Source organism: Cupriavidus sp. 21MJTG02-4 (assembly GCF_057798975.1).
This window is the reverse complement of sequence record NZ_JBYOJP010000010.1, coordinates 115,344-225,827: the sequence shown is the minus strand read 5'-3', so window position 1 is coordinate 225,827 and position 110,484 is coordinate 115,344. Positions and strand designations below refer to the sequence as shown.

The following is a 110,484-nucleotide window of genomic DNA, read 5'->3' as shown; positions in this document are numbered from 1 at the left end:
ACCTTGGGGCTGTTCTTCAGCACCGCGGCCTGCTCGAACGGAATGCTGAAGGCGAAGTCCGCCTCGCCGGTCTGCATGATGGCGGCGCGCGTGTTGTTGTCGACCACCGGCCTCCAGTTAATGGTGTCGATCTTCGGATAACCGGTCTTCCAGTAGCCGGTAAACTTCTTGCCCTTCAGGTGATCGGGCTGCTTCCATTCGACAAACTCGAACGGGCCGGTGCCGACCGGATGGAAGGCAATTTCCTTGCCGTACTTCTGCAGCGCCGCGGGCGAGATCATCACGGACGACGGGTGTGCCAGCACATTGATGAACGGCGAGAACGGCTCCTTCAGCGTGACCTTCACCGTGCTGCTGTCCACGACATCAGTCTTGGCGACGCGGTTGAACAGCGTATAGCGCTTGAGCTTGTTGGCCGGGTTGGTCACGCGGTCGAGGTTGGCCTTCACTGCGGCAGCGTCAAAGGTCGTGCCGTCGTGGAACTTGACGCCCTTCTTGAGCTTGATGGTATAGGTCAGGCCGTCCTTGCTGACGTCATAGCTTTCGGCCAGCACGTTGACCAGCTTCATGTCCTTGTCCAGGCCGAACAGGCCCTGGTAGAAGCTCTTGGACACGGCCTGCGACAGCGTGTCGTTGGAATCGTACGGATCCAGCGTGGTGAACGTGGATGCGACCGCCATCACCGCATCCTTGGCGGCAAAGGCGGACACCGGGGCCAGCGCGCCCATCGCGCCGGCCATCAGCAGCCCGGCTACCAGCCTGGGCGAAACCATCCGTGCAGACATCTCGATTCTCCTTGGATTGACTTGCGTTTCAGTAGGCACCGCCAACGGCGTGCCGGGCAACAAAGTGGCCGGTTCCTGCGCTGCCGACGACCGGCACCAGCGGCTGCACCACCGGTTCGTCGCCGACCGCACGGATCGGGCTCGGGATTTCATCGGACAGCGGTTCGCGCCGCAGATGCCGGCGCGACGGATCGGCAATCGGCACGGCCGCCATCAGCTTCTTCGTGTACGGGTGCTGCGGGTTCTCGAAGATCGCGCGGCGCGGGCCGATCTCTACGATCTGACCCAGGTACATCACCGCCACGCGATGGCTGACGCGCTCCACCACCGCCATATCGTGCGAGATGAACAGGAAGGCGATGCCGAGTTCGCGTTGCAGATCCAGCATCAGGTTGACGATCTGGGCCTGGATCGACACGTCCAGCGCGGACACCGACTCGTCCGCCACCACCACCTTCGGGTTGAGCGCAAGCGCGCGCGCAATGCAGATGCGCTGGCGCTGGCCGCCCGAGAACTCGTGCGGATAGCGCGCCGCGTGCGAAGCATCGAGCCCAACCTTCTCCAGCAGCCAGGCGACGCGTTGCTCGGCTTCCTTGCCGCTTGCGACCTTGTGCACCAGCAGCGGCTCCATGATCGAATAGCCGACCGGCACGCGCGGATCGAGCGAGGCAAACGGATCCTGGAAGATGAACTGGATATTGCGCCGCAGGTGCTGCAAGGCGGCGCCCTCCATGCGGCTGATATCTTGCCCGCCGAACTCGACGGTGCCGCTCTGGCTTTCCACCAGCCGCAGCAGCGAACGACCGGTGGTCGATTTGCCGCAGCCCGATTGGCCGACCAGCGCCAGCGTCTCGCCCGGGTAGAGGTCGAAGCTGACCTTCTCGACTGCATGGACGCGCCGCGCAACACGGCCGAACAGGCCGCCCGGCACGTCGAAGCGCGTCACCAGGTCGCGCACGCGCAGGATCGGCGTGGCTTCGGGAGACACGGTGTCCTGCGGCGCAGCTGCCTCAGGAACGGCATCGCCAACCTGCAGCAACTGGAACTTGGCCGGCAGGTCGGTGCCTTGCATCGCGCCCAGTCGCGGCACAGCCGACAGCAGCGCGCGCGTGTAGGGATGGGCCGGAGCGCGGAACACTTCGTCCGAACCGCCCTCTTCCACTTTTTCGCCGCGGTACATCACCAGCACGCGGTCGGCCACTTCGGCCACCACGCCCATGTCGTGCGTGATGAACACCACGCCCATGTGCATTTCCGCCTGCAGGCCGCGGATCAGTTGCAGGATCTCGGCCTGGATGGTCACGTCCAGCGCGGTGGTCGGCTCATCGGCAATCAGCAGTGCGGGCTTGCACGACAGTGCCATGGCGATCATCACGCGCTGTCGCATGCCGCCGGACAACTGGTGCGGGAAGCGGTCCAGCACGCGCTTCGCTTCCGGAATGCGCACAAGCTCCAGCATGCGCAGTGCCTCGGCGCGCGCGGCGGAACGGCTCTTGCCCTGGTGCAGGCGGATCGATTCCGCGATCTGCTCGCCCACCGGGAACACCGGGTTCAGCGAAGTCATCGGCTCCTGGAAGATCATCGCCACGTCCGCGCCGCGCACGCTGCGCAGCGTGGCATTGCCAGCGCGCGCCAGGTCGATGATCTCGCCACTGCGCCGGCGCAGCGCCATGCTGCCCGACACGACCTTGCCGCCGCCATGTTCGACCAGCCGCATCAGCGCCAGCGAGGTCACCGACTTGCCGGAACCGGATTCCCCGACCACGGCCAGCGTCTCGCCACGGTCCACGTGGAAGGACAGGTTGCGCACGGCTTCGACCGTACGCTCCGAGGTGGCAAAGCGGACGGTCAGGCCGTCCACCGACACCACGCGCTGCGGCGGCAGCACAATGTTTGCTTGGGAAGAGAGTTCAGCCACTGGCACCCCTTGGATTGCTGCGGGAATTGCTGAAAGGGAACGGCGAGCGTCAGGCGTCAGCCGTAGATCGACACGGTCACCGGGCCGCTCGCGCGGGCAAAACCGCGGTACATGCCTTCGGTGTTGAACGGCAGCGTGACGTTGCCGGCGCGATCCACCGCGATCAGTCCGCCGCGGCCGCCAATGGCGGGCAGCTTCTCCATGACCACGCGGCGCGCGGATTCTTCCAGCGACAGGCCGGCATAGCGCATTTGCGCCGAGACATCGTGCGCGGCCACGGTGCGGATGAACATTTCGCCAGTGCCCGTGGCGGAAATGGCAGCCACGTCATCGGCATAGCAGCCGGCGCCCACCAGCGGCGTATCGCCCACGCGGCCCACCTGCTTGTTGGTGACACCGCCCGTCGATGTCGCCGCGGCCAGGTTGCCAAAGCTGTCGCAGGCCACGGCACCCACCGTGCCGAACTTGCTGTCGGGATCGATCGGATCAGATTTCCCGGCAAGCGAGCGGGCGGCCAGCGTGGCCGCATCGTGATCGAGCAGCGCCATGCCCTGCACCGCGCGGGCGCGCTCCCATTGCTCGTAGCGGGCTTGCGTGTAGTAGTAGTCGCGCGATACCAGTTCGAGCCCGTGCGCCTGCGCGAAGGCTTCGGCGCCCTCTCCCGCGAACAGCACATGCTCGCTGTGGTCCATCACCGCGCGCGCGGCCAGCACCGGGTTGCGCAGCCGCGTCACGCACGCGACCCCGCCGGCATCGAGCGTAGCGCCATCCATGATGGCGGCGTCGAGTTCGTAGGTGCCGGCATGCGTGAGCACCGCGCCCTTGCCGGCGTTGAACAGCGGGCACTCTTCCAGCAGCCGCACGGCTTCGGTCACCGCATCGACGGCCGTGCCGCCGCTGGCCAGCACGCGCCGGCCGGCCAGCAGCACCTGTTCGAGTGCCTCGGTGTATTCGCGTTCGCGGGCGGGGTCCATGGCGTTGCGCGTGATGGTGCCGGCGCCGCCGTGGATGGCAATGACTGCTTGGTTCATGGAGGCTACGCTTTGAGATGCTTGGAAGAGTTGCGGCGCACGGCACCGGGCTTGCCTTCGTCGCCGGCTTGCGACAGGGGCTGCGCTGCCGGCGTGCTGGCCGCACTACCGGTATTGCCGGCATTGCCGGCATGGGCGCCGTACAGCCAGGGCAGGAGGAATTCGGTCATTTCGGCGGCGGCCTTGACCGGGCGCTCGGCCCGGTGCGCCACGGCGCCGCACAGCGCTTCGATCAGCGCCAGCACATTGGCGTCGGAGTTGGCGGACAGCCGGTTGGCGGCCTGCGCGTAAAGCGCGATATCGGCGATCGGCGCCAGCGGCGAGGTCGGGCCGTCGGTCAATGCCAGCACGCGCGCACCGCGTGCCTTGGCGCGCTGGGCCAGCACCACGGTGTCGGACACATAGCGCGGAAAGGCAATGGCGATCACCAGATCGGCCGGGCTGAGCTTGAACAACTGGCGCGCCGCGTGCGATGCGCCGCCGGCAGCGGCCACCGAAGTCACCATGCGGCAGTGCATTTCCAGCCCGTGCTGCAGCAAGCCCGACAGAAAGCCGCTGGCACCGAAGCCGGCGATATAGACGCGCTCCGCGGCAAGAATGGCGGATACCGCCCGCTCGCACGCATCCGCGTCCAGCGCGCGGCGCGTGGCCTCGAGGTTTGCGGCGGCATTGTCCAGCGATGCGGCGAAGGCTTCCGCGGCCGTAGCCGGCCGCTCCAGTTCCGAACGCAGGCGCTCCACGGGCGCCAGCGTCGCCTCGAAGCCGCGCACCAGTTCGCCACGGAACTGCGGATAGCCGTCAAACCCCAGCGCACGCGCAAAGCGGTTGGCCGTGGCCACCGACACCTGTACCGCGGCCGCGAACTCGTCGATGCGCATGGTCGCCGCGCGGAACGGATTGGCGAGCACGTACTCGGCCATGCGCTGGTGTGCGGGCGTCAGCGCAGGCAGGCTGCGTGCAATACGTTCGGAGATCGAGGTGCCGTCCGGCATGGTGTCGGGCATAGGCGGATGTGGAAAATCAGGCATCAGTCACAAGTCCATGATGAAAATTAATTTACACGCAGATGCAAAACAAGAAAATAGAGATTTCATTGTTCGAGGGTAATCCCTAGGCTTCGCCGCTATCCGCACAGGCGGTGCCAGCGGGAAACGCTACAATGCCGGCCAGCGCCTATGCCGGGCTGCCTTGCGCTTTCGCGCCACTTTCCGCCGTTTGTCCCCGACGTTCCTGCCTTCCTCGTGATCCGAATCGACCAGCTTGTCCTCCAGCGCGGCACCAAGGTGCTGTTCGACCACACCAGCGTGACGCTCAATCCGGGCGAGCGTGTGGGCCTTGTCGGCGCCAATGGCAGCGGCAAGTCCACCTTGTTCGCGATGCTGCGCGGCGAGCTGCATCCGGATGGCGGCGACCTGTCCGTCCCGGCGCAGTGGCGCATTGCCCACGTGGCGCAAGAAACGCCGGCGGTGGCCCGCAGCGCGGTGGACTATGTGATCGACGGCGACACGCGCCTGCGCGAGATCGAAGCTGCCATCGCCGAAGCGCAAGCGGTCGGCGATGGCAGCGCGGAGGCCGAGGCCCATGCCGGCTTTGCCGATGCCGACGGCTACACCGCGCCGGCCCGCGCCGAAGCGCTGCTGCTGGGCCTGGGCTTCACGCTGGCGCAGGTGTCGCAGCCGGTGTCATCGTTCTCGGGCGGCTGGCGCATGCGCCTGAACCTGGCGCAGGCGCTGATGTGCCCGTCCGACCTGCTGCTGCTCGACGAACCAACCAACCACCTGGATCTGGACGCCATCGTCTGGCTCGAAGACTGGCTGGCGCGCTACCCGGGCACTCTGGTCATGATTTCGCACGACCGCGAATTCCTGGACGCGATCTGCAACGTCACGGTCCATATCGAGAACCAGCAGCTGCGCCGCTACGGCGGCAACTACACGCTGTTCGAGACCCTGCGCCTGCAGCAGATGGCGCAGCAGCAATCGGCCTATGTGCGCCAGCAGAAGGAAATCGCGCACCTCGAATCGTTCATCACGCGCTTCAAGGCCAAGGCCACCAAGGCGCGCCAGGCGCAAAGCCGCGTGAAGGCGCTTGAAAAGATGGAGCGGCTGGCGCCGGTCCACGTCGCGGCCGGCTTCGCGTTCGAGTTCCGCGAACCCGATGCGGCCCCGAATCCGATGATGGTGCTGGATGGCGTCGACTGCGGCTATGCCGAGGCCGATCCGCCGGTGACCATCCTGCACAAGCTGGCGCTGTCGATCCAGAACGGCCAGCGCATCGGCCTGCTCGGCGCCAACGGCCAGGGCAAGTCGACGCTGGTCAAGACCCTGGCGGGCACGCAGGATCCGCTCACTGGCAATCTGCGCCTTGGCAAAGGGCTGCAGATCGGCTACTTCGCCCAGCATCAACTGGAAACCCTGCGCGATCACGACTCGCCGCTGCAGCACCTGGCCCGGCTGGCGCCGGACACGCGCGAGCAGGAACTGCGCGACTTCCTCGGCAGCTTCAACTTCCGTGGCGACATGGCGACCGCGCCGATCGAGCCGTTCTCGGGCGGCGAGAAGGCCCGGCTGGCGCTCTCGCTGATCGTCTGGCAGAAGCCCAACCTGCTGCTGCTCGACGAGCCGACCAACCACCTGGACCTGGACACGCGTGAAGCGCTGACCATGGCGCTGGCGCAGTTCGAAGGCACGCTGATCCTGGTCTCGCACGACCGGCACCTGCTGCGCGCCACCGCCGACCAGTTCATGCTGGTCGCCGACGGCACCATCAAGCCGTTCGACGGCGATTTGGACGACTACCGCGACTGGCTGCTCCAGCAAGCCGCCGCCAAACGCAATGCCGCCGTGGCCGCTCACCAGGCGGAATCGGGCGGTGCGTCAGCGGGGATCAATCGCAAGGACCAGCGCCGCGCCGAGGCCGACGAACGCCAGCGCCTCGCGCAACTGCGCAAGCCTCTCACCAAGGAACTGGAAAAGGTGGAGAAGCGCATGGCGGTGCTGCAGACCGCCAAGGCGGAGATCGACCAGTTCATGGCCGACGAGACGAGCTATGCCGACGCCAACAAGTCGAAGCTGATGGAAACGCTCAAGCGCCAGGGCGAAGTCAACGGCGAACTGGAGACGCTGGAAGAGAAGTGGCTGGAACTGCAGGAGCAGATCGAGCAGATTGTGTAGGGGTTCGGGTTCGTTGCCTCTCAACACCAGCCCCTTTTTCAGTACGGGATACGCGCCGGGCTTCTCCATACCACCAAGCGCCGCCGCCCGTGGGCCGTCCGGGAGGGAGTCCGGCATGCGAAGCCGTCCGAATTATCGACGTCATGACCTGCACTGCATAATGCAGTCGGCATAACACCTCTCAGTGCTCGAATTTGCAGCGTGCTCAGCAGGCTTCTTGCCGCTGGGCTAACGCGTCATCGTGACTTTGCGTACGCGGCGAATTGCAGCCCCGCATCCCCACACGAGTAGGGTTAAGTTTAGCGGCCTGCCTGCCGACAACTGCAAGTGTACAATCGTGCCCTTGCTGAATCTTTTCAAGGGCCGCGCATGCTGGAGTGCTCCTATCCCACTGGCTCAATCTCCGGAGCCGGCCTCAGGTTCGTCCAAAAACCACGTTGATCCCTGCGCTTCAACAAGGTCATGTAATCGTTCAATGCTCGCCTACACGTCGTTTGCCACCTTTATCTTTTTTGCCATCGCGTTGGTCATACCAAGCGGATTCTCTTTCGGACCCGCATTACTGCTGCTCGGTAGCTTCGTCTTGTTGCGCGTCCAGCGCCAGTTGAAACTGGCCACGCAAGATTACATCGTAATCACCGTCCTGGCCGTGTATTTCTTCTTAACCTGCCTCATGAACGTTTTCCAGGTTTCGCCTGGACGCGAATACGACGCGCCGTTGCGCTTCTTGCTGGCAATCCCCGCAATGCTTGTGCTGCTGGAATACCCGCCATCCCCCGCAGCCATCTGGGGTGGACTGGCGACGGGTGCAATTGGATCGGGCCTGTTCTCAGCATGGCAGAGCTTTATTCTCTTGCAAGAGCGTGCTGAAGGTTTCACCAACCCCATTCAATTCGGAAACATCAGCCTTCTCCTGGGCACTCTCTGTCTGGCGGGGCTCGATTGGGCGCGCACTCAACGCCACGCCATCGCCTGGGTGGCAGGCTTGGCCACAGGAGGGGTTTTCGGCATTCTCGGCTCCATCTTCACCGGCAGCCGCGGTAGCTGGCTGGCCTTGCCTTTCTGCCTTGCAGTCCTGTTTTTCCAGTACCGGCACGCCTGGAAGGCCCGGCACCTTGTTTCCGGAATCATTGCGGTGCTGCTGGTCGGCACGATCCTTTACGCAGTGCCACACAATTCCGTCAAGGAGCGCATCGAGCTGGCACTCACCGAAACCAATGCCTATTCGGATGAACATAATGCCCGCACATCGGTCGGAGCGCGCCTCGAGATGTGGCGCACAGGCATTTTGCTGATCAAGGAGCGGCCTGCGCTCGGTTGGGGCAAGCAAGGCTACATGAACGATGTTCAACGCCTGATCCACGAGGGCAAAGTCGATGCAGTCGTCGGCGATCACAGCCATCTGCACAACGAGTATCTTGATGCCTGGGTCAAACGGGGCATCCTTGGTCTGATCGCAGTCCTTATACTCTTCCTTGCTCCGCTCTGCCTGTTTGCGAACCGCGCCCAACTGGTCAACGACCAGGCCAAGCCTTATGCCGTCGCGGGAATCATGTTAAGCCTTTCCTATCTCATCTTTGGCTTGACGCAAGCATTTCTGACCCATGTTAATGGCGTCATGTTATATGCCTTTACCCTCGCAATTCTGTGGACCGCGGCACGTACTCCCGTGCGAGCACTGACAAAATCTGGTATTTCGGCCTGAAACCGACACCTCACTCAGGCCTTATCACCGCATTGATTGCGGCAAGTACGGCAAAAAAACGCCATTCCGCAAATCGATCAGAATGACATCATAATAATAATGTTAGTTGATTTTTTCAGCGATTTCATCTTTGGAAAGCACAGCGCGGAAATGAATGCCTTTGAGGCATCCTTGAAAGGGGGTAACACGCAAGGATGCTTTCAGATGTTGGAGCACAACCCATCCCTCACCTGCCGTACAGAACGCGACATCTCTGGTAGAGATACGCCCCTGCAGATGGCCGTACGATATGGAAATCATGAGGTCTGCGATCGCCTGTTGTCCCTTGGCGCACCAATGGATGTGATTTACGAATACGATGGAGAACGAGCGTCGCCGATGATGAAAGTCGCGTCAGCCCAGTATGACGCCGCCCGCAACTCGGAAGCCGTTCGAGCAGTCTTCGTGAAGCATTACATTGACCGTCGGCGAACCCCAACCCGACGCGGGACTCGCAGGACAATCGGCGATGCTTGCACCGCTGTGGCGAATCGACTCCTGGCGTTGGTACAAGAGCCAGTAGCTCCGATTCTCACCGTCCAAGCCACGATCGACTATTTCGAAGCGTCAGTAATCGTCCGCCAGAAGCGGAGCCCTCGTGAGCCGGAGGATCGGCAAGTGGAAGCCGTTATCTCGGCACTCAACAAGCTTGCCCTCCAGGCGACGGCCCGCCAGGAATGCAGCAAGACCGCCGAGCCCGCGCAACTCGCTGACTAAGTGCCCCAAGGAACCGAACATCGATTGCCGTCGAGAAGCCGGTGCCCAGGTACGCCAGCCGCCGAATGGCCGGCGTACCCGGCTCAGCGGAAATTCTTCTCGCGCCGGATCAACCCGACCGCCAGCGTCAGCGTCAGGATGAACAGCCAGATCAGTGACCAGGCCGGCACCGACAGGCCCAGCACCGGCGGCAGCGGCGCAGTGCACAGGCCATCGGAATAAAACACCTGCGGCAGCACCTTGGCGGTCGGCAAGGCATTGACCCAGTTTTCGAGCGGGTCGATCCCGCAGCTCGCCTTGGGGTTCAGCAGCAGCGACACGTGGTACACGGCCACCGCAATGCCGCCGACGCCGGACAGCATGCCCAGCCCCTGCCACAGCGAACGCGTGTTCTGCGCAATGGCCGCGAGCAGCGAGAACAGGCCGATGCCGATAAAGGCGAACCGCTGCATGATGCACAGCGGGCACGGCTGGTACCCCTTCTCGAACTGCAGGTAGAGCGCAAAGCCAACCATCCCGAACGAGATGATGGCAATCAGCAGGAAATAGGCGCGGGAATTGGCTTGCATAAACGATGGACGGATCGGGATCTCTGTGGCCAGGTTGCCGGCGCGGGGGCGCTCCGGCTGTTGGTCGGCATTATTACCGATTTTGCGAAATGTCCTCTTCGGCGGACGTGCGAATCGCCGGCTCGTGCCATGTGGCGGATTGCCGCAGGGATGCCCATGGGCTCAGCTGGAACGATGCACCCCGGCTTCCCACTTGTCACGCGACAGGCGGTAAAGGCGATGGAGCCGTAGCGGATGCCCCTCCGGCAGCGCAGGGTGTTCGAACGGGATCGCGTCCTCATGCATGCCCAGACGATCCATGACCGCGCGCGAGCGCTGGTTGGCCAACGCCGTGAATGAAACGATCTCCTTTTGGCCAATCTGTTCAAACCCCACCGCCAGTGCCGCACGGGCGCCCTCGGTGGCAAAGCCCTGCCCCCATGCCTCGCGCGCCAGGCGCCAGCCAATCTCCACGCAGGGGGAAAATGGCAAGGTCGTCGCGGGGACGCTGAGCCCGACAAAGCCGATGAAGGCGCCGTCCGCCTTGCGCTCGCAAGCCCAGAAGCCCCAGCCCAACGTGTCGATCTTCTCGCGGCAGCGCGCCGCCAAACCGTCACTCTCCGCGCGGCTCAGCGTCGCGGGAAAGTAGCGCATCACCTCGGCATCGGCGTTCAACGCGGCAAACGGCGCATAGTCGGCGTCGCGCCATTGGCGCAGGCACAGGCGCGCGGTTTCGATTTCGATCAGATCGGCCATCGGTCAGTCGAGATGGCGCACGCGATCGATCGCCTGCTCGATGCGTTCAACGGCGATCACGTCAAGCCCGTCGATCTTCTGCTTGGGCGCGTTGGCCTTGGGAATCACCGCCAGCGTGAAGCCGAGTTTCGCGGCCTCCTTCAGCCGCTCCTGCCCGCGCGGGCTCGGACGGATTTCGCCGGCCAGGCCCACTTCGCCGAATACCACCAAGCCACGCGGAAGCGGCTTGTTGCGCATCGACGAGTGGATCGACAGCAGTACAGCGAGGTCCGCCGCGGGCTCGGTAATCTTCACGCCGCCCACCGCATTCAGGAACACGTCCTGGTCAAAGCAGGCAATGCCCGCGTGCCGGTGCAGCACGGCCAGCAGCATCGCCAGCCGGTTCTGCTCCAGGCCCACGGCCAGGCGGCGCGGGTTGGGCACGTTGGCGGTATCGACCAGCGCCTGCACCTCCACCAGCAGCGGGCGCGTGCCCTCCTGCGTCACCAGCACGCAGGAGCCCGGCACGGTCTCTTCATGCTGCGACAGGAACAGCGCCGACGGGTTGCTGATGCCGCGCAGGCCGCGCTCCGTCATGGCGAACACGCCAAGTTCGTTGACGGCGCCGAAACGATTCTTGAACGCGCGGATCAACCGGTGCGAGGAATGCGTATCGCCCTCGAAATACAACACCGTATCGACGATGTGCTCGAGCACCCGCGGACCAGCGAGGTTGCCCTCCTTGGTCACGTGGCCGACCAGGATGATGGTGGTGCCGCTGCTCTTGGCAATGCGGGTCAGTTGCGCCGCGCATTCGCGCACCTGCGCGACCGAGCCCGGCGCCGAGGTCAGGGCTTCGGAATAAAGCGTCTGGATCGAGTCGATCACGGCCACATCGGGCTTTTCCGCCTCCAGCGTGGCCTGGATCTTCTCGAGCTGGATCTCGGCGAGCAAGCCCAGCGTCGGACTCTCCACCCCCAGGCGCTGCGCGCGCAGCGCGATCTGGGCGCCGGACTCTTCGCCGCTCACATAGAGCACACGCCGCTGTGCCGCCAGGTTGGCGAGCGCCTGCAGCAGCAGCGTCGACTTGCCAATGCCCGGATCCCCCCCGATCAGCACCACCCCGCCCGCGACGAGTCCGCCACCGAGCACGCGGTCGAACTCGTCGATCCCGCTCGAAAAGCGCGGCACGTCCGCGGCGTCGATCTCGGAAAGCTTGAGTACCGTGGCAGATGCCGCCAGCGGCTGGAAGCGCTTGCCCGCCGTGCTGCCCTCCGACACGGTCTCGACCAGCGTGTTCCATTGATTGCAGTGCGGGCACTGGCCGGCCCAGCGCGGCACGGTGCCGCCGCATTCGGTACAGGTGTAGACGGTCTTGGTCTTGGCCAACGGAAGATCCTTGAGGGTGAGTGCCGGAAACGCTACGGCCGGCCGCCTTTGGGCGGCCGGCCGTCAGGACAGGTCAATCCTTGCCGGGATCAGGCCAGGAGGGGCGAGGCACTGTCCGACGCGGTGATGGTCGCCACGGTGGCCGGCACGCGCGGCGCCAGCGCGCACATCAGCTCGTAGCCGACCGTGCCGCTGGCCTCGGCGACATCGTCGATCGGCAGGCCCTGGCCCCACAGCGTGACCGGGCTCCCGATTTTGGCTTTCGGGCATGGCCCGAGGTCCACGCACAGCATGTCCATGGAAACGCGGCCGATCAGTTCGGTGCGCACGCCATCGACCAGCACCGGCGCGCGGTTCTCGCCCCAGCCAACCGCGTGGCGCGGGTACCCGTCCGCGTAGCCACAGGCCACCACGCCGATGCGCATCGGCCGGTCGGCGGTGAACATGGAGCCGTAGCCGACCGTATCGCCGGGTTGCAGGTCCTGCACGGCAATCAATTCGCTGTGCAGCGACATGGCCGGCTGCAGGCCAACCCCGGCAATGTCGGCCTCGCGGCCGGTTGGCGAGGCCCCATACAGGATGATTCCGGGCCGCACCCACGCACGGTGGGCCTCCGGGTGCCACAGCACCGCGGCCGAGTTCGACAGGCTGGCCTCGCCCGGCAGGTTCGCGGTGGCAGCGTCGAAGGCCGCGACCTGGTGGGCGATGCCGCGCGCGCTGTCGGCATCCGAAAAATGGGTCATATGGACGATGCTGCCCACGCACGGCATGGCGCGGGCGCGTTCCCACGCGGTGCGGTACTGCGCGGGCTGGAAGCCCAGGCGGTTCATTCCGGTGTTGAGCTTGAGCTGGATCGCCAGCGGGCCCTTCGGCCGCGCGCTCTCCAGCATCCGGAGCTGCTCCTCGCAATGGATCGCGGTGGTAAGCCGGTATTGTTCCAGCAACGGCACATCCTGGGGCTGGAAAAAACCCTCCAGCAGCAGGATCGGGCCCTGCCAGCCGAGGTCGCGCAGTTGCACGGCCTCATTCAGGTCCAGCAGGCCGAAACCATCGGCCGCGCGCAGGCCGGCAAAGACGCGGCGCAGTCCATGGCCGTAGGCGTTGGCCTTGACCACGGCCCAGACGCGGGAGCCTGGCGCGTGTCGGCGCGCGATTTCCAGGTTGTTGGCAATGGCGGGTTGGTGGATGACGGCGTGAATCGGTCTTGGCATGAAGTGACATCTCGCAAGGCATGCATCGCTGCCGCTGGAAGCATCCTTCCAGACGCGCAGTGTGAGTCGGGCGTCATGTCCTGCGCGGGCATGCACCAGATCAGGGAAGACCCGGTATTCGGCTAGCGATGCGTATCCGTTATTTGAACACACTCGCGAGCGCCCACCCGCAATACCCGGGGAATCGCAGAGCGTCTGCGCTGTCAAACTGGCGCCTTTGCGGATTCAGGATTGTCGTGTTTTCGTGATATAAAGCCGGACGCTCAGGCCATGTTCTAAACGCGAAGCAATATGTCAATGACGGTCAGGCAAGCGGCGCGGCGCTCACGCGCGGCGTATGCGACACAATTCGACACGGCCGCAGCCCAGGGTCCCCTGCAACCAACCATGGCAACGCCGGTGGGCGTAGCCCTTCCCAGAGCGCACGAAGGACGCGCTGGAGACAAAGTCGAAAGCATGAAGAAGGGTTTTTACACCATCATGGCCGCGCAGTTTTTTTCGTCGCTGGCCGATAACGCGCTGCTGATCGCCGCCATCGCCCTTCTCACCGAGTTGCATTCCCCGCAGTGGATGACTCCGCTGCTCAAGCTGTTCTTCGTTCTCTCCTACGTCATCCTGGCCGCATTCGTCGGCGCCTTCGCCGACTCCATGCCCAAGGGGCGGGTGATGCTCATCACCAATGCCATCAAGATAGCGGGCTGCGCCATCATGATGTTCGGGCTGCACCCCCTGCTCGCCTACGGCATCGTGGGCTTCGGCGCGGCCGCGTACTCGCCGGCCAAGTACGGCATCCTGACCGAGCTGCTGCCCCCGGAAAAGCTGGTGATGGCCAACGGCTGGATCGAAGGACTGACCGTGGGCTCGATCATCCTGGGCACCGTGGTCGGTGGTGCGCTGATTTCGGTGCACATTTCGCAGCTCCTGCTGCGCTTTGACATCCCCTACATCGACACCGGCATCAACACGCCGGCCGAAGCGGCGATGGTCGTGATCATGCTGTTCTACGTGATTGCCGCCATCTTCAACCTGTTCATTCCCGATACCGGCGCACGCTACCCGCAACAGGAAAAGAACCCGATCAAGCTGATCGCGGAGTTCGGCGACTGCTTCGTCGCGCTGTGGCGCGACAAGCTCGGCCAGATCTCGCTGGCCGTGACCACGCTGTTCTGGGGCGTGGGCGCCACCCTGCAGTTCATCGTGCTGAAGTGGGCGGAAAAATCGCTGGGCCTGAACCTGTCGCAGGGCGCCCTGCTGCAGGCCGTGGTCGCCGTGGGCGTGGCCGTCGGCGCCATCATGGCGGCAGCGCGCATTCCGTTGCGCAAGTCGCTGTCGGTGCTGCCCTTTGGCGTGGCCATGGGCGCGACCGTGATGCTGATGGCGTTCTACACCAAGGACGCCATGCCGCAGATCACGTTGGACGTGCTGGGGCTGCATATGCCGCTGTACATGGCCATCGCCTACGTGTTCCTGATGGTAGTCGGCGCCATGTCGGGCTACTTTGTCGTGCCGATGAACGCGCTGCTGCAGCACCGCGGCCACGTGCTGCTCTCGGCGGGCCACTCCATCGCCGTGCAGAACTTCAACGAGAACGTCTCCGTGCTGCTGATGCTCTGCCTGTACGCGCTGCTGATCAAGGTGAACGCGCCAATCGGGCTGGTGATCGTCGCGCTGGGCCTGTTCATCTGCATCACCATGGCGCTGGTCATGCGGGTGCACAAGTACAACGTACGCACCTTCAACTCGCTCGCCATGATCGGCGAGGACAAGCACCACTGATTGCCTCGCCGGCGCCCAAGGCGGCGCCCGCCGGGACTACCCGGCAGTAGCGGCAATGGCCGCACGGGCGCAGGCCCGCTGCGGCCATCCATCCGGCACCACGAAACCGCGCGAGCGCTCGCGCCAGCAGCCCGGCGCCTGCGCACCGGCCGGCTCCATCTCGCACAGCATGATCGGTGACTCGCGCCGCCAGCCGTGGTCGGGGTGCGGATCGGCAAAGCGCTCGGCCAGCGCCTCGCGCAGGGCGTCCGCCGCTTCGGTCTCGCCCTCTTCCAGCAGCGCGCCGGACAACCAGCCCGAGCGCGACAACCGGCACCAGCGCGTGCCGGCTGCCTGGCCGGCGCGCGCATACCAGTCGTCGAGCGTGGACCACCAGCCGTGCAGGTGGTTGCCCGCAATGCCCAGGCGGTCCAGCCCCTCAGGCACCAGGCCATCGCGATAGAACAGCCACCCCAGCAGATAGACCTCGCTGCGGTCGACCGCCCTGCCCAGCAACCCCCGCGCCTCCGCGGTGCTGGCCAGTGGCAGTTGCCGGTGGACGATATGGTCGAGCTTGTCGCCGAGCCTGTCGACGAGGTTCGGCCCGACAAACCCGCGCAGCCCCAACGCTTGCGTGTCACCGGCATCGGCCATCAGGTAGAACTTGGCGGCCATTTCCCAATGCACCACCTCGCCGCTGCCCTGGTCCCGCCAGACGAAGTCGAGTTCGCCCATGGTCTGGATGCCGTGCCCATGGGCGCGCCTGACCGGTACGTTTGCCGCCAGCAATTCCAGCCCCTGCGCATGGCGCAACGCGAACTGCAGCAGGCGTTCGGCATGGCGCCCCAGGCGCAGGCTGCGGGCGCGGCCGGGCTCTTCGGGCAAGGCATCGGTAATGCCGTTGGCGAGTTCGGCAATGGTGGCAGGCAAGCCAGCGGGGTCGGCCTGGCCCAGCCAGTGTTCCCAGGCGGCCTGGGTGCCAGCGGGCCAGCGCGCGAGTCGGGCGCCGCTGTCGCCGGCGGCTGGCAGGCTCTGGAGCAGGGTAGGCGATAAGGTGCACCATGCCAGGTCGCGCGTGCGTTGCGACAGCGCCTGTTGCCACAGGGGCGGCGGCGGCGCCGGCGCATGCACGCCGTTGCCGCCGTGGCTCAGGGAAAGGTCAGGCCTGAGCTCCCGCACGATCGTGTACCTCTCGGGCCAGACACAGGTCCTCCCACGCGCGCGCCTTGTCGGTCAGCGTGCGCAGCAGGTAGGCGGGATGGTAGGTCACCACCACGGGAATCCCCTCGTAGCTGTGGACCGTGCCGCGCAGCTTGCCGATCGGCGTGGTGGTGCGCAGCAGCGACTGCGCCGCAAAGCGGCCCAGTACGACAATGACCTTGGGCCGCACCAGCGCAATCTGCCGCTTCAGGAACGGCTCGCACTGCGCGACCTCGGCCGGTTCCGGGTTGCGGTTGCCCGGCGGACGGCACTTGAGCACGTTGGCGATGAACACATTGCGACCGCGCGCGAGGCCCAGCGATCCCAGCATATTGTCCAGCAGCTTGCCTGCCTGGCCGACGAACGGCTCGCCCTGAAGGTCTTCGTTCTCGCCGGGCGCCTCGCCGATCAGCATCCATTCCGCCTGGCGATCGCCAACGCCGAACACGGTACGGGTGCGCGTCTCGCACAGGCCGCAAGCCGTGCACGCCGCCACGGCGGCATCGAGCGCGGGCCACGCCATGGCTGCGATGTCAAGCTCGCGGTCGGGAACGGCAGCGGTGCGCCCGGGCTCGGCAACGAAAGCGAGAGCGGCCTCCTCAAAGTTCGGCACCGACTCCATGACCACAGCCGAGTGGCCTTCGTCGGGCTCGGGCGCCTGCAGGGGTTCGGCTTGCGCCTCGGGTTCGACTTGCAGGGCGGCTGAGCGGTCAGGCTGCGCAGCGGCCTCCTGCGGCGCGCCCACCGGCTTGCGCGGCACCCACTCCGTGGGAATGCCAAGCACCTCCAGGAACTTTGCGCGGCGGCTCATGCTGCGTCCTCGTTGCCGGGCCAGGTCCGGCGCAGCACCAGCGCGTCTTCGCGCACGTTGCCGGACGCGGGATAGTAGCCTTTGCGCCGGCCGATCTCGACGAAGCCGGCTTCGAGGTAAAGCGCCAGCGCTCCGGTATTGGAAGGCCGCACTTCCAGCAGCATCGTATGCAGGTGATGCGTGTGCGTTGTCGCCAGCGTCACCGCCAGCATCAGGCGACCCAGCCCCTGCCGCTGCCGGTGCGGATCCACGGTGATGTTCAGCAGATGCATCTCGTCGACCACGGGCATCAGCACGGCATACGCCACGAGCGCGCCGGACGGATCGCGCAGGGTCAGGCCCATATGGCCCGCCTTGATGGAGTTCTCGAAATTGCCGCGCGTCCAGGGATGGCTGTAGGCGCGGGATTCGATCTCCGCCACCGTCCGCAGGTCCAGCGCGGACATGCGTGCAAGCGCCCAGCCGTTGGCCAGCACAGGCATGACCGGAATATCGGGCCACGCCGACGACACGGCTGTATCCGCGCGGTAGGTCACGCTCACGACTGGCTCCCCACGGCCGCCAGCGCGGCGGCCTTGGCAGCAGCAGCCGCTTCGCGCTCTTCGATGGTCTGGGCGACCTTGTCGCGCAGGTAGATCGGCATGGCCAGCGCGGCATCGATCGCCTCGCCGCGCGCCAGGGCCCGCAGCGCGATGGCTAGCAGCGGCTGCGCGTGGGGCATGGCCTCGGGCAGCACACGCGTGGCATGCGCCAGGCCGGCCAACCGTTCGCCAAAGACCGTGGCGGCGTTGCCGGCCACCCAGAATTCGCCAGCGGGCAGGGCCACGGTTTCCGGGGGACCGACCTGCATTCGCGTCTCTGTCGCCCATTCGTGCGCGACGTCGTCCCAACGGAAGGCGGCGGAATAGGCTTCGTCCATGCGCGCGTCCAGCGCAACCAGCACGGACACCTCGGGCGGCAGCGCGGGCGTGGCGCCGCGGGCGCTTTCCGCGCAGGCCATCAGCGTATTGACCGGAATGACCGGCAGCCCCGCGCCGAAGGCCAGCCCCTGGGCCACGCCGCAGGCGGTACGCAGGCCAGTGAACGAGCCCGGCCCAGCACCAAAGGCAATGGCCGCGCAGTCGGCCAGCGCAATGCCGGCTTCGGCCAGCAGCTCACCGGCCGCGGGCAGCACGCGTGCAGAAGACCGCGCGCCGGTATGGTCATGGCGAGACCATGACTCGACCGCGCCATCGGCCGTGGCACGGCCCAGTGCAACAGAACACCACTCGGTGGAAGTTTCGACAGCAAGAATCCAGGACATGGCGCGATTGTAGCCGGTGGCGCCCCAAACCGAGTCCTTCCTCGGTTTTTTGGCAGGCCTGCGTGCCGGATTGGGGACTATCATCGGGCCATTCTTTTCCCCGACCTCCCCAGGAGACCCCATGAGTGACCTGCAAGCCCGCTTCGAACAGGCCCAGACCGACGTCAAGCAACTGAGCGAGCGGCCCAGCAACATGACGCTGCTGCGCCTGTACGCGCTGTTCAAGCAAGGCAGCGAAGGCGACGCCCACGGCGACAAGCCGGGCATGACCGATTTCGTCGGCCGCTACAAGTTCGAAGCGTGGGAAGCCCTCAAGGGCACCAGCCGCGACGCCGCGATGGAAAGCTACATCGCCCTGGTGGAAGAACTGCGCAGCGGCGCCGCGAGCTGAGGTTCGCCGGCGTCCCCGCCTCAGTTGAGCGGCACCGGCTTCGGCCGGATGCGCCAGGACGCCAGGATGGCCGTGGCGATCACCACGCCCACGGCCAGGAAGGTTTCATCGAAGGCGCGGATGCGCGCCGCCTGCGCCAGCACATCGCCGCCCTGCCCCAGCACCGCGCCGTGCTGGTTCAGCCGCCATTGCAGGCCGACGCCCGCCAGGCTGACACCAATCGCCCCGCCAAGCTGGCGCACGAAATTGATGCAACTCGATCCCTGTGCGATCAGGGAGAAATCCACGCCACGCATCGACCCGAGCGTCAGCGACGGCAGGATGCAACCGAGGCCAATGCGTCCGAGCACTGCCAGCGCCACCAGCAGCAGGTACGGCGTGGATGGCGAGCCCGTCGCCATCAGAAGGAACGACAGCGACAGCAACGCCAGCCCGAACGACACCTGGTAATGCGGCGAGACCCGTTGCGTCAGGCGCCCCGCCAGCGCAATCGTCAGCGCCAGCGCGACGCCGGCCGGCAGCAGCACCAGGCCCGCGCGCGACGGCGTGTAGTTCAGCGCCATCTGCATGTACACGGGCAGCAGGTAGGTCGAGCCGAACAGGCCCGCGCCATAGATAAAGGCCACCACCGCGCCAGCCGAGAATTGCCGGTAGCTGTACAGCCGCATGTCCATGAGCGGATCGGCCGCGCGCAGCTGCCACATGACGAACGCCACCACCAGCACCACGCCCAGCCCCGCCAGCATCATGCCGGCGGCCACGCTTTCGCGCAGTTCGACCAGCCCGTTCAGCAGGCAGACCGTCGCGACCCCGGCCAGCGCCAGGCCGCGCCAGTCCAGCGGCTTGCGCTCGCCCATCATGATCGAATCGACGGCCATGAAGCGCCGCGCCATGGCTGCGCCGAGCAGGGTCAGTGGCACCACGACAAAGAAGATCGAACGCCAGCCAAAGGCTTCCACCAGGAAACCGCCCAGGCTCGGGCCCAGCGCCGGCGCCAGCACCACGCCGAAGCCGAACAGGCTCATGGCCCTGCCCTGCTCGCGCTCGTCGAATACGCGCAGCACCAGGATGCTGGGCAGCGGCTGCATGATGCCCGCCGCGACGCCCTCTGCCACGCGCATGGCAATCATCACGCCGTAGGTCGGCGACAGCCCGCCCACCGCGCCACCCACGCCCAGCAGCGCGAGCGCGCCCAGGAACGTGCGCCGCAGGCCGTAGCGATTGAGCAGCCATGGCGTGAGCAGCATTGCCAGCGTCATCGCAATCATGAAGCTGGCCGCCACCCATTGGGCGCGTTCCTGGCCGAGCACGAAATGGCGGCTCAAGTCAGGAATGGCAACGTTGATGATGGTGGACGAGACAATGGACGACATCGTCCCCAGCATCAGCGTCACCAGCACCAGCCAGCGCAGCCGATCGCCATAGCGCGTGCGCAGCGCCGCCCGGGTCGGCCCGCCCGACCCGCCGCCGGATGCCTCCGGCGCGTGCGGGATCCGGCTCACCCCAGGCGCCCCGTAGCGGCGATCTCGCGAATCTTGCGGACGGTGTCGAGGTCGGCTTCGTGGTAGGCGGACTTGACGATCTCGGCGTAGCGGTCGTCGCCGCTGGCATCCACCGCCGGCATGGTGGTGTCGTAGATGAAGCGCAGCAGCAATGCGCCCGGCGCTGGCGTTTCGATCACCATCGTCAAGGTGCCGCCGGCATGGTCGGCCGTCGCGGCGGTCTCGTAGCGGACCTGGCGGCGCGGTTCGAATACCACGCGGTCATCGATGGTCGCCGCGCCGAAATGCAGCACCCGGTCGATCCAGCCGTCGCCACGGCCAACGACTTCAGCACGGTCGAGGCCCAGGACGAACAGTTCGGGCGACTCGGCGCGCAGGACCAGCCCTTGCCAGAGCTGGTCAGGCGTAAGCGGATCCAGTTGAGGATTGCCTGGATCATTGATCTCTACCAAGTGCTCGAAACGCAACTTCATTCTCCGTATTTTGATGTAATCGATATTATGAAGTGTCTTGACTGTTCGTCAGCACCATTTCACTGCGCAGCGCAGCATCTGCGCCACGCCCGTCCGGAGCCGCCGCATGTCCCTCGCCACGTGTCCTGAAGTCGATCCCCTGCAAGTCCTGGTGTATGCCGATTCCCTCTCATGGGGCATTGTGCCCGGCACGCGCCGGCGCCTGCCGTTCCCCGTACGCTGGCCTGGGCGACTGGAACTCGCGCTGAACGCCGACGGGGGCGCCCCGGTCCGCATCATCGAAGACTGCCTGAACGGCCGCCGCACGGTCTGGGACGACCCGTTCAAGCCGGGACGCAACGGCCTGCAAGGTCTGGCGCAGCGCATCGAGATCGATTCCCCGCTCGCGCTCGTGATCCTGATGCTCGGCAACAATGATTTCCAGTCGATGCACCCGCACAACGCCTGGCACGCCGCGCAGGGCATCGGCGCGCTGGTCAACGCCATTCGCACGGCGCCGATCGAGCCCGGGATGCCGGTGCCGCCGGTGCTGGTCGTGGTACCGCCACCGATCCGCACGCCACGCGGCCCGCTCGCGCCCAAGTTCGCCGGCGGCGAGCACAAGTGGACTGGCTTGCCGGACGCGGTGCGGGAGGTATGCGACGCGCTCGGATGCCCGCTGTTCGATGCCGGCACGGTGATCGAGAGCAGCGCCGTCGACGGTGTCCATCTCGATGCCGAGGCGCACCTGGCGCTCGGCGACGCACTGCAGCCCGTGGTACGCGAACGCCTCGCCCGGTGACAACCCTCCTGACAGGAGTTGTCAGGAGCGCCGGCGCACAATGCGCGGGCATTTCCCCGAAGCTGTCAGGAGACCGTGATGGAGTTGCTGATCAATATCGATGTCGATGACCTGCCGCGCGGCATCGGCTTCTATCAGGAAGGACTGGGCCTGCGCCTGAGCCGCAAGCTGTTCGACGATACCGTGGCCGAGATGACGGGCGGCGCCACCCCCATCTATTTGCTTGCCAAGCCGCCCGGCTCTCGCCCGACCACGCGCGCCAACACCCGGCGCGACTACCGCCGGCACTGGACGCCAGTGCATCTCGATTTTGTCGTCGACAACCTCGAAAGCGCCATCGAGCGCGCGCTGGAGGCAGGCGCGGAACTCGAGGACTGGCCGCAGGAGTTCGACTGGGGCCGGCAAGCCACGCTGTCGGATCCGTTTGGGCATGGGCTTTGTTTTATCGAGTGGCGGGGCGAGGGTTATGGGTTGATTCGGCACTAGCCATGGAGGAAAAGACCCGCAGAAAGGATGGGGCCTATTCAGAGGATTCTGCTGGTTCCGCCGGGACCGCCCTGGCACAGTGATGCAACCGCGCGACAAGGTTCGCAAGGTAACACGACGCAGGGCGTCTGTTATAACATTGTGCTGCCGCACTGATTCTGACTGGCAAGCAAACGAGGGGGCGCAATGAAGGCAGTGATTCGCAAGATGGGTAACTCGCAAGGCGTGCTGATTCCGAAACCGATCCTCGCCCAACTTGGTCTGGAAGATGAGGTTGACATGGAAATTGAAAACGATGCGCTCGTCATCCGGCGCCCGAAGAACAAGCCGCGCCATGGCTGGGTGGAAGCCAGCAAGGCCATCGCCGCAGCCGGGGACGACGCCCTGGTCCTTGGCGACTTTCCCAACGCTGACGATGAGGACCTGCAATGGTAAGTCGTGGGGACGTCTGGCTGGTTGCACTCGACCCGACTGTTGGCAGCGAAATCCGCAAGACGCGTCCTTGCGTCGTGATTTCGCCGCCTGAACTCCATGACCATCTGCGCACGGTCATTGTGGCGCCCATGACGACGGGCAGCCGCCCGGCGCCCTTCAGGACCCCGGTCACGTTCCAGGGAAAAGCTGGGCTCATGTTGCTTGACCAGGTCCGCACCGTCGATCAAGGCAGGCTTGTCACAAAGGCCGGTACGGTTGTCGACGACGCCCTGCTTGCAGCGCTGAAGACACTACGCGAGATCTTCGCAGACTAGCGCGGCCCGGCGTCGCGCCCAGGCATTAAATGCCAGCTTTGTTGCCCTCGCCAGCTTCATAAGCATATGAAAAAGAAATAGACGCCAAAATTCCCTGCGCGGCCCCGTTTGGACGCAATTGCGTTAATCTTGGACCGCGCCCGCCCGGACATATCCAGCCGGGGTGAAGCGCCTTTCAAGCCACAAGCTTCCAATAACATCCAAACTCTCCTATGCGCAGCATCTCCCTTTACAAGCGTCTGGCGGTTGCGGTGTCCGCCTTTGGCCTCATCGCCGCGGCGGGCAGCGTGTCGGCCCAGGAACAGACCATCCGCGTGGGTACCGTCAGCGGTCCGGACTCCGAAGTCTGGCAAGTCGTGCAGAAAGTGGCCAGGAAGAACGGCCTGAACGTGAAAGTTGTGGAATTCAACGACTACGTCCAGCCGAACGCCGCGCTGGACGCCGGCGACCTGGACGCCAACAGCTTCCAGCATCAACCCTACCTGGACAGCCAGATCAAGCAGCGCGGCTACAAGATGGTGAGCGTGGGCTACACCTATATCTCGCCGTTGGGCATCTATTCGAAGAACCTGAAGTCGCCGAAGGACCTGCCGCAGGGCGCCAAGGTGGCCGTGCCCAACGACCCGTCGAACGAGAACCGCGCGCTGCTGCTGCTGCAGTCCCAGGGCGTGATCAAGCTCAAGGCCGGCGCGGGCACCAACGGCACCAACGCGACCCCGCTGGACGTGGCAGAGAATCCCAAGAAGCTGAAGATCGTCGAACTCGACGCCGCGCAGCTGGCCCGCGCCCTGCCGGACGTCGGCGCCGCGGTCATCAATACCAACTACGCGCTCGCGGCCGGCCTGCAGCCGACCAAGGACGCGATTGGCCTCGAAGACATCCACAGCCCGTACGCCAACATCATCGTGGTCCGCACCCAGGACAAGGACAAGCCGTGGGTAAAGAAGCTGGTGGCGGCTTACCAGTCTGAGGAAGTGAAGCAATTCATGAAGACCCAGTTCAAGGGCGCGATGGTGCCGTCGTTCTGATCGATGGACCGGGATGCGGGACCAGTCCCGCATCGGCCAGCCCTGCAATCGGGGCTGGCACCCATACCGACCCCGCTTTGGCGGGGAAACCGGCGGCCCGCCAATCGATGCATGCTAAAGTGAGCGTCCTTCAACGCTAGAACTCCGCATGCCGCGCCGCGCCAATGATTCCACGCAGACACCTGACAGGCCCCCTGCCCGTCACACACGGTGCATCGTGGAGACCCCGCGTGAGCCGGCACGCCCAAGCGATCGCCCCCCACGCCCCCTGATTTGATCCGGTAGTTGTGAATCCGCCGGCAAGCGCCGTGGAACGAACTGGCCCGCCAGTCCCGCCATTCCCGCCATTCCGTCGCGGCTGTGCCGACTACCAAGGGCCGTCGGAATCGCGCCATCTTTCACCCTTCAATCGTGACCATGCCTCAACGTCTGCCTTTTACAAGTAGCATGCTCTCCGCGGTGGTCCGGCTTGTTGCCGCCCTGCCGTTGCCAGTTGCGCATGCGGCCGGGCGCATGCTGGGGCGGCTCGTCTATGCCCTGCCCGGCGGATACCGCAGGCACCTGCAGCAGAACGCCATCCAGGCGGGCTTCGCCGCGCCGTCTTTCGCACGCAAGGCCGCGGGTGAGACCGGCGCCATGATGACCGAGCTGGCCCATGTCTGGTTTCGCCTCGACGACTGCCTCGACAAGGTGATTTGCGAAGATTGGGACGTGATCGAGAACACCCTGGCGGAAGGCCGCGGACTCGTCATGCTGACGCCGCACCTGGGATGCTTCGAGTTGGCGGCACGCTACGCCGCGGAACGGATCCCCCTGACCATCATGTTCCGGCCCCACCGCAAGGCGCTGTTCCGGGACCTGCTCGATACCGTGCGCGGCGCTTCGAAACTGAAGGCGTTCCCCGCTACCGCGCAAGGCGTGCGCGCTTTCGTGCGCGCCTTGCGGCAAGGCGAGGCCGTAGGCTTATTGCCTGATCAGGCGCCCAAGGGCGATGGCGTCTGGGCACCGTTCTTTGGCCGCAAGGCCTATACGATCACGTTGCCGTGCAAGCTGGCCTCGCAAACCGGCGCACCGCTCATCATTGCGGCTGGCGAGCGCCTGCCCGGTGGGCGTGGCTGGAAGATGCACGTCAAACGCCTGACCGGACCCATGCCGCAGTCCACTGAAGCGCAGGCAGCGTGGATCAATGCCGAGGTGGAGGACATGGTCCGGCGCTTCCCCGAGCAGTATCTGTGGGGATACAACCGCTACAAGGTTCCGTCGGGCGCTGTAGCGCCCGAGGCGGATGGCGCGAGCACCGTCAGTTCGACGTAACGGCCGCCAGCCCGGCAAGCACCGCCCCTACTTCAGGTACTTCATCGTCGCAACGCCCGTTGCGACCAGCAATTCCTCATCCAGCCAGACTTCCGCGCGGGAAAAGAAAATCGAGCGCCCGCGCCGGTCGACCATCCCTTTCGCGGTCAGCAGCTTGCCGGTCCCGTTGCTCAGGAAGTTCGAGGTCAGCGAAAGCGTCACGGCATGCAGCGGTGCCTCGCCCGCGGGCGAGTAAAGGCCGGAATAGCCGGTCGCGGCATCGAGCAACGTGCACAGGGTGCCGCCGTGGATCACACGGCTGCGGTTGAGCATATGGGACGCAACGTCCAGCTCCAGTTCCACGTAATCGCGGCGCCACTGGGTGATCCTGACACCCGCGCTTTCCAGGGCGGGGTTGTCAAGGCAGAAACCGCCGCACTCTTCACGGATGGCAACATCGGCGGCGCTGGCTGTCTGGGGGGCTTGATCGTTCATTTCAAAAAAGGGCGCAATAACAAAGCCGTACCTTCAGGCGTTTTGCCCCGTCGCGTAAAGCTCGATTTCGCGAACGGTCCCTTTTGTCGGCGTGAATGCCGGCGCGGACACCCGGCGACTGCCGCCGCAGTCAACGCGTTGACGAAGGCTGATACCCGTCCGTCAGCGTCTTCAGGAAGGCGATCACGTCGCGCATCTCGGCCTCTGTCATTAAGGGCTTGTCGCCCGGCTTGCCACCAAACGGCGCCTCCACATTGACGTTGTCATGATACTGCGCGGGAAGATCGTCGAACTTCCGCACCTTGCCGTCCTTGCCGCGCGGATACCACTTCTGGGGCTTCACGTCGCGCTCGGCATAGAAGTGCAGCACCTCGTCCAGCGTGTGGAAGATCCCGTTGTGGAAGAACGCCTTGCGCAGGGCGGCATTACGCAATGAGGGCGTACGGAACCGGCCGCAGTAGTCCCCTCGGTCCTTGAGGTCAGACCGGTCCGGGCCGCACAGCCCCATGTCGAAGAAGCGAGGATCGGCGTTGCTCGCCAGCTTGCGATTGCGCGGCACGCCGACAGCAATAAACCCGAAATCCGAGAACGCCGGGAACGCGCCTTCGCGTATGTCGCCCGGATGGCAGGCCGCGCAGTTGCCTTTGTTGGGATCATTGAAGACGCGCAGGCCCCGTGCTTCCTGCGGGCTCAGCTTCGCCTGGCCGCGCAGCACTGCATCGTATTTGCTGGTGTACGGGTAGAACTCGGACGGCGTTTCCTGGAACACCTCCAGCGCCATCAGCACGGCGTCGAAAGCGGTGTCGTCATCATCAAGCACGTCCTGGCCGAGCACCTTGCGGAAGGTCTCGGCATAGGGCCCGTTGCGAATCTTCCTGACCACGACAATCGGCTCGCCGTTGGCCATCTCATGCCCGGACAGCAGCGGGATGCGCGCCTGCTCGTGCGCGGAGTTCGCGCGGCCATCCCAGTTGTGCCCGCCGGTGGGGCCCTGGTCTTCGGCATCGTTACCGTCGTTCTCGTGATAGTGATCGGTGTAGCGCGGCACGTTCTGCACGTAGCGCAGCGACGGTGCCGCGCGTACGCCCGTGCGCGTCAGGCTGGCGCCGCCAGGCTGCACCGACAGGTCGTTCGGCGGCCCGTAGGCATGGTCGGGGCTGTGGCAGCTTGCACAGGACTGCCTGCCCGAGGCCGACAGCGACGGATCGAAGAACAACGCCTTGCCCAGCGCCGCCAGCACCCGGATATCCGGATGGCGCTCGGCCATCATCGCGTAGAACGGCTTTGGCGCCGCGGCTTTCGGCGCGCTGGCCGCGACGGCCCCGGATGTCGCAACCGATGCCGCAACCGGTGGTGTCACCGCAGACGTCGCCGCGTGGCTGTCCTGCTTGCCGCAACCCGTGGTCACGCTCGCCAGCAGCGCAATCAGCAATCCGGCGGCGATGCGAACCCAGGCAAGCCACGACGGAAACGCGGCATGGAAAAGCAACGGCGGCAGGGACATGACTAAACGATGACGGCGCGATGACGAAGGAATGGCGCTGAAGGCTATGCCGCTTTTGTGACATCGGCATGTCGATGCATCGAAGCGCCATGCGCCACAGCCATGTCCCGTGATCGCTTTGCAGGGCAGCACCCACAACATCAACCTGACACATAGGCCGCTCAAACTCGCGCCGCTCCCCAGCAAAGAACCTTCACGGTTCTTGGAAATACATCGGTACTCCCACATAAGAAAGAGGAAACACCATGAGCCGTCTCACACGACTGTGGCCGCTGGCCGCTATCGCCGCCGCATCGCTGGCCGCCTGCGGCGGCAGCGATTCCGGCAGCACCGCCACCACTGCCGCCCCGACCACGTCGGGCGTTGTCACGGGCAGCTACTTTGAGCACGCCAAGGTCTGCATCGACGCCAACAGCAACGCCCAGTGCGACAGCGGCGAGGCATCGGTCTACACCGACGCCAAGGGCGCATTCACGCTGAACGGCCAGGGCCCGGTCGTGGCCGAAATTGGCACCGACGCGTTCCGTAACGACGACGCCGGCAACCACGCTGCAGTGATGCGCAAACTCGTATTCCGCGCGCCGGCCCGCGCCAACGGCGTGATCAGCGCCATTTCCACCGAACTGGCCGCGCTCATGGATGCCAACGGCGGCGACCTCGACGATGCGCGCACCAAGCTGGCCGCACGCCTGGGCGTGTCCGCGGACAAGCTGCTGGAAGACCACAACAAGGAAACCGACAGCAACGTCAAGGCGGCGCTGCAGGCCGAGATCGAACAGGCCATTGACCTGATCGGCACCGCGGTGGCATCGGGCGGTGACATTGGTATGGCGATTCGTGACGGCGTAGCCAAGCGCCTGGCACTGAACAACATCAAGACCGTGGTGGTGATCTACGCCGAAAACCGCGGCTTCGACAATCTCTACGGCTTGTTCCCCGGCGCCAACGGCATTCCGGGCGTGAACTCCAGTGCCCAGGGCACCGTGGAACTGCAGAAAGACTTCGACGGCACCACGTTGGCATCGCTGCCGCCGACCTGGGGCGGCTTCACCGCCTCGGGGCAGAGCGTCACCCTGCCACAAGCCAGCACCGTGGGCTGGGCCAACAAGCCGTTCCGCATCGATGACCCCGCTGGCGTCAACGGCACGGGCACCGTGGTCGGCCAGAACGTGACCACGCGCGACCTGGTGCACCGCTTCTACAACAACCAGATGCAGATCAACGGCGGCAAGAACGACAAGTTCACCGCGTTCTCCGATGCCGGCGGCCTCGTCATGGGCTACTACGACGGCAGCAATATGGCCATGTGGAAGCTCGCCCAGCAGTACACGCTGGCCGACAATTTCTTCATGGGCGCGTTCGGCGGTTCGTTCCTGAACCACCAGTACCTGGTGTGCGCCTGCGCGCCGATCTATCCGAACGCCGAGACCTCGGTCGCTTCGGGCTCGATTTCGAAGATCGATGTGGATGCCAACGGCAACTTCAAGAACCTGACGCTGAAACCGACCAGCCCGGCCAGCATCCTGACCGGCACGGCCCAGTACCTGAACGACAGCACGCTGACCGCCAATGACGGCACGGGCGTCTACTACGCCGTCAACACGATGCAGCCGCCGTACCAGCCGTCAGGCAACGCCGTGGCCAGCGGCAACGCCGCCTATGCGGATCCGACCAGGGCCTCGACCATGCCGACGCAGTCGCAAACCAACATCGGCGACCTGCTGACGGCCAAGGGCGTGGACTGGGCCTGGTACGCCGGCGCCTGGAACGCTGCCACCGCCGATGCCCCGAACGCGACGCGCAGCGTGATCTACGCCGGCACGACCCAGTTCCAGCCGCATCACCAGGCCTTCAACTACTTCAGGCGCTTCGACCCGGCCACCGCCACCGGCGCTGCCGAGCGCGCGGCGCACCTGAAGGACTTCGACGCCTCGTTCCTGCAAGACGCCGCCGCCGGCAAGCTGCCGCCCGTGACGTTCTACAAGCCGCAGGGCAACCTGAACCAGCACCCCGGATATGCCAGCGTGGCCGACGGCGACGCGCATATCGCCAGTGTGATCGCCCAACTGCAAAAGAGCCCGCAGTGGAACAACATGCTGATCGTGGTGACGTACGACGAAAACGGCGGCTTCTACGATCACGCGGCGGTGCCGAAGGCCGACCGCTGGGGCCCGGGTACCCGGATTCCGGCCATCGTGATCTCGCCGTTCGCCAGGCGCGGCTTTGTCGACCACACGCAGTACGACACGGCATCGGTCCTGCGCTTCATCACGCACCGCTTTGCACTGCCAACGCTGCCGGGCCTGAAGTTGCGCGACGATGCGCTGATCGCCAACGGCAAGCCGGCCATGGGCGACCTGACCAATGCGCTGACGTTCCCGGCGCAGTAATCGCAGTCCGGTAGTCCTGTCCCAATGGCAAGGGGGCGGCTGCGCAAGGGGCCGCCCCCTCGTTGCATCAGGGAGATGCAGTGCAGCAGGATCAGGACACGCTGGTCAAGCCGTCGACGCCTCGGCAAGAATGTCGCGGATCGCCTGCTCGAAGGCCTCGACCGGTTGTCCGCCGCTCACCAGATAGCGTCGATTGAAGATGATCGCCGGCACCGAAGTCAGGCCCATGGACTGGTTCTCGCGCTCCGCCTCGCGCACGTCGTCGGCATAGTCGCCGCCCTGCAGCACCTGGCGCGCGCGCGTGGCGTCCAGCCCCACCGATTCCGCGATCTCGACCAGCACGTCATGGTTGCTCGGATCCCTGCCCTGGCCATGATAGGCCTCGAGCAGCGCCAGCTTGAGCGGCAACTGGCGGCCTTCGAGCCCCGCCCAATGCAGCAGGCGATGCGCATCGAAGGTGTTGTAGACCCGTGTGCGCGGCCCGAACGTGAAGCCGACCGACGTACCGCGCTCGCGGATCATGTCCTGCGTTTGCGCAATCTGTTCCGGCGTGCGCCCGTACTTCTTCCCCAGGTATTCGACAATGGCTTCGCCACCGGGCGCCATGTCCGGATTCAGTTCGAACGGATGCACGGCGATCTCGGCGTCCACTGCATCGCCAAGGCGCGACAGCGCCAGGCGCAGGGAGGACAGGCCGATGGCGCACCATGGGCACGAGATATCGGAAACGAAGTCGATGCGAAGCGGTTGGGTCATGGTGTCTGTGTCGCAAATTGCCGATCTATAACGGTAGCCGATCAGGGTAACGCGAATTGCCGGGACTTGCAGAAGCCGGGTCGGCCGAGTCGAAGATGCCGTCAGGCAAGAGAATTGCGTCATGCCCGCCGAAGCCGCACTGCTTTGAGACATTCCACTCGAGGATCCTGCCATGGTCGCCCAGACGGAAATCGCCCGAGACCGCATCACGGAACTTGACAGCGTGATTCAGCAGACGCGCCTGAGACTTCGCGCACACATACAACTGATACGCGCCGCGCGACAGGAAGGCCAGGATACGCACTTCGCGTATCGCCTGCTTCGCCTTTTGCGGGAAAGCCTTCGTGCGCTGCGGCATGCGCGCAATGTAGAAATTGCACTGCAGTGTACTTATTTCTATTGCTGGCAGGTACAAAGGCGAAACGCGATGGACCAGCGCAAGCCCTGCGCCGGAAGGCATAGCGGTTCGTGACCGCTTCATTACCGACAGTCGGCAAGCCGCGCCACTTTAATATGGCTTTCGCGCGGTATTTTCGGTCCGCGCCATAACAATGTCAGCCCACGCCGCCGTCCGCGCGATGGGGTCGGGAACAAAAGATGCGGAACTCCTGCCACGACCGAGCAGGAGGGGCGAAATGAAAGGCATGCGCTATAGCCGGCAGGAGTTGCAGGAGCTTCGGCAGCTTCTGCTCATGGAGCGGGACATATTGCCGCTGGATCAGCGCATTGCAACCTTGCGGAAAGAAATCCGCGTGCGCCTGCATCATTTGCGGGCGCTGAAATCGAAAGGCCACCCCATGCATCATTCGATGAAGGTGTTGGGCTTGCTGTGCCGCACGCTGGCCGTGGAACGCACCTACCGAAAGGCAATGCTGAAAACGATCGTGCCGGCTTCGAAGACGACCGTGTGAAGCGCTGCACGCGTTTCCAGGAACAAAAAACCCGCGGCAAACACCGCGGGTTTTTCATTTCATCAAGCCTTGGCTGGCTCAGACTTCTTCGTACAGCGGCAGCGTCAGGAACTCGGCGAAATCTTCCGACGTCGACATCTGCTCGAAGATCTCGGCAGCGCGGTCATAGGTCGGGGTCTTGCCGCCAACTTCAGCCTTCACCTTGGCCAGCTCTTCCGGGATCAGCTTGCGCACCAGCTCGGCCGTGACCTTGGTGCCGTCTTCCAGCTTACCCTTGGGCGAGCGGATCCACTGCCACACCTGCGAACGCGAGATTTCGGCGGTGGCCGCATCTTCCATCAGGTTGTGGATCGGCACGCAGCCGTTGCCAGCCAGCCAGGCGCCCAGGTAATGGATGCCGACGTTGATGTTCATGCGCAGGCCGGCTTCGGTGATCGGGGTTTCCGGCTGGAAGTCCAGCAGGTCCGAACCCTTCACGTGCACGTCCGGGCGCTGCTTCTCGAACTGGTTGGGCTTGTCGCCCAGCACGGCCACGAATTCCTTCATGGCGGGCTCGACCAGGCCCGGGTGGGCCACCCAGCCGCCGTCGTAGCCGTCGGTGGCATCGCGCCGCTTGTCGCTGATGATGCCCTGCATGGCGATGGCGTTCTTCTCCGGATCATTCTTGATCGGGATCAGGGCGCTCATGCCGCCCATGGCGGGCGCGCCGCGATAGTGGCAGGTCTTCAGCAGCAGCAGCGCGTAGGCACGCATGAACGGCGCGGTCATGGTGACCTTGGCGCGGTCGGCCAGGCAGAAGTTCTTGTCGTTCTTGAACTTCTTGATGCACGAGAAGATGTAGTCCCAGCGGCCGGCGTTCAGGCCGGCGCTGTGCTCGCGCAGTTCGTACAGGATTTCATCCATTTCGAACGCGGCGAGGATGGTCTCGATCAGCACGGTGGCCTTGATGGTGCCTTGCGGCAGGCCGATTTCGTTCTGCGCCATCACAAAGATGTCGTTCCACAGGCGTGCTTCCAGATGGCTTTCCATCTTCGGCAGGTAGAAGAACGGGCCGTCGCCACGGGCGATCTGCTCCTTGGCGTTGTGCGTCAGGAACAGCGCGAAGTCGAAGATGCCGCCCGAGACGCGCTTGCCGTCGATGGTGACGTGCTTTTCGTCGAGGTGCCAGCCGCGCGGACGCACCTGCAGCGTGGCGATCTTGTCGTTCAGCTTGTACTGCTTGCCCTTCGATTCCAGGGTCAGCGTGCGGCGCACGGCGGCCTTCAGGTTCACCTGCCCCTGCATCTGGTTGTGCCAGTTCGGGGTGTTGGAATCCTCAAAGTCAGTCATGTAGCTGTCAGCGCCCGAGTTGAAGGCGTTGATGACCATCTTGGCTTCGACCGGGCCGGTGATTTCCACGCGGCGGCATTCCAGGGCCTTGGGGATCGGTGCGACCTTCCAGTCGCCTTCGCGGATGTGCTTGGTTTCGGGCAGGAAGTCGGGGACTTCGCCGGCGTCCAGGCGCTTGGCGCGCTCGACGCGGGCGGCCAGCAGTTCCTGGCGGCGCGGCTCGAAGGCGCGGTGGAGCTTGTCAACCAGCGCCAGGGCTTCCGGCGTGAGGATATCTTCGTAGGCCGGCAGGATCTCGCCGGTAATCTTCATGCCCGCGGGCAACGTGATAGCCATCAGTCTTCTCCTGTTAGTCGATAGCTGGTTAGAGAGTCGACCCCTCGTTGTCGTTCAGACGTCCACGCCCCTGGCGCGGACAAAATCGAGCAGGTCATTCATGTCGTGCCCGGTGCCGGAGGGCGCTACGTCGAGCCGCTCCGCCGGATGGCCGGCACGATTGATCCAGAACGTGGTGTAGCCGAACCAGGTGGCGCCACAGGCATCCCAGCCGTTCGAAGAGACGAAAAGGATCTCTTCGGCTGGCAGCTCGAATGCCTTCGGCCCGAGCGCATAGGCCTGCGGGGCGGTCTTGTACTGACGCACGGCGTCGACCGACAGTACATGGTCGAACAGGCCATGCATGCCCGCGCTCTTGACCGAGATATCGAGCATCTCGGCATTGCCGTTGGACAGGATGCCCAGCGGCAGTCCGGCGCGGCGCAGCCGTTTCAGCGCGCCCAGGTTCTCGGGAAAGGCCGACAGGCATGCATACTCCTTGAGCAGCTGCGCCTCGGTCGCGTCGTCCAGCGTCACCTTCAACCGTTCCGCGGCATAGCGCAGCGAATCCACGGTCAGGGCCCAGAATGGCTTGTAGTACTTGCCATCGGGGCTCGCCATGGTGCGGACACGGGTGTAGTCGATCTGCCGTTCGCGCCACAGCAGCGCCAGCGCTTCGCCCTTGCCCGGGAACAGTTGCTCCGCGCGCGCCGTGACGGAATACACGTCGAACAGCGTGCCGTAGGCGTCGAAGACGACTGCGCGGATCTTGTTCATGAGGCGCTCTGGTTTCCTGGGTCAGGTCTGGCCGTAGGCGGTTGCGTGGGGCTGTACACCATTGAATGCATGGAATTGTAGGCAGTCGCTGCAGTGCGGCAAAGTCGGCCCGGGTCACTTGATCTTTTACTTTTCGACATCTAATCTTGGCTGACTTGTTCGACAATAAACACCAATTCCCTCTCATTCGCGCAAGATCCCCGTCCCTCGGCACATCCGGGTGATCGCGCAGGCATCGCAAACAAACATTCGTGGACCATTTCAAACAACTGGAGACTTTTGTATCGGTGGCCTCGCGCGGCAGTCTGTCCGCGGCCGCGGCGGCGGAAGGCGTGGCGCCGGCCATCATCGGGCGGCGCATCGACGCGCTGGAAGAACGGCTGGGCGTCAAGCTGCTGATCCGCACGACGCGCAAGATCAGCCTGACCTTCGAGGGGTCCGCCTTCCTGGAAGACTGCCAGCGCATCCTGAACGACCTGCACAACGCCGAGGCCAGCGTTTCCGCGGGTGGCGTGAAGGCCAGCGGCCACCTGCGCGTCACGGCGCCGGCGGGCTATGGGCGCAAGCATGTGGCGCCGCTGGTACCGCTGTTCATCGAATCGCACCCGGATGTGACGATTACGCTGGATCTGTCCGACCGCGTGGTGGACCTGGTCAATGAAGGCTTCGATTGCGCCATCCGCCTGGGGGACCTGCCCGATTCCAGCCTCGTTTCCATCCGCCTGGCGGACACCCGCCGCGTAGTGGTGGCATCACCCGACTATCTGTCGCGCGCGGGCACGCCAGCATTGCCGGAGGACCTGCAGCATCACAACTGCCTGGCTTTCGGCGCCAGCGCCAACGTCCAGCGCGGCTGGGTTTTCCAGCAGGAAGGCCGAGCCGTTACGGTCAAGGTCGGCGGCACGATGGAATGCACCGATGGTGCCGTATTGCACGAATGGTGCCTGCAAGGTCACGGGTTGGCGTGGCGTTCGTGGTGGGAAGTCGGCAACGAAATCGCCAGCGGCCGGCTGGTGACGGTGCTCGACGAATTCCAGGCACCCCCGATCGGCATCCACGCGGTGTTTCCGCAGCGCAAGCACCTGCCACTGCGGGTACGGCTGTTCATTGACCATCTGAAGAACACCTACGGCAACCCTGCCTACTGGCGCCGGACCGAACAGGCTCCGGCGCACCCGGCAATTTCCGCCATGGCCAGCTGAAGCCGGCGCGCGCAGGCGAACGTGCGCTGTCGCACTTTGTTGCAATTGATATAGCGCAATGCCCTACTCGGCACACTGACTACAATGCAGTTCAGACAGGCGCTTTTCCGGTCTAAGCCAAGGTCGTGTAAAGGTGGTAACCGGGCCTGCCCTCCCCTCATCCCCCGCATGAAAGGAGTCCTGCATGTTCCAACACATCCTGCTTCCCACTGACGGTTCCGAACTCTCCAAGAAGGCAATCAACGGCGGATTGGAACTGGCCAAGGCCATTGGCGCGCGCATCACCGCCTATGTCTGCCTCGAGGAGTATCCGTACACCCCGTTCAGCGAAATCGTGGTCGAGGCGCCGCAGGCCTTCAAGGACCGTATCGAAAACCAGGCCAAGCTGTACCTCAAGGAAGTCGAGGGTCTCGCCGCGGCTGCGGGCGTTACCTTCGACTCCGACATGTCGACGTTCGCGGTGCCCTATCTGGGCATCATCGACGCCGCGGAGCGCCACGGCTGCGACGTGATCTTCATGGCTTCGCACGGCCGGCGCGGCTTGTCCGGCCTGCTGCTGGGCTCCGAAACCCAGAAGGTGCTGACCCACACCGACATTCCGGTGATCGTCTATCGCTGATCTCCTAGCGTCGGCCGCGGGCCGCTGATCTGTGACCGGGCCGGGGAAATTTCCCGGCCCTTCTTCATTGGACGCTGCCGGCTTACGCTGGCTTACGCAGCGCGCTCAGGAACCCTTGCTGATGCGCTCCTCGATATGCTGGGCGCGCGCGTCCGAACCCGGGTGCGAAGAGAACATGCTGGACTTGCCGCCATCGAGCTTGGCCAGTTTCTGGAACGCGGTTACCAGGCCGCTGGTGCTGGCCTTGTTCTTCGTCAGCAGGTCGAACGAGTAATCGTCGGCCGCCGATTCCTGTGACTGCGAGAACTGCGCGTTGATCAGCTTCTCGCCAAGCTCGCCCAGTTGCGAGGACGACAGCGCGGCCACCGCACCGTTGCCGGCTGCTGCCGCCGCGCCGCGTGCGGCGGTCGCGGTGTAGGCCACCTGCATTGCCTTCTTGGTGTGGCCCAGCGCCACGTGGCCGAGCTCGTGGCCCAGCACGCCGCGCACCTCCTCGTCGGTCATCATGTCCATCAGGCCGCTATACACGCGCACGCAGCCGTTGGCCATGGCCCAGGCGTTGACGTCCTTGGTCATGTAGACCTTGGCGTTGACGTTCGGCAGGTCGGAGTTCTTCAGCCCGGCCATAACCTTGGCCAGACGCCGGCCATAGGTGCTGTTGGCCGCGGCGATCTTGTTGGTCTTGTCCGATTCGGTGCAAGCCTGGTCCGACAGGCTCCTGACGTCGGCGTCGCTGAGCGTAGCCGCCTTGGCCACGCTCGAACCGGCAGCCATCATGCCGTCAAGGTTGGTGCCGGCACAGCCGGCCAGGGTCGCGGCAGCGGCCGCTGCCAGGGCAATGTAGAGAGGTGCTTTCATGTTGTCGCGGAATCAACGCACGTCAGGCGTGCAAATGGAATGTGTCTTGGATGTGCATTGAATGTGTCATTCAAGGCCACGGGACTTTATTCCACTTTTGCGGCAGAGCGGACGGGTTGATGCGCGATAACCACCAATTATGACAATTGATTACATTTGGCTTGCTCCGTTGTGCTGCAGCCCTTTAAAAAAAAACCGCGCCGCCTCCTGAGAGAAACGGCGCGGCGCCTGAAAAAGAAGCGCGTGATGGTCGCACGCGCTTCTTGTGGTCTGCTGAACCAAGAGACTACTCGGTTCCCCCCGATCTATGTTTCAGCAAACGGTGGCCAGGAGAGTCAGGCCACTTTCTTGTCTTCGAAGAACTGCTCGTCTTCGGTCGATCCCTTCAGGGCGGTCGTCGACGACTGGCCGCCTTCGATGGTCTGCGTCACGGCATCGAAGTAGCCAGTGCCGACTTCGCGTTGATGCTTGACGGCGGTGAAACCCTTCTCGGCCGCCTTGAATTCGGCTTCCTGCAGCTCCACGAACGCGCTCATCTGGTTGCGGGCGTAGCCGTAGGCCAGGTTGAACATCGAGTAGTTCAGCGAGTGGAAGCCGGCCAGCGTGATGAACTGGAACTTGTAGCCCATGGCGCCCAGTTCCCTCTGGAACTTGGCGATCGTCGCGTCGTCGAGGTTCTTCTTCCAGTTGAACGACGGCGAGCAGTTGTAGGCCAGCATCTTGCCCGGGAACCTGGCGTGCACGGCGTCGGCAAACTTTTTGGCGAACTCGAGGTCCGGCTTACCGGTCTCGCACCACACCAGGTCCGCCACTTCCGCGTAGGCCAGAGCGCGCGAAATCGACTGCTCCAGGCCATTGCGAACACGGTAGAAGCCTTCCACGGTGCGCTCGCCGGTGCAGAACGGCTTGTCGTTTTCGTCCACGTCCGAGGTCAGCAGGTCAGCAGCTTCTGCGTCGGTACGGGCGATCACCAGGGTCGGCACGCCGGAAACATCGGCAGCCAGACGGGCCGCGGTCAGCTTGGCAACGGCTTCGCGGGTCGGGACCAGCACCTTGCCGCCCATATGCCCGCACTTCTTCACCGAGGCCAGCTGGTCTTCGAAGTGAACGCCGGCGGCGCCCGCTTCGATCATCGACTTCATCAGTTCGAACGCGTTCAGCACGCCGCCGAAACCGGCCTCGGCGTCGGCCACGATCGGGGCAAAGAAATCGGTGTCGCCGGTGCCTTCGCTCCATTGGATCTGATCGGCGCGCTGGAACGTATTGTTGATGCGCTTGACCACTTGCGGCACGGAATTGGCCGGGTACAGCGACTGGTCGGGATACATTTCACCGGCCAGGTTGGCGTCGCCGGCGACTTGCCAGCCCGACAGATAGATGGCCTTCAGGCCGGCCTTCACCTGCTGCATGGCCTGGTTGCCGGTCAACGCGCCGAGCGAGTTGACGAACGGCTCGGTCTGCAGCAGGTTCCACAGCTTTTCGGAACCCCGCCGGGCCAGCGTGTGCTCGACCTGGACGGAACCGCGCAGGCGTACCACGTCTTCAGCGGTGAAATTGCGCCGGATGCCTTTCCAACGGGGGTTGGTGTCCCAATCCTTCTGCAGTGCCTGGATCTGTTGTTCGCGGTTCATATCACTCTCCTAGCGACAAATTGGGGAATGGCAAAGAAAACTGGTGACGTCCGCCCCTGTTCCGTTCTTCTGGCCGAGGGAAGCGTTTTTGGCGCCTTGCAACCTGTGTCTTATATAAGAGTTTAGAGAAGCATCCCGCGACGCAACAGCCTTGAATGCAGCTTGCACACTGATTTTTTATTCAACCAAATCAAATAATTACATAACTTATTTCGCAATGCGGGAAATGGTTTTTCATCATGAGAAATGACGTTGTGCTCTGCAAACTACGCAATTTTGCCGTTCAAAACATATTTCCACATTGTGAAATTTGGGCAGAAAAAGTAACTTCCACATGGGCGCGGGGGCGGCAGAGCCGCGCGGCGGACCGCTCGCTACAAAAAAAGGCGCCACAGATGGGCGCCGTTTCGATTCAGTAACGAAGGGGTATCAGACCGCAGCGGTATCGCGCGACTTGCGGTAAGCCACCCAGTCGCCGCCTTCAATACGCGGCAGGCCCGAGACCGCCGCATCGGCCACGGGATACAGCAGGCAGGTCACCAGCTGGCCATCGTGCAGCACGGCGTGCTGTGCGCTGATGAACAGCGATGACTGGCCGGGATAGATCTCCTCGATCTCGTCGAGCACCGGCACGAGCGCGTCGGGCACCTCATAGAGATCACCGACCGCCGGGCCGGCCTGGGGATCGAGCACCAGGCCCGGATAGGTACCGAAGTCATAGAGCCGGCCTGCAATCGTCGCCGTGCCGAGCAGCGTGGGCGCGGCAATGCCGTGCTGGCGCGCCGCGGCGTTCAGGTCGTTGACCTCGCCGGCGCGCAGGGTGCCATAGACAAAGACCCTGGCCATGTCAGGCACCGAGCTTTTCTTCGGACACCAGCACGCCGTCCGCATCGGCGTAGATCCAGTTGCCCGGGCGCACCACGGCGCCCGGCATCTGCACCGCGATGTCACGCTCGCCGGCGCCGCGCTTCTGGCTCTTCTGCGGATGCGTGGCCAGCGCACGAATGCCGATGTCGCAGACCTCCAGCTCGGCCGTATCGCGCACGCAGCCGTTGACGATGATGCCGACCCAGCCGTTCTTCTCGGCCAGCAGCCCGAGGTTGCCCCCCACCAGCGCGCAGCGCATCGAGCCGCCGCCATCGACCACCAGCACGCGGCCCTGCCCTGGCGATTCCAGCGCCTCGCGCACGAGCGAATTGTCTTCAAAGACCTTCAGCGTGGCGGCCTGGCCGGCAAAGGCCAGTTGCTTGCCGAGCGCACGGAACCCCGGCGCCATGACGCGCAGCGTTCCGTCGGCCAGGCGCAGTTCGTTGGCATCGCACAGATCGGTGGTGGCATGTTTCATCGAAAACTCCTGCAAGGAAGAAAATCGGTACCGACGGACGGTCGGACAGTCGGGCCTTACGGCTTGCCGCTGGCCAGCGCCTGCGCACGAATGGCGCTGAGCGTGGTGCGCGGCGTGATCACATCCGGATCCACCTGGATCTCGATCAGCGTGGACACCGGTGCGGCCAGCGCTTCGCGCAGCGCGAGTTCGAACGCCCCGGTCGTCGTCACCGTCGCGCCGCGCGCGCCATAGGCACGGGCCAGCGCGGCAAAGTCCGGGTTCTGCAGCGCCGTGCCCGATTCGTGGGCCGGATACTCACGCTCCTGGTGCATGCGGATGGTCCCATACATGCCGTTGTTGACGACGATGATGATCACCGGCGCGTTGTATTGCATGGCGGTGGCCAGCTCCTGCCCGTTCATCAGGAAGCAGCCATCGCCTGCCAGCGCCACGACCGTGCGCTGCGGGAACGCAATCTTTGCGCCCACGGCTGCCGGCACGCCGTAGCCCATGGCGCCACTGGTCGGCGCAAGCTGGCCGCGGCCGCCCCCCGCGAACGGACGATAGTGGAAATAGCGGTGCAGCCAGCCGGCGTAATTGCCCGCGCCGTTGGTCACGACGGCATCCGCAGGCAGCAGGCGGTCAAGGGTGCGGATCACGTCGGCCATGTCGACGCCCTGCCCCGTATAGGCGGTCGGGGCCAGGTAACGTTCGTAGTCGGCGTGCGCGTCGCGCGCCCAGTCCTGCCAGCGCGGCGGCGCCGCCGGCGACGGCAATGCGGCGAGGCGCGCGGCGATCGCCGGCATCGAGGCGTGGATCATCAGGTCCGCCTGGTAGACGCTGCCCAGTTCCTCCGCCCCGGCGTGGACATGGATCAGCTGCTGCGCCGGCCGCGGCGCGCGGATCAGCGCATAGCCGCCCGTGGTCATCTCGCCAAGGCGCGGGCCGATTGCCAGCACGAGGTCCGCGTCGCGAACGCGTTCGGCCAAGGCGGGGTTGATGCCGATACCGACATCGCCGGCATAGTTCGGGTGCCGGTTGTCGAACAGGTCCTGGCCGCGGAACGCGCAACCAACCGGCAGTGAAAAGCGCTCGGCGAACTGCTGGATCTGCACGCACGCTTCAGGCGTCCAGCCACTGCCGCCGAGCAGCACGAACGGGCGCTCCGCCGCTGCGAGTCTGTCCGACAGGCGCTGCAGGTCGTCATCGCCGGGCCAGCTTATCACGCGCTGGTAGGCCGCCAACTGCGGCACGACCGCCTCCTGCGTCAGCATGTCTTCGGGCAAGGCCAGCACCACCGGGCCCGGCCGCCCCGAGGTGGCGGTCTGGTAGGCGCGCGCGATGTACTCGGGAATCCGTTCGACGCGATCGATCTGCGCGACCCACTTGGCCATCTGGCCGAACATGCGGCGGTAGTCGATCTCCTGAAAAGCTTCGCGGTCCGCGAAGTCCTGGCCGACCTGGCCGATGAACAGGATCATCGGCGTCGAATCCTGGAAGGCCGTGTGCACGCCGATGCTGGCATTGGTGGCGCCCGGTCCGCGCGTGCAGAAGGCCAGCCCCGGGCGGCCCGTGAGCTTGCCGTAGGCTTCGGCCATGACCGCCGCGCCGCCTTCCTGGCGGCAGATGACAAAGCGCATCTGGTCGCGCCGGCGGTGAAAGCCGTCGAGCACCGCCAGGTAGCTCTCGCCAGGCACGCCAAAGGCCAGTTCGGCGCCATGCGCCAGCAGCGCATCGACCAGGATATGGCCGCCGCACATCGGTTCAGGCTGCGCGGTGCCGGCGGAAACAGGCTTGGATGACATGAAGGATCCTCGGAAAAACGCGGGAGCGCCGGAGTGGCGGGCGCGCGGGAATGCGACGCGGCGGCAGCCCGTCCTAGGCGGCCGGCGCCCGTGCCGCGGCGCCGCGGCGTAAACGGTTGCCGTTGCCGACCGTCACCGCGGTGAAGATCGACAGCAGCTGGAAGCCGCCGATCGTGAAGAACACCCAGTTGGGCAGGTGCGCGTCCATCAGCGCGCCAAAGAACAGCGGTCCGCTGGCCAGGCCGATGTCCAGCCCCGAATAGACCACGCCGTACACGCGGCCCGTGGCGCCGGCCGGCGCCGCCGCACGCACAAGCAGGTCCCGCGAAGGGCCGGCCGTACCCGCGCCGAAGCCGATCACGCCGAGCAGCGCCGGCACCAGCAGGCCCGGCGCGACGTTCAGGCCCACGAGTATGGCCATCAGCCCGGACACAGTGAAGCTCAGCGCGATCAGCCGGTCATGGTTGCTGGTGCGGCTGGCGGCAAACCCGCCGACCAGCATGCCGCCGGCGCTGCACAGCATGTAGATGGTGTAGGACGCGGTGGCCAGTGTGAAGGGAATGCCGTAGAGCTGCGTGAGCGCGGTCGGTGCGAAGCTCTGGATGCCGGCCGCCGAGAACGTGGTCAGCAGGAAGAAGGCCCAGCACACCCACACCTGCGGCAGCTTCAGGAAGCCAAGCAGGCTGCCACCGGCGCCGGCCTGCGCGGCCTTGGGACGGCCCACCGCACTGCCAAGCTCGCGCGGGTCGAGCACGTGGCGCAGGACCAGCAGCACCGCCAGCACGCCGAACGCCACGATCGACGCGGCAGCCAGTGCCACGCGCCACGTGGCCAGGTTGGCAATGGTCACGAGGAACACCGGTGCGGCCGCCCAGCCGAGGTTGCCCGAGATGCCGTGCACCGAGAACGCGTGGCCCAGCCGGGGCTGCGACACATGCTTGTTCAGCAGCGTGAAATCGGCCGGATGGAATACGCCGTTGCCCAGCCCCGCCACGCCGGCGCCGAGCAGCAGCGCGGCATAGCCGGAACTGGCCGACAGCAGCAAGGCGGCCGAGCCCAGGAACGCCAGCCCGGCAAACAGGACCGGCCGCGCCCCGATGCGGTCCACCACGAAACCCGAAGCCGTCTGCACCACCGCCGACACCGCGAAGAAGACCGTCATCAGCAGGCCAAGCTCGGCATAGCTCAGGCCGAACTCCGCCTTGATCCACGGAAACAGCGGTGCCAGCAGCAGGTGATAGAAGTGGGAGACCCCATGCGCCAGCCCGACCAGGCCGATCACCTGGGCATCATGGCGAAGCGGATTGCGGCTGGGATCGAGAGCAGCGGTAGTCATGGCGGCGGATTCGCGGGATGGAGCCAGCTGGGCAGGCAGACGCGCCGCACGCCTGTCCGCGAGGGCAGGCAAAAGCGCGCACCGAAGCTCGCATCATAGAGGAAAACCGCAACCGGCTGCATACCGGTGCAGCGCGCGCCGCAATGTCCGCGGCCGCTACATCTGCTTGAACAGGTACGCGTACTGCCTGGCCACGGGCAGCGATTCCGGCCGGTCGCGCAAGCGCAGCGACACGCGCCCCAGCGACTGCGTGACCGCGCTGGCCACGCACGCGATATTGACCACCGTGCCGCGGTGGATCTGCCAGAAGCGCTCGGGATCGAGCTGCTGGGTCAGTTCGCGCAGGCTGGTGCGGATCAGCGCTTCACCGCCGGCGGAGACCACGTTGACATACTTGTCGGTGGCTTCCAGGTAGATCACCTCGTCGACCGGGATGATGCGCACCTCCTGCCCGACCAGCGCACGGATAAAGCGCAGGTAGTTGCCCTGCGGCTCCGGCGCGCCGCGTGCGCCCATTGCCGGGTGTTCCAGCGCTTCGAGGCGATGGAGCAGTTGCGCGAGCTGGCCGTTGTCGATCGGGGCCGTGCTTGGCTCGGCCTCGGCAAGGGCCGCCGCCAGGCGCGCCTTCAGGCGCGCGACGGTCGCCTCCAGCCGCTCGTGCTGCACGGGCTTGAGCACATAGTCGACAGCGGCCCGCTCGAACGCCTCCAGCGCGAACTGGTCGTAGGCGGTCACGAATACCACCAGCGGCGGCACATCGAAGTCGACCAGCTCGCGTGCCACTTCCATGCCGCTCATGCCGGGCATGCGGATGTCGAGGAACACGACGGTGGGCTGGTGCTGGCGCGCCGCATCGAGCGCCGACACGCCGTCATGGACCACGCCGGCGATCCTGGCTTCGGGCCACAGCACCGCCAGCTCGGATTCCAGCACGCGGGCCAGCAAAGGTTCATCATCGGCAATCAGCAGGGTTGGGGTCATGGCGGAGATCAGGGGGCGTGACCAGCGTCAGCAGGCAGGATGAGCGGGCATTGGACGGTGCCCGACTCGAATGATCAAGGGCGCGGCATGGCCGGCGTTACGCCGGCAGGCGTGGCCGGCACTGCGGCGGGCACTGGCGGCGGCACCGGCAACTCGGTGTGCCGGGTCAACGGCAGCGTCAGCCGCACCACCACGCCGCGCGGCGTGTTTTCTTCCATCTGCATGCTGGCCGCCGCACCGAAAATACGCGCCAGCCGTTCGCGCACATGAGTCAGGCCCAGACCCGAGCCCTTGCCCGAGCCATGGCCAAACCCGACTCCGGTGTCGGCAATGATGACTTGCACCGCGTCGTCCCCGGCCGCGCGCGCCGACAGCGTGATATGGCCGCCGCGCATGCAGGGCTCGATGCCATGCGTCACCGCGTTCTCCACCAGCGGCTGGATCAGCATAGGCGGTATCTCCACGCCGTCCAGCGCGGGCGGCAGGTCGATGTCAAAGCCCAGCCGCGTGCCGAAGCGCATGCCCTGGATGTCCAGGTAGCTGCGCAGCAGCTCGAACTCCTGGCGCAGCGTGCACTGTTCCGCGCGCGTATGCAGGAGCGAGGTGCGCAGGAATCCGATCAGCCGCTGCAGCAGCTTGCGCGCCGCGCGCGGGTCGGTAGCGATCAGCCCGTCGAGGTTGGCCAGTGAATTGAACAGGAAATGCGGCTCGATCTGCGCCTGCAGCGCCATCAGCTGGGCGCGTACGAGCTGCTTCTCGGCCTCCTCGCGCTGCAGGGCGTCAAGCGCGGCCTGGCGCTCCAGGTAAGCGAGCTTTTCGCGCGACCAGTAGAAGTAGATCATGCTCGCCGACGCCAGCATGCCCACCACCAGGCACATGCGCAGCATGTCCCCGGTTTCGGCGGAGAGCTTTGGCGGCAAGTCCAGCACCTCGCGCGTGGCCCAGCTGCCCAGGACCACACCCATGGGCACGGCGGCAGCGGCCAGGATCAGGAATGGCCAGCGCCGCGGGCGTTCATTCCACCAGATCAGCACACGCGGGATATCGATCAGCAGCCAGATCGACAAGCCGATCAGGTGGCTATAGACAAAGTTGTGCCACAGCGTGCCGCCCGTCTGGAAGCCATAGTTGAGGCTGACGGCAATCACCGTGTTCATGCACAGCACGAACAGCAGGTCGCGCCCGAGGATGGTCAGTCGGGAAGGAATGGCGGAGGAAAGACAGCGGTCCATGGCGTTCATGTTAGCGCGGCCTGTGCCGGGTGCAATGCGGGAGGGTCCGGATGCCGGCGGTCACCGCGTGTCGCGGTCACCGGCCAGTCGTCGGGTTCAGCGCCGCAGCGCAAGCCGGCGGCCCAGCAGGATCACGCCCGCCACCACCAGCAGCACGGGCCACCAGTCATGGGCGAACTGGGCGGGCAGCATGCCGCGATGTTGCAGCAGGAGTACGCCCCCAGCCAGGATCAGAATCAACGGGACAAGCACGCCCCGGCCGTTGCGGCCAGCTTTCATGGTCTCTCTCCTTCGTCGATGGCATCGCGCGCAATATCTGTTGCGCTGCGGCATAGACCGGAGAGATGGCTTCCCCGGCATGTGCACGCACTTTACGACGCTTGTGGGCCGGAAGGAAAGTGTCTTGCGACGAATGGCGGGCGCGCGGCGCGAACCGCGCCGTGGCCGGATGGACTGCGGCGTGCGCAGCAGCCGGCACCGCAGCGGGCCACCGCCGTGGCCCGTGTGGCGATTGGAGCAGCCTGGCGCGGGTCTCAGGCTGCCAGCGCCTGCTGCGTGTCGGCTTCGCCCAGTGCGCTGCTGACGGTGTCGCGTGACAGGTGCGGCGCGAACATATTGATGAAGGCGTGCGCGTAGCCGCGCAGGTAGGCACCGCGGCGCAACGCCACGCTGGTGGTGTTGGAGTCGAACAGGTGGTCCGCGGAAATCCGCACCAGGCCGGTGTCCTTGCGCTCGTCATAGGCCATCGACGCGATGATGCCCACGCCCAGTTCCAGCTCCGCATAGGTCTTGATCACGTCGGCGTCCAGCGCGGTCAGCACGATCTCGGGCTGCAGGCCGGCCTCGGCAAAGGCGCCGTCGATCTTGCGCCGTCCGGTAAAGCCAGCGTCGTACGTGATCAGCGGAAAGCCGGCCACGTCCTCCAGCGTCGGTTCGGGCAGGCGTGTCAGCGGATGATCCGGCGACACCACCAGCACGTGCTGCCAGGTGTAGGCCTCGAACGAGGTCAGTCCGGACTCGGTGGCCAGCGCCTCGGTCGCAATGCCGATGTCGGCCTGCCCGGTCAGCAGCAGTTCGACGATATGCGTGGGCGACGCTTCCTGCAGCGCCAGCGTGACGTGCGGATAGGCGCGGCGGAACGACTGCACCACCCGGGGCAAGGCGTAGCGCGCCTGCGTGTGGGTCGTGGCGACCGTCAGGCGGCCGGTATGGCGGCCAGCGAATTCGTCGCCAGCCTGGCGCAGGTTCTCCGCCTCGAGCAGCAGGCGTTCGACAATGCGCACGATCTCGCGGCCCGGCTCGGTCAGCCCGGTCAGGCGCTTGCCGTAGCGCTCGAAAATCTCCACACCGAGTTCTTCCTCCAGTTCGCGGATCTGGCGCGATACCCCCGGCTGCGAGGTGTAGAGCGCGTTGGCGACTTCGGTCAGGTTGAACTGGCGGCGCACCGCCTCGCGGATGGATCGGAGTTGCTGGAAATTCATCGCACTGCCCCTTGTCGGCTTGTCGCCGCGCCGTTGGCGCGCGCGTTCGATTGTGGTTGTGTCGGCTGGTTGAAGACGCGCAGCTGGCGCGGCCGTACCGCAAGCAGTTCGCCTTCACGGAAGCCTGCGTGGCGGAAGCGCTCCAGCGGCAGGGCCACTTCGATCACGTCCTGGTTGTCTTCGCGCTCGAGTTCGAGCTGGGCCACCGGGCCCAGCGTCAGCGCGCGGCGCAGCGTGACGGCGATGCCGTCGGTGCCCGGTGCGTAGCGCTCCAGGTCAAGGTCGTGCGGGCGCACATAGGCCACCGCATCGCCGGCGGTCTCGTGGCCGCTGCCCACCACCGGCAGCACCGCTTCGCCGGTATGCAGCAGGCCGCCGCTCTCGCCCACTTCCAGGCGTCCGTGGAACAGGTTGACATTGCCAAGGAAGCCAAACACGAACGGCGTGGCCGGATGGTTGTAGACCGCTTCAGGCGAGCCAAACTGTTCGACATGGCCACGGTTCATCAGCACCACCTGGTCGGCCACTTCCAGCGCCTCTTCCTGGTCGTGCGTGACGAACACGCTGGTGACGTGCAGCTCGTCGTGCAGGCGCCGCAGCCAGCGGCGCAGCTCCTTGCGCACCTTGGCGTCGAGCGCGCCGAACGGTTCGTCGAGCAGCAGCACTCGCGGCTCCACCGCCAGCGCGCGGGCCAGTGCGATACGCTGGCGCTGTCCACCAGACAGCTGCGCGGGATAGCGGTCGGCCAGCCAGTCGAGCTGCACCAGCTCGAGCAACGACTTCACCTTCTCGCGGATCTGCGCCTCGCTCGGGCGTTCGGCGCGCGGCTTCACGCGCAGGCCGAAGGCCACGTTCTCGAACACGCTCATATGCTTGAACAAGGCATAGTGCTGGAACACGAAGCCCACCTGGCGCTGGCGCACGTGCTGCTGCGAGGCATCGCGTCCGGACAGCACGATCTGGCCCGCATCGGCACGCTCCAGGCCCGCGATGATGCGCAGCAGCGTGGTCTTGCCGCAGCCTGATGGCCCGAGGAGCGCAGTCAGCTCGCCCTCTTCGAAGTCCAGCGAGACGTTGTCCAGCGCGACGAAATCGCCAAAGCGCTTCTCTACGTTCTTGACCTGAATGCTCATGATGCCTGTCCTTGCAATGCCGCCAGCGGGGCTTCCGCGGCAGCGTCTTCGTATTCCTTGCGGGCGCGGAGTTCCACCAGCGTCTTGATGCCCAGCGTGACCAGGGCCAGCAGCGTCAGCAGCGATGCCACCGCGAATGCCGCCGCGAAGTTGTACTCGTTGTAGAGGATCTCGACATGCAGCGGCATGGTGTTGGTCAGCCCGCGGATATGGCCCGACACCACCGACACCGCGCCGAACTCCCCCATCGCCCGCGCATTGCACAGGATCACGCCGTACAACAGGCCCCAGCGGATATTGGGCAGCGTGATATGCCGGAACGTCTGCCAGCCCGATGCGCCCAGCACGATGGCCGCTTCTTCCTCTTCGCTGCCCTGTGCCTGCATCAGCGGAATCAGCTCGCGCGCCACGAACGGGAAGGTCACGAAGATGGTGGCCAGCACGATGCCCGGCACCGCGAACATGATCTTGATGTCATGCGCCTCCAGCCACGGGCCGAACCAGCCCTGCGCGCCGAACAGCAGCACATAGACCAGGCCCGAGATCACCGGCGACACCGAGAACGGCAGGTCGATCAGCGTGATCAGCAGGTTCTTCCCGGGAAACTCGAACTTGGCGATGGCCCACGCCGCCGCCACGCCGAACACCAGGTTCAGCGGCACGGCGATGGCCGCCACCGTCAGCGTGAGCTGGATCGCGGACAAAGCATCCGGCTCGACCAGCGCTTCCCAGTAGGTCTGCACGCCCTTGCGCAGCGCCTCGTAGAAGACCGAAGCGAGCGGCACGAACAGGAACAGCGTGAGGAACAGCACCGCCACGGTGATCAGCGTGTAACGCACCCACGGCGCTTCGCCGGTGGCGTCAAATTTATGGTGGGCCGTGCCCTGCCGCCCGAGGCGGCCCGAAACTGCGCCGGCCATGTCAGTGCTCCTTGCCCGTGGCGGGCGCTTCCAGTGCCAGGCCATCACGCGCGCCAGACTGGTGGCGGCGGGTCCAGGCCTGCAGCAGGTTGATCAGCAGCAGCAGCGCGAAGGAAATCACCAGCATCACCACGGCCACCGCGGTAGCGCCCGCGTAGTCGTATTGCTCGAGCTTGGAATAGATCATCAGCGGCGCGATTTCCGAGACCATCGGCATGTTGCCGGAGATGAACACGACCGAGCCGTACTCGCCGGTGGCCCGCGCGAACGACAGCGCAAAGCCCGTCAGCAGCGCCGGCAGGATGGCCGGCAGGATTACGCGTCCGAAGGTCTGCAGGCGCGTGGCGCCGAGGCTGGCCGCAGCCTCTTCCAGTTCCTGCTCGACGTCTTCCAGCACCGGCTGCACCGTGCGCACGACGAACGGCAGGCCGATGAACGTGAGCGCCACGACTATGCCCAGCGGGGTGAAGGCGACCTTGATGCCGAGCGGCTCCAGGTAGCGGCCGATCCAGCCATTGCCCGCGAACAGCGCCGTCAGCGCGATACCCGCCACCGCGGTAGGCAGTGCGAACGGCAGGTCCACCAGCGCATCGATCAGGCGCTTGCCGGGAAAGCGGTAGCGCACCAGCACCCACGCCACCGCCAGCCCGAAGACCGTATTGATGATTGCCGCGATCAGCGACGCACCAAAGCTCAGCTGGTAGGAAGCCACCACGCGCGGCGCCGTCACCGTGGTCCAGAAACCATCCCACGTCATCGTGAACGTCTTCAGGAACACCGCCGACAGCGGAATCAGGACGATCAGCGTCAGATAGAAGATCGTGAAGCCCAGCGACAGGCCAAAGCCCGGCAGCACGGTGAAGCGCTGGCGGCCGTTGCGTCCCGGCGCACTGCGGGTGGCGCGCGATTCTGGCGCGGCCGGGGGTGGCGTGTCCGCCAGGGAAATGGAGGGTGGCATGTCGTCTCGTCTGTGGTGGAGCCCGCGCCAGGCGGGCCCCACTTATGAAACCGGCGCATAAGGCGCCGGCCTACGAGACAAATTCTGCAGATGCGTCCTTATAAACAGAACGAATCTTTACGAATTTTCTTAGACGAATTAGATATAAGGAACTGCGGAAGCCACTTCTACGCCCGCTTCCCACGGCCCGGCCTGGTCACCAGTGGCTTCGGCGCTACCTTCGAATGCAATGCGCTGGACCAAAGTGCCGAGCAGGGCCAGTCCTTCGCCCCACTCGTCGAGGCCGGAATCCGCATTGATGTGACTCAGGCTGCCCGCATCGATCAACTCGCTGCCCCATAGCGTGCCCCAGCTGAAGGCCGTGCGTTGTGGCATCCATGGATCGTTGCGGCTCGCCACCAGGATCGTCGGGAACGGCAGCCGGTAGGTCGGCAGCAGGTGGGCGACGCCGAACTTGTCCGGGTCGGCCGGCGCCACCAGCAGCGCGCCCGCAATCCCGGCCGGATCCAGCGCCGCCTGCCGCAGCGTGGCCAGGCAGCCGAAGCTGTGCGCGACCAGCACGGCACCGCGTGCCGCCACGCGCTGTGCACGCATCACGCCCTCCGATACGCGTTCGGCCCACAGTGGCAGGCTCGGACGCGACCAGTCGTGTTGTTCCACGCGCTGCCAGTCGGGAAAGCGCTGCTCCCAGCGGCTCTGCCAGTGGCCGGGGCCGCTGCCGTGCAGGCCCGGCACGGTCAGCACCTGCAGATGCCTGGGGATATCCAGCCGGGGAACCGGCTTTCTGCTATCCGTCATGCCACCTCCTCGCTCAATGTCCGCGCGTCACGCAGGTTTGCGGGCGTTACCAGTCCACCGGCAAATGCCCCTTGCCCCAGCCCGATGCCGGCCGCCTGCAGGCGCTCCACGCTCAGCGCGTCCTGCAGCCGCCGGCCGATCAGCGTCACGCCGGAACTGGCCGCGCTCGCGCGCAGTCCGGCAAGCTGGCGATCGGTCCAGGTGCGGCGCATGTCGAGCTTGAGCCAGTCCGGCACCGCGTGCGCCATCAGCGCGCCGGCCTCGGCCGGGTCGGAGGCCTGCAGGCTCACGGCAAAGCCATTGCGGCGATAGTTTCCCACCACGTGCAGCAGCAGCGGCAGGTCGTCATTGGCACTGGCCGGCACCTGGATCACGAATCGCTCCAGCGGCAGTCCGAGCGACTGCAGCGCGCGCCGGAACGCGGCGCCGTGGTCATCCGCCACCGCGGCCAGCAAGCGGTTGTGCACATTGAGCACGAGCTTGTGCGAACCTGCGGCCGCAAAGTAATTGATCGCATGCAGCAGGCGCGACAGACGGTCCAGCGACACCAGCGTCGTGTCATCGGCCGCCATGGCAAACAGCTTCCACGCGGCCAGGCCCATGCCATCCTCCGCATAGGTATGGACCGCGCCTTCGTGTGCCACGACCTCGCGGTCGGCCAGCGTCACCAGCGGCTCGAACGCGCTGGTCAGCGAACAGTTGAAGAACTGGCCCTGCACCTGGCCGCGCGTATCGCGCCACAACTGGCGGTCGGCCAGCGGCTGCCGCGGCAGCGTGTCAAGGTAGCGCTCGAGAGCGCTCAACCTGGCTTCGGGTGCATTCGCGCCTGCGATGGCCATGCTACTGTTTCCTTTCGCGCCTCCCGGCGCCGGTATTCCGTTTGATGTTCAGGCTGCGGGCCATGCGCACATGGCCCGCGGCAACTTACAGCTTGGCAATGGATACCTCGGTCGCCTTGACCAGCGCAACGACTTCACTGCCCAGCGTCAGGCCGAGATCGCGAATCGAGCGCGTGGTAATGACCGAGGTAACGATGCCGGCCGGCGTTTCCACATCCACTTCGGAAACCACCGGGCCTTCGATGATGGCGGCGACCTTGCCGCGAAACTGGTTGCGTACGTTGATGGCCTGAATGCTCATGATAGAAGCTCCTTTCGTGAAGGCGTATGAAGATTGTGTAATGACGATGTGCGGGTTTCGGATGCGTTACACCGCGAAGCGCACCGACTCCACCGTGCGTACCAGCGACCAGTCCGCAGTGGGCTCCTGCTCGACCTGTGGTGCCGAGCCAACGGACGAGGTGTGCTGCATGACCCGGCGCAGCACACGCTCTTCCAATTGCGCGAACGCTGCCGAACCATGCTGCCGCGGCCTGGCAAGCGCGACGGGCTCATCCATCGCAATGTGGCCGTCCTCGATCAGCACGATGCGGTCCGCCAGTGCCACGGCCTCGGACACATCGTGTGTCACCAGCAGCGCGGTAAAGCCGAGCCGGCCCCACAGCGATTCGATCAGCCCCTGCATCTCGATGCGTGTGAGCGCATCCAGCGCGCCGAGCGGTTCGTCAAGCAGCAGCAGGCGCGGGTGATGCACGAGCGCGCGCGCCAGGGCAACACGCTGGCGTTGCCCGCCGGAAAGCCGTGCCGGCCATGCATCCGCGCGATCCGCAAGACCGACCTGCGCCAGCACCGCCGCCGCCTCTTCGAGACGCTGGCGCGGCAGGCCCAGCGCGACGTTTTCCAGCACGCGTTTCCATGGCAGCAGGCGCGAATCCTGGAACATCACGCGGATGTCCTGCTGCCGCGCGCGGGCCGGTTGCGCATCGAGCGTGATGGCGCCTTGGTCCGTGGCTTCCAGCCCGGCAACGAGCCGCAGCAAGGTGCTCTTGCCGCAGCCGCTGCGCCCGACGATGGCGACGAACTCCCCCGGTGCCGCGATCAGCTCGATACGGTGCAGCACCTCGCGCCCGTCATAGCGCTTGATCACCTGCTGCACGTGCAGCGCCACACCGCCGGCGGGGGCATCAGACTGGGGTGCCCGGCGCACTTCCTTCAGGTTTGCATCGGCATACGCGAGCGCAGCCTGTTCTACCGGATTGCTTTGCATGTCAGTTCTCCTCTGCTTCAGGCGGCTTGATAGCCCGGATGCCAGCGCAGCCAGAAGCGCTCCAGCCCGCGCGACATCACATCGGCCAGCTTGCCGAGCAGCGCATAGAGCAGGATGCCGACCAGCACCACATCGGTCTGCAGGAACTCGCGCGCATTCATGGTCATGTAGCCGATGCCCGACTGCGCGGAGATAGTCTCGGCCACGATCAGGATCACCCACATCAGCCCCAGCGAGAAACGCACGCCAACCAGGATGCTGGGCAGCGCGCCGGGCAGGATCACCTCGCGATAGAGCGACCAGCCCGAGAGCCCGTAGCTGCGCGCCATTTCGACCAGCCCCGGATCGACGGAGCGGATGCCGTGGAACGTATTCAGGTACACCGGAAAGAACACACCCAGCGCAACCAGGAACAGCTTGGCGGTCTCGTCGATGCCGAACCAGAGGATCACCAGCGGGATCAGCGCCAGCGTCGGGATGTTGCGGATCATCTGCAGCGTGCTGTCGAGCAGCGTGGCGGCGCTGCGGAACGTGCCGGTCAGCAGGCCGAGCAGCAAGCCCAGGCCACCGCCCACGGCAAGGCCCACAGCGGCGCGCCACGTGCTGACCCACACATGGGTCCACAGTTCACCGGAACGCGCCAGTTCCCACGCAGCCTGCACCACGGCCAACGGCGCGGGCAGCACGCGTGTGGACAGCCAGCCGTACTGCGAGGCGGCCTGCCAGGCGACGATCAGGAGCGCAGGCACTACCCACGGCGCCAGCGTGCGCGCCACGGTGCGCCATTCGCGGCGCGATGCGGTCAGGGAAGCAGACATGGCGATCTCCTCAGCTTTGCGAAGCGCGCGGCACGATGCCAGTCGCCATGACTTCACCGAACGGCCCCGACAGCACCTGGCCCGGCAACTTGCTTCGCACCGAACGCGGCAGCAGCGGGAACACCAGTTCCGCGAAACGGTAGGCCTCTTCCAGATGCGGATAGCCGGACAGCACGAAGGTGTCGATGCCCAGTTGCGCGTATTCGCCCATGCGCTCCGCTACCTGTTGCGGATCTCCGACAAGCGCAGTGCCCGCGCCACCACGCACCAGACCCACGCCGGCCCACAGATTCGGGCTGATCTCCAGTGCCTCGCGCGTGCGCTTGCCGCCGCCGGCATGCAAGGCGGCCATGCGGCGCTGGCCCTCCGAATCCATCTTGGCGAACACCGCCTGCGCACGCGCCACAGTGTCGTCGTCGAGGCGGCTGATCAGATCGTCGGCCGCGGCCCAGGCGGCAGCCTCGGTCTCGCGCACGATCACATGCAAGCGGATGCCGAACTTCACCGTGCGGCCGTGGCGTGCCGCGTGCCTGCGCACATCGGCGAGTTTCTGCGCGACCTCCGCCGGCGGCTCGCCCCAGGTCAGGTAGGTATCGACCTGCTCGCCTGCGAGTTCATGTGCCGCGGCAGACGAGCCGCCGAAGTACACCGGCGGATGCGGCCGTTGCAACGGCGGGTACAGCACGCGTGCGCCCTTCACCTTGAGATGACGTCCTTCAAAGCTGATCTCGCCGCTGTCGTGGCTTGCTGCCAGCACGTCGCGCCAGATGCGGATGAATTCGGCCGAGGCCTCATAGCGCGCGGCGTGATCGAGGAACAGGCCGTCGCCCTCCAGCTCGGCGACGTCGCCACCTGTCACCAGGTTGACCAGCAGACGGCCATTCGAGATTCGATCGAACGTGGCTGCCATGCGCGCGGCCAGCGTCGGCGTCATCAATCCCGGGCGCACGGCCACGAGAAAACGCAGGCGCTGTGTCACGGCAGCGAGCGCAGACGCCACTACCCACGGGTCTTCGCAAGAGCGGCCAGTGGGGATCAGCACGCCCTCATAGCCAAGCGTGTCGGCGGCGACGGCTACCTGCTTCAGGTAATCGATGCCGACCTCGCGTGCGCCCTCGGACGTGCCCAGATAGCGGCTGTCGCCGTGCGTCGGGATAAACCAGAAAACTTGCATGTCGGAACCTCGTTATCGTTGTGGCCGCGCGTCTCAGCGCTGCGCCTGCTGCCAGCTCGCGTCGGAGACCTTGATCGGCTTCGGGATCAGCTTGAGCGAATGAAACACGTCGGCGATGCGTTGTTGCTCGGCGAGCACCTCGGCGTTCACCGGCCGCGCGCCATACGAGAAGCGCGATACGGCCAGTTCCAGCACGGCAGGCTCGAGGCCGACTTCGCGGATCAGCACGGCCGATGCGTCTTTCGGGTTCTTCTCGGCCCACGCACCCAGCGATGCCAGTTCATCGAGCAAGAGCCTTACGATCTCCGGCTTTGCCTCCGCATACGGGCGCGATGCCAGATAGAACTGGTGGTTGCTGACCACGTTCTTGCCATCCGCGCCGCGGCCATCGGCCAGCACGCGCGCGCCGAGCTGCTTTTCGGCGGCAGCCAGGAACGGGTCCCAGATCACCCATGCGTCGACCGCGCCGCGTTCGAAGGCAGCGCGCGCGTCAGCCGGCGGCAAATAGACGGACTGAATCTCGTTGTAAGGAATGCCAGCCTTCTCAAGCTGGCGCACCAGCAGGTAATGGACGTTCGAGCCCTTGTTCAGCGCCACGCGCTTGCCGCGCAGGTCCGCCACGCTCTTGATGGCTGAGCCCTTGGGTACGACGATCGCCTCCGCGGTCGGCGCCGGCGGCTCGTTGCCGATGTACGCGAGCTGCGCACCGGCGGCCTGCGCAAAGATCGGCGGCGCCTCGCCAACGGTGCCGAAATCGATCGCGCCGACATTGAGGCCTTCCAGCAGCTGCGGGCCGGCCGGGAACTCGGTCCACTTGACGGTGATTCCCTGCGGCGCAAGGCGCTTCTCCAGCGTGCCGCGCGCCTTCAGCAGCGTCAGCGTGCCGTATTTCTGGTAGCCGATGCGCAGCACCTTGGCATCGACGGTCTTCGACTGGGCTTCGGCGCGGCCCGGCAACAGGCCATAGGCCACGCCGGTGGCGATCACGAGTGCAGCAATGAGGGCGCGGCGGCGACGCTGGCCCGCGATCAGCGGATGACGCGAGGTGGTTGAGGATTCGCCGGCAACCGGCGACAAAGTGGACGATGTCATGGATTCTTTCCTGAGCCGGCACGCGTCCGGCAGTCTGTCTGCATGGATGATCTTGGCCGGAACGTCGGCCGATGTGTGCAGTAACCTGGGCAACAACCCGCCCTGCCGGCCTGGTGCACAGGCGGCATGACAAAGGGATTGCCGGTGAGGCCGGCCAGCGCTGACGCGCTAGTGGCCGGCGGGGCTACGGATCAGCTCAGGCAGGACATCGCTGCGCCACCGCTGCTTGCGCGGCGCGCCGGGCCGGCGGGACCGGCACGAATTCGAGCGGGACGTCGATGCGCGCACGGGCCAGTGCCTCGCGCACGCGCAGCACGCCCTCTTCCAGGCGCAGCGCCAGCGCGGCGTCAAAGCGCGCGGGCTCGCTTCCGTCGATCTCGATCTGCTGGTCCACTGCAAAGATGCCGGGCAGGATTTGGCGCGAACCGAGTGCCGACAGCACCGGACGCAGGGCATAGTCGATCGCCAGCGCATGCGCCAGGCTGCCGCCGGTGGCGATCGGCAGCACGACCTTGTCGCGCAGGCCGGTCTGCGGCAATAAATCGAGGAAGGCTTTCAGCAAGCCGCTGTACGCCGCCTTGTAGACCGGCGTGGCCAGCACCACCACCTGCGCCTCGGCGACGGCGCGCGCGGCGGCGGCAATGGCGGGATCATCGGCGCGCGCAGCCAGCAGAGGGCCGGCGGGCAGTCCGCGCAGGTCGATGTGACGGGTGCCTTCGCCAACCGCTTCCAGCTCGCCGCGCAGGTGGGCCAGCAGGTGAGCGGAGCGCGATTGGGCCGAGGGACTGCCGGACAGGGTGAGGATGGACATCGGGGCTTCCTTCTTCGGGGTGGCGGGACGGTGCCGGATGCCCGGGACACCGGCCCCGGCCCGTCCGTCTCGGTGGATTACTTCTTGCCGGGCAGGTAGATCTGGTCGAACGAACCGCCATCGGCAAAGTGGGTCTTCTGCGCCTTCTGCCAGCCGCCGAACACTTCATCGATCGTGAACAGCTTGACCTTCGGGAAGTTCGCCGCGTACTTGGCGGCGATTTTCGGGGAGATCGGCCGGTAATAGTTCTTGGCCGCGATCTCCTGGCCTTCGTCGGTGTACAGGAACTGCAGGTAGGCCTCGGCCGCCTTGCGGGTGCCCTTCTTGTCCACCACCTTGTCGACCACGGCAACCGGCGGCTCGGCCAGGATGGACACCGACGGCGCAACGATGTCGAACTTGTCCGGTCCCAGTTCCTTGATGGCCAGGATCGCTTCGTTCTCCCAGGCGATCAGCACGTCGCCCAGGCCGCGTTCCACGAACGTGGTGGTGGCGCCGCGCGCGCCCGAATCGAGCACCGGCACGTGCTTGAGCAGCTCGCCGACGAAATCGCGCGCCTTGTTGTCATTGCCGCCAGGCTGGCGCAGCGCATAGCCCCATGCCGCCAGGTAGTTCCAGCGCGCACCGCCCGAGGTCTTCGGGTTCGGCGTGATGACCTGCACGCCCGGCTTGACCAGGTCGTTCCAGTCCTTGATGCCCTTGGGATTGCCCTTGCGCACAAGGAACACGATGGTCGACGTGTAGGGCGAAGCGTTGTGCGGCAGGCGCTTTTGCCAGTCGGGCTTGAGCAGGCCCTTCTCGGCAATGGCGTCGATGTCGTAGCCGAGCGCCAGCGTGACCACGTCGGCATCCAGCCCGTCGATCACCGAACGGGCCTGCTTGCCCGAGCCGCCGTGCGACTGGCGCACCGTCACGGCATCGCCGCCCTGCGCCTTCCATGCCTTGGCGAATGCGGCGTTCACGTCCACATACAGCTCGCGCGTCGGATCGTAGGAAACATTGAGCAGTGTGGTTGCCGTCGCTGTCTGCGCGGCGCCGAGGGCGGCCGCTGCGGCCAGGCCGATGGCCAGCTTGCGAATCATCTTGTTGCTCCCGTCAGGTGTCGTGAATGGCGCTGGAGCGCCTCATTGGCTGCCCGCCTTGGCGGCTGGGCTTGTGTCAGGAGCAAGACTACCGAGCGGCCTATCTGAACGGAACGAATGCTTTCGCCGAACCTTGCGTGTTTTCCGCATAAGATCGAGCGGAAATATGCACATGCCTGCGCACGGCACCGATCCGGGCTGTGCCAGCGCCAAGCGCAAGGAAATTGCAGGGTGGAGGATGTCGGGCGCGCATGGCGCAATGAACATGCGCCAGCCGGTAGCACGCCGGCCCGAGCCGAAAACCGGACGCCCAAAAGAAAACGCCCGCACCGTGTTAGCGGTGCGGGCCAAGTTTCCATTTGGAAACGGGTAGACAAGTCATGAAGAGCGCCCCCGCATCTCCATGACGGTTTGAATATTAGCGGGCCGTTCTCATTGTCCAGTTGATGAAGATCAACCGCGCCACGATTGCGGACGATTGCCCCAAAGAAACAAGCGGACACGACCAGGATGGCGCCGTGTCCCGGTCTCTTGTCATGGCACGAAGGTATTACCCAGCACAACGCCCTCGCGCCGGGGGTCGGTGCCGCCCTGCAGCGCGGCCGCGCCGCCTGCCTGGGTCCGCAGGATCGTGTTCACGCCACTGGACTGTGCCGAGGTCGAGATGGTGTGTCCCAGCGCCTTGAGCCCGGTAATGAGCGGATCGTTTGCGCCGCCGTTGCTGGTGTCGATATCCGGATGCTCGCCCCCGAGGGTCGTGGTGGGACTGTTGCTGGCACCAAAGTCCACGAGGTTGGACGATTGCTGCGCGTCCAGCCCCCAGTCCAGCACGCCCACAAGCGTCTTGACCACGTATTGCGGAATGGTGCCGCCGCCCGGGGAGCCCGTGGCCATCAGGAAGTCGCCCATCGACCCGTCGGTCGCCTTGCGGAACACCATGGTCGGCGCCATCGAGCTGCGCGGCCGCTTGCCCGGCTGCACCCGGTTGGCAATCGGGTTGCCAGTGCCATCGACGGGCGTTGCCGAAAAGTCGGTCAGCTGGTTATTGAGCAGGAAGCCGTTGGTCATATGGAACGACCCCATGCTCGACTCCACCGACGTGGTCGCGCTGACCACATTGCCCTGCGCATCGACGATCGAGTAGTGGTTGGTGCCGTGTTCGACCAGCGACGAAATGCCCAGCGGCACGGGACCAAGGTTGCCGGCCACGGCCGTGCCCATCGATTTGGCCGGATCGATCAGCGCGGCGCGCGTCTGCAGGTAGGGCTTGTTCAGCAGCGTGTCCCAGGTTCCGCCCGGCAACGGCACGAAGTCGGTATCCGCCACATACTTGTCGCGATCCGCGTAAGCCAGCCGTTCGGCCTCGCTCACGCGGTGCACGCCCTGCACGGTCGGCTTGCCACCCTCGCCATCAATCGGATTGGGCCTGAGCGATGCCATGTCGAAGTTCTCGATGATCTGCATCGCCGACGCCACCGTGATGCCGCCCGATGTCGGCGGCGGCGCGCCGCAGATCCAGTACGCGCGGTAGGTGACGCAGACCGGAGCGCGCAGCTTGGCCTCGTAGGCCGCCAGGTCGGCCAGCGTGGTCTTGCCCGGCGTGGTCGGCGTGCCGTCCGGGGCGGCGGTCGAACCGATCTTGGCGATGATGTCATTGGCAATGGCGCCCTTGTAGAGCGCGTCGGCGCCCTGCGCCGCCATGGCGGTCAAGGTGTTGGCATAGGCCGGGTTCTTGAGCACCGTGCCAAGCGCCTTCGGGCTGCCGTCGGCATTGAAAAAATAGGCGGTGGCCTCGGGGTCGCGCTTCAGGTTCGCCGCGTTCGAGGAAATGGCCTGCGCGAGCCGCCCGCCGATCGGAAAGCCGTTGGAAGCCAACGAGATGGCGTCACCGAACAGGTCCTTCCATGCCAGCGTGCCATGTTCCTTCTGCACGCGCTCGATCATCCGCGGCACGCCGATCGTGCCGATCGAGCGGCCACTGGCACGGGCATTCGGCTTGGGCGCCGTCTGGTCCGTGGCATCGTCAACGTAGCGCAGGTAGTTCTCGGTGGCGGCTGCGGGCGCGGTTTCGCGTCCATCGTAGGCTTGCACGGTCTTTGCGGTAGCGTCGTAGTAGAGCATAAAGCCGCCCGATCCCATCCCGGTGGCCTCGGGCACCGTCAACCCGAGCACGGCTTGCACGGCGACGGCGGCGTCCGCGGCCGAACCGCCCTTCTTGAGCACAGCGCAACCGGCCGCGCTGGCATAGGCGTTCGAGGTCGAAACCATATAGGTCTTGGCATAGGCCGGCTTCAGCCCGGTGCGATAGCCGGTGGCGGCCTCAGGCAGCGCGGGATCACCAGGCTGGTTCGACCCGACCACCACGGTGCTGCCATCGCTGGCCAGCACCTGGCAGCTGTTGTCGGCCTGCGGCGTGGTGGGAGGCGTGGGCGGGGCCGGCGTCGAGTTGTCGTCGTTGCCACCGCAGGAAACAACCAGCAGCGTGCCGGCAACCGCGGCCGCCAGCGCCAGGGGGACCTTCCGAATTGGCACCATCATCTTTCCTCCACACTACAAGTAGCGCCGGAGCGCGATCTGCGGATGTCGAAACGGCAGCCGTGGCAAAGCGTCTTGATCGGAGGTCTGCCGTGGTGTTAGATCGCGGCGAAGACGAACGCTGCCCGCCGGGCCGAATGGCTCGGAGAATGGGTACGACGGGCTGGGGATGAGAAACGCCCTGCTTAGCGCGAGGGCAGATTCCAGGAGGCGTTCGTCAGGTCGACGCGGGTGTTCATAACCGTGCTGACTGTTATCTTGTCAAGCAATCCATGTGTCCACACTAGTACATTGAACTCGCGATCGAAAGTAGCTTTCGCAAAGCATCGGTGAGGCAGCAGACATACGGCTCGTATCGTCCGGCGGCTGCGGAGTCGGGCCAAGCCGATGCTGTGGCGCAACAAAAAAAGGACCTCCGAAGAGGTCCTTGGCGATGCAGCCAGCCGGCTTAGTGGACGACCCCACCAAACGTGAACTCGCCGTCCTCGTAGTCCACCGGCACCACGTCCTTGGCGGCAAACTTGCCTTCCAGGATCGCGCGCGCCACCGGGTTCTCGATCTGCTGCTGGATCGCCCGCTTGAGCGGACGCGCCCCGAACACCGGGTCGTACCCCGCGCTGGCGATCTTCTCCAGCGCGACCTCGCTGACCTCCAGCGTCATGTCCATGCGGGCCAGGCGGGCCTGCAGGCGTTGCAGCTGGATGCGCGCGATCGACTCGATATTCTTCTGGTCGAGCGCATGGAACACCACGACCTCGTCGATCCGGTTCAGGAACTCCGGCCGGAAATGCGTGCGCACTTCCTGCCAGACGGCGCCCTTCACCGCCTCCTGCGGCTCGCCCACCATCGACTGGATGATCTGCGAACCGAGGTTGGACGTCATCACGATCACCGTGTTCTTGAAGTCCACCGTGCGTCCCTGGCCGTCGGTCAGGCGGCCGTCGTCCAGCACCTGCAGCAGCACGTTGAAGACGTCCGGGTGGGCCTTCTCGACTTCATCGAGCAGCACCACGCTGTACGGCTTGCGGCGCACGGCCTCGGTCAGGTAACCGCCTTCTTCGTAGCCGACGTATCCCGGCGGCGCGCCGATCAGGCGGCTCACGCTGTGCTTCTCCATGAACTCGCTCATGTCGATGCGGATCAGGTGCTCTTCCGAATCGAACAGGAACTCGGCCAGGGCCTTGCACAGCTCCGTCTTGCCGACGCCGGTCGGCCCCAGGAACAGGAACGAGCCATAGGGCTTGTTCTCGTCGGCCAAACCCGCGCGCGAACGGCGGATGGCATCGGACACCAGCCGCACGGCTTCGTCCTGGCCCACCACGCGGTTGTGCAGGCGGTCCTCCATCTTCAGTAGCTTCTCGCGCTCGCCCTGCATCATCTTCGACACCGGGATGCCGGTCGCGCGGCTCACCACCTCGGCGATTTCCTCGGCGCCGACCTGCGTGCGCAGCAGCTTGTTGGGCTGCTTCTGCTCGCTCGCCTCGGCGTCGGTCGCGGCCTTGAGCTTGCCTTCCAGGCCCGGCAGCTTGCCGTACTGCAGCTCGGCCACCTTGTCGAGCTTGCCTTCACGCTGCAGCTTGGCGATGTCCAGCTTGACCTTCTCGATCTCTTCCTTCAGCGCGGCCGTGCCCTGCGCGGCGCCCTTCTCGGCCTTCCAGATCTCGTCGAGGTCGGCGTACTCCTTCTCCAGGCGCGTGATCTCCTGCTCGATCAGGTCGAGGCGCTTGAGCGAGGCTTCGTCGGTCTCTTTCTTGACCGCTTCGCGCTCGATCTTGAGCTGGATGGTGCGGCGCTCGAGCTTGTCCATCGACTCCGGCTTGGAGTCGATTTCCATCTTGATGCGCGCACCGGCTTCGTCGATCAGGTCGATCGCCTTGTCGGGCAGGAAGCGGTCGGTGATATAGCGGTGAGACAGTTCCGCCGCGGCGACGATGGCCGGGTCGGTGACCTCCACGCCGTGGTGCAGCTCATACTTTTCCTGCAGCCCGCGCAGGATGGCGATGGTCGCTTCCACCGACGGCTCGTCCACCAGCACCTTCTGGAAGCGGCGCTCGAGCGCGGCGTCCTTCTCGATGTACTTGCGGTATTCGTCCAGCGTGGTCGCGCCGATGCAGTGCAGCTCGCCGCGCGCCAACGCCGGCTTGAGCATATTGCCCGCGTCGATCGCGCCTTCGGCCTTGCCCGCGCCGACCATGGTGTGGATCTCGTCGATGAAGACGATGGTCTGGCCCTCATCCTTGGCGACGTCGTTCAGCACCGCCTTCAGGCGCTCCTCGAACTCGCCGCGGTACTTGGCGCCTGCCAGCAGGCCGGCCATGTCGAGCACGAGCACGCGCTTGTTCTTCAGGGTCTCGGGCACTTCGCCGTTGACGATGCGCTGCGCCAGGCCTTCGACGATCGCGGTCTTGCCGACGCCCGGCTCGCCGATCAGCACCGGATTGTTCTTGGTGCGGCGCTGCAGGATCTGGATCGCGCGGCGGATTTCGTCGTCACGGCCGATCACCGGGTCGAGCTTGCCCATGCGGGCGCGCTCGGTGAGGTCGATGGTGTACTTCTTGAGTGCCTCGCGCTGCGTTTCGGCGTCGGCGCTGTTGACGGCATCGCCGCCACGCACGGCCTGGATAGCCGCCTCCAGCGGCTTGCGGTTCAGCCCGTTCTCGCGCGCAATGCGGCCCGCGTCGCCCTTGTCTTCCGACACGGCGAGCAGGAACAGTTCGCTGGCGATGAACTGGTCGCCACGCTTGATGGCTTCCTTCTCGGCAGCGTTGAGCAGGTTGACGAGGTCGCGGCCCACCTGGACCTCGCTCGTGCCCTGCACTTGCGGCAGGCGCTTGATGGCAGCGTCCAGCGCGCTCTGCAGGCCGCTCACGTTCACGCCGGCACGTTGCAGCAGCGCCTTGGCGGCGCCGTCGTTCTGCGCAATCAGCGCGCGCAGCAGGTGCTGCGGTTCGATGTATTGGTTGTCATTGGCCAGCGCCAGGCTTTGCGCATCAGCGAGCGCTTCCTGGAACCGGGTAGTCAGTTTGTCAAGACGCATAGGATTCCCTCTCTCAATGAGTGTCCTGATGCTAGGGAGCTCGCCTGGCCGGACACTGTATGTCTTTCCGAAAGATAAGGCTTTGGCTTGACATTTCAAGACCACGCTGACGCGATCTTGGCATGATCGAAAGTGCAGGATGCGATACGCATGGCGAGCGACTCGCACCTCGCCTTCTGCATCACCAGATGGATCGCAGGCCGACCAGCTTTGGTCAGGCCCAGGCGACGGATACGCCCCTGGGCCGTCTGCGGCTCGCCGAGTGATCGGCGAGCCCCCCGGAGGATTGGCTCAATCCGGAACCTGTACAGAGCCGGTACTGGCGGCGATCTGGTTGCCGGCGTCCGGACTTGGCGAGATCGGCGGCACATTGGCCGGCAGCAGCGTCGGCGCGGTGGTGGTATTGGTGGCGCCACCGCGGGGGATCGTGCGCACCACTTGCGACGGCGGCAACGGCTTGCCGGTCGTGAGGTTGTCAAAGACCGCATCCAGCGCGCGGATCAGGTACAGGTGCAAAGGCACGTAGCGGTTGCTGTACCCCGACACGGCCCCGATGAACGCATCGAAATGCTGCGCGTTCTCGACCTCGATATACGAGAGCTTGCTGGCCGCGCCTTCCTGCTGCCGGTTGAATCCCAGATACGGCCGCGACGTGTGATTGACGGGAAGCAGGCCATCGCTGCGGCCGTGCACGATCAGCGCCGGCTTGCCACGCAGGTTGCCCGAACGCTGTATCTCTGACAGGCCCGACTGCAGCGCCAGCGCCTGGGAACCGGTGCCCGTCAGCAAGTCGCGCAGGCACTTGGCGCCGTCGAAGTTGGCATCGGGCCGGTTGCTGGAGGCGGACACCGACTGGCCATTCAGGAACGGGCCATGCTGCAGGTCGCGGTCATTGATCAGTTGCACCGTACTGGTCGGCGGTACGCCGTTGCCGGTCGAGAACATCGAGGCCAGCGCCACGGGCGCGATCGCCGCCGGCTTGAAGTCGGTCAGCGTGGCGGCGAAGCTGTAGCCGCACAGCCGGTCGGTCACGCTGGCCCGGGCGTACGAATTGGCATAGGTCACGGCAATCGAGGCCGCCGTGTCGAAGAGGGACAGCGACGGATGCAGCGCATCCGATTCCGGTTCCCACCCGGAATCGTGCAGCGTTTGCAGTGCACTTGCCGCCTGGTCGCTTACCGTGGTACCTGAGATCAGGTTGTTATCGACCAGTGACTGGCACCGGGCGATGTAGAACTGATTGGTCGCAAACGCCGGCGCATTGACCAGCGAGGTCGCCTGCGACGCGCATAGCTGCAGCAGGTTGGCCGTGGTGATGTAGTCGTAAAGCAAGCGGCCCGATGCATTGACCTGCCTGCCGCCACGCTTGACCAGGATGTTGGCATTTGACGGCAGGTTCAGGTTGGGCTCGGCCACGGCCACGCCGTCAATCATGCCGGTGGCGTCCTGCTCGGCCGCCGCGATCGCCGCCCCGCCCCCGTTGGAGACACTGGAGGCGATCACCAGGATCGCGTTCTTGCCCAGGGTCCGCTGGCGCACGCCATTTCCGGCGACCAGGCCAAAGCGGTCATTGATCGCCCAGATGCCGAAATCGATGGCCTGCAACGTGAACTTGCCCCAGTCCTTCTCCGGGTTGCGCTGCGAATGGGCATGCTTGAACGCCAGGCGATGCGGTGCCTGCGTCGTGAAATCGGCCAATGACAGGATGCCCGGCCTGGCCGCGAACTGTGCGTTGCTGCCGGCGGCGCTGCGCGCCGCGCGCGTGCCGTCGATCAGCGGCACGGTGTCGGTGTCCAGGTCGTGCGGCGCGGCACCGGTGCCCTTGTCGGTGTACGCCACCGCGCAGCCGCGCTTCAGGCCCCACTCGCCCACGGAAATCGCGCCATACACGCCACGCGAACCCGACGAAGTCGCGGTAATCATGCAAGGCTTGCTCAGATTGAACGTGTTCGGAATCTGCACCAGCATCGTCACGTTCTCCTGCCCGCTGCCGTCGTCGGAGAAGGCCAGGTATTCGACGCCGGCGATCCTGCCCTGCCCGGTCGTGACATTGCCCTGCGCATCGACATTGGGCCCGTAGAACGTACCGAAGCCACCGCCGGCGGTGGTGTCCACGATCGCGCGGTAATTAGTGTAGATCGCGTAGCGGCGCAGCTCTGCCGCGGTCGGCGTGTTCGGACTGGCCGGCACCGGCGCCGTGGCGCTGGCCAGCCCATCCTTGCCAAGGCCGGCGGTCAGCAGGTCGTCCGTGACGCCGTCATAGGCCTTGATCGTCACCGTGCCGATATTGGCCGGCTTGATATTGGGATTGGTGTTGCCGTCGTTGCTGTCGCTGCCGCCACAGGCCGTGGCCAGCAATGCCGCGACCGCAGCAAACGCCAGCTTGCCGAGGCGATGAAAGTTGTGATGCTGCATGGGACCCTCCTGGTTTGCTGACTATCCGCTCATGCCGAGAAGACTTCCGAACTGCAAACTGCCGGGCCACCCGCCGCCTTCCCGGACCCGGGAAGCGTGCGCGCAGCTTGTGTTGTTCGACCCTGCCGGTCGGCGCGCGCGGCGCGGTTCAGGGCGTGACTGCAACCCGAGCCAAAGCCGCCGCTGCCAGCAACACACCGGTCATGGTAGCGAATATGGCCGACGGCACTGTGCAGACTGTGCGGAAGACCACGGTAAAACCGCCCTCACCGCGCCTGCAAGCCGTGCGTGATCATGTCGAAGGCGGCATCGACCACCTTGTCCATCGAGGCCGGCCGCTTCCACAGTGCGTAGCGCATGCCAAGGAAATTGCTGATGCCGATCAGGCACCAGGCGCGCACCTCGGCGTCGCCCGGGCACACCTCGCCCTGCTCGGCCGCGCGGCTCAGGCGCCGGCTGTACAGGTCCGCAAAGACCTGGAAGTAGCCGCTATAGATGGTCTCGTCCACCGAATACGAGTCAAGCACGATCCGGTAGAGATTCTTGTGTCGGGAAACAAAGGAGAGGAATGCCTTCAGGCCGAGCCGTTCGGCGTCCAGCTGGGTGGTGGCCGGTGCCACGTGGTTGCGCAGGTGGGTGCGCAACAACTCGAGCATGTGGTGGACCAGCGCGCGGAAGATGTCTTCCTTGTCCTTGAAGTACAGGTAGAAGGTACCCATGGCGACCTTGGCTTCCTGCGTGATCTCGGAAATCGATGCGTCGTAGTAGCCTTTCTCGCCGAACACCTTTTCGGCGGCACGCAGCAGGGATTCGCGGGTCTTCTGCCCGCGCGCGGTCTTGGGCGGGCAGATGCCGGAGTCAGTCCTGCCGGATTCGGTCTGGGACATCGTGTCTCCACTGTGGCGCTCGGGCGCCCTCTGTGTGTGTTACCAGCGTCCCGCGACCTGCCCGCCGTCCGGCCTCCTCTGCCCGGTGCGGCACCGCGAAACATGAGGACTGATTCACGTTTCATCGTATAGACGGCCGGCGGCCGATGTCAATGCATGGCTTTCCCGTACCATGCGGCACCCGCGCCGCGTCCGCCCGCGGTCAGGCCAAAAAGCGGTAAGTCCACAAACCCAGCCCGGCCAGCAGCAGCGAGCCACCCAGATGGCTGGCCACATGCAGCAGCGCCCAGCCGTAGTCGCCGGACATCAGGTTGGCCAGCGCCTCGCTGGAAAACGTGGAAAACGTGGTCAGGCCGCCAAGGAAGCCCGTAATGGCCAGCAGGCGCCATTCTGGCGGCAGCCCGGGATGGGAATCAAAGAAACCGACGGCCACGCCGATCAGGTAGCCGCCAAGCAGGTTCGCGGCCAGGGTGCCGTAGGGCAAGGCGGGATTGAGGGCGTTCCAGATGACCGAGAACCCCCAGCGCAGCCATGCGCCGATCGCCGCGCCAATGCCGACCGCCACGAACCCCAGCGGGCCCATCAGTTGCCGCCGTCGCTGCCGGCCTCTGCGCCGCTGGCGTTGATGGACGGGATCCCCCAACGCTTCAGGGCCGCCTCGTCGGTCACGCGGGCATCGACCCAGCGCGCGCCTTCAGGCGTCTCTTCCTTTTTCCAGAACGGTGCTTCGGACTTGAGGTAGTCCATGATGAATTCGCATGCCGCGAATGCGTTGCCGCGGTGCGCGGACGCCACGGCCACCATCACGATCTGGTCGAGCGGCAGCAGCGGCCCGACGCGGTGGATGATGGTCACGCCCAGCAGTTCCCAGCGCGCGCAGGCGGCGGCCTCGATCTGCGCGAGGGCCTTTTCGGTCATGCCCGGATAGTGCTCAAGCTCCATCGCGCTGACCGCGCTGCCCTCGCTCACATCGCGCACGGTGCCGATGAAGCTTGCCACCGCCCCAACGCCGGGCCGGCCGGCCCGCAGCGCCGCGACTTCTGCGCCGAGATCGAAATCTTCACGCTGTACCCTGACGCTCATATCAGCCTCCGGTTACCGGCGGGAAGAAGGCCACTTCGCAGCCGTCGGCAATCGCTGTATCGGGGCGCGCCACGGCGTGGTCGACGGCCATGCGCAGTGCGCGGCCGTCGGCCAGGGTCTCGGCCCAGGACCCGCCGCGCGTGCGCAGCCACTGGCGCAACTCGCCCACCGTGCGCACGTCGCCCGGGATTTCCGCGCGCTCTTCGGCAACGCCGAGTTGTTCACGCACACTGGCAAAAAAACGTAGTTCGATGTTCATCACGACTTCTTGCACCGTCCGCACCGCCCGCTATGCCAGCAGGCCGTCGAACGGAATGAACTGCACGGTATCGCCGTGCGCGATCGCCCGGTCGGGCGGGTTGTCGATCATGCCGTCTCCCCACACCGTGGAGGTCAGCACGCCCGAGCTTTGATTCGGGAACAGGTCCAGGCCGCCATTGGCATTGATGCGCGCACGCAGGAACTCGTTGCGGCGGTCGCCCTTCTTCAACTCGAAATCCGCGCGCAGCGGCAGGCGCCGCGGCGCCACGTCGGCCACGCCCTGCAGGCGCAGGATAAACGGCCGCACAAACAGCAGGAAGGTGACGAAGCTCGATACCGGGTTGCCCGGCAGGCCCAGGAAAAACGCGGGATCGCTGCCGTCGTTGCTGACCTGCCCGAACGCCAGCGGCTTGCCCGGCTTGATGGCGATCTGCCACATGTCGAGGCGCCCTTCGGCTTCCACCGCGGGCTTGATGTGGTCTTCGTCGCCGACCGAGACGCCGCCCGACGTAATGATCAGGTCATGGCCCTGTGCGGCCTTGCGCAGCGTCTCGCGCGTGGCGGCCAGCGTGTCCGGCACGATGCCCAGGTCGCTGACTTCGCAGCCCAGGTTTTCCAGCAGGCCACGCAGCGTGAAGCGGTTCGAGTTGTAGATCGCCCCGGGCTTGAGCGGTTCGCCCGGCATGGCCAGTTCGTCGCCGGTGAAGAACACCGCGACGCGCACGCGCCGCACCACGTCCAGGCGTGCCTGGCCCACCGAGGCGGCCAGTCCCAGCGCCTGCGGCGTAAGCCGCGTGCCGGCAGGCAGGATCACGCTGCCGGCCTCGATATCCTCGCCGGCCCTGCGGATCCATTCGCCCGATTGCGGCACGTGGTTGACGATCACGTCGTTGCCATCCGCCACGCACTGCTCCTGCATCACCACGGCATCGGCGCCGGGCGGGATCAGCCCGCCGGTGAAGATGCGCGCGGCGGTGCCGGGCGCCAGTTCGGTGCCGACATGGCCGGCCGGAATGCGCTGCGACACCGGCAGGCGCGTGCCCGCGGCCGGCACATCGGCGGCGCGCATCACGTAGCCGTCCATCGACGTGTTGTCGGCGGGGGGCACCTGCAGGGAACTGGTGACCGGAGCAGACAGCACGCGGCCGTTTGCGGCCAGGGTGTCGACGGCTTCGACCTGAGCCAGCGGACGAGCGGCGGCCAGCAGGGCGTCGAGCGCCTGGGCCATGGTCAGCATCGGGGGGCGGGAAGACGCTGCAGCTTGGGTCATGATGGGATGTGTGGGTTCGGAGCGCCCATGAAAAACGGCCCGCGCATCGCGCCGCACAGCGTCTATCCGCTGGTACGGGCAATCCGGGGGCCGGGTCTGGGCCACGGCTAGCCTGATTGTAGCGAGTTGGCGCCGCCAAGGCATGCGGCGGCGCCGCAGCCACCCGGAGGCGCCCGCGCTTACAGGCCGGTGTGACTGGCGATGAAGGCCTTGATCTGGCCGACGTCGTTCGCCATCACCTCGAAGCGCTGCGGCAGCTTCTCGATGCCTTCGAAGGCAGCCGGACGCTCGGGCTCGTGGCCCAGAGCCTCGCGGATGGTGTCCGCGAACTTGGCCGGCAGCGCGGTTTCCAGCACCACCATCGGCACGCCGGCGCTGAGATGCTCGCGCGCCACCTTGATGCCATCTGCGGTATGGGTATCGATGGTAATGCCGTAGCGCGCCGACATGTCACGGATGGTCGCCACGCGATCGTCGTGCGTGCTGCGGCCCGAGATAAAGCCGAACTGGCCGCGGATGCGCTCGAATTCCGGCGTACCCGACAGGTCGAAGCCGCCCTTCTCGTCCACGTCGCGGAACAGCGCGGCCAGCTTGCCGGCGTCCTGGCCGAGCAGGTCGAAGATAAAGCGCTCGAAGTTCGACGCCTTCGAGATATCCATGCTCGGGCTCGACGTATGGTAGGTCTCGGCCGACTTGCGCACGCGGTAGGCGCCGGTGCGGAAGAACTCGTCTAGCACGTCGTTCTCGTTGGTGGCCACCACCAGCTTGTCGATCGGCAGGCCCATCATGCGCGCGATATGGCCGGCGCAGACGTTGCCGAAGTTGCCGGACGGCACGCAGAACGACACCTTCTGGCCCGGGCCCGAGGTCGCGAGCAGCCAGCCCTTGAAGTAGTACACCACCTGGGCCACCACACGCGCCCAGTTGATCGAGTTGACCGTGCCGATGCGCTGGCGCGCCTTGTAGTCGAGATCGTTCGAGACCGCCTTGACGATGTCCTGGCAGTCGTCGAACACGCCTTCCACCGCCAGGTTGAAGATGTTCGGGTCCTGCAGGCTGAACATCTGCGCGGTCTGGAACGCGCTCATCTTGCGGTGCGGGCTCAGCATGAACACGCGGATGCCGCGCTTGCCGCGCATCGCGTATTCGGCAGCGCTGCCGGTATCGCCCGAGGTAGCGCCGAGGATGTTCAGCTCCAGCCCGGCGCGGCCCAGCGCGTACTCGAACATATTGCCCAGCAGCTGCATGGCCATGTCCTTGAAGGCCAGCGTCGGGCCGTTGGACAGGCCCAGCAGTTGCAGCTTGGTGCCGCCTTCTTCGCCGAGCGTGCGCAGCGGCGTGATGTCGGCGGTGTTGTCGCCGGCGCGGGCGTTGCGGTACACCTCGGCGGTGTAGGTCTTGCGCGTCAGCGCGCGCAGGTCCTCGGCCGGGATGTCATCGCAGAACTTGCTCAGGATCTCGAACGCAAGATCGGCATACGAGAGCTTGCGCCAGGCTTCCAGCTCGTCGGCGGTGACCTGCGGATACTGCACGGGCAGGTACAGGCCGCCGTCCGGCGCCAGGCCGCCCAGCAGGATTTCGGAGAACGTTTGCGGCACTTCATGGCCGCGGGTCGACTGGTATCTCATGGGTCCGGAATATCCTGCCGCTCAGTTCAGTTCTTCCATGCGCAGGCGCGTGACCGCCGACAGCACGGTCGGCAGCGACTCGATCTTGGCGATGGCGGTATTGACCTGCTTCTCGCGGGTCACGTGCGTCAGGATGATGATGTCGGTCTGCGGCTCGCCCTCGCGCGATTCCTTCTGCAACATGGCGTCGATCGAGATGCCCGCCTCGGCCAGGATGCGCGTGATCTCGGCCAGCACGCCGGTCTCATCCGCCACGCGCATGCGCAGGTAGTAGGCGCTGTTGATTTCCTCGATCGGCAGCACCGGCACGTTCGACAGCTCGTCCGGCTGGAACGCCAGGTGCGGCACGCGGTGGCCCGGATCGGCAGTGTGCAGGCGGGTCACGTCGACCAGGTCGGCGATCACGGCCGAAGCGGTCGGCTCGGCGCCGGCGCCCTTGCCGTAGTACAGCGTGGCGCCCACGGCGTCGCCCTGCACCAGCACGGCATTCATGGCGCCTTCCACGTTGGCGATCAGGCGCGAGGCCGGCACCAGCGTCGGATGCACGCGCAGTTCCACGCCATCGTCGCGGCGGCGCGTGATGCCCAGCAGCTTGATGCGGTAGCCCAGTTCCTCGGCGTACTTGATGTCGGTCGCGGCCAGCTTGGTGATGCCTTCCACGTGGGCCTTGTCGAACTGCACCGGCATGCCGAAGGCGATCGCGCTCATCAGCGTGACCTTGTGCGCGGCGTCGACGCCTTCGATGTCGAAGGTCGGGTCAGCCTCGGCATAGCCGAGCTGCTGCGCTTCCTTCAGGACCGTGTCGAAATCCAGGCCCTTGTCGCGCATCTCGGACAGGATGAAGTTGGTGGTGCCGTTGATGATGCCGGCAATCCACTGGATGCGGTTGGCGGTCAGGCCTTCGCGCAACGCCTTGATGATGGGGATGCCGCCGGCCACGGCCGCTTCGAACGCGACGATCACGCCCTTGCGGCGCGCGGCTTCGAAGATCTCGTTGCCGTGCACCGCCAGCAGCGCCTTGTTGGCGGTGACCACGTGCTTGCCGTTCTCGATGGCCTTGAGCACCAGCTCGCGCGCGATGCCATAGCCGCCGATCAGCTCCACCACGATGTCGATGTCCGGGCGGGTCACCACCACGTTGGCGTCGTTGACGATCTCGACTTCGCCATTGGTCAGCTCGCGTGCGCGCTCGGTGTTGAGATCTGCCACCAGGGCGATCTCGATGCCGCGGCCGGCGCGGCGGCGAATTTCTTCCTGGTTGCGCTTAAGCACGTTGAACGTGCCGCTACCGACGGTACCGATGCCGAGCAGGCCAACTTTGATGGGGTTCATGGACAATCTGACTCTAGGTTGCTAAGGATAAGTTGCAGCGGCCGCCCGTTCAGGCAGCCACCTTGCCGTGGCGTTTTCGGTACGCCTCCAGGAAGCGCGCGATGCGGTTGATCGCCTCGCGCAGGTCTTCCTCGTGCGGCAGGAATACGATCCGGAAATGGTCCGGCTTGTCCCAGTTGAAGCCGGAGCCCTGCACCAGCAGCACCTTGGACTCCTGCAGCAGTTCATAGATGAACTCCTGGTCGTCCTGCACCGGGTACATCGACAGGTCCAGCTTCGGGAACAGGTACAGCGCGGCCTTGGGCTTGACGCAGCTGACGCCGGGAATCGCCGTGATCAGCTCGTACGCCAGGTCGCGCTGGCGGCGCAGGCGGCCGCCTTCGGCGACCAGGTCGTTGATGCTCTGGTAGCCGCCCAGCGCGGTCTGGATGGCCCACTGCCCCGGCACGTTGGCGCACAGGCGCATCGAGGACAGCATGTTCAGGCCCTCGATATAGTCCAGCGCCGGGCGCTTGTCACCCGACACCACCATCCAGCCGGCCCGGTAGCCGCACGAGCGGTAGTTCTTGGACAGGCCGTTGAACGTCACCGTCAGCACGTCGGTCGACAGCGAGGCGATCGAGGTATGGACGTTGCCGTCGTACAGGACCTTGTCGTAGATCTCGTCGGCGAAGATGATCAGCCCATGCTCGCGCGCGATCGCGACGATCTCCAGCAGCAGTTCGTCCGAGTACAGCGCGCCGGTCGGGTTGTTCGGGTTGATGATGACGATGCCCTTGGTGTGGGGCGTGATGCGGGCGCGGATATCGTCCGGGTCAGGCATCCACTCGTTGGACTCGTCGCAGATATAGTGGACCGGCGTACCGCCCGACAGGCTCACCGCGGCGGTCCACAGCGGGTAGTCCGGTGCCGGCACCAGGACCTCGTCGCCGCTGTTGAGCAGCGCGTTGACCGCCATGACGATCAGCTCCGAGGCGCCGTTGCCCACGTAGATGTCTTCCAGGCCGACGCCCTGGATATTCTTCTGCTGGGTGTAGTGCATGATCGCCTTGCGCGCGGCGAAAATGCCCTTCGAATCCGAGTACCCCGCCGAATTCGGCAGGTTGCGCATCATGTCCTGCTGGATTTCCTCCGGCGCATCGAAACCGAATACGGCCAGGTTGCCGATATTCAGCTTGATGATCTTGTGCCCCTCTTCCTCCATCTGCTTGGCCTTTTCCAGGACCGGGCCGCGGATGTCGTAGCAAACGTTATTGAGTTTGTTGGATTTCTGGATGGGTTTCACGGCGATGTCGGCGGAGGCGAAAACTGCCGCGTCGGCGGCAGCGAACATGGGAATCCGGATGGAGTTTGGGTGCGCCGTCCGTTGCGGTGCAATGCTGTCGTGCCGTGAACGTGGCAGACACGGAGGCAAAAGCTATAATTTATCGGATTATGACAGACTTCGGCAGCAATTCTTGCATTGCAGCGTGCCCCGGCCCCCGGCGAAATCCGCCGCCGCCGGCGCCTGCATCACTGCCGCCAACCCGCTGCCTGCCCGCGCTGCCGGCCATCCGCCCCGGGGCGGAACGCCACGGCGCCGGCCAGACAGCCTCCGGGGCCCCCAATTGAAACTTCACGCCGACCAGCCGCAGGCGCTCAATACCGTCACCGCCTATGGGCCGGACTACATTGAAATCAACCTGATACGTCACACGCATTCGATCCTGGTGCTTCCGGAGGGCGAGATCCGTCCGTGGCCGGTGGACCGCTTCGAAGACCTCGAACCCGCTCACTTCGAGGCGCTGGCGGCACTGGAGCCCGAGGTTGTGCTGCTGGGAACGGGTTCGCGCCTGCGCTTCCCGCACCCGCGGCTGACGGCCTCCCTGGCCCGCAGGCATGTCGGGGTGGATGCCATGGACATGCAGGCCGCATGCCGCACCTACAATATCCTGATGGCCGAAGGCCGCAAGGTGGCCGCCGTGCTGCTGCTCGAACCCGAAGCCGAAGCCGCAGGCAGCTGAGCCGTCGTTGGCCGGACTGGAAAAGTTGAGAAGGCGCCACGCTTGAAGTTCGGGCGCGCGCCCCAATCTGCTCCCCTCGTGACGCAGGCGCGCTACCCGCGCGGCCTTCGTCCGGACCCTCGCAGCCTCTCCGATACTGCCCCTCCCCTGGAGCCATAACAATGACAGTCAGTCTCAACAAGGCCGTACCCGACTTCAGCGCGCCGGTCACCGGCGATGGCGGCACCTTCCGCTTGTCCGAACATCGCGGCAAGACAGTGGTGCTGTACTTCTACCCGAAGGACAACACCCCCGGCTGCACCACCGAAGCCATGAACTTCCGCGACCAGCACGACGACTTCGTCAAGGCCGGCGTGGCCGTATTCGGCATCTCGCGCGACAGCCTGCGCTCGCACGAGAACTTCAAGGCGAAGCTCGAGCTGCCGTTCGAACTGATTTCGGACCCGGACGAGGCGGTCTGCAATCTTTTCGATGTCATGAAAATGAAAAAGCTTTATGGCAAGGAACACCGCGGCGTCGAGCGCAGTACTTTTATCGTCGACAGCAAGGGCATCCTGCGCCACGAGCTGCGCGGCATCAAGGTGCCCAACCACGTGGACGAGGTGCTGGAGATCGTTCGCGGCCTCTGACACGCCATGCGCATGGCCACCGCCCAACGAGGTGGCGAGACGGGCCCGTTTGGCATCGCCGCGACACCGCACTTTCTCCGCGTGAGTGGCAATTGCCAAACCCAAAACCTTCGGATACATTGGCTCGTAATGAGTTCAGATTCCGGATGCCACGCTGATTCGACTTCCTGGCCCAGGCGGTTCGCGCCGCAGGCCGGTGGCGGATCTGCCGTGTCGCAGGTCCGCATGCAAGCCGCCAAACCTGTATTGCAGGGATGGCGGCTTTTTTGTTTATCCGATGCCCCGGGTGCCTCGCGCGTGCATGCTCCGGTGGCTGCTGGCATTTTCCTTGCGAAATGCCGCACGGATAGTTCCGCCCCCCTCTTGTCCCCCTGAAAGGAAAGCCAAGCATGCCGCTGCCCACCATGCCCGCCAAGCCTGCCCAATTGCTGGATCCGAGCGAGTTCGCTCCGGTCTCCGCGGTGCCCAAGGCCAAAGCCGTCGCACAAGAGAAGAAACCTGTGCCGGCACTCGAGCGCGTGGCATTGCTGGAAACCGGTGAAACCGGCGCGCCTGCCGTCAAGGCGCGCGCTGCCGCCGGTACCCGCGCCCGCTCGACCCCCACGCCAACCTTGCCGGAAACGCCGGTCGCCACGGCCCCGGTCAGCCTGGTCAAACCCGCGGCCGGCCCGACGCGCCGCGCACGCAAGTCGGAAGGCCCGAGCAAGCTGTTCGTGCTCGACACCAACGTGCTGATGCACGACCCGAGTTCCCTGTTCCGCTTCGAAGAGCACGACGTCTATCTGCCCATGATGACGCTCGAGGAACTGGACAACCACAAGAAGGGCATGAGCGAAGTCGCGCGCAACGCGCGCACGGTCAGCCGCACGCTCGATTCGCTGGTCAGCGACACCGGCGGCGTGCTCGACGAGGGCCTGCCGCTGGCCAAGCTCGGCAACCGCGACGCGCAGGGCAAGCTGTTCTTCCAGACCCGGCTCAACGACATCAAGCTGCCCGAAGGCCTGCCGCAGGGCAAGGCCGACAACCAGATCCTGGGCGTGGTCAGCGCGCTGCAGCAGCAGTACCCCGAGCGCCAGGTCGTGCTGGTGTCGAAAGACATCAACATGCGCATCAAGGCGCGTGCGCTGGGCCTGCCTGCCGAGGACTACTACAACGACCAGGTCCTGGAAGACAAGGACCTGCTCTACGCCGGCGTGATGCAACTGCCCAGCGACTTCTGGGCCAAGCACGGCAAGGGCGTCGAGAGCTGGCAGGACCCGAAGACGGGCGCGATGTTCTATCGCCTGACCGGTCCGCTGGTGCCCTCTTTCCTGGTCAACCAGTTCGTCTATCTCGAACCCGTGGATGGCAGCCTGCCGCTCTACGCGCAGGTCAAGGAGATCAACGGCAAGACCGCGCTGCTGCAGACGCTCAAGGACTATACGCACCACAAGAACAACGTGTGGAGCGTGACCGCCCGCAACCGCGAGCAGAACTTTGCGCTCAACCTGCTGATGAACCCGGACATCGACTTCGTCACGCTGCTCGGCCAGGCTGGTACCGGCAAGACGCTGCTGGCGCTGGCGGCGGGCCTGGAGCAGGTGCTGGACCAGAAGCTGTACAACGAGATCATCGTCACCCGCGCGACCGTGCCGGTCGGCGAGGACATCGGCTTCCTGCCCGGTACCGAGGAAGAGAAGATGCAGCCGTGGATGGGCGCGTTCGACGACAACCTCGAAGTCCTGCAGAAGAGCGATGACAGCGCGGGCGAGTGGGGCCGCGCGGCAACGCAGGAGCTGATCCGCTCGCGCATCAAGGTCAAGAGCATGAACTTCATGCGCGGCCGCACCTTCGTCAACAAGTTCGTCATCATCGATGAAGCGCAGAACCTGACGCCGAAGCAGATGAAGACACTGGTCACGCGCGCGGGCCCGGGTACCAAGATCATCTGCCTGGGCAATATCGCGCAGATCGATACGCCGTACCTGACCGAAGGTTCGTCGGGCCTGACCTACGTGGTGGACCGCTTCAAGGGCTGGAGCCACAGCGGCCATATCACCCTGGCGCGCGGCGAGCGCTCGCGCCTGGCCGACCACGCCGGCGACGTACTGTAAGGCGTCCCGCCGGGCTGCCCTCGCGGCGAGGCCGGCGGCCAGAATCCGCGCCCCGGCCCGTGCCGCGGGCGCTTTTTTTGTTCGCGATGAGATCGCTCGACAGGAGGCGTCGATGAGTCATCAGCAATCGCCAGGCCAGCATCGCCCCACCGCGCTATGCACGCGCGCCGTGTGTCCCCGATGGGACCGCAAGCGCATGCTGGCGCTCGTCGCACTGACCGCGGCGGGCATGGCGCTGGCCGCCGCCTGGCGGCCAGCGCACGCGGCCGACCCGATGGTGATCCGCACCATGGGCCCGGTGAGCTATGTCTGCGGCGGCGTTGCCGACGACGAACGCGCGGCGCTGGCCGGCCTCGAAAAGAACTTCAACATGGGTATCCTGTTCACGCAGGGCAGCAACGGGGAGTTCCTCTCGGACGTCGCCGTGCGGCTGTTGCGCGACGAGCAGGAGGTTGCGGCCTTCCGTGCCGCCGGCCCACGCTGCCTCATACGTGCGCCAGAAGGCAGCTACAATATCGAGGCCAGTTACAAGGGCCAGACCAAGACCATCAGGATCGGCACCGGAAGCCGCGACGCTCAGTTGCGCTGGTAGCGAAAAGATCCCGGGGTCGGGGCTGGCGACCGACCCAGACAGGATGCCTTCGCGCCGATCCCTTGCCCTTTGCGCCATCCGGCTGCGCCTGCCCGCGGTTCCCACCGCGGCGCGGCTGCCGCTGGTTTGTGCCGCCGCCCTGCTGCTGGCGGCCTGCGCCGGCACGCCGTCCCGCCATGCCAATCTGCCCCGCGCGCCGGGCAAGCCGATGATCGACCCGAGCGCCGGGCTCGAAGAAATCTCCATCCAGGCCATGTCGCTGGTCGGCACGCCTTACCGCTATGGCGGCAATACGCCGGACAGCGGCTTCGATTGCAGCGGCCTGGTGCGGTATGTGGTCGGACGCGCCGCCAACGTCAACCTGCCGCGCACCACCGAAGCCATGGGTACGCGCGGGTCGGCACTGGACCGCAGCGAGGTCGCATCGGGCGACCTGGTCTTCTTCAATACCACGGGCCGCGCCAACTCCCATGTCGGCATCTACGTCGGCCAGAACCGCTTCGTGCACGCGCCGTCCACCGGCGGCACCGTGCGCCTGGAGGACATGGGCAAGTCTTACTGGGCATCCCGGTACAACGGCGCGCGACGCGTGGTGGCGGCGGTCAACCAGCCCCTGCCGGCCCCGGCAGCGAGCCCGGTACCGGCTCCCATACCGACGCCGGCGACGCCAGCAATGCCGCCTGAATCCGCGCCTCCGGTCGACGACGACCCGATCGCCGCCTTCGCCAACAAATAGGACGCCCTGCATGACAAAGAGCCAGGCACTTGCCTGGCTCTTTGTCATGACCGGAGGAACCGCCGCGTCTTACAGGATATGGCGGCCGATCCACCACGCAATCGCGGACATGAACGCGGAAGCGGGAATCGTCAGCACCCACGCCCAGACGATATTGCCGGCCACGCCCCAGCGCACCGCCGACATCTTCCGCGCGGAGCCCACACCGACGATGGCACCAGTGATGGTGTGCGTGGTCGATACCGGCACGCCCAGGGCCGACGCGATGAACAGCGTAATCGCGCCACCGGTCTCGGCACAGAAGCCGCCGACCGGCTTCAGCTTGGTGATCTTCTGGCCCATGGTGCGCACAATGCGCCAGCCGCCGAACAGCGTACCCATGCCGATGGCCACATAGCAGCTTACGATCACCCAGATCGGAGGCTCGCCGCCAGCGGCGACATGGCCGCTCGCGATCAGCAGCATCCAGATGATGCCGATGGTCTTCTGCGCATCATTACCGCCGTGGCCCAGGCTGTAGAGCGAGGCCGATGCCAGCTGCAGCCGGCGGAACCAGCGGTCCACGCGCGACGGGGGCGTGCGAAAGAACGTCCAGCCCACGATCACCATCATCAGCGAACCCAGGATCAGGCCCAGCAGCGGCGAGATCACGATGAACGCCACCGTTTTCAGCAAGCCGTTGCCCACCAGCGCGCCGGTGCCCGCCTTGGCCACCGCTGCGCCGACCAGGCCGCCGATGAGTGCATGCGAGGACGACGACGGAATGCCGTAGTACCACGTGATCGCATTCCAGGCGATGGCCCCGACCAGCGCACCGAATATCACGTAGTGGTCAACGATATTGACGTCTACGGTGCCGGTACCCACGGTGGCTGCCACCTTCAGGTGGAAGATGAAGATCGCGACGACGTTGCACATCGCTGCCATGGCCACCGCGTGGTGAGGCTTGAGCACGCCCGTGGAGACCACCGTGGCGATCGAGTTCGCCGCGTCGTGGAAGCCGTTCATGAAGTCGAACAGCAGCGCGAGCGCCACCAGCAGGCCGATCACCCACAGGCTCATTTGAATGGTATGCATGCCGATTCCGCTCAGGCGTTTTCCAGGACGATGCCTTCAATGATGTTGGCCACGTCCTCGCACTTGTCGGTAATCGTTTCGAGCTGCTCGTAAATGGCCTTCAGCTTGATCAGGCGCTTGACATCGGTCTCGTCGCGGAACAGCTTGGACATGGCCGAGCGCATCACGCGGTCGGCTTCCGATTCGAGCTGGTCGATCTGCTGGGCCGTCTTCAGGATGGTGCTGGCATTGCCCATGTCCTCGAGCAGGCCGACCGCGATCTTGACCTGGTCGCAGCACTGCACGCAGATGGCCGCCAGGCGCAGCGCCTCGTCGGTCAGGCTGGTCACGTCGTACAGCGAGATGGTCTCGGCCACGTCTTCCATCAGGTCCAGGATGTCGTCCATGGTCGTGATGAGCTTGTGGATCTCGTCGCGGTCCAGCGGCGTGATGAAGGTCTTGTGCAGCAGGTCGATGGTGTCGTGCGTGATCCGGTCGGCCTTCTTTTCGGTCGCCTGGACCCGGCGGGCATGCGCCTCGGCATTGGGCAAGTCATTGACCAGGGTCTGCAGTTCGTGGGCGGCGGTCACCGCGCAGTCGGCATGCTGGTTGAAGTATTCGAAGAACTTGCCCTCTGTGGGCATGAATCGGCCGAACATGGAATGTTCCTTGTCGCAGCGCAGTAACGCCGCTTGGTTTGTTGCTGGAGGTTGCGCAATGCATCGCGCGACAGCGGCATTTCCGGCCACTGTCATCAAAGCGCAATATTTTACAGGGTTGTTGCAGCAATGCCTGCCGATATGTCGCAAACGAGACGCTCGATTGCTGGTAGGCTTGACTTCAGTTGTCGTTGTCGAAGAAGGCCGGGCCGCCGCTGAAGTTGTCGAACTTCGTGAACTGCCCCAGGAAGGTCAGGCGCACCGTGCCGATCGGGCCGTTACGCTGCTTGCCGATAATGATCTCGGCCGTACCCTTGTCCTGGGAGTCCTGGTTGTAGACTTCATCGCGGTAGATGAACAGGATCACGTCGGCATCCTGTTCGATAGCGCCCGATTCACGCAGGTCGGACATCACCGGGCGCTTGTTCGGACGCTGTTCCAGGCTTCGGTTCAGCTGCGACAACGCGATCACCGGGCAGTTCAGCTCCTTGGCCAGGCCCTTGAGCGAACGCGAGATTTCAGAGATCTCGGTAGCCCGGTTCTCGCCGCCGCCGGAGCCGGACATCAGCTGCAGGTAGTCGATGATGATCAGGCCGAGCTGCCCGCACTGGCGCGCCAGACGGCGCGAGCGAGCACGCAGCTCCATCGGATTCAGCGCCGGCGTCTCGTCGATGAAGAGCTGCGCGTCGTTCATGCGCTGGATGGCATGGGTCAGGCGCGGCCAGTCTTCATCGAGCAGCCGGCCGGTACGCAGCCGGTGCTGGTCCAGGCGGCCCACCGAACCCAGCATACGCATGGCCAGCTGGGTGCCCGCCATTTCCATCGAGAACACCGCGACCGGCAGCCCCTGCTCCACGGCCACGTGTTCGCCGATGTTCAGCGAGAATGCCGTCTTACCCATCGACGGTCGACCCGCCACGATGATCAGGTCACCGGCCTGCATGCCGCTGGTCATCTTGTCGAGATCGATGAAACCGGTCGGCACGCCGGTCACGTCGGTGGTCGAATCGCGGTGGTACAGCTCGTCGATACGTTCCACCACCTGCGTCAGCAGCGGCTGGATTTCCTGGAAGCCCTTCTGCCCGCGCGAACCTTCTTCGGCAATGGCGAAGACCTTGGATTCGGCCGCATCCAGCAGCTCGCGGACTTCACGCCCCTGCGGCGCGAACGCCGACGACGCGATATCGTCCGCCACGGTCACCAGCTTGCGCAGCACCGAGCGCTCGCGCACGATCTCCGCGTAGCGGCGGATATTGGCAGCGCTGGGTGTGTTCTGCGCGAGCGAGTTCAGGTAGGCCAGTCCGCCTACCTCCTCGGCCTTGCCAGCCACCTGCAGCATTTCGAAGACGGTGATGACGTCGGCGGGCTTGGTGGCCGAGATCAGCTTCGCGATGTTCTGGAAGATCAGCCGGTGATCAAAGCGGTAGAAGTCCGCTTCGGAGATGAAATCGGCAATGCGGTCCCAGGCGGAATTGTCCAGCAACAAGCCACCAAGCACCGATTGCTCGGCCTCGATCGAATGCGGCGGTACCTTGAGACTTTCAAGTTGGGGGTCGGCGACGGGCGCGTTCATGGGGTGGGATTATACCGGCGGTCGGACGCTGCCCGGCGGGCATTTGAGCGGCAACAATTTAACATCGGGCCTTGACAGCAGTGGGTGTGCAGCGAGATGGGCCGCCATGCAACGGATGCCGCGGACAAAGAAAAAGGCAGGAGCGTGGCTCCTGCCTTTTCGCTTGCATTGCGCCGGACGGACCGGCACGCAAGGTCTTGCTTAGACTTGCTCGCCAACCACAGCGACGGTCACGTCGACCACCACGTCGGTGTGCAGGGCAACGCTGACCGGGTGGTCGCCCACCGTCTTCAGCGGGCCGTTCGGCAGACGAACCTGAGCCTTCTCCAGCTTGAAGCCTTGGTTGCCCAGGGCCACAGCGATGTCGGCGTTGGTCACGGAACCAAACAGACGGCCATCCACACCCGACTTCTGCGAGATCTGGACGGTCTGGCCGTTCAGCTTTTCACCTTCGGCTTGCGCGGCGGCCAGCTTCTCGGCGGCGGCCTTTTCCAGCTCGGCGCGCTTCACTTCGAATTCCTGGATCGCGGTTTGCGTGGCGCGACGGGCCTTCTTGCTCGGGATCAGGAAGTTACGGGCGTAACCATCCTTCACCTTGACGATGTCACCCAGGTTGCCCAGGTTGATCACTTTTTCCAGCAGAATAATTTGCATCGTGTTCTCTCCTTTACGGACCTATGGCCTGGACTATCAGTTCTTGTGCAGGTCGGTGTACGGCATCAGCGCCAGGAAACGCGCGCGCTTGATGGCCGTATCCAGCTGACGCTGATAGTGAGCCTTGGTGCCGGTCAGGCGAGCCGGCGTGATCTTGCCGTTGTCGCCGATGAAGTCCTTCAGGGTGTCCAGATCCTTGTAGTCGATCTGTTCCACGCCAGCCACGGTGAAGCGGCAGAAGCGCTTGCGCTTGAACAGCGGGTTCTGTTGCTGGAAGCGCTTCTTGTTCTTGTCGTTACGTTTGATGAATGCCACGATTCAATCCTTTACGAATGCTTTACATCCAGTGATGTGAAAGACGAGGGCCTTGCTGTTGCGGTGCTTGCGGGTCAGGAATCCTTCGCAATCGAGCAGCGTGCCGAGCGGCAACCGCTCCAGACGCTGGCCAACTGGCCCGATCCCCATCGCTGCAATGGCAAACTCGACCTGCCTCGGCGTTTCCGCCTCGATTGCCGCGCCGCTGTACTGCAAGATGCAGTTCACGACGGGCACGCCAGCCGGGGTGTACCTGAGGGCATCGCGTTCCGCCAGGGTGGCGGCTAGCCGAAGCTGGTTCAACGCGTCGCCCCTTGCAGTGTTCCCATGCTGTCGTGATCAGGCTTGCCAGCCACGACAGGCACCGCAGTCCGCATTCAGGCAGCCTGGCCTTCGGTGGTCGTTTGCGCGGCCTTGCGGGCTTCTTCGCGCTGCACTTCCTTCATCATCGGCGAAGGAGCGGTTTCGGCCTTCTTGGTCTGCACGATCAGATGGCGCAGCACGGCGTCATTGAACTTGAAGGCGTGCTCCAGCTCGACCAGGGTGTCCTTGCCGCACTCGATGTTGACGCAAACGTAGTGAGCCTTTGCCAGCTTCTGGATCATGTAAGCCATCTGGCGACGGCCCCAGTCTTCCACGCGGTGAATCTGGCCGCCTTGCGACGTCACGAGCGACTTGTAACGCTCGATCATGGCCGGCACTTGCTCGCTCTGGTCCGGGTGGACGATGAATACGATTTCGTAATGACGCATTGACGCTCCTTTTGGATAAGCCACCCGGGCGTCACGTCCGGTGCGGCAAGGTTGAATAGCCTTAAAGTATAGCTCGGCTATTGACAATCACGCAACCGCTATCACACCGAGGCGAACAGCGCCTGAAGCCGGTCCGGCGCCGCCGCCAGCCCCGGTTCCTGTGCAAGCGCCACCAGCAACAGCACCCTTGCCTTATAGGGGTTCAGGTCCGCGGCGGAGACAAACAGGCCGGCATCGGGGTCCGTAACTGGCGGAATCGACACATGACCGGCCCCGGTCCGCGAACTCCGCACCACGGCAACACCGGCCGCGGCGGCATCCCTGAGCGCCGCGATCAGCGTCTCATGCACCGAACCGTTGCCCGCCGCCGCCACGACCAGGCCGCGTACGCCGGCAGCCACCATTGCGTCCACCGCGATGCGCCCCGGCTGCGTATAGCTTGCGACGATCTCGACCTCGGGCCACCGGGCCGGCACGGGAAAGACCGCCGCAACGGACTGCGTGGGCGTGCGCGGCAGCCGCACCGACTCGTCCTGCACGAAACCCAGCGGACCGCCCTGCGGCGACGCAAAGGCATCCACCGCCGAGGTATGTGCCTTGGTCACGTCGCGCGCCGCATGGATCTGCTGGTTCAGCACCACCAGCACCCCCTTGCCGCGCGCAGCCGGATGGCCGGCGACGCGCACCGCATCGAGCAGATTGAGCGGACCGTCCGCCGACAACGACGTCGACGGCCGCATTGCGGCGGTCAGTACCACGGGCACCGGACAGGCTTGCGTCAGGTGCAGGAACATCGCCGTCTCTTCAAGCGTGTCCGTGCCATGCGTAATGACGATGCCGGCCACGTCCGGCTCGGCCGACCAATGCTGAACGCGCGCGGCCAGCGTTGGCCAAAGCGAAAACACCATGTCCTTGCTATCGATCTGCGCCACCTGCTCGGCTTCAATCCGGGCCACCGACTGCAACGCCGGCACGGCCGCCAGCAACGTCGACACGGGCACCGTCGCGGCCTGGTAGCGCGCGCTGCTGGCCGGATTGGTCGAGGCGCCGGCAATGGTGCCGCCAGTGGCCAGGACCACGATGCGGGGAAGCTGGGACATGGTGGGGAATGCAGGGAGCTGAAGTCCGGCGATTGTACCTGCGGCATGCGGGCAAACCTGATGTCGAGCGGACGCTTCTGAAATTCTGCTTGCGCTTGCGCCGATACTGTATAAAATCACAGCATACTGTTTAAACATACAGTGCTCACCCGGCTGGCAGACAAACAGCACCAGGGCACTTATCGGAACGCTTCCATGGCGACCCTGACACCCCGGCAGCAGCAAATTTTCGACCTGATCCGCAATACGATCCGCGGCACGGGTTTCCCGCCCACGCGCGCCGAGATCGCCGCGGAGTTTGGCTTCTCATCGCCCAATGCCGCGGAAGAACATCTGCGAGCGCTGGCGCGCAAGGGCGTGATCGAACTGACGCCGGGCGCGTCGCGCGGCATCCGCCTGAAGGTGGCGCGCAGCGATTCGGAAACCCCCGACCAGTTTTCCCTGCCGATGTCCGGGGTCATGCAGCTGACGCTGCCGCTGGTGGGCCGCGTGGCCGCCGGCAGCCCGATCCTGGCCGCCGAGCATATCGACCGGCAATACCAGGTCGATGCCTCGGTCTTCGACGAACGCCCCGACTACCTGCTGCGCGTGCGCGGCCTGAGCATGCGCGACGCCGGCATCCTCGACGGCGACCTGCTGGCCGTGCGCAAGGCCAGCGAAGCACCCAACGGCAAGATCGTCGTGGCCCGCCTGGGCGACGACGTCACCGTCAAGCGCCTGCAGCGCCGTGACGGCACCATCGAGCTGATCGCGGAAAACCCGGACTTCCCGAACATCATGGTCGGGCCCGGACGCGAAGAGTTCTCGCTCGAAGGCATTGCCGTCGGGCTGATCCGCTCCTCGGGCTTCTGACCAGCGCGGCCAGCCGCGCGCTGGCCGCCGCCCTCCTCCTTGCAGTGCCGACGCCGCCCGCCTGACGGGTGTTGACCCCGCTTTTGCCAATCGAGAGGTGTAGCCATGCCGCAAACCAACCACATCGCCGCCCGCCAGCCGGTCAAGCCCGTGCCGTTCCGGCAATCGAAGGGGGTTCGCATCTATCAGGGCGCGCAGCGCCGTACCATGGTTGGCAGCATGGCGGCGATCTGCCGGATGCTGGAACTGGCCGAGCCGACCAAGCTCCTGGCCTGAGGCTTGCCGCTGGCCGGAGCCGGCCTGAGTAAATGCAGCGGTAATGCCGCGCTGACGGCGGCTAGTCGTTGGCGTCGCCGGAGATATGGTCGATCTCGTGCTTCGCAGCCGCGTAGGCCGCCTCGATGGCACTGTCTTCCGTTGCCGCGAGCGCGCCGGCGTTATGTCGATGTCCGTGTCCACGGATGACAAACGACCAGTCCCATTGCCCGTCGGGCGCCTTGATTGGCTGAATCGAGATTTCCCGGCTCTTGTATCGATATTCCATGGCAGCCTCCCGGTGTCCGGGGCATCGTAGCATGAAGGTCTTGACCATCCGAAGCCTGTTGCTTCCCGCTCGCCGCGGGCGGAACAGGGTCGCGCCGAGCCGGCAGCCGCGCTCTTCAGGCCGGCAGCTGCTGTGTCGTTGCCTTCTTGCCCAGGATAGCCATCGCGATCAGCCCGAGGGATGGCGTGAAGATCATCGAGAAGGTCAGCCAGACCGCAACGGAGCGACCCAGAATGTGGGCCAGCAGACCAATCCCGAAAGAGCAAAGCAGCCAGATAGCCACGGCAAGCATGATGGTGTGGAGAGCGAGTTCGTTACCACGCCAGTATGGAAAACCGGAGCAAATCCATTTGACTCCAGGTGACATCCGCTTGGCGAATCGGGACAGTCGGGATAAACCCCATCCGCCTCCGCTCGCCTTGTCGGACAGCGACTGATACCGGCGCGGTGTTCGCAGGCCGACACTATCTCCACAGACTCCAGGAGACAGCCATGGCCAACAAGAATATCCACGTCGTGCCTACCTACAATGGCTGGGCCGTTCAGCTCGAAGGCGGGTCCGGAAACGAGCAGCGTTTCACCTGCCAGCAACACGCCATCGCCACCGGCACGGAGAAGGCGAGACGGACGAAGGTCGAGCTGCTGATTCACGGCCGGGATGGACAGATCCATGAAAGGAATTCGTTTGGCCAGGAGGCGCCCGACATCAAAGGGTGATGGCTGGGCCGGTTCGCGAAGCCGGACGCCCAGGACCACGCCCGCTATGGCGGCTGGCGAACATAACCCGGCGCGTGTCGCCGGGTTTTTCGCTGCAAGGCGACGTACAATTTTTGCCAGATAGCTCTCTGGCTTGGCGCGGGCTCGCAAACCCGCCTTCGTCAGTCCTTGGTGATCGCCATGAAGATGCTGGTATGGATGATCGCGGCACTGGCCGCCGCCACAGCCACAGCCGCGCGCGCCGAAGACGCCTATGTCTATCCGTTTGACGACATGCGGGTCGGGGAAACGGTTCGAACGCCGTTCCCCACGGTGCTGTACCTGCACAAGAAGTGCGACCTGCCCTTGGCCGGCGCCAATCAAATGCGCTTTTATGCGGCCTACCACGGCGCATGGGACACCGGTTGCTGGGTGAAAAATCTCCGCGGGGATGCGGTGATCGTCGTGCCCAGAAAGCCGACCAAGACGATTTCGCTCGATGCACTTGCCCGTGCGGATGTCCAGAAAGACGGCACGATGACCATCAAGGCGCTGCCCGCCCGCGGTCGCTAGGCCGTCCGATTGTTAATCGCCACGCTGCAGCGTCAGTACCTCGGCCCGTTCTGCCACCGATCCCTGTCCCCGTAGTCCCGATGGTCATCCCGGTCGCCGCGATCGCGATCATGATTGTGGTATCGACCATCGCTGTAGTAGCCACCGTCCCGGTGCTCATCGCGATCGGGGGCCACGACGCAACCGCTGAGCAACGCCGTGAAAGCGGTAAGCAGCACAAGAGTGATTTTCATAAGACTCTCCTGTCCTATCCTCGTCCTTTCCAGCATATGCGGCGGACCTTCGGGAGGATGTAGGACAGGGGTTCTGCGGCGGCCGGGTGCTTTCCTACAACGGCGCAACCGCGATCCCCCCAAATGGGAGTGTCAGCATGCGCTCGGTCGCTACCGGGGCCCTCTGCGACGCTGCATGCACACCACGGTCACCGCGGCACAGCACACCAGGTTGAGCAACGCGATCAGCGTGAAAAACAGGTCGTGGATGACGATGACACCGTAGGCCACAGCGGTGGCGTTGGCCACGACCCAGGATCCCCACGTCAACAGCGAAATGTCGCGCGCGCCGTCGGTACTACGCCACACCGCCATCAATTGCGGCACATAGGTGAAGATGCGCGCCGCGTTTGTCATGAAGTAGAGCCAGGCGATCGTTGACTCGGTCCCCCAGGGAGACATGGTCGTCCCGACATGCCCCACCGGCGCACTCCAGATCAACGCTGCAAGGACGCAGTAGATCAGCGCGATCACATAGCCGGCGGATGTTCGCCGGGCGGGCGTGGCTAGCAATCGATTGACACGGTGGAGCATCTTGGCAACCTTCTCGTTACAGGGATTCGTGCTGCTCGTAAGCGTATAAACTCCTTCGCAGTGCCGCGTCATCGGAAGCGATGACGGACAAGACCCATAACAAAAAATGGGAGTTCGCCATGGACGGCCTGGAGGGCGTGACGGCCCAGCAACTCTCCGACGTGATCGGCGCCATCTACGACTGCGCGCTCGAGCCCGAGCGCTGGCCCGGCGCCTGCCGGTCGGTGGCGGACTTGTGCGCAAGCACGGGCGGCGGCATCTGCGTCCATGACCTCAAGCAAGTGCGCAACGACCAGTTGTTCGTGTTCGGCTACCAGCCCGAATTCCTGGAGAAGTTGGGCAGTGAGTTCGCGCAAAGCCCGATGGCCGCGGCGGACATCGTCTCGAATGTCGGGGACGTCAATTCGCTGGCCAGGGAGCCCCGGCAACTGCTTGAAAGCCGCTTCTACCGCGAAGTCCTGGAGCCGTACGGACTGACCGACATCATCTGGTTTCCAGCCCTTCGCACGGGCGGACGCATGGCCTCGCTGCACGCTTCCCGCAGCAACAAGAAGCCGCACTACCAGCAGCCCGAGGCGCAGCTGTTCAGGCTGCTGTCTCCTCATGTTTGCCGGGCACTGGCGATCTCCGATGCACTCGACATCCGGGCACTTCGATCGGAGATGCTCGAAAAGACGCTTGACGGGCTTTCGGCAGGCGTATTCCTTACGGCGCGCGATGGGCACGTGGTCTATATGAATACCGCAGCCGAGCGACAGGTGAAAGCCGGCCATTCGATCTGCCTAGCCCACAACCGGCTGTCGGCGGTCGAACCCACGGCTCGCGCGGCACTTGCGAAGCACATCGATGCCGCGACGCGCGCGGACAACGCTTCCTCGTGGAACGAACATTCGGTGGCGATTCCCGATGGCGCCGGAACAGGCCGCGGCTACGTCGCCACCCTGCTGCCGATTGAGAACGGCGAGCGCAGCGGCATCCTGGCACCGTTCGCCGCATCGGTCGCCGTGTTCATGCAAGACCCCATCCAGGTCCCGCTCATGCCGGGCGAGGCCTTTGCGCGGCTGCACGGATTAACCGGCGGCGAACTGCGCGTATTACTGGCGCTTTCACAAGGGCTCGGAGGCATGGAATCGGCGGAGATGCTGGGCATCAGCGAGCCGACTGTTCGTACCCATCTTCAGCACATCTTTTCGAAGACCGGCACGACAAGGCAGTCCGATCTCCTGAATCTGCTGCATCGCTCCACGCCGCCGGTTCGAGGCTAGCGACATGAGCGGGCGGGCGCGCGCGGCGACTGGACGCGTTTGATGTCCGGGCCTTGTCATTCAATCCCGGACAAGGCATCGATCAATGGGCAGGAAGCCTCATTGCCATGGGTGTGGCATTGCCGGACAAGACGCTCCAACTCGGCTTGCAACCGCCGCAAATCCCGCAATCGCTTCTCGACAAGATCGAGTTTTTGTTCGGCCAGTGTGCGGGCGGTCCTGCACGAGCCACCATTGCTCTGTCGTAGCAGTACCTGGATTTCATCCAGGGTGAAACCGAGAGACTGGGCCCGGCGGATGAAATAAAGACGCTGCAGGCTCTGTTGCGAATACCGGCGAACGGTCCCAAAGGCACGCTCCGGCACCGGCAGCAACCCGCACCTCTGGTAGTAGCGCACCGTTTCCACCCCGACGCCCGCCGCCTTTGCTAGCTTGCCGATCGTTAGCATGTGCTCCATGGCTTGACTCCGTACCTTGGTACGGAACTAGGCTATGCATAAACCTCACATTGGGAAAGGGCAGTTTGCAATTCGCAGTGCACTTCGGGCGAGGGGGCCACGATGAGCAACATCAAGCTGCAGTCAGTCATCACCTGTCCTGACTGCGGGCATGCCAAAGAAGAAACCATGCCGGTGGACGCCTGCATGTGGCGTTATGTGTGCGAGTACTGCCACACGATGCTCGGACCCAAGGCCGGTGATTGCTGTGTCTTCTGTTCATATGGCACCGAACGGTGTCCACCAATGCAGCAGCGAATATGTCATGCGTGCCCCAATAGGCACCCTTCGCGCTTCCCTTCTCTGGTTGGGGGGGAAATCCCCTAGGGACGGGATTAGAAGTATCCCTCTAAACTCAGTTTTCATTTGTGCGCCGCAGCAACCCGCTTCCGACGCACCCGTTCAACCGGGCTGAGTTGCCTCGCGGTCGGCAGCACCCACTAGCTCACAATGAGGGTCAAAATGAACGACCGCGATACCTTGAGTGCACTGACTGACAAAGTTTCGCAACTACGGGAGCATTTCCCCGGCAGGAAAATCGTGGTGGCGAGAGAAGGCTTTGCCGCTGTCTTTGAACGCTGCGAGATCGGAAAGGACGGAGTGATGATCACTGCAACGCCCATCGAAGCCGGGTCGAGCACGCTCATGATTCCTTGGCACCCGGCGGATTACTATCTCCTCGTCGATGAGGCCCAGGCAACAGAATAAGGGGGAGCAGAAACAGAAACGGCGCCAATGGCGCCGTGGGAAGATTCCCATTTCCGTGGGAAATTCCGCATCACGAATCGGTTAGAAAACCCGTAAGACATTGATGCGGAAGAGAATTTTGGGGTGGCTGATGGGACTCGAACCCACGACGACAGGAATCACAATCCTGGACTCTACCAACTGAGCTACAGCCACCGTAGAGGTCATCAGCGAAGCGCTGGTCGACGAAAAACAAGATTATACAAACTAGTTTTCGTTATGGCTAGTATCCCGCACAAAATTTTTTCGAGGCCCGGCATCGTCACCTGCGAGGCGACCATTTCGCCTCCAGCAGCACCGCCTGCTTGATCGCTTCGATGGTTTCGGCCTCGGTGTCGTACTGCCCCAGGAGCCGGCGCGATTTTCCATTGAGCGCGTCTTCCTGGAGCGCCTTGCCCGCTGCCTCGGTCGTGCCTGGGCGCCAGCAATAGCGGGCCGTCCATTTGCCGTCCTGCAACTGCTCGGCCACCCAAACCAACCGGAAGTCCTCGAACACGACCCCGAACGACGTCTGGTCATCCACCACAGCCACCTCATTCCAGCGATTGAATTGACAAAAACACGGCTTCGCTTCCATGTCGCCGCCGATCGTATCACGGTCACCCGCACAATGAGACGCGGCCTTGCCCACCCCGCGCCGGACATCTGATTCGAGCGTAGATATGCTCTCCGCAGGCCCTACTGATGCAGGGTTCAATGGCTGCTCCGGCGCAAGGATACTTTTACGCGAGGGACATTGACCCCCCTCGACCTTCCCACCGGGCGGCCTCTCGGAGAGCCGCCTGCTTTTTTTGGATTGAACAGCTTCCTGCCGCGGAACCCAGGAGCCCAGTTATCTGCCAAACACTGCGGTGTGTATTAGCTTTGTGGAGGTGGTAGTGAAACAGATATCCGGGATGGCGATGACAGCGTTGCTGGCGATCATGCTGGCCGCATGCGCTGGCGGCGGGGCAGAGGGTGGCGGCTCAAGTATCACCACCTATGGCACGGTTGATGTCGGCGTCAGCCACACAAGCAAATAGTTGCCGCCGGAGGAACTCTGCCGTCACAGTTGCATCCAACAGCCTGCTCGGTACGAGTGATCCCAAAAAAAAGAGCCCGCAGCGCGGACTCTCAACTTTTGCGATCTCAAATGCCCTGAAGGCCGTTGCACTGTAACTGGCAGCCCCGCCCGGCACCATTCGGGTTAACCGAACGTCGCAGCCGGGCAACTAAAAAAAACAGCCCGCAATGCGGGCTGAATAATCAGTTGAAGAAAGCCCTGTATTCGAGGGCAGGCACAGTGTATGAAAGCGCCTGCCCTCGGCTAATTAGGGGAATCCCTTTCCTGGCGCGGCTTTCCGGGCAGTGACTCGGCACATGTGCGGCACGCGCTACCCGGAGCGCCCTATGCATAGGTTCGGCGTTCGGAATTAGAGTGTTTACTCCACAAGTTTCCTGGCACCGTTTGCAGTAATCGCCTATGCGGCCACGCGCTGGCTTGCCTCCGCGAGGTCGGTGGAATGCAGATGCGAACGCGCCTCGGCGAAGATTGCATCTACGTCGCTACGCGCGCGGGCTGCCGACATCCGCTTGGCGTCGGACAGCACGCGCCGCCAGCCACGGCCGCCCGCGATGCCGCGGTACAAACCCAGCATGTGGCGGGTCACCGCTCCCATGTATCCGCCGCGTTCCACCAGCTCGCCGATATAACGCTGCATGGCAAGCTCCACCTCCAGCCGCGACCGCACCGGCGCATCGGCGTCGCCGTAGAAACGACCATCCATTTCGGCGAGCACATAAGGCTGGTGATAGGCTTCGCGTCCGATCATTACGCCATCGACATGCTCCAGATGGGACGCCATGTCGTCGTAGCTGACGATGCCGCCGTTGATGAGGATTTCCAGATGCGGGAAATCCTTTTTCAACTGGTAAGCGACTTCGTACCTCAGCGGCGGAATTTCGCGGTTCTCCTTCGGGCTCAGGCCTTTCAGGATCGCATTGCGCGCATGCACGATGAAGGTCTCGCAGCCGGCCTGCGCCACCGCGCCGACAAAATCACGGACAAATTCGTAATGCTCGGCATTGTCGATGCCAATGCGGTGCTTGACGGTCACCGGGATCGACACGGCGTCGCGCATCGCCTTCACGCAGTCGGCCACGAGTTGCGGCTCTGCCATGAGGCAGGCACCGAACGCACCCCGTTGCACACGCTCGGACGGGCAGCCGCAATTGAGGTTTACTTCCGCGTATCCCCACTGCTGACCAAGGCGCGCTGCCACGGCAAGGTCGGCCGGCTCGCTACCGCCCAACTGCAAGGCCACAGGATGCTCCGCGGCGTCAAAGTCCAGATGCCGCGGCACGTCGCCATGCAGCAGCGCGCCGGTCGTCACCATCTCCGTATACAGCCAGGTGTGGCGGCTGAGTTGGCGATGGAACATTCGGCAATTGCGATCGGTCCAGTCCATCATCGGTGCAACCGAGATGCGGCGTGGGCTTACTTTCATGGATGAATGACTTGTTGCAGAGCGGAGGTGGCCGGCAAAGCAGCCGCGATACGCGCTCATGTGCCGGCCCAGGCAGTTCTGCGGGCACCGGCATCGGGTCTACGCGGGAAAGGTCAAGAGTATAGGCCACAGCGCGCGTTTGCGCTGCGACCCGCGCCCGCACGGCGATTGCCGCTTCAACGAGGCGCTGCGTTGCGCTCGATCCAGGCGGCGTAGGCCGCGAGGTATTTTTCGAGGAATCCGCGCGTTGAGTCGTTCGAGAGTTCGCCCTGCTCGTTGAACAGCTTGTCCGCCCCGCCGATATACGCTTCCGGCTGCTGCAGCACGGGCACGTTCAGGAACACCAGCGACTGCCGCAGGTGATGATTGGCGCCAAAGCCGCCAATTGCACCGGGCGAGACGCTGATAACACCGCCAGGCTTGCCGTCCCATGCACTGCTGCCGTAGGGGCGCGACCCGACGTCAATGGCATTTTTCAGCGGCGCGGACACCGATCGGTTGTACTCGGGCGTGATGAACAGCACTGCATCGGCACGGCGGATACGGTCGCGAAAAGCGGTCCACTCGGGTGGCGGGCTGGCGTCGAGGTCCTGGTTGTATATCTGCAGGTTGCCGATCTCGACGATCTCCAGCTTCAGCGACTGCGGCGCCAGACCAATCAGCACCTTGGCCAGCTTGCGGTTGAACGACTCCTTGCGCAGGCTTCCCACCAATACAGCGACATCTCGAGCATTGCTCATCACGACTCCTTCAACTGTGTGGTTCGAATGAAGCGGAACAGCCTTGGCCCCATGGATCACATGGCCCGCCTGGCGCCGATCCAGTCTTCACTCTACCCGAGTCCGCAGAGCCGCGCGGCGCACCCACTTTACTTGCCGAGGCTCGCCAGAGGATGATCTTCCGTGCGCCATGGGCTGTCGAAGAACGCCAGCACCTTCTCGCGCCTTACCTCGTCGATGCGCGCATCCTGCCAACGCGGCTGGTGGTCCTTGTCGATGGCCAGCGCACGAATGCCTTCCACGCCGTCGCCGTTGCGGAACACGTAGTGCATCATGTCGAGTTCCATGCGAAGCTCGTCATCCAGTGACATCGTGCGCGCGCGCCGGATCTGCTCCAGCGACACATGAAGCATCAACGGCGAGCGGCTGCGCAGCATCGCGGCCGTGTGAGCGGCCCAGTCGCCCGGCGCATCGCTGATGGCTGCCAGGATGTCGACCATCGTTGCGCCGCTAAAGAGGTGGTCAATCTCCGCCGACAGGCCGGCGAGCTGGCTTTGCGCCGGCACGCAGGCTTCACGATGCTGCTGCGTGAACGTGGCGATGTGGTCAAGCACGGCCTGGCCGTTGTCGAACGTTCGCGCACGCAGGTCGTTCGCCACCTCAGCCAGCACATTGCCCGGCAGATAGGCATCAGCCAGTCCGGCATACAGGGCATCGGCCGCGTGGATCACGGTGCCGGTCAAGCCCAGGTATTCGCCGATGCGGCCCGGCGTGCGCGCCAGGAACCAGCCGCCGCCCACGTCCGGGAACAGCCCGATATTGGTTTCGGGCATGGCCATCTTGGTGCGGTCGGTGACGAGGCGCAGGCGCGCACCTTGCGAAATGCCCATGCCGCCACCCATGACCACGCCATCCATCAGCGCGATATACGGCTTGGCGTAACGGTGAATCAGGAAGTTGAGGGCATATTCCTCGACAAAGAACTGGTCGAGCAGCGGATCGCCCTCATGCGAGGCCTTGTGGAAATAGCGGATGTCGCCGCCTGCGCAGAAAGCCTTGCCGCCGGCCCCTGCCACCACCACGGCTGCGACCTCCGGTGCATCGGCCCATGCCCGCAGTGCCTGGGTCATGGCACGAATCATGTCCAGCGACAGCGCGTTGAGCGCCTGCGGCCGGTTCAGCGTCAGGTAGCCAATGCCACCCTGGACTTCCGTCGTGACGAAGTCAGTCATGTTGCTCTCCTACGCGAATGCAAGCCGCGATTCTACGCCGATCATTCTCGCGGGAACGCCTGCGTGTGCGGCATCCGCACACGCCTTTATGCCGCCATCATGCAAGCCTGAACGTCGACATCAGGGCCATCAGTCGTTGCGCCTGATCCTGCAGCGACGCAGCGGCCGCCGCGGCCTGCTCCACCAGCGCTGCGTTCTGCTGCGTCATGCCATCCATGTGCGAGACCGCCAGGTTCACCTGCTCGATGCCATTGGACTGTTCGTCAGATGCCGCGCTGATGTCACGGATGAGCGCACCCACCCGCCGCACCGCATCGACGATGTCCTGCATGGCGCGGCCTGCGTCATCCACCATCCCAGTACCCTCGCGCACGTTGGCCACCGATTTGCCGATCAGCCCGCGGATCTCCTTGGATGCACCCGCGCAGCGCTGCGCGAGGTCGCGCACGTCGCCGGCCACCACGGCGAAGCCGCGCCCATGTTCTCCGGCACGTGCGGCTTCCACCGCGGCGTTCAGGGCAAGGATATTGGTCTGGAAAGCGATCTTCTCGATCACGTCGATGATGTCGACGATCTTGCCCGAACTCGCGTCGATGGACTGCATCGTATGCACGACCCGCGCCACCGCTTCGCTGCCACGTTCGGCAAGCGTGGTGGCTTCGTTGGCCAGCGTAGCGGCTTCGCGCGCACTGTCGGCGTTCTGGCGCACCGTACCGGTCAGTTCTTCCATGCTCGACGCGGTTTGCTCCAGTGACGCGGCCTGCTGCTCGGTGCGCTGCGACAAGTCCGCATTGCCACCGGCGATCTGTCGGCTCGCCGCGGCGATCGAATCCGCACCGCCGCTCACCTGGCCAACCATGGCGACAAGACTCGACTGCATGCGCGCCAGCATGCCCAGCATCCGACTGGTTTCGCTGCGTGCCTGCTCATCGGCCATCACGCCATCGTCGCTGCCCTTTCCGCTCAGGTCACCGCCGGCCATGCGTTCGAAGCGCGCAATGGCGAAATCCAGCGGCCTGACGATCGACCGGCGCAGGCGCCATGCCACCACCGTGCTGAACGCCAGCCCCGCAACGAGTACCACCGCTGACCCGGCCAGAAGCATGCTGTAGCGCTGCTGCGATGCCTCATAGACCCGCCGCGCACCGACGACCTGCGCACGATTGAGATCGGCACTGGCTGCGGTGAAGGCAATGTCGAGCTTCGGGATGGTTTCGAGCACGGCGGTCATCATCGCCTCGCGATCTCCCGCGTTCAACGCCGCAATCATCGGCGCGACCCCCTGCGAAAACAGCGCATCGCGCTTGGCCGTCACGTCCTGCGTCATGCTCGCTTCCTCTGACGCGCGCGGCAATGCGAGGTAGGCCTTCCATGCAGCCTCCGAACTCTTCGCAAAGCCCTGCGCGGTCTCGGCGCGCGCTCGCGCGTCGGCGGGATCCTTGGCAAGGGTCGCCTGGTCCAGCAGCACGCGCACGAGCAGCTGGTTGGAACGGGCATCGGCCAGATGCATGGCCGCGATCAACTGATGCTCGTAGATCTCGCGCGTGGCGTCATTGCTGCGCGACATGCCGATCATGCCTACTGCGCCGACGATGAGCAGCAGGATATTTGTGACGACAACCAGGAACCACAATCTGGCCCCGATAGTAGTGTTGCGAAACATGGGCTCTCCGAAGTAAAGGGACGGCCCAGCCGGCCGTCCTGCTGGTCTACGGCGCGGCAAATCGTTCCTTGACCCTTGCGCGATGACACACAGAACTGACTTTCTTGTCGTCATTCGGCCCACGTGATTCCCAACCTGGAGGAAGCCTCCCGCGCAACTCCGCGAGGCCAGCACATAAGGTCGCGTCTAGAGATCCCATCAAAAAAAACCGCGCCCTGAGGCGCGGTTTTTTCAGCACGGCAGCGCTTATGCGCCTTCGCGGGAAGCACGCTTGCGCTCGTGCTCCTTCAGGTGGCGCTTGCGCAGGCGGATGCTCTTCGGCGTCAGCTCGACCAGTTCGTCGTCGGCGATGAATTCAACCGCATACTCGAGCGACATCTGGATCGGCGGCACCAGGCGCACGGCTTCGTCGGTACCCGATGCACGCACGTTGGTCAGCTGCTTGCCCTTGATCGGGTTCACGACCAAGTCGTTGTCGCGGCTGTGGATGCCGATGATCATGCCTTCGTACAGCGCGTCGCCCGGCTTGACGAACATGCGGCCGCGATCCTGCAACTTCCACAGCGCGTAGGCCACGGCATCGCCGTCGTCCTGCGAGATCAGCACGCCGTTGTGGCGCTCGCCCAGGCCGCCTTCGCGCACCGGCGCATAGTCGTCGAAGATGTGGCTGATCAGGCCGGTGCCGCGCGTCAGCGTCAGGAACTCGCCCTGGAAGCCGATCAGGCCACGGGCCGGAATGCGGTATTCGAGGCGGGTACGGCCCTTGCCGTCGGAAGCCATATCGAGCAGTTCGCCCTTGCGGCGGCCCAACTCTTCCATCACGCCGCCCTGGTGGCTGTCTTCGACGTCCACGGTCAGCAGTTCGTACGGCTCGTTCTTGACGCCGTCGATTTCCTTGAACACCACGCGCGGACGCGACACGGCCAGCTCGTAGCCTTCGCGGCGCATGTTTTCCAGCAGGATGGTCAGGTGCAGTTCACCACGGCCCGACACTTCGAAGATGGTGTCGTCGCCGGTATCGGCCACGCGCAGCGCCACGTTCGACTTCAGTTCGCGATCCAGGCGCTCACGCAGCTGGCGGCTGGTCACGAACTTGCCTTCACGGCCGGCCAGCGGCGAGGTGTTGACGCAGAAGTTCATGGTCAGCGTCGGCTCGTCGACCTTCAGCATCGGCAGCGCGTCCTGGGCGTCCGGCGCGCACACCGTGCAGCCGATACCCAGCTCTTCGATACCGTTGATCAGCACGATGTCGCCGGCTTCGGCTTCGGCCACGATCTCGCGCTCCAGGCCCTGGAACTTCAGCACCTGGTTGATACGGCCCTTGATCGGGTTGCCTTCGGGGCCGAACTTGACCACCACGTCCTGCAGCGGCCGGGCGCGGCCACGCGAAATGCGGCCCACGCCGATCTTGCCGACGTAGCTGGAGTAGTCCAGCGAGATGATCTGCAGCTGCAGGGGACCGTCGCGATCGTCGTCACGCACCGGCACCTTGTCCAGCACGGTTTCGAACAGCGGCTTCATGTCGCCGTCGCGAACGTCTTCGGTCAGGCCGGCAAAGCCGTTCAGGCCCGAGGCGTAGATCACCGGGAAGTCGAGCTGCTCGTCGGTGGCGCCCAGCTTGTCGAACAGGTCGAAGGTCTGGTTGATGACCCAGTCCGGACGTGCGCCCGGGCGGTCGATCTTGTTGACCACCACGATCGGCTTCAGGCCCAGCGCCAGTGCCTTGCGGGTCACGAAGCGGGTCTGCGGCATCGGACCTTCGACGGCGTCCACCAGCAGCAGCACGCCGTCAACCATCGACAGCACGCGCTCCACTTCGCCGCCGAAGTCGGCGTGTCCCGGGGTATCGACGATGTTGATGTGGGTGCCGTTGTACTCGACAGCACAGTTTTTCGCGAGAATCGTGATCCCGCGTTCCTTTTCCAGGTCGTTCGAGTCCATCACCCGCTCGGCAACCTGCTGGTTGTCACGGAAGGTGCCTGCCTGGCGCAGGAGTTGGTCGACCAGAGTGGTCTTGCCATGATCGACGTGGGCGATGATGGCGATATTACGGATGGCGCGGGTCATTGCAGCTCGCTGTGCAGAAATCTGAAGTAACCCAACATTATAGCATGCTGCAGCGCGGCACGCCTTGCTTCAAACCTGCCCACACTGTGTGTTTATTATTTCCAAAACAGAAATGACGAATTTCCATCCTTGCGGATAGTTGAACACACACATATATTTGTCACAGCAAAGATTGCAGAGGCAAATGATGTTACCGGACTCGTCCGCCACTTCTACCAGCGATTTGTTTGACCCGGAGCGCTACGTCATGTGCGAAAGCGTGGGTTATCTGATGTCCCGCGCCAGGAACACGCTCGCCCACAGCATCGAGCAAGAGGTGAGCAATCTGGACATCACGCATGCGCAGGCCAGTTGCCTGACCATGATTTCTTCCGGGCGCGCCAGCACGGTCACTGATCTGGGCCGCGAACTCAGCACCGACATGGGCTCGATTACGCGCCTGCTGAGTCGCATGGAAAAGCGCGGGCTGATCGAGCGCACGCGCCGCGACGACGATCGCCGTGTGATCGACTTGACGCTGACGCCGGCGGGCCATGCTCTCGCCGCACAACTTCCCGCCATCTTTTGCAAGGTCATGGCCAGCCATTTCCGCGGTTTTTCGACGGAAGAAGTCGAAACGCTGCGCAGCATGCTGCGCCGGGTGATCTGCAACAACTCCGGCTAGCGCACCGGCACGTTTTCCGCTTGCGCCACCCATATCGAACCGAACCGATATCGATCCAGATTTCCAGCACGGCCTTTGCAGTCCGGTGCATCAACCATGAACCAAGCGCTCTCAAACTTTCTTTATAGCCCGTCGCACGCACGCGCCCTGGGCCGCCGCGCCGGCACGCTGGCCTTGACGGTCGTGGCCGCAGCCGTGCTCGCCGGCTGCGCCGCCTTTGGCAATTCCCACAGTACGCAGACCATGACGGAAGCCAGCGCCCTGGCTACCGATCAGACCCTGCCGGCCGAACATGGCCAATGGCCCGGCATCGACTGGATCGATCAGTTCCAGGACCCGCAATTGCATTCGCTCGTCGATGAAGCCGTCAAGGACAACCCGAACCTGCAGGTCGCCTTTGCGCGCGTGGAAGCGTCGCGCGCCATGGCTGACGTGACCCGCAGCGCGCTCTACCCGACGGTCGGCTTCGGCGCCGACATCACACGCCAGATCTTTTCCGAGACCGACCTGTTCGCCGGCACGCCGCTGGCGGGGCGCTGGTGGAACCAGTCCCACCTGCAGGCCAACCTGTCGTATGAATTCGATTTCTGGGGCAAGAACCGCTCGGCACTCGAAGCCGCGCTCTCGGACGACCACGCCATGGAGGCCGAAAGCCAGGCCTCCCGTTTGATCCTGACCACGTCGGTCGCCAGGGCTTACGCCCGCCTGGCCGCGCTCTATGCGCAACGCGACGTGGCCGAACGCGCCATCACGCAACGGCAGGACCTCACTTCGCTGTCGCAGCAGCGCCTGGCCGCGGGCCTCGACACCCAGGTGGAAACCACCCAGGCACGCGGCACGGTGGCCGCCGCGCGCACCGACCTGCAGCGCATCGACGAAGATATCGCGCTGTCGCGCAACCAGATCGCCGCGCTGCTGGGCAAGGGCCCGGACCGCGGGCTGTCGATCCAGAAGCCGGTCCTGCTCGCGCAGGCCACGCCAAAGGTGCCGGACGACCTGACCATCGGGCTACTGGGCCGCCGCCCTGACCTGGTGGCCGCGCGCTGGCGCGTGGAAGCCAGCGGCAAGGAGATCAAGGTCGCCAAGGCGGAGTTTCTGCCCAATATCACGCTGACCGGCTTTGCCGGCCTGGCGTCGCTGCGCCCGGAAGACCTGTTCATGGGCATCAGCCGCACCATGGGTTTCGGCCCCGCGCTGCACCTGCCGATCTTCGAGGGCGGCAAGCTGCGCGCCAACCTGAAGGGCAAGTACGCGCGCTACGACATTGCCGTCGCAAGTTACAACCAGACCCTCGTCGACGCGCTCAAGGAAACCGCCGACACGATGACGAGCATCCGCAGCGTGGACAACCAGATCAGGACGCAGCGCGAAGCGCTGGACCTGGCCGAACACGCCTACTCGCTCGCCACGATGCGCTACAAGGCTGGCCTCGGCACGCAACTGACCGTGCTGAACGCCGAGAGCAATGTGCTGCAGCAGCGCCGCCTGGCGACCGACCTGCAGGCCCGCCGGCTGGACCTGCAGATGGCCCTCATGAAAGCCCTCGGCGGCGGCTACGAAGAACCGCAGGAAGGCGGCGAAGGCCATGCCCCCGCCGCTGCAGCAACGAACCAGACAACCAGCCAGACCGGCGCACGCGGCTGATACGCGCGCCCGTCATCGCAGAACAGATTCACGAGAGACCAACATGAGCGACAACCAGCAAGCCGGCCACTCCAATACTCCGGCGGCATCCGTCAACAACAATGGCAAGCGCAAGCGCCTGCTGCTTTCCCTGACCGCGGCCATCGTGGTCGCAGGCGTCGGCTATGGCGTGTACTGGGGCCTCTATGCGCGGCACTTTGAAAGCACCGACGATGCCTACGTCGCGGGCAACGTCGTCCAGGTGACGCCGCTCGTAGGCGGCACGGTGGTGTCCATCGCCGCCGACGACACGCAGCTCGTCACGGCCGGCCAGCCGTTGATCCAGCTGGACCGCGCCGATACGCAAGTGGCGCTGGAACAGGCCGAGGCCCAACTGGCCCAGGCGGTGCGCGAAGTGCGCACGCTCTACGTCAACAACGGTTCCCTTGCGGCCAATGTGGCGCTGCGCGAGGCCGACGTCGCCAAGGCGCGCGATGACCTGCGCCGCCGCCAGGCCATCGCGGGCTCGGGCGCGGTGTCGAGCGAAGAAATCTCCCACGCGCAGGCCGCGCTGCAAGGCGCGCAGTCGTCCCTGCTTGCGGCACGCGAGCAACTCGCCTCGAACAAGGTGCTGACCGACCAGACCACCGTCGACAAGCACCCGAGCGTGCAGCGCGCCGCAGCCAATGTGCGCTCGGCTTACCTGTCGTACGCACGCTCGGCATTGCCCGCTCCTGTGACCGGTTATGTGGCCAAGCGCTCGGTGCAAGTTGGCCAGCGCGTGGCCGCCGGTGCGCCGCTGATGGCCATCGTGCCGCTGGACCAGGTCTGGGTCGACGCCAACTTCAAGGAAGTGCAGATCACGCATATGCGCATCGGCCAGCCCGTGACGCTTGAAGCCGACGTCTATGGCTCGAAGGTCAAGTACAGCGGCAAGGTGGAAGGATTCTCGGCCGGCACCGGCTCCGCCTTCTCGCTGCTGCCGGCGCAGAACGCCACCGGCAACTGGATCAAGGTGGTGCAGCGCCTGCCGGTGCGCATTGCGCTTGACCCGCAGCAACTGAAGGACCACCCGCTGCGCGTCGGCCTGTCGATGAACGTGACGGTCGATGTGCGCAAGGAAGAAGGCGCCGCCATGGTCAGCACCACCGCGGCCAAGCCGATGCAGACCGACGTCTATGACAAGGTCGCGCAGGACGCCGACCAGCTGATCGCGCGCATCATCGCCGTGAACAACGGCGGCCGTGCACCCGCCCCTGCCGATGCCGTACCGGCCAAGGGCGCACCGGTGCGCAACCTCCCGGCCGACGACGCAGCGGCCAGCGCCGCCGTGGCGCGGCCCTCGAACCGCGGCTGATCATGGCGGACGCACTGACCGTGGGCGAACGTGCCGGCGCCGCGCCAAAGCCGCCGGCACGGCCGGCGCATACGCAGCCGCTTAGCGGCGGCAAGCTGGTGGTCGGCACCATCGCGCTGTCGCTGGCCACGTTCATGAACGTGCTCGATTCGTCGATCGCCAACGTATCGATTCCGGCCATCTCGGGCGACCTCGGCGTGGCGCCGAACCAGGGCACATGGGTCATCACGTCGTTCGCGGTGGCCAACGCCATTTCCGTGCCGCTGACGGGCTGGCTCACCACGCGCTTCGGCGCGGTGCGCCTGTTCATCACGTCGATCCTGCTGTTCGTACTGTCGTCCTGGCTGTGCGGCGTGGCGCCCAACCTGGAAACGCTGCTGGCCGCGCGTGTGCTGCAGGGGGCGGTGGCCGGGCCGATGATCCCGCTGTCGCAGTCGCTGCTGCTGTCGAGCTACCCGCCGCAGAAGAGCACCATGGCGCTTGCGCTGTGGGGCATGACCACGCTGGTGGCGCCCATCATGGGCCCGCTGCTCGGTGGCTGGATCTCGGACAACATGACATGGCCGTGGATCTTCTACATCAACGTGCCTGTGGGCCTGCTCACCGCCTACGCCACGTGGACGATCTACAAGGACCGCGAAACCCCGACCAAGACGCTGCCGATCGACCGCATCGGGCTGTCGCTGCTTGTGATATGGGTAGGCTCGATGCAGCTGATGCTCGACAAGGGCAAGGAGCTCGACTGGTTCCATTCGCCCGAGATCGTGGTGCTCACGCTGGTGGCGGTGCTCGGCTTCCTGTTCTTCCTGGTTTGGGAGATGTACGAAAAGCATCCGATCGTCGACATCACGCTATTCAAGGGCCGGAACTTCAGTTCTGGCGTGGTGGCGATCTCGGTGGCGTATGGATTGTTCTTCGGCAACCTGGTGATCTTGCCGCTGTGGCTGCAAACCATCGTGGGCTACACGGCCACGGATGCGGGCATCGTGATGGCGCCAGTGGGCATCTTCGCGATCCTGCTGTCGCCGCTGATCGGGCGGAACCTGCCGAGGATGGATGCCCGCTGGGTCGCCACGGCCGCATTCGTCACGTTCGGCATCGTGAGCCTGATGCGCGCGGGCTTCACCACGCAGGTGGACACCCGCACGCTGATGATCCCCACGCTGATCCAGGGCGCGGCCATGGCGATGTTCTTCATCCCGCTGACGTCGATCATCCTGTCAGGCCAGCCGCCCGACAGGATCCCGGCCGCATCGGGTCTGTCGAACTTCGTGCGGATCACGTTCGGCGGCATCGGCGCGTCGATTTCCACCACCGTGTGGGAAAACCGCACCGCCCTGCACCACGCGCAGCTGGTGGAGAAGGTCAATCCCTACAATCCGGCCTACTCCGACCAGCTTCATCACCTGATGCAGATGGGCATGAGCCAGGCCCAGGCGGTAGGCGTGATGGAACGCAACATCAGCCAGCAGGCGGCGATGCTTGGCGCCAATGACATCTTCTGGATCTCGGGCGTCCTGTTCTTCGTGCTGATCGGCTTTGTCTGGCTTACCAAGCCGGCCAAGGGCGGCGCCGGGGCTGATGCAGCAGCCGGCGCACATTAGCGGCAACTGTCACCGGCAGTACGCCCATGCAAATAGGCCACGCGCCCCGGTCAGGTCCGGAAGCGCGTGGCCTTTTTCCTTGGGACCTGCCCCGCCCCGGGCCGGCCGCTGCTTATTGCTAACTTGCCCCGGCCTGCCCGGCCTCAAGGCGGGCCCGGACTGCGGCGATATGCTCGCCCGCCACGTCCACGGCATCCTCCAGGGCACTTTCGGTACACCCCAGCTCACGGCACCAGTACTGCACCTCAATCGGGTCCATCAGATTGATGCGGCCCGGATCCAGGGGCCGGAACCGGCTGATCTCATCGCTCATGCTGCCTCCTGTTGCCTCTGGCCTTCACACGGCTCTTGCATTGTAGGCGAACGATCGGCCGCCGCCGCCGATCTGCCCGCTTGAATTCGCGCTCCAATCGGACTACCATTTCCGAACCGTTTTACGGAACCATGGTTCCATAAAACGGAACCTAAAAATTGGAGAGCGCTGCGGTGAGCATTCTGGAAGGCGTGGAAAGCGTGCTTGGCATGTTTGGCGAAGGCCACCACGAGATCAGTTTCAACGACGTCATGGATGAGCTCGGACTGGCCAAGAGTTCGGCCTCGCGGCTGCTCGCGCAGATGGTCCGCTACCGGCTGCTGGACCTGCAGCCCGCCACGCGGCGCTATCGGCCCGGCGTGCTGCTGATCCGCGCGGCCCAGGCCGCCACGCAGGCGCATCCGGTCGACGAACAATGCCGCGAAATACTGGCTACGTTGTCCGACTCGACAGGGTTCACCGCCTACCTGTCGATGCTCGACGGTACGGACACCGTCGTGCTGCAGCGCCTGAACGGGAGCAACCCGGTGCAGGTACTGTCACCGCAAGGCGCGCGCCGCCCTGCCTTCACCACCGCAATGGGCCGCGTGCTCCTGTCTCGCCTGACGGAAGCGGAGTTCCACGCAAGATATGGTGTCGCGGCCGATACCGGCCTGCCACAAGCGCCTGCCGGCTGCCCCGCTACGGTCGGCGAGTTGCGGGAACGCGTGGCTACGGCGCTCCACGAGCGCAGCGCCGTAGCCATCAACGAAGGGATGCCTGGCATTGGCGCCGTGGCCACCACGCTGGCCGACCCGGTCTCCGGCGACGTACGCGGCCTGTGCCTGTCGTTCACCGCCATGCAGGTCAGCCAGGCGCAGGCCGCGGCATTGCGCGACACACTCGTACGCGCCGTGGCGTCGGTCGGGCAGCGCATCGGCGATCCGCTCTGGCAGGCCGCCGGCGCCACCACCACGCGATAACGCATTCCGCATTCGAAAGCCATGGACCTTCTCCTCCTCAGCAACTCCAGCAGCGACGCCGGTTATCTGGTGCACGCGCGCGAGGCCATTGCCGAACTCGCTGCGGGCCGCAAGACCGCTTGTTTCGTGCCGTTCGCCGGCGTGACGCGCGACTGGGATACCTATGAAACGCTGGTCGGCGACGCCTTGTCGCCCCTAGGCATCGACGTGCAGTCGCTGCATCGCGCCACCGACGCCGAAGCGGCGCGCCACGCCATCGACACCGCGCAGCTGATCGTGGTCGGCGGCGGCAATACCTTCCGGCTGCTGCAATGCCTGCGCGAGCGCGGCCTGCTTGCTCCCATTGCCGCGAGGGTTCGCTCGGGCGGCGCATGCTATGTCGGCTGGAGCGCCGGTGCCAATCTTGCCTGCCCCACGATCTGCACGACCAACGACATGCCGGTCGCCAATCCGGGCGGACTCGATGCGCTCGGACTGGTGCCATTCCAGATCAACCCGCACTACTTCAACATGGTGCTGCCGGGATTTCGCGGGGAAACGCGCGACCAGCGGCTGGCCGAGTTCACCACGCTGCATCCCGAGATGCCCGTACTCGGCCTGCCGGAAGGCAACTGGATCCGCGTGCGCGGCGCGCGCATGGACCTCGGCGGAGCACATAGGTCGCGCTGGTTCCTTGGCACCCGGATCCGAGACGTGCAGCCTGGCCAGTTGTCACTGCCGCTCTGAAACCCCTTACGCAAACGGAATCCCGAATGTCCATGAAGCAGGTGATTGAATCGATCGAACTGCTGTCGGCGGCCAACGTCGACGGCGAGCGTGTGGCCGCGCTGCTGCGCGCGCGCGGCGTGACCGACGTTACCGTGACACGGGTCGAGGAGAACGGCCTGTACACCGATTTCCTCGCGTGCACGCTGCCGGGTCTGGACCCCGACCTGCCCGCGCTGGGCGTGGTGGGCCGGCTGGGCGGCGTGGGTGCGCGCCCGGCCGTGACCGGACTCGTGTCGGATGCCGATGGCGCCATCGTGGCCGTGGCCTGCGCGCTGAAGCTGGCCGACATGGCGGCCGCCGGCGATGCCCTGCCCGGGCCGGTGCGCATCCATACGCATATCTGCCCGCACGCGGCCACGCGGCCGCACCAGCCGGTGCCGATGATGAAATCGCCATTCGCCATGCGCACAATGATGTCGCACGAGGTGCATCCGCAGATGGCGGCGATCCTGTCGGTCGACACCACGCGCGGCAACCGCTTCGTCAACCGCCGTGGCGTCGCGCTGACGCCTGTCGCGAAACAAGGCTGGCTGCTGCGGCTGCCCGAGCGAATGCTGGACCTGATGGGCTGGGTCAGCGGCGAACTGCCGCTGGTGCTGCCCCTGACTACGCAGGACATCACGCCATACGAGAACGGCCTGTGGCACGTCAATTCCATCATGCAGCCGGCCATTGTCACCACGGCACCGGTGGTCGGCGTGGCCCTGACGGCGCAGACCACCGTGCCGGGCTGCGCCACCGGCGTGACCAATGCGTTCGACATCGACGTTGCCACGCGCTTTTGCATCGAAGTGGCCAAGCAGTTCGGCGCCGGACAATGCGCCTTCTTCGATGCCGCCGAGTGGGCCGAACTGCAGCGGCGCTATGGCTCGCTGGCCCATCTGCAGACCGTGGGGAACGCATCATGAACCGCCCGGCCGCCAAACTGCCGCGCGTGGCGTTCGTCACCATCGGCCAGTCGCCACGTAGCGACATTGCCCCCCAAATGGTGGCCGATCTTTGCCTGCCGGCCACGGTCGAACAATTCGGCATTCTGGATGGTCTGGACGACGCGCAGATCGCCGCACTCGCGCCGAAAGCCGGCGAATACCGCTTTGCCAGCCGCATGCGCGACGGCAGTCAGGTCGTGCTGGGCAAGCCGGCGGCCGAAGCATCGCTGGCACGATTGATGACATTGCTGGACGAAGCGGGCTTCGACGCGCTGGTGCCGCTGTGCACCGGCACTGCGCTGGCCGCCCTGCGCACGCTGGTAATCGAGCCGCAGCAGGTAGTCGATCACCTCACGGTTGCACTGGCGCAGGGATGCAGACGGCTTGGCATCGTGCTGCCGCTGGCCGCGCAGCTGGACGACTTCCACCTGATCCGGCCCGTGGCTTGCGAACTGCGGGTCACGCATGCGTCCCCCTATACCGATAGCGCCAGCGGCCGCTTCAAACAGGCCGGCCAGACGCTGCGTGGCTGCGACCTCATCGTGATGCATTGCATGGGCTATACCGAAGCCATGCGTGCCGAGGTCGCGCTGCACGCAGGTGCCCCGGTGCTGCTGTCAAACCGCATGGTTGCGCGCGTGCTGGGCGATGTGCTGGCCGGTACCGCCTGACAGCCAGGCAACGGTTCGAAAACGGGCATGGGCAAGCCCGCTGACAGATTGCCCGAGACAAGCTGGAGTGGATGTGACGATGAAAAGCGTGGCGAAGTGGATGAGGCCGCTGGTATGCGGCATGCTGGTCGTGGGCATGGGCACTGCCGTCATGCCCTCGGCGAAGGCCGAAGACTGGAAGCCGGCCAAGCCGGTACGGCTGCTGGTGGGATTCGCGCCCGGAGGCTCTGCCGACCTGCTGGCGCGCCTGATGCAAGGGCCGCTGTCGGAAAGCCTTGGCGTGCCTGTCGTGGTAGAGAACGTGCCAGGTGCCGGCGGCAATATTGCCGCCGACAAACTGGCCAAGGCGCCTGCCGATGGCTACACCATAGGCATGGGCGCCGCCGGCGCGATGGCCGTGACGCATCTGCTCAACCCGAAGGGCACGCCATACAAGGCCGATGACTTTGCGCCCATCACCATGCTGGCAACGCAGCCCAACGTCGTGATCATCAGTCCATCACTGCCGGTCAGGAACGTGGGGGACTTCACCGCCTATGTCAAACGGACGCCGCAGGCTACCTATGGCACCGCGGGCGTCGGCACGTCGAACCACCTGATTGCGCAGACGATGCTGCATCGGCTTGGCATCGACATGGTCCACGCGCCGTACAAGGGTGCAACGCCGGTGATCACCGACCTGATGGGCGGTCATATTGCCATGACGGTCGACAACATCACCACGGCGGCAACGCTGGCCAAGTCCGGCAAGGTCAAGGCGCTGGCGGTGACCAGCAGCAAGCGCTCGCCCCTGTTGCCGGACGTGCCGACGCTTGCCGAGAGCGGTCTCAAGGACTTCAACATGCCGACCTGGCAAGGCATCTTCGGCCCGAAGGACCTGCCCAAGCCGATCGTGGCCCGCTACAACCAGGCTCTGGTGAAGGCGCTCGCCAATTCTGAAGTCAGGAAAAAGATGGCGGAGTTCGGCTCGGAGCCTGTCGGCGATTCACCGGAGCATTTCTCCAGCTTCCTCGTGCAGGACCGCAAGATGTGGGCCGACGTCATCAAGTCGGCCAGGATCACGCTGGAATGAGGTTGCGGTAAGGCATTAAGCACCATAAGGCGCTCGGAGTGGCTCGGAGTCGCTCAGAGGCGCACCAGCCGCTCCGGCCGCAACGCGCCTTCGCGCATGCGCGCCACGCCCAGCAGGCGCGCCGGCTCGCCGCCATAGACGCGGGCCAGCGTGCCGTCCTGCGGCACACTGCCAGCCGGCAGGTCCCGCTGCGCGATGCGCTGGCCTTGCAGAAAGCGTGAGGTCGCGCCGGCATCCAGCGTGAGAGGCGGGCAACGTTGCAGCAAGGCATCGACGGGCGCGAGCATGGCCGGACGCGCCTCGTCCGGCTGGGCATCGATCTGCTCCAGCGTCACGGCCCCTTCCAGCGTCAGGTCGCCGACGGCGATGCGGCGCAGCCCGGTAAGGTGCGCGCCGCAACCCAGCGCCTCGCCGATATCCTCGGCGAGCGTGCGGATATACGTGCCCTTGCTGCATTTCACGCGCATCGTAAAGACCGGCGCTTGCGGCAACGCGCAGTCGAGCAGGTCGATCGCATGAATCGTGATGCGCCTGGCCGGGCGCTCCACGGTCTGTCCGGCGCGCGCGTATTCGTACAGCGGACGGCCGTCCTTCTTCAGCGCCGAATGCATCGGGGGAATCTGCTCGATCTCGCCCATGAAGCGCGCAATCGCCGCATCGAGCGCAGCGCGATCGCAAGTGACCGGACGCTCCGCCAGCACCTCGCCTTCGGCGTCGCCCGTCGTCGTCTTCTGCCCAAGCCGCACGATCGCCTCGTAGGTCTTGTCGGCCTCGAGCAGGTCCTGCGAAAACTTGGTCGCCTCGCCGAAGCAAAGCGGAAGCAGGCCGGTGGCGAGCGGGTCGAGCGTTCCGGTGTGGCCAGCCTTGAGCGCGCGCAGTAGCCGCTTGGCGCGCACCAGCGCATCGTTTGAGGACAACCCGAGCGGCTTGTCGAGCAGCAGCACACCATGCACCTCGCGGCGCGGCGGCCGGGGTGGACGGTTATTGGCGGAATCGGTCATGGGAACAATGCGGAGGCGGCGGGCGTGTTGCCCGCGCCGGGACTGTGCATTCCGGCGCGGCCGGAATCGGATCAGTCGTCGTTGGAACGCGTGGCGTTCGCTTCGTTGATCAGCTTGGACATCTCGATCGCGTGTTCGACCGATGTGTCGTGGAAGAACCGCAGCGTCGGCACGGTATGGATATGCAGGCGCTTGTACAACAACGAGTGCAGGTAACCTGCTTTCTCGTTCAGGATCGCTGCCGCTTCCACGGCATCGGCGCCAAGCACCGTGAAGTAAACCTTGGCGTGCGCATAGTCCGGCGTGAGCGTGACGGACTGCAGCGTGATCAGTCCGAGGCGCGGATCGCGCAGCTCGCGCTGGATCATCTCGGCCAGGTCCTTCTGGATCTGGTCGGAGATACGCAGGTTACGGGAGGAAATACTGCCTTTCTTGGCCATTCAATACCATCTTGTCGAGACGACAACGGCGGGCCGAAGCCCGCCGTTGTTGCGCCGCCTTACAGCGTGCGCGCCACCTCGGTGATTTCGTACACTTCGAGCTGGTCGCCTTCTTGAACATCGTTGAAGTTCTTGATCGACAGACCGCACTCGAAGCCTTGCTTGACTTCCTTGACGTCGTCCTTGAAACGCTTGAGCGAGTCGAGTTCGCCGGTGTGGATGACCACGTTGTTGCGCAGCACGCGCACCAGCGAGGTCCGCTTGACCAGACCGTCGGTGACCATACAGCCGGCCACCGCGCCAATCTTCGGCACGCGGAACACCTGGCGCACCTCGACCTGGCCGATATTGGTCTCGCGCTTCTCCGGCGCCAGCATGCCCGACATCGCCGCCTTGATCTCGTCTACCGCATCGTAAATGATGTTGTAGTAACGGATGTCGATGCCATGGTTCTCGGCCAGCTTGCGCGCACCAGCGTCGGCACGCACGTTGAAGCCGATGATGACAGCCTTCGAAGCGGTCGCCAGGTTGACGTCCGATTCGGTGATGCCACCCACCGCGGCGTGAACCATCTGCACGCGCACTTCGGCGGTCGACAGCTTGAGCAGCGACTGCACCAGCGCTTCCTGCGAACCCTGCACGTCTGCCTTCACGATCAGCGGCAGCGTCTGGACGTCGCCTTCGCTCATCTGCTCCAGCATCGTTTCCAGCTTCGCAGCCTGCTGTCGGGCCAGCTTCACATCGCGGAACTTGCCCTGGCGGAACAGCGCGATTTCGCGCGCCTTGCGCTCGTCCGGCAGCACCAGCACCTCTTCACCGGCAGCCGGCACTTCCGACAGACCCTGGATTTCCACCGGGATCGACGGGCCAGCTTCCTTGGTCGGCTTGCCGTTTTCGTCCAGCATGGCGCGCACGCGGCCATAGGCGCTGCCAGCCAGCACCACATCGCCACGCTTGAGCGTGCCGCTGCTGACCAGGATCGTCGCGATCGGGCCCTTGCCCTTGTCGAGCTGGGCTTCCACCACCAGACCCTTGGCCGGCGCGTCGACCGGTGCCTTCAGCTCCAGGACTTCGGCCTGCAGCGACACCTGCTCCAGCAGGTCTTCGATGCCAGCACCGGTCTTGGCCGACACCGGCACGAACGGCGAATCACCACCGTACTCTTCCGGCAACACCTGCTCGGCCACCAGTTCCTGCTTGACGCGGTCCGGGTTGGCATCCGGCTTGTCCATCTTGTTGATCGCCACGACGATCGGCACCCCGGCAGCCTTGGCATGCGCAATGGCTTCCTTGGTCTGCGGCATCACGCCGTCGTCGGCCGCGACCACCAGGATCACGATGTCGGTGGCCTTGGCACCGCGGGCACGCATGGCCGTGAAGGCCTCGTGACCCGGGGTGTCCAGGAACGTAATCACGCCGCGGTCGGTTTCCACATGGTAGGCACCGATGTGCTGCGTAA

The 110,484-nt window shown here is 65.0% G+C and carries 113 protein-coding genes and 1 tRNA gene (2 of these 114 running past the window's edge); 37 read left to right on the top strand and 77 right to left on the bottom strand.

All coding sequences use genetic code 11. The features are described 5' to 3' along the window. The 4 genes in view from gsiB to AC3FKH_RS20865 are tightly spaced (at most 56 nt apart) and all read right to left on the bottom strand, a layout consistent with a single transcriptional unit that may run on beyond the window. Positions 1-785 carry the 5' portion of a glutathione ABC transporter substrate-binding protein GsiB gene (gsiB, locus tag AC3FKH_RS20880; protein ID WP_488677711.1) on the bottom strand. It extends 772 nt beyond the left edge of the window, so 785 of the gene's 1,557 nt are visible here — the first part of the coding sequence; its start codon is at positions 783-785; its stop codon lies beyond the left edge, outside the window. A gap of 28 nt (positions 786-813) precedes the next feature. Next, positions 814-2,703, bottom strand: coding sequence for a dipeptide ABC transporter ATP-binding protein (locus AC3FKH_RS20875; RefSeq protein WP_488677710.1), 1,890 nt, complete (start codon positions 2,701-2,703; stop codon positions 814-816). Positions 2,704-2,759: 56 nt separating this feature from the next. Continuing rightward, complete coding sequence (locus AC3FKH_RS20870; RefSeq protein WP_488677708.1) at positions 2,760-3,734, bottom strand: isoaspartyl peptidase/L-asparaginase family protein; 975 nt, start codon at positions 3,732-3,734, stop codon at positions 2,760-2,762. A gap of 5 nt (positions 3,735-3,739) precedes the next feature. Continuing rightward, on the bottom strand, positions 3,740-4,726 hold the full coding sequence (locus AC3FKH_RS20865; protein ID WP_488677742.1) for a MurR/RpiR family transcriptional regulator: 987 nt from the start codon (positions 4,724-4,726) through the stop codon (positions 3,740-3,742). A gap of 249 nt (positions 4,727-4,975) precedes the next feature. On the opposite strand from AC3FKH_RS20865, the gene AC3FKH_RS20860 reads away from it, so the two are divergent. From AC3FKH_RS20860 to AC3FKH_RS20850, 3 genes are all read left to right on the top strand, one after another. Further along, positions 4,976-6,907: an ATP-binding cassette domain-containing protein gene (locus AC3FKH_RS20860; RefSeq protein WP_488677707.1), complete on the top strand. Its 1,932-nt coding sequence runs from the start codon at positions 4,976-4,978 to the stop codon at positions 6,905-6,907. Positions 6,908-7,382: 475 nt separating this feature from the next. Next, positions 7,383-8,612: an O-antigen ligase family protein gene (locus tag AC3FKH_RS20855; protein ID WP_488677705.1), complete on the top strand. Its 1,230-nt coding sequence runs from the start codon at positions 7,383-7,385 to the stop codon at positions 8,610-8,612. Positions 8,613-8,711: 99 nt separating this feature from the next. Then, complete coding sequence (locus tag AC3FKH_RS20850; protein ID WP_488677704.1) at positions 8,712-9,368, top strand: ankyrin repeat domain-containing protein; 657 nt, start codon at positions 8,712-8,714, stop codon at positions 9,366-9,368. Positions 9,369-9,451: 83 nt separating this feature from the next. Here the strand turns inward: AC3FKH_RS20850 and AC3FKH_RS20845 are convergent, their stop codons facing one another. The 4 genes from AC3FKH_RS20845 to alr all read right to left on the bottom strand — a co-directional run bounded on the left by AC3FKH_RS20845 (position 9,452) and on the right by alr (position 13,251). Then, complete coding sequence (locus AC3FKH_RS20845) at positions 9,452-9,937, bottom strand: disulfide bond formation protein B (protein ID WP_483708305.1); 486 nt, start codon at positions 9,935-9,937, stop codon at positions 9,452-9,454. A 162-nt stretch (positions 9,938-10,099) separates the two neighbouring features. Beyond that, positions 10,100-10,672: a GNAT family N-acetyltransferase gene (locus AC3FKH_RS20840; protein ID WP_488677703.1), complete on the bottom strand. Its 573-nt coding sequence runs from the start codon at positions 10,670-10,672 to the stop codon at positions 10,100-10,102. Between the two features lie 3 nt (positions 10,673-10,675). Continuing rightward, the gene (gene radA, locus AC3FKH_RS20835; RefSeq protein ID WP_483708307.1) at positions 10,676-12,040 is read right to left on the bottom strand and encodes a DNA repair protein RadA; all 1,365 of its coding nucleotides are present in this window, start codon (positions 12,038-12,040) and stop codon (positions 10,676-10,678) included. A gap of 89 nt (positions 12,041-12,129) precedes the next feature. Then, a complete protein-coding gene (alr, locus tag AC3FKH_RS20830) occupies positions 12,130-13,251 on the bottom strand; it encodes an alanine racemase (RefSeq protein ID WP_488677702.1) in 1,122 nt (373 codons plus the stop codon). A 456-nt stretch (positions 13,252-13,707) separates the two neighbouring features. Between alr and lplT the strand changes: the two genes are divergently transcribed. Further along, complete coding sequence (lplT, locus tag AC3FKH_RS20825; RefSeq protein WP_488677701.1) at positions 13,708-15,027, top strand: lysophospholipid transporter LplT; 1,320 nt, start codon at positions 13,708-13,710, stop codon at positions 15,025-15,027. A 36-nt stretch (positions 15,028-15,063) separates the two neighbouring features. Here lplT and AC3FKH_RS20820 read toward each other — a convergent pair whose 3' ends face one another. Genes AC3FKH_RS20820 through tsaB form a run of 4 tightly spaced genes read right to left on the bottom strand, consistent with a single transcriptional unit; the run spans position 15,064 to position 18,320 of the window. After that, on the bottom strand, positions 15,064-16,185 hold the full coding sequence (locus AC3FKH_RS20820; RefSeq protein WP_488677700.1) for a DUF1853 family protein: 1,122 nt from the start codon (positions 16,183-16,185) through the stop codon (positions 15,064-15,066). Then, a complete protein-coding gene (locus AC3FKH_RS20815) occupies positions 16,166-17,017 on the bottom strand; it encodes a uracil-DNA glycosylase (RefSeq protein ID WP_488677699.1) in 852 nt (283 codons plus the stop codon). Before AC3FKH_RS20815 ends, AC3FKH_RS20820 begins: the two co-directional genes overlap by 20 nt. Then, complete coding sequence (rimI, locus tag AC3FKH_RS20810; protein ID WP_488677741.1) at positions 17,014-17,499, bottom strand: ribosomal protein S18-alanine N-acetyltransferase; 486 nt, start codon at positions 17,497-17,499, stop codon at positions 17,014-17,016. The genes AC3FKH_RS20815 and rimI overlap by 4 nt, the downstream gene beginning before the upstream one ends. Positions 17,500-17,555: 56 nt before the next feature. Beyond that, positions 17,556-18,320: a tRNA (adenosine(37)-N6)-threonylcarbamoyltransferase complex dimerization subunit type 1 TsaB gene (gene tsaB, locus AC3FKH_RS20805; protein ID WP_488677698.1), complete on the bottom strand. Its 765-nt coding sequence runs from the start codon at positions 18,318-18,320 to the stop codon at positions 17,556-17,558. Between the two features lie 121 nt (positions 18,321-18,441). On the opposite strand from tsaB, the gene AC3FKH_RS20800 reads away from it, so the two are divergent. Next, entirely contained in the window at positions 18,442-18,711 is a 270-nt protein-coding gene (locus AC3FKH_RS20800; RefSeq protein ID WP_483729605.1) for an acyl-CoA-binding protein, read from the top strand. Between the two features lie 20 nt (positions 18,712-18,731). On the opposite strand, the gene AC3FKH_RS20795 is transcribed toward AC3FKH_RS20800, so the two are convergent. Beyond that, positions 18,732-20,213: a DHA2 family efflux MFS transporter permease subunit gene (locus AC3FKH_RS20795; RefSeq protein WP_488677697.1), complete on the bottom strand. Its 1,482-nt coding sequence runs from the start codon at positions 20,211-20,213 to the stop codon at positions 18,732-18,734. Then, positions 20,210-20,686: an SRPBCC family protein gene (locus AC3FKH_RS20790; RefSeq protein WP_488677696.1), complete on the bottom strand. Its 477-nt coding sequence runs from the start codon at positions 20,684-20,686 to the stop codon at positions 20,210-20,212. The genes AC3FKH_RS20795 and AC3FKH_RS20790 overlap by 4 nt, the downstream gene beginning before the upstream one ends. 106 nt (positions 20,687-20,792) lie before the next feature. On the opposite strand from AC3FKH_RS20790, the gene AC3FKH_RS20785 reads away from it, so the two are divergent. The 6 genes from AC3FKH_RS20785 to AC3FKH_RS20760 all read left to right on the top strand — a co-directional run bounded on the left by AC3FKH_RS20785 (position 20,793) and on the right by AC3FKH_RS20760 (position 25,044). Next, a complete protein-coding gene (locus tag AC3FKH_RS20785) occupies positions 20,793-21,467 on the top strand; it encodes an SGNH/GDSL hydrolase family protein (RefSeq protein WP_488677695.1) in 675 nt (224 codons plus the stop codon). Positions 21,468-21,545: 78 nt separating this feature from the next. Then, the gene (locus AC3FKH_RS20780; protein WP_488677694.1) at positions 21,546-21,953 is read left to right on the top strand and encodes a VOC family protein; all 408 of its coding nucleotides are present in this window, start codon (positions 21,546-21,548) and stop codon (positions 21,951-21,953) included. Between the two features lie 186 nt (positions 21,954-22,139). Next, entirely contained in the window at positions 22,140-22,388 is a 249-nt protein-coding gene (locus AC3FKH_RS20775; RefSeq protein ID WP_483708319.1) for an AbrB/MazE/SpoVT family DNA-binding domain-containing protein, read from the top strand. Next, complete coding sequence (locus AC3FKH_RS20770) at positions 22,382-22,702, top strand: type II toxin-antitoxin system PemK/MazF family toxin (RefSeq protein ID WP_488677693.1); 321 nt, start codon at positions 22,382-22,384, stop codon at positions 22,700-22,702. Before AC3FKH_RS20775 ends, AC3FKH_RS20770 begins: the two co-directional genes overlap by 7 nt. 212 nt (positions 22,703-22,914) lie before the next feature. Then, positions 22,915-23,730 (top strand): MetQ/NlpA family ABC transporter substrate-binding protein, encoded by an 816-nt coding sequence (locus AC3FKH_RS20765; RefSeq protein WP_488677692.1) that lies wholly within the window; start codon positions 22,915-22,917, stop codon positions 23,728-23,730. A gap of 447 nt (positions 23,731-24,177) precedes the next feature. Continuing rightward, the gene (locus AC3FKH_RS20760) at positions 24,178-25,044 is read left to right on the top strand and encodes a lysophospholipid acyltransferase family protein (RefSeq protein WP_488677740.1); all 867 of its coding nucleotides are present in this window, start codon (positions 24,178-24,180) and stop codon (positions 25,042-25,044) included. 27 nt (positions 25,045-25,071) lie between these two features. Here AC3FKH_RS20760 and AC3FKH_RS20755 read toward each other — a convergent pair whose 3' ends face one another. Next, entirely contained in the window at positions 25,072-25,518 is a 447-nt protein-coding gene (locus AC3FKH_RS20755) for a PaaI family thioesterase (RefSeq protein ID WP_488677691.1), read from the bottom strand. A gap of 130 nt (positions 25,519-25,648) precedes the next feature. Beyond that, positions 25,649-27,022: a cytochrome-c peroxidase gene (locus tag AC3FKH_RS20750; RefSeq protein WP_488677690.1), complete on the bottom strand. Its 1,374-nt coding sequence runs from the start codon at positions 27,020-27,022 to the stop codon at positions 25,649-25,651. A 245-nt stretch (positions 27,023-27,267) separates the two neighbouring features. On the opposite strand from AC3FKH_RS20750, the gene acpA reads away from it, so the two are divergent. Next, on the top strand, positions 27,268-29,412 hold the full coding sequence (gene acpA / locus AC3FKH_RS20745; protein WP_488677689.1) for an acid phosphatase: 2,145 nt from the start codon (positions 27,268-27,270) through the stop codon (positions 29,410-29,412). A 105-nt stretch (positions 29,413-29,517) separates the two neighbouring features. Here the strand turns inward: acpA and AC3FKH_RS20740 are convergent, their stop codons facing one another. Beyond that, a complete protein-coding gene (locus AC3FKH_RS20740) occupies positions 29,518-30,168 on the bottom strand; it encodes a DsbA family oxidoreductase (RefSeq protein WP_488677687.1) in 651 nt (216 codons plus the stop codon). 25 nt (positions 30,169-30,193) lie between these two features. Beyond that, entirely contained in the window at positions 30,194-30,628 is a 435-nt protein-coding gene (locus AC3FKH_RS20735) for a hypothetical protein (protein WP_488677685.1), read from the bottom strand. A 175-nt stretch (positions 30,629-30,803) separates the two neighbouring features. On the opposite strand from AC3FKH_RS20735, the gene AC3FKH_RS20730 reads away from it, so the two are divergent. Next, complete coding sequence (locus tag AC3FKH_RS20730) at positions 30,804-31,079, top strand: hypothetical protein (RefSeq protein ID WP_488677684.1); 276 nt, start codon at positions 30,804-30,806, stop codon at positions 31,077-31,079. A gap of 78 nt (positions 31,080-31,157) precedes the next feature. On the opposite strand, the gene aceB is transcribed toward AC3FKH_RS20730, so the two are convergent. Further along, positions 31,158-32,744 (bottom strand): malate synthase A, encoded by a 1,587-nt coding sequence (aceB, locus tag AC3FKH_RS20725; RefSeq protein ID WP_488677682.1) that lies wholly within the window; start codon positions 32,742-32,744, stop codon positions 31,158-31,160. A gap of 54 nt (positions 32,745-32,798) precedes the next feature. Further along, positions 32,799-33,500 carry a haloacid dehalogenase type II gene (locus AC3FKH_RS20720; protein WP_488677680.1) on the bottom strand — a complete coding sequence of 234 codons (702 nt, stop codon included), beginning with the start codon at positions 33,498-33,500 and terminating at the stop codon, positions 32,799-32,801. 251 nt (positions 33,501-33,751) lie between these two features. Between AC3FKH_RS20720 and AC3FKH_RS20715 the strand changes: the two genes are divergently transcribed. Both AC3FKH_RS20715 and AC3FKH_RS20710 read left to right on the top strand, forming a co-directional pair. Then, positions 33,752-34,702, top strand: coding sequence for a substrate binding domain-containing protein (locus AC3FKH_RS20715; RefSeq protein ID WP_488677679.1), 951 nt, complete (start codon positions 33,752-33,754; stop codon positions 34,700-34,702). Between the two features lie 184 nt (positions 34,703-34,886). Continuing rightward, positions 34,887-35,321 carry a universal stress protein gene (locus AC3FKH_RS20710; RefSeq protein ID WP_483708328.1) on the top strand — a complete coding sequence of 145 codons (435 nt, stop codon included), beginning with the start codon at positions 34,887-34,889 and terminating at the stop codon, positions 35,319-35,321. Positions 35,322-35,426: 105 nt separating this feature from the next. Here the strand turns inward: AC3FKH_RS20710 and loiP are convergent, their stop codons facing one another. From loiP to AC3FKH_RS20545, 33 genes are all read right to left on the bottom strand, one after another. Then, positions 35,427-36,179 (bottom strand): metalloprotease LoiP, encoded by a 753-nt coding sequence (gene loiP, locus AC3FKH_RS20705; protein WP_488677678.1) that lies wholly within the window; start codon positions 36,177-36,179, stop codon positions 35,427-35,429. A gap of 335 nt (positions 36,180-36,514) precedes the next feature. Next, a complete protein-coding gene (gene aceA / locus AC3FKH_RS20700; RefSeq protein ID WP_488677677.1) occupies positions 36,515-37,810 on the bottom strand; it encodes an isocitrate lyase in 1,296 nt (431 codons plus the stop codon). Between the two features lie 429 nt (positions 37,811-38,239). Beyond that, positions 38,240-38,656, bottom strand: coding sequence for a gamma-glutamylcyclotransferase family protein (locus AC3FKH_RS20695; RefSeq protein WP_488677676.1), 417 nt, complete (start codon positions 38,654-38,656; stop codon positions 38,240-38,242). Between the two features lies 1 nt (position 38,657). Then, complete coding sequence (gene rraA / locus AC3FKH_RS20690) at positions 38,658-39,155, bottom strand: ribonuclease E activity regulator RraA (RefSeq protein ID WP_488677674.1); 498 nt, start codon at positions 39,153-39,155, stop codon at positions 38,658-38,660. Positions 39,156-39,211: 56 nt separating this feature from the next. Beyond that, positions 39,212-40,942 (bottom strand): thiamine pyrophosphate-binding protein, encoded by a 1,731-nt coding sequence (locus AC3FKH_RS20685; RefSeq protein ID WP_488677673.1) that lies wholly within the window; start codon positions 40,940-40,942, stop codon positions 39,212-39,214. Between the two features lie 73 nt (positions 40,943-41,015). Continuing rightward, a complete protein-coding gene (locus AC3FKH_RS20680) occupies positions 41,016-42,278 on the bottom strand; it encodes an MFS transporter (protein WP_488677672.1) in 1,263 nt (420 codons plus the stop codon). 156 nt (positions 42,279-42,434) lie between these two features. Beyond that, a complete protein-coding gene (locus AC3FKH_RS20675) occupies positions 42,435-43,259 on the bottom strand; it encodes a LytR/AlgR family response regulator transcription factor (RefSeq protein ID WP_488677671.1) in 825 nt (274 codons plus the stop codon). A 74-nt stretch (positions 43,260-43,333) separates the two neighbouring features. Continuing rightward, a complete protein-coding gene (locus AC3FKH_RS20670; protein ID WP_488677669.1) occupies positions 43,334-44,500 on the bottom strand; it encodes a sensor histidine kinase in 1,167 nt (388 codons plus the stop codon). Between the two features lie 87 nt (positions 44,501-44,587). Then, positions 44,588-44,770, bottom strand: coding sequence for a LiaI-LiaF-like domain-containing protein (locus AC3FKH_RS20665; protein ID WP_488677668.1), 183 nt, complete (start codon positions 44,768-44,770; stop codon positions 44,588-44,590). Between the two features lie 254 nt (positions 44,771-45,024). Then, a complete protein-coding gene (locus AC3FKH_RS20660; protein WP_488677666.1) occupies positions 45,025-45,972 on the bottom strand; it encodes a CysB family HTH-type transcriptional regulator in 948 nt (315 codons plus the stop codon). Further along, complete coding sequence (locus AC3FKH_RS20655) at positions 45,969-47,105, bottom strand: sulfate/molybdate ABC transporter ATP-binding protein (RefSeq protein WP_488677664.1); 1,137 nt, start codon at positions 47,103-47,105, stop codon at positions 45,969-45,971. Before AC3FKH_RS20655 ends, AC3FKH_RS20660 begins: the two co-directional genes overlap by 4 nt. Further along, positions 47,102-48,025: a sulfate ABC transporter permease subunit CysW gene (gene cysW / locus AC3FKH_RS20650; protein WP_488677663.1), complete on the bottom strand. Its 924-nt coding sequence runs from the start codon at positions 48,023-48,025 to the stop codon at positions 47,102-47,104. Before cysW ends, AC3FKH_RS20655 begins: the two co-directional genes overlap by 4 nt. A 1-nt stretch (position 48,026) precedes the next feature. Continuing rightward, positions 48,027-48,983 carry a sulfate ABC transporter permease subunit CysT gene (gene cysT / locus AC3FKH_RS20645; protein ID WP_488677661.1) on the bottom strand — a complete coding sequence of 319 codons (957 nt, stop codon included), beginning with the start codon at positions 48,981-48,983 and terminating at the stop codon, positions 48,027-48,029. Between the two features lie 138 nt (positions 48,984-49,121). Further along, complete coding sequence (locus AC3FKH_RS20640) at positions 49,122-49,781, bottom strand: RBBP9/YdeN family alpha/beta hydrolase (RefSeq protein WP_488677660.1); 660 nt, start codon at positions 49,779-49,781, stop codon at positions 49,122-49,124. Beyond that, positions 49,778-50,620 carry an EAL domain-containing protein gene (locus tag AC3FKH_RS20635; protein ID WP_488677659.1) on the bottom strand — a complete coding sequence of 281 codons (843 nt, stop codon included), beginning with the start codon at positions 50,618-50,620 and terminating at the stop codon, positions 49,778-49,780. The genes AC3FKH_RS20640 and AC3FKH_RS20635 overlap by 4 nt, the downstream gene beginning before the upstream one ends. 85 nt (positions 50,621-50,705) lie before the next feature. Next, positions 50,706-50,921, bottom strand: a complete 216-nt coding sequence (locus AC3FKH_RS20630) for a TOBE domain-containing protein (RefSeq protein ID WP_011298135.1) — start codon at positions 50,919-50,921, stop codon at positions 50,706-50,708. 66 nt (positions 50,922-50,987) lie between these two features. After that, positions 50,988-51,887: an ATP-binding cassette domain-containing protein gene (locus AC3FKH_RS20625; protein WP_488677658.1), complete on the bottom strand. Its 900-nt coding sequence runs from the start codon at positions 51,885-51,887 to the stop codon at positions 50,988-50,990. A 17-nt stretch (positions 51,888-51,904) separates the two neighbouring features. Next, positions 51,905-52,705: an aliphatic sulfonate ABC transporter permease SsuC gene (gene ssuC, locus AC3FKH_RS20620; protein WP_488677656.1), complete on the bottom strand. Its 801-nt coding sequence runs from the start codon at positions 52,703-52,705 to the stop codon at positions 51,905-51,907. A 10-nt stretch (positions 52,706-52,715) separates the two neighbouring features. Continuing rightward, positions 52,716-53,879, bottom strand: a complete 1,164-nt coding sequence (ssuD, locus tag AC3FKH_RS20615) for an FMNH2-dependent alkanesulfonate monooxygenase (RefSeq protein WP_488677655.1) — start codon at positions 53,877-53,879, stop codon at positions 52,716-52,718. 33 nt (positions 53,880-53,912) lie between these two features. Then, the gene (locus AC3FKH_RS20610; RefSeq protein WP_488677654.1) at positions 53,913-54,971 is read right to left on the bottom strand and encodes a sulfonate ABC transporter substrate-binding protein; all 1,059 of its coding nucleotides are present in this window, start codon (positions 54,969-54,971) and stop codon (positions 53,913-53,915) included. Between the two features lie 196 nt (positions 54,972-55,167). Beyond that, entirely contained in the window at positions 55,168-55,782 is a 615-nt protein-coding gene (ssuE, locus tag AC3FKH_RS20605; RefSeq protein WP_488677653.1) for an NADPH-dependent FMN reductase, read from the bottom strand. A 77-nt stretch (positions 55,783-55,859) separates the two neighbouring features. Then, the gene (locus tag AC3FKH_RS20600; protein WP_488677652.1) at positions 55,860-56,864 is read right to left on the bottom strand and encodes a sulfate ABC transporter substrate-binding protein; all 1,005 of its coding nucleotides are present in this window, start codon (positions 56,862-56,864) and stop codon (positions 55,860-55,862) included. 534 nt (positions 56,865-57,398) lie between these two features. Then, a complete protein-coding gene (locus AC3FKH_RS20595) occupies positions 57,399-59,402 on the bottom strand; it encodes a gamma-glutamyltransferase family protein (protein ID WP_488677651.1) in 2,004 nt (667 codons plus the stop codon). A gap of 445 nt (positions 59,403-59,847) precedes the next feature. Continuing rightward, on the bottom strand, positions 59,848-62,436 hold the full coding sequence (clpB, locus tag AC3FKH_RS20590) for an ATP-dependent chaperone ClpB (RefSeq protein ID WP_488677650.1): 2,589 nt from the start codon (positions 62,434-62,436) through the stop codon (positions 59,848-59,850). 291 nt (positions 62,437-62,727) lie between these two features. After that, the gene (locus AC3FKH_RS20585) at positions 62,728-64,851 is read right to left on the bottom strand and encodes a D-(-)-3-hydroxybutyrate oligomer hydrolase (RefSeq protein WP_488677649.1); all 2,124 of its coding nucleotides are present in this window, start codon (positions 64,849-64,851) and stop codon (positions 62,728-62,730) included. A 266-nt stretch (positions 64,852-65,117) separates the two neighbouring features. Beyond that, positions 65,118-65,738, bottom strand: coding sequence for a TetR/AcrR family transcriptional regulator (locus tag AC3FKH_RS20580; RefSeq protein WP_488677648.1), 621 nt, complete (start codon positions 65,736-65,738; stop codon positions 65,118-65,120). Between the two features lie 202 nt (positions 65,739-65,940). Then, positions 65,941-66,321: a fluoride efflux transporter CrcB gene (gene crcB, locus AC3FKH_RS20575; protein WP_488677647.1), complete on the bottom strand. Its 381-nt coding sequence runs from the start codon at positions 66,319-66,321 to the stop codon at positions 65,941-65,943. Next, positions 66,321-66,821, bottom strand: a complete 501-nt coding sequence (gene moaE / locus AC3FKH_RS20570) for a molybdopterin synthase catalytic subunit MoaE (RefSeq protein WP_483729646.1) — start codon at positions 66,819-66,821, stop codon at positions 66,321-66,323. Before moaE ends, crcB begins: the two co-directional genes overlap by 1 nt. Before the next feature lies 1 nt (position 66,822). Continuing rightward, positions 66,823-67,080 (bottom strand): molybdopterin converting factor subunit 1, encoded by a 258-nt coding sequence (gene moaD, locus AC3FKH_RS20565; RefSeq protein ID WP_488677646.1) that lies wholly within the window; start codon positions 67,078-67,080, stop codon positions 66,823-66,825. Positions 67,081-67,110: 30 nt separating this feature from the next. Continuing rightward, positions 67,111-68,352: a molybdopterin molybdotransferase MoeA gene (locus tag AC3FKH_RS20560; RefSeq protein ID WP_488677645.1), complete on the bottom strand. Its 1,242-nt coding sequence runs from the start codon at positions 68,350-68,352 to the stop codon at positions 67,111-67,113. A gap of 179 nt (positions 68,353-68,531) precedes the next feature. Further along, a complete protein-coding gene (gene thrC / locus AC3FKH_RS20555) occupies positions 68,532-69,980 on the bottom strand; it encodes a threonine synthase (protein ID WP_488677644.1) in 1,449 nt (482 codons plus the stop codon). Positions 69,981-70,001: 21 nt separating this feature from the next. Further along, on the bottom strand, positions 70,002-71,312 hold the full coding sequence (locus AC3FKH_RS20550) for a homoserine dehydrogenase (protein WP_488677642.1): 1,311 nt from the start codon (positions 71,310-71,312) through the stop codon (positions 70,002-70,004). A 49-nt stretch (positions 71,313-71,361) separates the two neighbouring features. Continuing rightward, positions 71,362-72,645: a pyridoxal phosphate-dependent aminotransferase gene (locus AC3FKH_RS20545; protein ID WP_488677640.1), complete on the bottom strand. Its 1,284-nt coding sequence runs from the start codon at positions 72,643-72,645 to the stop codon at positions 71,362-71,364. 274 nt (positions 72,646-72,919) lie between these two features. Between AC3FKH_RS20545 and AC3FKH_RS20540 the strand changes: the two genes are divergently transcribed. The 5 genes from AC3FKH_RS20540 to AC3FKH_RS20520 all read left to right on the top strand — a co-directional run bounded on the left by AC3FKH_RS20540 (position 72,920) and on the right by AC3FKH_RS20520 (position 77,365). Next, positions 72,920-73,315 carry an Mth938-like domain-containing protein gene (locus tag AC3FKH_RS20540; protein WP_488677639.1) on the top strand — a complete coding sequence of 132 codons (396 nt, stop codon included), beginning with the start codon at positions 72,920-72,922 and terminating at the stop codon, positions 73,313-73,315. Between the two features lie 161 nt (positions 73,316-73,476). Further along, positions 73,477-73,944 carry a peroxiredoxin gene (locus AC3FKH_RS20535; RefSeq protein WP_483729652.1) on the top strand — a complete coding sequence of 156 codons (468 nt, stop codon included), beginning with the start codon at positions 73,477-73,479 and terminating at the stop codon, positions 73,942-73,944. 389 nt (positions 73,945-74,333) lie between these two features. After that, positions 74,334-76,037, top strand: coding sequence for a PhoH family protein (locus AC3FKH_RS20530; RefSeq protein ID WP_488677637.1), 1,704 nt, complete (start codon positions 74,334-74,336; stop codon positions 76,035-76,037). Between the two features lie 112 nt (positions 76,038-76,149). Beyond that, the gene (locus AC3FKH_RS20525; RefSeq protein ID WP_488677636.1) at positions 76,150-76,629 is read left to right on the top strand and encodes a hypothetical protein; all 480 of its coding nucleotides are present in this window, start codon (positions 76,150-76,152) and stop codon (positions 76,627-76,629) included. A gap of 43 nt (positions 76,630-76,672) precedes the next feature. Then, positions 76,673-77,365, top strand: a complete 693-nt coding sequence (locus tag AC3FKH_RS20520) for a C40 family peptidase (RefSeq protein WP_488677635.1) — start codon at positions 76,673-76,675, stop codon at positions 77,363-77,365. A 69-nt stretch (positions 77,366-77,434) separates the two neighbouring features. Here the strand turns inward: AC3FKH_RS20520 and AC3FKH_RS20515 are convergent, their stop codons facing one another. From AC3FKH_RS20515 to AC3FKH_RS20480, 8 genes are all read right to left on the bottom strand, one after another. Further along, entirely contained in the window at positions 77,435-78,442 is a 1,008-nt protein-coding gene (locus tag AC3FKH_RS20515) for an inorganic phosphate transporter (protein ID WP_488677634.1), read from the bottom strand. 11 nt (positions 78,443-78,453) lie between these two features. Further along, positions 78,454-79,080: a DUF47 domain-containing protein gene (locus AC3FKH_RS20510; RefSeq protein WP_011298163.1), complete on the bottom strand. Its 627-nt coding sequence runs from the start codon at positions 79,078-79,080 to the stop codon at positions 78,454-78,456. Between the two features lie 181 nt (positions 79,081-79,261). Beyond that, the gene (locus AC3FKH_RS20505) at positions 79,262-80,653 is read right to left on the bottom strand and encodes a replicative DNA helicase (protein ID WP_483708369.1); all 1,392 of its coding nucleotides are present in this window, start codon (positions 80,651-80,653) and stop codon (positions 79,262-79,264) included. A 201-nt stretch (positions 80,654-80,854) separates the two neighbouring features. Further along, positions 80,855-81,307 (bottom strand): 50S ribosomal protein L9, encoded by a 453-nt coding sequence (gene rplI / locus AC3FKH_RS20500; protein ID WP_483708370.1) that lies wholly within the window; start codon positions 81,305-81,307, stop codon positions 80,855-80,857. A gap of 36 nt (positions 81,308-81,343) precedes the next feature. Next, the gene (rpsR, locus tag AC3FKH_RS20495) at positions 81,344-81,622 is read right to left on the bottom strand and encodes a 30S ribosomal protein S18 (RefSeq protein ID WP_483708371.1); all 279 of its coding nucleotides are present in this window, start codon (positions 81,620-81,622) and stop codon (positions 81,344-81,346) included. A gap of 3 nt (positions 81,623-81,625) precedes the next feature. Beyond that, positions 81,626-81,925: a primosomal replication protein N gene (gene priB / locus AC3FKH_RS20490; RefSeq protein WP_483708372.1), complete on the bottom strand. Its 300-nt coding sequence runs from the start codon at positions 81,923-81,925 to the stop codon at positions 81,626-81,628. A 74-nt stretch (positions 81,926-81,999) separates the two neighbouring features. Next, positions 82,000-82,374, bottom strand: coding sequence for a 30S ribosomal protein S6 (gene rpsF / locus AC3FKH_RS20485; RefSeq protein WP_483708373.1), 375 nt, complete (start codon positions 82,372-82,374; stop codon positions 82,000-82,002). 101 nt (positions 82,375-82,475) lie between these two features. Next, on the bottom strand, positions 82,476-83,474 hold the full coding sequence (locus AC3FKH_RS20480; protein WP_488677633.1) for an asparaginase: 999 nt from the start codon (positions 83,472-83,474) through the stop codon (positions 82,476-82,478). A gap of 195 nt (positions 83,475-83,669) precedes the next feature. On the opposite strand from AC3FKH_RS20480, the gene lexA reads away from it, so the two are divergent. Together lexA and AC3FKH_RS20470 are read left to right on the top strand one after the other, a co-directional pair. Next, on the top strand, positions 83,670-84,326 hold the full coding sequence (lexA, locus tag AC3FKH_RS20475) for a transcriptional repressor LexA (protein ID WP_488677632.1): 657 nt from the start codon (positions 83,670-83,672) through the stop codon (positions 84,324-84,326). Positions 84,327-84,431: 105 nt separating this feature from the next. Beyond that, on the top strand, positions 84,432-84,602 hold the full coding sequence (locus AC3FKH_RS20470; RefSeq protein WP_483708376.1) for a hypothetical protein: 171 nt from the start codon (positions 84,432-84,434) through the stop codon (positions 84,600-84,602). Between the two features lie 61 nt (positions 84,603-84,663). On the opposite strand, the gene AC3FKH_RS20465 is transcribed toward AC3FKH_RS20470, so the two are convergent. Together AC3FKH_RS20465 and AC3FKH_RS20460 are read right to left on the bottom strand one after the other, a co-directional pair. Continuing rightward, entirely contained in the window at positions 84,664-84,870 is a 207-nt protein-coding gene (locus tag AC3FKH_RS20465; protein ID WP_483729662.1) for a hypothetical protein, read from the bottom strand. A 115-nt stretch (positions 84,871-84,985) separates the two neighbouring features. Beyond that, the gene (locus tag AC3FKH_RS20460) at positions 84,986-85,162 is read right to left on the bottom strand and encodes a hypothetical protein (protein ID WP_488677631.1); all 177 of its coding nucleotides are present in this window, start codon (positions 85,160-85,162) and stop codon (positions 84,986-84,988) included. A 200-nt stretch (positions 85,163-85,362) separates the two neighbouring features. Here AC3FKH_RS20460 and AC3FKH_RS20455 point away from each other — a divergent pair, with 200 nt between their 5' ends. Both AC3FKH_RS20455 and AC3FKH_RS20450 read left to right on the top strand, forming a co-directional pair. Beyond that, entirely contained in the window at positions 85,363-85,587 is a 225-nt protein-coding gene (locus AC3FKH_RS20455) for a DUF2188 domain-containing protein (protein WP_488677629.1), read from the top strand. 180 nt (positions 85,588-85,767) lie between these two features. Then, positions 85,768-86,139: a hypothetical protein gene (locus tag AC3FKH_RS20450; RefSeq protein WP_488677627.1), complete on the top strand. Its 372-nt coding sequence runs from the start codon at positions 85,768-85,770 to the stop codon at positions 86,137-86,139. A gap of 32 nt (positions 86,140-86,171) precedes the next feature. Here the strand turns inward: AC3FKH_RS20450 and AC3FKH_RS20445 are convergent, their stop codons facing one another. Together AC3FKH_RS20445 and AC3FKH_RS20440 are read right to left on the bottom strand one after the other, a co-directional pair. Beyond that, positions 86,172-86,372 carry a hypothetical protein gene (locus AC3FKH_RS20445; protein ID WP_488677626.1) on the bottom strand — a complete coding sequence of 67 codons (201 nt, stop codon included), beginning with the start codon at positions 86,370-86,372 and terminating at the stop codon, positions 86,172-86,174. A 150-nt stretch (positions 86,373-86,522) separates the two neighbouring features. Beyond that, the gene (locus AC3FKH_RS20440; RefSeq protein ID WP_488677625.1) at positions 86,523-86,945 is read right to left on the bottom strand and encodes a hypothetical protein; all 423 of its coding nucleotides are present in this window, start codon (positions 86,943-86,945) and stop codon (positions 86,523-86,525) included. Positions 86,946-87,064: 119 nt separating this feature from the next. Here AC3FKH_RS20440 and AC3FKH_RS20435 point away from each other — a divergent pair, with 119 nt between their 5' ends. Beyond that, positions 87,065-88,210 carry a helix-turn-helix transcriptional regulator gene (locus tag AC3FKH_RS20435; protein ID WP_488677624.1) on the top strand — a complete coding sequence of 382 codons (1,146 nt, stop codon included), beginning with the start codon at positions 87,065-87,067 and terminating at the stop codon, positions 88,208-88,210. Positions 88,211-88,266: 56 nt separating this feature from the next. On the opposite strand, the gene AC3FKH_RS20430 is transcribed toward AC3FKH_RS20435, so the two are convergent. Continuing rightward, entirely contained in the window at positions 88,267-88,668 is a 402-nt protein-coding gene (locus AC3FKH_RS20430; RefSeq protein WP_488677623.1) for a MerR family transcriptional regulator, read from the bottom strand. 102 nt (positions 88,669-88,770) lie between these two features. Here AC3FKH_RS20430 and AC3FKH_RS20425 point away from each other — a divergent pair, with 102 nt between their 5' ends. After that, a complete protein-coding gene (locus AC3FKH_RS20425) occupies positions 88,771-89,034 on the top strand; it encodes a GDCCVxC domain-containing (seleno)protein (RefSeq protein ID WP_488677622.1) in 264 nt (87 codons plus the stop codon). Between the two features lie 135 nt (positions 89,035-89,169). Then, positions 89,170-89,415, top strand: coding sequence for a hypothetical protein (locus tag AC3FKH_RS20420; protein ID WP_488677620.1), 246 nt, complete (start codon positions 89,170-89,172; stop codon positions 89,413-89,415). Positions 89,416-89,534: 119 nt separating this feature from the next. Here AC3FKH_RS20420 and AC3FKH_RS20415 read toward each other — a convergent pair. Together AC3FKH_RS20415 and AC3FKH_RS20410 are read right to left on the bottom strand one after the other, a co-directional pair. Then, a tRNA-His gene (locus AC3FKH_RS20415) sits at positions 89,535-89,610 on the bottom strand. A gap of 106 nt (positions 89,611-89,716) precedes the next feature. Further along, positions 89,717-90,031: a hypothetical protein gene (locus tag AC3FKH_RS20410; RefSeq protein WP_488677619.1), complete on the bottom strand. Its 315-nt coding sequence runs from the start codon at positions 90,029-90,031 to the stop codon at positions 89,717-89,719. A gap of 301 nt (positions 90,032-90,332) precedes the next feature. Here AC3FKH_RS20410 and AC3FKH_RS20405 point away from each other — a divergent pair, with 301 nt between their 5' ends. Further along, positions 90,333-90,476, top strand: a complete 144-nt coding sequence (locus AC3FKH_RS20405; RefSeq protein WP_488677618.1) for a hypothetical protein — start codon at positions 90,333-90,335, stop codon at positions 90,474-90,476. 438 nt (positions 90,477-90,914) lie between these two features. Here AC3FKH_RS20405 and dusA read toward each other — a convergent pair whose 3' ends face one another. The 5 genes from dusA to typA all read right to left on the bottom strand — a co-directional run bounded on the left by dusA (position 90,915) and on the right by typA (position 97,621). Further along, complete coding sequence (gene dusA, locus AC3FKH_RS20400; RefSeq protein ID WP_488677739.1) at positions 90,915-91,940, bottom strand: tRNA dihydrouridine(20/20a) synthase DusA; 1,026 nt, start codon at positions 91,938-91,940, stop codon at positions 90,915-90,917. A 176-nt stretch (positions 91,941-92,116) separates the two neighbouring features. Then, a complete protein-coding gene (locus tag AC3FKH_RS20395) occupies positions 92,117-92,680 on the bottom strand; it encodes an NADPH-dependent FMN reductase (protein ID WP_488677617.1) in 564 nt (187 codons plus the stop codon). Between the two features lie 128 nt (positions 92,681-92,808). Beyond that, complete coding sequence (locus AC3FKH_RS20390; RefSeq protein ID WP_488677616.1) at positions 92,809-93,891, bottom strand: enoyl-CoA hydratase/isomerase family protein; 1,083 nt, start codon at positions 93,889-93,891, stop codon at positions 92,809-92,811. A gap of 97 nt (positions 93,892-93,988) precedes the next feature. Beyond that, complete coding sequence (locus AC3FKH_RS20385; RefSeq protein ID WP_488677614.1) at positions 93,989-95,554, bottom strand: methyl-accepting chemotaxis protein; 1,566 nt, start codon at positions 95,552-95,554, stop codon at positions 93,989-93,991. Between the two features lie 246 nt (positions 95,555-95,800). Further along, entirely contained in the window at positions 95,801-97,621 is a 1,821-nt protein-coding gene (typA, locus tag AC3FKH_RS20380) for a translational GTPase TypA (protein WP_488677613.1), read from the bottom strand. Between the two features lie 187 nt (positions 97,622-97,808). Here typA and AC3FKH_RS20375 point away from each other — a divergent pair, with 187 nt between their 5' ends. The 4 genes from AC3FKH_RS20375 to AC3FKH_RS20360 all read left to right on the top strand — a co-directional run bounded on the left by AC3FKH_RS20375 (position 97,809) and on the right by AC3FKH_RS20360 (position 102,869). After that, on the top strand, positions 97,809-98,285 hold the full coding sequence (locus tag AC3FKH_RS20375) for a MarR family winged helix-turn-helix transcriptional regulator (protein WP_488677612.1): 477 nt from the start codon (positions 97,809-97,811) through the stop codon (positions 98,283-98,285). A 96-nt stretch (positions 98,286-98,381) separates the two neighbouring features. Further along, positions 98,382-99,929, top strand: a complete 1,548-nt coding sequence (locus AC3FKH_RS20370) for an AdeC/AdeK/OprM family multidrug efflux complex outer membrane factor (protein ID WP_488677610.1) — start codon at positions 98,382-98,384, stop codon at positions 99,927-99,929. Positions 99,930-99,972: 43 nt separating this feature from the next. Further along, positions 99,973-101,265, top strand: a complete 1,293-nt coding sequence (locus AC3FKH_RS20365; protein WP_483708395.1) for an EmrA/EmrK family multidrug efflux transporter periplasmic adaptor subunit — start codon at positions 99,973-99,975, stop codon at positions 101,263-101,265. A gap of 2 nt (positions 101,266-101,267) precedes the next feature. Next, complete coding sequence (locus tag AC3FKH_RS20360; protein ID WP_488677608.1) at positions 101,268-102,869, top strand: DHA2 family efflux MFS transporter permease subunit; 1,602 nt, start codon at positions 101,268-101,270, stop codon at positions 102,867-102,869. Positions 102,870-102,987: 118 nt separating this feature from the next. On the opposite strand, the gene AC3FKH_RS20355 is transcribed toward AC3FKH_RS20360, so the two are convergent. Continuing rightward, positions 102,988-103,182, bottom strand: a complete 195-nt coding sequence (locus AC3FKH_RS20355; protein WP_488677607.1) for a DUF3606 domain-containing protein — start codon at positions 103,180-103,182, stop codon at positions 102,988-102,990. A 173-nt stretch (positions 103,183-103,355) separates the two neighbouring features. Between AC3FKH_RS20355 and AC3FKH_RS20350 the strand changes: the two genes are divergently transcribed. The 5 genes from AC3FKH_RS20350 (at position 103,356) to AC3FKH_RS20330 (ending at position 107,584) form a co-directional block, all read left to right on the top strand. Next, on the top strand, positions 103,356-104,144 hold the full coding sequence (locus AC3FKH_RS20350) for an IclR family transcriptional regulator (protein ID WP_488677606.1): 789 nt from the start codon (positions 103,356-103,358) through the stop codon (positions 104,142-104,144). Positions 104,145-104,165: 21 nt separating this feature from the next. Then, a complete protein-coding gene (pepE, locus tag AC3FKH_RS20345) occupies positions 104,166-104,870 on the top strand; it encodes a dipeptidase PepE (RefSeq protein WP_488677604.1) in 705 nt (234 codons plus the stop codon). Between the two features lie 26 nt (positions 104,871-104,896). Then, positions 104,897-105,820 (top strand): DUF1177 domain-containing protein, encoded by a 924-nt coding sequence (locus AC3FKH_RS20340; protein ID WP_488677603.1) that lies wholly within the window; start codon positions 104,897-104,899, stop codon positions 105,818-105,820. Then, the gene (locus AC3FKH_RS20335; RefSeq protein ID WP_488677602.1) at positions 105,817-106,512 is read left to right on the top strand and encodes an AroM family protein; all 696 of its coding nucleotides are present in this window, start codon (positions 105,817-105,819) and stop codon (positions 106,510-106,512) included. The genes AC3FKH_RS20340 and AC3FKH_RS20335 overlap by 4 nt, the downstream gene beginning before the upstream one ends. 79 nt (positions 106,513-106,591) lie before the next feature. Next, entirely contained in the window at positions 106,592-107,584 is a 993-nt protein-coding gene (locus AC3FKH_RS20330) for a Bug family tripartite tricarboxylate transporter substrate binding protein (RefSeq protein ID WP_488677738.1), read from the top strand. 53 nt (positions 107,585-107,637) lie between these two features. On the opposite strand, the gene truB is transcribed toward AC3FKH_RS20330, so the two are convergent. The 3 genes from truB to infB all read right to left on the bottom strand — a co-directional run. Further along, positions 107,638-108,585, bottom strand: a complete 948-nt coding sequence (gene truB, locus AC3FKH_RS20325; protein ID WP_488677600.1) for a tRNA pseudouridine(55) synthase TruB — start codon at positions 108,583-108,585, stop codon at positions 107,638-107,640. Positions 108,586-108,656: 71 nt separating this feature from the next. Then, positions 108,657-109,025: a 30S ribosome-binding factor RbfA gene (gene rbfA / locus AC3FKH_RS20320; protein WP_488677599.1), complete on the bottom strand. Its 369-nt coding sequence runs from the start codon at positions 109,023-109,025 to the stop codon at positions 108,657-108,659. 59 nt (positions 109,026-109,084) lie between these two features. After that, positions 109,085-110,484 carry the end of a translation initiation factor IF-2 gene (infB, locus tag AC3FKH_RS20315; RefSeq protein WP_488677598.1) on the bottom strand. 1,489 nt of this gene lie beyond the right edge of the window, so the window shows 1,400 of its 2,889 coding nt (coding positions 1,490-2,889); the start codon falls outside the window, past its right edge; it ends in the stop codon at positions 109,085-109,087.

What these genes read in the sequence shown, in the direction of transcription:
- AC3FKH_RS20870 (WP_488677708.1), bottom strand. Translation starts at nt 3,734, where the DNA reads ATGAACCAAGCAGTCATTGCCATCCACGGCGGCGCCGGCACCATCACG.
- AC3FKH_RS20865 (WP_488677742.1), bottom strand. Translation starts at nt 4,726, where the DNA reads ATGCCGGACGGCACCTCGATCTCCGAACGTATTGCACGCAGCCTGCCT.
- AC3FKH_RS20855 (WP_488677705.1), top strand. Translation starts at nt 7,383, where the DNA reads ATGCTCGCCTACACGTCGTTTGCCACCTTTATCTTTTTTGCCATCGCG.
- AC3FKH_RS20850 (WP_488677704.1), top strand. Translation starts at nt 8,712, where the DNA reads ATGTTAGTTGATTTTTTCAGCGATTTCATCTTTGGAAAGCACAGCGCG.
- AC3FKH_RS20845 (WP_483708305.1), bottom strand. Translation starts at nt 9,937, where the DNA reads ATGCAAGCCAATTCCCGCGCCTATTTCCTGCTGATTGCCATCATCTCG.
- AC3FKH_RS20840 (WP_488677703.1), bottom strand. Translation starts at nt 10,672, where the DNA reads ATGGCCGATCTGATCGAAATCGAAACCGCGCGCCTGTGCCTGCGCCAA.
- alr (WP_488677702.1), bottom strand. Translation starts at nt 13,251, where the DNA reads ATGCCAAGACCGATTCACGCCGTCATCCACCAACCCGCCATTGCCAAC.
- lplT (WP_488677701.1), top strand. Translation starts at nt 13,708, where the DNA reads ATGAAGAAGGGTTTTTACACCATCATGGCCGCGCAGTTTTTTTCGTCG.
- AC3FKH_RS20815 (WP_488677699.1), bottom strand. Translation starts at nt 17,017, where the DNA reads ATGAGCCGCCGCGCAAAGTTCCTGGAGGTGCTTGGCATTCCCACGGAG.
- rimI (WP_488677741.1), bottom strand. Translation starts at nt 17,499, where the DNA reads ATGCCTGTGCTGGCCAACGGCTGGGCGCTTGCACGCATGTCCGCGCTG.
- tsaB (WP_488677698.1), bottom strand. Translation starts at nt 18,320, where the DNA reads ATGTCCTGGATTCTTGCTGTCGAAACTTCCACCGAGTGGTGTTCTGTT.
- AC3FKH_RS20800 (WP_483729605.1), top strand. Translation starts at nt 18,442, where the DNA reads ATGAGTGACCTGCAAGCCCGCTTCGAACAGGCCCAGACCGACGTCAAG.
- AC3FKH_RS20790 (WP_488677696.1), bottom strand. Translation starts at nt 20,686, where the DNA reads ATGAAGTTGCGTTTCGAGCACTTGGTAGAGATCAATGATCCAGGCAAT.
- AC3FKH_RS20785 (WP_488677695.1), top strand. Translation starts at nt 20,793, where the DNA reads ATGTCCCTCGCCACGTGTCCTGAAGTCGATCCCCTGCAAGTCCTGGTG.
- AC3FKH_RS20780 (WP_488677694.1), top strand. Translation starts at nt 21,546, where the DNA reads ATGGAGTTGCTGATCAATATCGATGTCGATGACCTGCCGCGCGGCATC.
- AC3FKH_RS20775 (WP_483708319.1), top strand. Translation starts at nt 22,140, where the DNA reads ATGAAGGCAGTGATTCGCAAGATGGGTAACTCGCAAGGCGTGCTGATT.
- AC3FKH_RS20770 (WP_488677693.1), top strand. Translation starts at nt 22,382, where the DNA reads ATGGTAAGTCGTGGGGACGTCTGGCTGGTTGCACTCGACCCGACTGTT.
- AC3FKH_RS20765 (WP_488677692.1), top strand. Translation starts at nt 22,915, where the DNA reads ATGCGCAGCATCTCCCTTTACAAGCGTCTGGCGGTTGCGGTGTCCGCC.
- AC3FKH_RS20760 (WP_488677740.1), top strand. Translation starts at nt 24,178, where the DNA reads ATGCTCTCCGCGGTGGTCCGGCTTGTTGCCGCCCTGCCGTTGCCAGTT.
- AC3FKH_RS20755 (WP_488677691.1), bottom strand. Translation starts at nt 25,518, where the DNA reads ATGAACGATCAAGCCCCCCAGACAGCCAGCGCCGCCGATGTTGCCATC.
- AC3FKH_RS20750 (WP_488677690.1), bottom strand. Translation starts at nt 27,022, where the DNA reads ATGTCCCTGCCGCCGTTGCTTTTCCATGCCGCGTTTCCGTCGTGGCTT.
- acpA (WP_488677689.1), top strand. Translation starts at nt 27,268, where the DNA reads ATGAGCCGTCTCACACGACTGTGGCCGCTGGCCGCTATCGCCGCCGCA.
- AC3FKH_RS20740 (WP_488677687.1), bottom strand. Translation starts at nt 30,168, where the DNA reads ATGACCCAACCGCTTCGCATCGACTTCGTTTCCGATATCTCGTGCCCA.
- AC3FKH_RS20735 (WP_488677685.1), bottom strand. Translation starts at nt 30,628, where the DNA reads ATGCCTTCCGGCGCAGGGCTTGCGCTGGTCCATCGCGTTTCGCCTTTG.
- AC3FKH_RS20730 (WP_488677684.1), top strand. Translation starts at nt 30,804, where the DNA reads ATGAAAGGCATGCGCTATAGCCGGCAGGAGTTGCAGGAGCTTCGGCAG.
- aceB (WP_488677682.1), bottom strand. Translation starts at nt 32,744, where the DNA reads ATGGCTATCACGTTGCCCGCGGGCATGAAGATTACCGGCGAGATCCTG.
- AC3FKH_RS20720 (WP_488677680.1), bottom strand. Translation starts at nt 33,500, where the DNA reads ATGAACAAGATCCGCGCAGTCGTCTTCGACGCCTACGGCACGCTGTTC.
- AC3FKH_RS20710 (WP_483708328.1), top strand. Translation starts at nt 34,887, where the DNA reads ATGTTCCAACACATCCTGCTTCCCACTGACGGTTCCGAACTCTCCAAG.
- loiP (WP_488677678.1), bottom strand. Translation starts at nt 36,179, where the DNA reads ATGAAAGCACCTCTCTACATTGCCCTGGCAGCGGCCGCTGCCGCGACC.
- aceA (WP_488677677.1), bottom strand. Translation starts at nt 37,810, where the DNA reads ATGAACCGCGAACAACAGATCCAGGCACTGCAGAAGGATTGGGACACC.
- AC3FKH_RS20695 (WP_488677676.1), bottom strand. Translation starts at nt 38,656, where the DNA reads ATGGCCAGGGTCTTTGTCTATGGCACCCTGCGCGCCGGCGAGGTCAAC.
- rraA (WP_488677674.1), bottom strand. Translation starts at nt 39,155, where the DNA reads ATGAAACATGCCACCACCGATCTGTGCGATGCCAACGAACTGCGCCTG.
- AC3FKH_RS20685 (WP_488677673.1), bottom strand. Translation starts at nt 40,942, where the DNA reads ATGTCATCCAAGCCTGTTTCCGCCGGCACCGCGCAGCCTGAACCGATG.
- AC3FKH_RS20680 (WP_488677672.1), bottom strand. Translation starts at nt 42,278, where the DNA reads ATGACTACCGCTGCTCTCGATCCCAGCCGCAATCCGCTTCGCCATGAT.
- AC3FKH_RS20675 (WP_488677671.1), bottom strand. Translation starts at nt 43,259, where the DNA reads ATGACCCCAACCCTGCTGATTGCCGATGATGAACCTTTGCTGGCCCGC.
- AC3FKH_RS20670 (WP_488677669.1), bottom strand. Translation starts at nt 44,500, where the DNA reads ATGAACGCCATGGACCGCTGTCTTTCCTCCGCCATTCCTTCCCGACTG.
- AC3FKH_RS20665 (WP_488677668.1), bottom strand. Translation starts at nt 44,770, where the DNA reads ATGAAAGCTGGCCGCAACGGCCGGGGCGTGCTTGTCCCGTTGATTCTG.
- AC3FKH_RS20660 (WP_488677666.1), bottom strand. Translation starts at nt 45,972, where the DNA reads ATGAATTTCCAGCAACTCCGATCCATCCGCGAGGCGGTGCGCCGCCAG.
- AC3FKH_RS20655 (WP_488677664.1), bottom strand. Translation starts at nt 47,105, where the DNA reads ATGAGCATTCAGGTCAAGAACGTAGAGAAGCGCTTTGGCGATTTCGTC.
- cysW (WP_488677663.1), bottom strand. Translation starts at nt 48,025, where the DNA reads ATGGCCGGCGCAGTTTCGGGCCGCCTCGGGCGGCAGGGCACGGCCCAC.
- cysT (WP_488677661.1), bottom strand. Translation starts at nt 48,983, where the DNA reads ATGCCACCCTCCATTTCCCTGGCGGACACGCCACCCCCGGCCGCGCCA.
- AC3FKH_RS20640 (WP_488677660.1), bottom strand. Translation starts at nt 49,781, where the DNA reads ATGACGGATAGCAGAAAGCCGGTTCCCCGGCTGGATATCCCCAGGCAT.
- AC3FKH_RS20635 (WP_488677659.1), bottom strand. Translation starts at nt 50,620, where the DNA reads ATGGCCATCGCAGGCGCGAATGCACCCGAAGCCAGGTTGAGCGCTCTC.
- AC3FKH_RS20630 (WP_011298135.1), bottom strand. Translation starts at nt 50,921, where the DNA reads ATGAGCATTCAGGCCATCAACGTACGCAACCAGTTTCGCGGCAAGGTC.
- AC3FKH_RS20625 (WP_488677658.1), bottom strand. Translation starts at nt 51,887, where the DNA reads ATGCAAAGCAATCCGGTAGAACAGGCTGCGCTCGCGTATGCCGATGCA.
- ssuC (WP_488677656.1), bottom strand. Translation starts at nt 52,705, where the DNA reads ATGTCTGCTTCCCTGACCGCATCGCGCCGCGAATGGCGCACCGTGGCG.
- ssuD (WP_488677655.1), bottom strand. Translation starts at nt 53,879, where the DNA reads ATGCAAGTTTTCTGGTTTATCCCGACGCACGGCGACAGCCGCTATCTG.
- AC3FKH_RS20610 (WP_488677654.1), bottom strand. Translation starts at nt 54,971, where the DNA reads ATGACATCGTCCACTTTGTCGCCGGTTGCCGGCGAATCCTCAACCACC.
- ssuE (WP_488677653.1), bottom strand. Translation starts at nt 55,782, where the DNA reads ATGTCCATCCTCACCCTGTCCGGCAGTCCCTCGGCCCAATCGCGCTCC.
- AC3FKH_RS20600 (WP_488677652.1), bottom strand. Translation starts at nt 56,864, where the DNA reads ATGATTCGCAAGCTGGCCATCGGCCTGGCCGCAGCGGCCGCCCTCGGC.
- AC3FKH_RS20595 (WP_488677651.1), bottom strand. Translation starts at nt 59,402, where the DNA reads ATGATGGTGCCAATTCGGAAGGTCCCCCTGGCGCTGGCGGCCGCGGTT.
- clpB (WP_488677650.1), bottom strand. Translation starts at nt 62,436, where the DNA reads ATGCGTCTTGACAAACTGACTACCCGGTTCCAGGAAGCGCTCGCTGAT.
- AC3FKH_RS20585 (WP_488677649.1), bottom strand. Translation starts at nt 64,851, where the DNA reads ATGCAGCATCACAACTTTCATCGCCTCGGCAAGCTGGCGTTTGCTGCG.
- AC3FKH_RS20580 (WP_488677648.1), bottom strand. Translation starts at nt 65,738, where the DNA reads ATGTCCCAGACCGAATCCGGCAGGACTGACTCCGGCATCTGCCCGCCC.
- crcB (WP_488677647.1), bottom strand. Translation starts at nt 66,321, where the DNA reads ATGGGCCCGCTGGGGTTCGTGGCGGTCGGCATTGGCGCGGCGATCGGC.
- moaE (WP_483729646.1), bottom strand. Translation starts at nt 66,821, where the DNA reads ATGAGCGTCAGGGTACAGCGTGAAGATTTCGATCTCGGCGCAGAAGTC.
- moaD (WP_488677646.1), bottom strand. Translation starts at nt 67,080, where the DNA reads ATGAACATCGAACTACGTTTTTTTGCCAGTGTGCGTGAACAACTCGGC.
- AC3FKH_RS20560 (WP_488677645.1), bottom strand. Translation starts at nt 68,352, where the DNA reads ATGACCCAAGCTGCAGCGTCTTCCCGCCCCCCGATGCTGACCATGGCC.
- thrC (WP_488677644.1), bottom strand. Translation starts at nt 69,980, where the DNA reads ATGAGATACCAGTCGACCCGCGGCCATGAAGTGCCGCAAACGTTCTCC.
- AC3FKH_RS20550 (WP_488677642.1), bottom strand. Translation starts at nt 71,312, where the DNA reads ATGAACCCCATCAAAGTTGGCCTGCTCGGCATCGGTACCGTCGGTAGC.
- AC3FKH_RS20545 (WP_488677640.1), bottom strand. Translation starts at nt 72,645, where the DNA reads ATGTTCGCTGCCGCCGACGCGGCAGTTTTCGCCTCCGCCGACATCGCC.
- AC3FKH_RS20535 (WP_483729652.1), top strand. Translation starts at nt 73,477, where the DNA reads ATGACAGTCAGTCTCAACAAGGCCGTACCCGACTTCAGCGCGCCGGTC.
- AC3FKH_RS20530 (WP_488677637.1), top strand. Translation starts at nt 74,334, where the DNA reads ATGCCGCTGCCCACCATGCCCGCCAAGCCTGCCCAATTGCTGGATCCG.
- AC3FKH_RS20525 (WP_488677636.1), top strand. Translation starts at nt 76,150, where the DNA reads ATGAGTCATCAGCAATCGCCAGGCCAGCATCGCCCCACCGCGCTATGC.
- AC3FKH_RS20520 (WP_488677635.1), top strand. Translation starts at nt 76,673, where the DNA reads ATGCCTTCGCGCCGATCCCTTGCCCTTTGCGCCATCCGGCTGCGCCTG.
- AC3FKH_RS20515 (WP_488677634.1), bottom strand. Translation starts at nt 78,442, where the DNA reads ATGCATACCATTCAAATGAGCCTGTGGGTGATCGGCCTGCTGGTGGCG.
- AC3FKH_RS20510 (WP_011298163.1), bottom strand. Translation starts at nt 79,080, where the DNA reads ATGTTCGGCCGATTCATGCCCACAGAGGGCAAGTTCTTCGAATACTTC.
- AC3FKH_RS20505 (WP_483708369.1), bottom strand. Translation starts at nt 80,653, where the DNA reads ATGAACGCGCCCGTCGCCGACCCCCAACTTGAAAGTCTCAAGGTACCG.
- rplI (WP_483708370.1), bottom strand. Translation starts at nt 81,307, where the DNA reads ATGCAAATTATTCTGCTGGAAAAAGTGATCAACCTGGGCAACCTGGGT.
- rpsF (WP_483708373.1), bottom strand. Translation starts at nt 82,374, where the DNA reads ATGCGTCATTACGAAATCGTATTCATCGTCCACCCGGACCAGAGCGAG.
- AC3FKH_RS20480 (WP_488677633.1), bottom strand. Translation starts at nt 83,474, where the DNA reads ATGTCCCAGCTTCCCCGCATCGTGGTCCTGGCCACTGGCGGCACCATT.
- lexA (WP_488677632.1), top strand. Translation starts at nt 83,670, where the DNA reads ATGGCGACCCTGACACCCCGGCAGCAGCAAATTTTCGACCTGATCCGC.
- AC3FKH_RS20470 (WP_483708376.1), top strand. Translation starts at nt 84,432, where the DNA reads ATGCCGCAAACCAACCACATCGCCGCCCGCCAGCCGGTCAAGCCCGTG.
- AC3FKH_RS20465 (WP_483729662.1), bottom strand. Translation starts at nt 84,870, where the DNA reads ATGGAATATCGATACAAGAGCCGGGAAATCTCGATTCAGCCAATCAAG.
- AC3FKH_RS20460 (WP_488677631.1), bottom strand. Translation starts at nt 85,162, where the DNA reads ATGCTTGCCGTGGCTATCTGGCTGCTTTGCTCTTTCGGGATTGGTCTG.
- AC3FKH_RS20455 (WP_488677629.1), top strand. Translation starts at nt 85,363, where the DNA reads ATGGCCAACAAGAATATCCACGTCGTGCCTACCTACAATGGCTGGGCC.
- AC3FKH_RS20450 (WP_488677627.1), top strand. Translation starts at nt 85,768, where the DNA reads ATGAAGATGCTGGTATGGATGATCGCGGCACTGGCCGCCGCCACAGCC.
- AC3FKH_RS20445 (WP_488677626.1), bottom strand. Translation starts at nt 86,372, where the DNA reads ATGAAAATCACTCTTGTGCTGCTTACCGCTTTCACGGCGTTGCTCAGC.
- AC3FKH_RS20440 (WP_488677625.1), bottom strand. Translation starts at nt 86,945, where the DNA reads ATGCTCCACCGTGTCAATCGATTGCTAGCCACGCCCGCCCGGCGAACA.
- AC3FKH_RS20435 (WP_488677624.1), top strand. Translation starts at nt 87,065, where the DNA reads ATGGACGGCCTGGAGGGCGTGACGGCCCAGCAACTCTCCGACGTGATC.
- AC3FKH_RS20430 (WP_488677623.1), bottom strand. Translation starts at nt 88,668, where the DNA reads ATGGAGCACATGCTAACGATCGGCAAGCTAGCAAAGGCGGCGGGCGTC.
- AC3FKH_RS20425 (WP_488677622.1), top strand. Translation starts at nt 88,771, where the DNA reads ATGAGCAACATCAAGCTGCAGTCAGTCATCACCTGTCCTGACTGCGGG.
- AC3FKH_RS20420 (WP_488677620.1), top strand. Translation starts at nt 89,170, where the DNA reads ATGAACGACCGCGATACCTTGAGTGCACTGACTGACAAAGTTTCGCAA.
- AC3FKH_RS20410 (WP_488677619.1), bottom strand. Translation starts at nt 90,031, where the DNA reads ATGGAAGCGAAGCCGTGTTTTTGTCAATTCAATCGCTGGAATGAGGTG.
- dusA (WP_488677739.1), bottom strand. Translation starts at nt 91,940, where the DNA reads ATGAAAGTAAGCCCACGCCGCATCTCGGTTGCACCGATGATGGACTGG.
- AC3FKH_RS20395 (WP_488677617.1), bottom strand. Translation starts at nt 92,680, where the DNA reads ATGAGCAATGCTCGAGATGTCGCTGTATTGGTGGGAAGCCTGCGCAAG.
- AC3FKH_RS20390 (WP_488677616.1), bottom strand. Translation starts at nt 93,891, where the DNA reads ATGACTGACTTCGTCACGACGGAAGTCCAGGGTGGCATTGGCTACCTG.
- AC3FKH_RS20385 (WP_488677614.1), bottom strand. Translation starts at nt 95,554, where the DNA reads ATGTTTCGCAACACTACTATCGGGGCCAGATTGTGGTTCCTGGTTGTC.
- typA (WP_488677613.1), bottom strand. Translation starts at nt 97,621, where the DNA reads ATGACCCGCGCCATCCGTAATATCGCCATCATCGCCCACGTCGATCAT.
- AC3FKH_RS20375 (WP_488677612.1), top strand. Translation starts at nt 97,809, where the DNA reads ATGTTACCGGACTCGTCCGCCACTTCTACCAGCGATTTGTTTGACCCG.
- AC3FKH_RS20370 (WP_488677610.1), top strand. Translation starts at nt 98,382, where the DNA reads ATGAACCAAGCGCTCTCAAACTTTCTTTATAGCCCGTCGCACGCACGC.
- AC3FKH_RS20365 (WP_483708395.1), top strand. Translation starts at nt 99,973, where the DNA reads ATGAGCGACAACCAGCAAGCCGGCCACTCCAATACTCCGGCGGCATCC.
- AC3FKH_RS20360 (WP_488677608.1), top strand. Translation starts at nt 101,268, where the DNA reads ATGGCGGACGCACTGACCGTGGGCGAACGTGCCGGCGCCGCGCCAAAG.
- AC3FKH_RS20355 (WP_488677607.1), bottom strand. Translation starts at nt 103,182, where the DNA reads ATGAGCGATGAGATCAGCCGGTTCCGGCCCCTGGATCCGGGCCGCATC.
- pepE (WP_488677604.1), top strand. Translation starts at nt 104,166, where the DNA reads ATGGACCTTCTCCTCCTCAGCAACTCCAGCAGCGACGCCGGTTATCTG.
- AC3FKH_RS20340 (WP_488677603.1), top strand. Translation starts at nt 104,897, where the DNA reads ATGTCCATGAAGCAGGTGATTGAATCGATCGAACTGCTGTCGGCGGCC.
- AC3FKH_RS20335 (WP_488677602.1), top strand. Translation starts at nt 105,817, where the DNA reads ATGAACCGCCCGGCCGCCAAACTGCCGCGCGTGGCGTTCGTCACCATC.
- AC3FKH_RS20330 (WP_488677738.1), top strand. Translation starts at nt 106,592, where the DNA reads ATGAAAAGCGTGGCGAAGTGGATGAGGCCGCTGGTATGCGGCATGCTG.
- truB (WP_488677600.1), bottom strand. Translation starts at nt 108,585, where the DNA reads ATGACCGATTCCGCCAATAACCGTCCACCCCGGCCGCCGCGCCGCGAG.
- rbfA (WP_488677599.1), bottom strand. Translation starts at nt 109,025, where the DNA reads ATGGCCAAGAAAGGCAGTATTTCCTCCCGTAACCTGCGTATCTCCGAC.